The organism is Vibrio cholerae (genome assembly GCF_008369605.1).
Lineage (GTDB): Bacteria > Pseudomonadota > Gammaproteobacteria > Enterobacterales > Vibrionaceae > Vibrio > Vibrio cholerae.
In genome coordinates this window covers 173,014-288,356 of the sequence record NZ_CP043556.1, presented here as the reverse complement: position 1 = coordinate 288,356, position 115,343 = coordinate 173,014, and the positions used below count along the sequence as shown (strand labels likewise).

Annotated in this window: 101 protein-coding genes, 3 tRNA genes, 1 pseudogene and 1 riboswitch (2 of these 106 only partly in view); of the genes and pseudogenes, 56 read left to right on the top strand and 49 right to left on the bottom strand. The window is 48.2% G+C overall.

What is annotated here, in order from left to right; genetic code table 11:
* Window positions 1–346, top strand: the end of a protein-coding gene (locus F0316_RS15490) for a retention module-containing protein (protein ID WP_149560870.1). Its footprint begins 12,038 nt before the window's first position; the window shows 346 of its 12,384 coding nt (coding positions 12,039–12,384); its start codon lies beyond the left edge, outside the window; it ends in the stop codon at window positions 344–346.
* A 130-nt stretch (window positions 347–476) separates the two neighbouring features.
* Window positions 477–1,457 (top strand): GGDEF domain-containing protein, encoded by a 981-nt coding sequence (locus F0316_RS15485; RefSeq protein ID WP_000998610.1) that lies wholly within the window; start codon window positions 477–479, stop codon window positions 1,455–1,457.
* A 42-nt stretch (window positions 1,458–1,499) separates the two neighbouring features.
* Here the strand turns inward: F0316_RS15485 and yjeH are convergent, their stop codons facing one another.
* The gene (gene yjeH / locus F0316_RS15480) at window positions 1,500–2,744 is read right to left on the bottom strand and encodes an L-methionine/branched-chain amino acid transporter (protein WP_094392596.1); all 1,245 of its coding nucleotides are present in this window, start codon (window positions 2,742–2,744) and stop codon (window positions 1,500–1,502) included.
* Between the two features lie 185 nt (window positions 2,745–2,929).
* Here yjeH and F0316_RS15475 point away from each other — a divergent pair, with 185 nt between their 5' ends.
* Window positions 2,930–3,544: a LysE family translocator gene (locus tag F0316_RS15475; RefSeq protein WP_000176953.1), complete on the top strand. Its 615-nt coding sequence runs from the start codon at window positions 2,930–2,932 to the stop codon at window positions 3,542–3,544.
* A gap of 48 nt (window positions 3,545–3,592) precedes the next feature.
* Here the strand turns inward: F0316_RS15475 and F0316_RS15470 are convergent, their stop codons facing one another.
* The 3 genes from F0316_RS15470 to F0316_RS15455 all read right to left on the bottom strand — a co-directional run bounded on the left by F0316_RS15470 (window position 3,593) and on the right by F0316_RS15455 (window position 6,787).
* Entirely contained in the window at window positions 3,593–3,817 is a 225-nt protein-coding gene (locus tag F0316_RS15470; protein WP_001079005.1) for a hypothetical protein, read from the bottom strand.
* 300 nt (window positions 3,818–4,117) lie between these two features.
* Window positions 4,118–5,554: a glyceraldehyde-3-phosphate dehydrogenase gene (locus F0316_RS15460; protein ID WP_000074419.1), complete on the bottom strand. Its 1,437-nt coding sequence runs from the start codon at window positions 5,552–5,554 to the stop codon at window positions 4,118–4,120.
* Window positions 5,555–6,301: 747 nt separating this feature from the next.
* Window positions 6,302–6,787, bottom strand: coding sequence for a dCMP deaminase family protein (locus F0316_RS15455; RefSeq protein ID WP_000624159.1), 486 nt, complete (start codon window positions 6,785–6,787; stop codon window positions 6,302–6,304).
* Window positions 6,788–7,679: 892 nt separating this feature from the next.
* On the opposite strand from F0316_RS15455, the gene F0316_RS15450 reads away from it, so the two are divergent.
* The 4 genes from F0316_RS15450 to yddG all read left to right on the top strand — a co-directional run bounded on the left by F0316_RS15450 (window position 7,680) and on the right by yddG (window position 11,433).
* The gene (locus F0316_RS15450) at window positions 7,680–8,084 is read left to right on the top strand and encodes an OsmC family protein (RefSeq protein WP_123011976.1); all 405 of its coding nucleotides are present in this window, start codon (window positions 7,680–7,682) and stop codon (window positions 8,082–8,084) included.
* A 307-nt stretch (window positions 8,085–8,391) separates the two neighbouring features.
* The gene (locus F0316_RS15445; protein ID WP_000007489.1) at window positions 8,392–9,705 is read left to right on the top strand and encodes a hemolysin family protein; all 1,314 of its coding nucleotides are present in this window, start codon (window positions 8,392–8,394) and stop codon (window positions 9,703–9,705) included.
* Between the two features lie 143 nt (window positions 9,706–9,848).
* Window positions 9,849–10,421: a sugar O-acetyltransferase gene (locus F0316_RS15440; protein WP_057558311.1), complete on the top strand. Its 573-nt coding sequence runs from the start codon at window positions 9,849–9,851 to the stop codon at window positions 10,419–10,421.
* Between the two features lie 64 nt (window positions 10,422–10,485).
* Window positions 10,486–11,433, top strand: a complete 948-nt coding sequence (gene yddG, locus F0316_RS15435) for an aromatic amino acid DMT transporter YddG (protein WP_149560672.1) — start codon at window positions 10,486–10,488, stop codon at window positions 11,431–11,433.
* 31 nt (window positions 11,434–11,464) lie between these two features.
* Here yddG and F0316_RS15430 read toward each other — a convergent pair whose 3' ends face one another.
* Both F0316_RS15430 and F0316_RS15425 read right to left on the bottom strand, forming a co-directional pair.
* Window positions 11,465–12,361, bottom strand: coding sequence for a cation diffusion facilitator family transporter (locus tag F0316_RS15430; RefSeq protein ID WP_000337248.1), 897 nt, complete (start codon window positions 12,359–12,361; stop codon window positions 11,465–11,467).
* 193 nt (window positions 12,362–12,554) lie between these two features.
* Window positions 12,555–13,433 (bottom strand): LysR family transcriptional regulator, encoded by an 879-nt coding sequence (locus F0316_RS15425; RefSeq protein WP_001054351.1) that lies wholly within the window; start codon window positions 13,431–13,433, stop codon window positions 12,555–12,557.
* A 195-nt stretch (window positions 13,434–13,628) separates the two neighbouring features.
* Here F0316_RS15425 and F0316_RS15420 point away from each other — a divergent pair, with 195 nt between their 5' ends.
* A complete protein-coding gene (locus tag F0316_RS15420; RefSeq protein WP_000929763.1) occupies window positions 13,629–14,207 on the top strand; it encodes a class I SAM-dependent DNA methyltransferase in 579 nt (192 codons plus the stop codon).
* A 303-nt stretch (window positions 14,208–14,510) separates the two neighbouring features.
* Here F0316_RS15420 and F0316_RS15410 read toward each other — a convergent pair whose 3' ends face one another.
* From F0316_RS15410 to F0316_RS15400, 3 genes are all read right to left on the bottom strand, one after another.
* The gene (locus F0316_RS15410; protein WP_149560670.1) at window positions 14,511–14,705 is read right to left on the bottom strand and encodes a hypothetical protein; all 195 of its coding nucleotides are present in this window, start codon (window positions 14,703–14,705) and stop codon (window positions 14,511–14,513) included.
* 1 nt (window position 14,706) lies between these two features.
* Complete coding sequence (locus F0316_RS15405) at window positions 14,707–15,624, bottom strand: LysR family transcriptional regulator (protein ID WP_000384533.1); 918 nt, start codon at window positions 15,622–15,624, stop codon at window positions 14,707–14,709.
* A gap of 130 nt (window positions 15,625–15,754) precedes the next feature.
* Window positions 15,755–17,734: an acetoacetate--CoA ligase gene (locus tag F0316_RS15400; RefSeq protein ID WP_054251148.1), complete on the bottom strand. Its 1,980-nt coding sequence runs from the start codon at window positions 17,732–17,734 to the stop codon at window positions 15,755–15,757.
* A 233-nt stretch (window positions 17,735–17,967) separates the two neighbouring features.
* Between F0316_RS15400 and phhA the strand changes: the two genes are divergently transcribed.
* The 6 genes from phhA to F0316_RS15365 all read left to right on the top strand — a co-directional run bounded on the left by phhA (window position 17,968) and on the right by F0316_RS15365 (window position 23,466).
* Entirely contained in the window at window positions 17,968–18,762 is a 795-nt protein-coding gene (phhA, locus tag F0316_RS15395) for a phenylalanine 4-monooxygenase (RefSeq protein ID WP_043990117.1), read from the top strand.
* Complete coding sequence (locus F0316_RS15390) at window positions 18,752–19,081, top strand: 4a-hydroxytetrahydrobiopterin dehydratase (RefSeq protein ID WP_000883441.1); 330 nt, start codon at window positions 18,752–18,754, stop codon at window positions 19,079–19,081. Before phhA ends, F0316_RS15390 begins: the two co-directional genes overlap by 11 nt.
* A 680-nt stretch (window positions 19,082–19,761) precedes the next feature.
* Window positions 19,762–20,304, top strand: coding sequence for a diaminobutyrate acetyltransferase (gene ectA / locus F0316_RS15380; protein WP_000493522.1), 543 nt, complete (start codon window positions 19,762–19,764; stop codon window positions 20,302–20,304).
* Window positions 20,305–20,327: 23 nt separating this feature from the next.
* Window positions 20,328–21,593: a diaminobutyrate--2-oxoglutarate transaminase gene (gene ectB, locus F0316_RS15375; protein WP_148528493.1), complete on the top strand. Its 1,266-nt coding sequence runs from the start codon at window positions 20,328–20,330 to the stop codon at window positions 21,591–21,593.
* 35 nt (window positions 21,594–21,628) lie between these two features.
* The gene (locus F0316_RS15370) at window positions 21,629–22,045 is read left to right on the top strand and encodes an ectoine synthase (protein ID WP_000637102.1); all 417 of its coding nucleotides are present in this window, start codon (window positions 21,629–21,631) and stop codon (window positions 22,043–22,045) included.
* Window positions 22,045–23,466, top strand: coding sequence for an aspartate kinase (locus F0316_RS15365; protein WP_000122732.1), 1,422 nt, complete (start codon window positions 22,045–22,047; stop codon window positions 23,464–23,466). The genes F0316_RS15370 and F0316_RS15365 overlap by 1 nt, the downstream gene beginning before the upstream one ends.
* Window positions 23,467–23,546: 80 nt before the next feature.
* Here F0316_RS15365 and F0316_RS15360 read toward each other — a convergent pair whose 3' ends face one another.
* The 5 genes from F0316_RS15360 to F0316_RS15340 all read right to left on the bottom strand — a co-directional run bounded on the left by F0316_RS15360 (window position 23,547) and on the right by F0316_RS15340 (window position 27,808).
* Window positions 23,547–23,753 carry a hypothetical protein gene (locus tag F0316_RS15360; RefSeq protein WP_000163960.1) on the bottom strand — a complete coding sequence of 69 codons (207 nt, stop codon included), beginning with the start codon at window positions 23,751–23,753 and terminating at the stop codon, window positions 23,547–23,549.
* A 32-nt stretch (window positions 23,754–23,785) separates the two neighbouring features.
* On the bottom strand, window positions 23,786–25,378 hold the full coding sequence (groL, locus tag F0316_RS15355; RefSeq protein WP_001882637.1) for a chaperonin GroEL: 1,593 nt from the start codon (window positions 25,376–25,378) through the stop codon (window positions 23,786–23,788).
* A gap of 28 nt (window positions 25,379–25,406) precedes the next feature.
* The gene (locus tag F0316_RS15350) at window positions 25,407–25,697 is read right to left on the bottom strand and encodes a co-chaperone GroES (RefSeq protein WP_001026270.1); all 291 of its coding nucleotides are present in this window, start codon (window positions 25,695–25,697) and stop codon (window positions 25,407–25,409) included.
* Window positions 25,698–25,898: 201 nt separating this feature from the next.
* On the bottom strand, window positions 25,899–27,245 hold the full coding sequence (locus F0316_RS15345; RefSeq protein WP_001964681.1) for a magnesium transporter: 1,347 nt from the start codon (window positions 27,243–27,245) through the stop codon (window positions 25,899–25,901).
* Window positions 27,246–27,247: 2 nt separating this feature from the next.
* A complete protein-coding gene (locus F0316_RS15340) occupies window positions 27,248–27,808 on the bottom strand; it encodes a mechanosensitive ion channel domain-containing protein (RefSeq protein WP_000456055.1) in 561 nt (186 codons plus the stop codon).
* Between the two features lie 446 nt (window positions 27,809–28,254).
* On the opposite strand from F0316_RS15340, the gene speA reads away from it, so the two are divergent.
* A complete protein-coding gene (speA, locus tag F0316_RS15335) occupies window positions 28,255–30,165 on the top strand; it encodes an arginine decarboxylase (RefSeq protein ID WP_001927142.1) in 1,911 nt (636 codons plus the stop codon).
* Window positions 30,166–31,095, top strand: a complete 930-nt coding sequence (gene speB / locus F0316_RS15330; RefSeq protein ID WP_000998707.1) for an agmatinase — start codon at window positions 30,166–30,168, stop codon at window positions 31,093–31,095.
* A 187-nt stretch (window positions 31,096–31,282) separates the two neighbouring features.
* Here the strand turns inward: speB and F0316_RS15325 are convergent, their stop codons facing one another.
* The 3 genes from F0316_RS15325 to gbpA all read right to left on the bottom strand — a co-directional run bounded on the left by F0316_RS15325 (window position 31,283) and on the right by gbpA (window position 36,038).
* Window positions 31,283–32,788 carry a M28 family metallopeptidase gene (locus tag F0316_RS15325; protein ID WP_001037208.1) on the bottom strand — a complete coding sequence of 502 codons (1,506 nt, stop codon included), beginning with the start codon at window positions 32,786–32,788 and terminating at the stop codon, window positions 31,283–31,285.
* Between the two features lie 34 nt (window positions 32,789–32,822).
* Window positions 32,823–34,250 (bottom strand): serine protease, encoded by a 1,428-nt coding sequence (locus tag F0316_RS15320; protein WP_162811897.1) that lies wholly within the window; start codon window positions 34,248–34,250, stop codon window positions 32,823–32,825.
* Between the two features lie 330 nt (window positions 34,251–34,580).
* Window positions 34,581–36,038 (bottom strand): N-acetylglucosamine-binding protein GbpA, encoded by a 1,458-nt coding sequence (gene gbpA, locus F0316_RS15315; RefSeq protein WP_000744637.1) that lies wholly within the window; start codon window positions 36,036–36,038, stop codon window positions 34,581–34,583.
* Between the two features lie 117 nt (window positions 36,039–36,155).
* Window positions 36,156–36,262: riboswitch (cyclic di-GMP riboswitch) on the bottom strand.
* Between the two features lie 269 nt (window positions 36,263–36,531).
* Here gbpA and F0316_RS15310 point away from each other — a divergent pair.
* Window positions 36,532–38,082 carry a cryptochrome/photolyase family protein gene (locus tag F0316_RS15310; RefSeq protein ID WP_001270796.1) on the top strand — a complete coding sequence of 517 codons (1,551 nt, stop codon included), beginning with the start codon at window positions 36,532–36,534 and terminating at the stop codon, window positions 38,080–38,082.
* A 294-nt stretch (window positions 38,083–38,376) separates the two neighbouring features.
* Window positions 38,377–39,047 (top strand): annotated as a pseudogene (locus F0316_RS15305) (MaoC family dehydratase).
* 145 nt (window positions 39,048–39,192) lie between these two features.
* On the opposite strand, the gene F0316_RS15300 reads toward F0316_RS15305, so the two are convergent.
* Entirely contained in the window at window positions 39,193–40,029 is an 837-nt protein-coding gene (locus F0316_RS15300) for a phosphate ABC transporter substrate-binding protein PstS family protein (protein ID WP_060779611.1), read from the bottom strand.
* A 207-nt stretch (window positions 40,030–40,236) separates the two neighbouring features.
* On the opposite strand from F0316_RS15300, the gene F0316_RS15295 reads away from it, so the two are divergent.
* Window positions 40,237–40,590 carry a DUF3024 domain-containing protein gene (locus tag F0316_RS15295; protein ID WP_000636799.1) on the top strand — a complete coding sequence of 118 codons (354 nt, stop codon included), beginning with the start codon at window positions 40,237–40,239 and terminating at the stop codon, window positions 40,588–40,590.
* Window positions 40,591–40,684: 94 nt separating this feature from the next.
* Here the strand turns inward: F0316_RS15295 and rnb are convergent, their stop codons facing one another.
* Window positions 40,685–42,721: an exoribonuclease II gene (rnb, locus tag F0316_RS15290; RefSeq protein WP_149560668.1), complete on the bottom strand. Its 2,037-nt coding sequence runs from the start codon at window positions 42,719–42,721 to the stop codon at window positions 40,685–40,687.
* Between the two features lie 374 nt (window positions 42,722–43,095).
* Here rnb and F0316_RS15285 point away from each other — a divergent pair, with 374 nt between their 5' ends.
* From F0316_RS15285 to F0316_RS15275, 3 genes are all read left to right on the top strand, one after another.
* Complete coding sequence (locus tag F0316_RS15285) at window positions 43,096–45,027, top strand: DEAD/DEAH box helicase (protein ID WP_001154248.1); 1,932 nt, start codon at window positions 43,096–43,098, stop codon at window positions 45,025–45,027.
* Window positions 45,028–45,170: 143 nt separating this feature from the next.
* On the top strand, window positions 45,171–46,163 hold the full coding sequence (gene vesA / locus F0316_RS15280; RefSeq protein WP_001233649.1) for a GlyGly-anchored extracellular serine protease VesA: 993 nt from the start codon (window positions 45,171–45,173) through the stop codon (window positions 46,161–46,163).
* Between the two features lie 90 nt (window positions 46,164–46,253).
* Entirely contained in the window at window positions 46,254–48,218 is a 1,965-nt protein-coding gene (locus F0316_RS15275) for an LTA synthase family protein (RefSeq protein WP_149560667.1), read from the top strand.
* A 94-nt stretch (window positions 48,219–48,312) separates the two neighbouring features.
* On the opposite strand, the gene F0316_RS15270 is transcribed toward F0316_RS15275, so the two are convergent.
* Both F0316_RS15270 and F0316_RS15265 read right to left on the bottom strand, forming a co-directional pair.
* Window positions 48,313–49,617: an inosine/guanosine kinase gene (locus F0316_RS15270; RefSeq protein ID WP_095461659.1), complete on the bottom strand. Its 1,305-nt coding sequence runs from the start codon at window positions 49,615–49,617 to the stop codon at window positions 48,313–48,315.
* Window positions 49,618–49,734: 117 nt separating this feature from the next.
* Entirely contained in the window at window positions 49,735–50,217 is a 483-nt protein-coding gene (locus tag F0316_RS15265; RefSeq protein WP_000935051.1) for a CreA family protein, read from the bottom strand.
* 321 nt (window positions 50,218–50,538) lie between these two features.
* Between F0316_RS15265 and F0316_RS15260 the strand changes: the two genes are divergently transcribed.
* Window positions 50,539–51,045, top strand: a complete 507-nt coding sequence (locus tag F0316_RS15260) for a hypothetical protein (RefSeq protein WP_033930396.1) — start codon at window positions 50,539–50,541, stop codon at window positions 51,043–51,045.
* Between the two features lie 138 nt (window positions 51,046–51,183).
* On the top strand, window positions 51,184–51,864 hold the full coding sequence (locus tag F0316_RS15255) for an HAD family hydrolase (RefSeq protein ID WP_001898283.1): 681 nt from the start codon (window positions 51,184–51,186) through the stop codon (window positions 51,862–51,864).
* Window positions 51,865–52,059: 195 nt separating this feature from the next.
* Here the strand turns inward: F0316_RS15255 and F0316_RS15250 are convergent, their stop codons facing one another.
* Together F0316_RS15250 and F0316_RS15245 are read right to left on the bottom strand one after the other, a co-directional pair.
* Entirely contained in the window at window positions 52,060–52,281 is a 222-nt protein-coding gene (locus F0316_RS15250; RefSeq protein WP_001065259.1) for a transcription initiation factor TFIIIB, read from the bottom strand.
* Between the two features lie 260 nt (window positions 52,282–52,541).
* Window positions 52,542–53,129 carry a DUF2238 domain-containing protein gene (locus tag F0316_RS15245; RefSeq protein ID WP_001131372.1) on the bottom strand — a complete coding sequence of 196 codons (588 nt, stop codon included), beginning with the start codon at window positions 53,127–53,129 and terminating at the stop codon, window positions 52,542–52,544.
* Window positions 53,130–53,364: 235 nt separating this feature from the next.
* Between F0316_RS15245 and F0316_RS15240 the strand changes: the two genes are divergently transcribed.
* The gene (locus F0316_RS15240) at window positions 53,365–53,994 is read left to right on the top strand and encodes a DNA-J related domain-containing protein (RefSeq protein ID WP_001284005.1); all 630 of its coding nucleotides are present in this window, start codon (window positions 53,365–53,367) and stop codon (window positions 53,992–53,994) included.
* Between the two features lie 156 nt (window positions 53,995–54,150).
* Here the strand turns inward: F0316_RS15240 and F0316_RS15230 are convergent, their stop codons facing one another.
* From F0316_RS15230 to tesA, 4 genes are all read right to left on the bottom strand, one after another.
* The gene (locus F0316_RS15230) at window positions 54,151–55,800 is read right to left on the bottom strand and encodes an ABC-ATPase domain-containing protein (RefSeq protein WP_000375442.1); all 1,650 of its coding nucleotides are present in this window, start codon (window positions 55,798–55,800) and stop codon (window positions 54,151–54,153) included.
* A gap of 125 nt (window positions 55,801–55,925) precedes the next feature.
* The gene (locus F0316_RS15225; protein ID WP_094392608.1) at window positions 55,926–57,809 is read right to left on the bottom strand and encodes a sensor domain-containing phosphodiesterase; all 1,884 of its coding nucleotides are present in this window, start codon (window positions 57,807–57,809) and stop codon (window positions 55,926–55,928) included.
* Window positions 57,810–57,977: 168 nt separating this feature from the next.
* Window positions 57,978–59,171, bottom strand: coding sequence for an enoyl-ACP reductase FabV (gene fabV, locus F0316_RS15220; RefSeq protein ID WP_149560666.1), 1,194 nt, complete (start codon window positions 59,169–59,171; stop codon window positions 57,978–57,980).
* 89 nt (window positions 59,172–59,260) lie between these two features.
* Window positions 59,261–59,860, bottom strand: a complete 600-nt coding sequence (gene tesA / locus F0316_RS15215; protein ID WP_000197502.1) for a multifunctional acyl-CoA thioesterase I/protease I/lysophospholipase L1 — start codon at window positions 59,858–59,860, stop codon at window positions 59,261–59,263.
* Between tesA and F0316_RS15210 the strand changes: the two genes are divergently transcribed.
* The 4 genes from F0316_RS15210 to F0316_RS15195 all read left to right on the top strand — a co-directional run bounded on the left by F0316_RS15210 (window position 59,859) and on the right by F0316_RS15195 (window position 66,077).
* Window positions 59,859–60,536 carry an ABC transporter ATP-binding protein gene (locus F0316_RS15210; RefSeq protein ID WP_001194969.1) on the top strand — a complete coding sequence of 226 codons (678 nt, stop codon included), beginning with the start codon at window positions 59,859–59,861 and terminating at the stop codon, window positions 60,534–60,536. The genes tesA and F0316_RS15210 overlap by 2 nt on opposite strands.
* Window positions 60,533–62,980, top strand: coding sequence for an ABC transporter permease (locus F0316_RS15205; RefSeq protein WP_057568559.1), 2,448 nt, complete (start codon window positions 60,533–60,535; stop codon window positions 62,978–62,980). The genes F0316_RS15210 and F0316_RS15205 overlap by 4 nt, the downstream gene beginning before the upstream one ends.
* Before the next feature lie 388 nt (window positions 62,981–63,368).
* Window positions 63,369–64,535 carry a nucleotide sugar dehydrogenase gene (locus F0316_RS15200; RefSeq protein ID WP_149560665.1) on the top strand — a complete coding sequence of 389 codons (1,167 nt, stop codon included), beginning with the start codon at window positions 63,369–63,371 and terminating at the stop codon, window positions 64,533–64,535.
* A 108-nt stretch (window positions 64,536–64,643) separates the two neighbouring features.
* The gene (locus F0316_RS15195) at window positions 64,644–66,077 is read left to right on the top strand and encodes an FAD-dependent oxidoreductase (protein ID WP_149560664.1); all 1,434 of its coding nucleotides are present in this window, start codon (window positions 64,644–64,646) and stop codon (window positions 66,075–66,077) included.
* A 51-nt stretch (window positions 66,078–66,128) separates the two neighbouring features.
* Here the strand turns inward: F0316_RS15195 and F0316_RS15190 are convergent, their stop codons facing one another.
* The 3 genes from F0316_RS15190 to F0316_RS15180 all read right to left on the bottom strand — a co-directional run bounded on the left by F0316_RS15190 (window position 66,129) and on the right by F0316_RS15180 (window position 68,631).
* Window positions 66,129–67,058: a 5-oxoprolinase subunit C family protein gene (locus tag F0316_RS15190; protein WP_149560663.1), complete on the bottom strand. Its 930-nt coding sequence runs from the start codon at window positions 67,056–67,058 to the stop codon at window positions 66,129–66,131.
* Between the two features lie 118 nt (window positions 67,059–67,176).
* Complete coding sequence (locus F0316_RS15185) at window positions 67,177–67,887, bottom strand: 5-oxoprolinase subunit B family protein (RefSeq protein WP_108335387.1); 711 nt, start codon at window positions 67,885–67,887, stop codon at window positions 67,177–67,179.
* A 3-nt stretch (window positions 67,888–67,890) separates the two neighbouring features.
* Window positions 67,891–68,631, bottom strand: a complete 741-nt coding sequence (locus F0316_RS15180) for a 5-oxoprolinase subunit PxpA (RefSeq protein WP_001882609.1) — start codon at window positions 68,629–68,631, stop codon at window positions 67,891–67,893.
* Window positions 68,632–68,951: 320 nt separating this feature from the next.
* On the opposite strand from F0316_RS15180, the gene galE reads away from it, so the two are divergent.
* Window positions 68,952–69,968 (top strand): UDP-glucose 4-epimerase GalE, encoded by a 1,017-nt coding sequence (galE, locus tag F0316_RS15170; RefSeq protein WP_000866938.1) that lies wholly within the window; start codon window positions 68,952–68,954, stop codon window positions 69,966–69,968.
* A 90-nt stretch (window positions 69,969–70,058) separates the two neighbouring features.
* Here the strand turns inward: galE and F0316_RS15165 are convergent, their stop codons facing one another.
* Window positions 70,059–71,480, bottom strand: coding sequence for a methyl-accepting chemotaxis protein (locus F0316_RS15165; RefSeq protein ID WP_001209486.1), 1,422 nt, complete (start codon window positions 71,478–71,480; stop codon window positions 70,059–70,061).
* Between the two features lie 227 nt (window positions 71,481–71,707).
* Window positions 71,708–72,910 (bottom strand): aromatic amino acid transport family protein, encoded by a 1,203-nt coding sequence (locus F0316_RS15160; RefSeq protein ID WP_149560662.1) that lies wholly within the window; start codon window positions 72,908–72,910, stop codon window positions 71,708–71,710.
* 519 nt (window positions 72,911–73,429) lie between these two features.
* On the opposite strand from F0316_RS15160, the gene F0316_RS15150 reads away from it, so the two are divergent.
* Both F0316_RS15150 and F0316_RS15145 read left to right on the top strand, forming a co-directional pair.
* On the top strand, window positions 73,430–74,011 hold the full coding sequence (locus F0316_RS15150) for an acyl carrier protein phosphodiesterase (RefSeq protein ID WP_001009839.1): 582 nt from the start codon (window positions 73,430–73,432) through the stop codon (window positions 74,009–74,011).
* 36 nt (window positions 74,012–74,047) lie between these two features.
* The gene (locus tag F0316_RS15145) at window positions 74,048–75,316 is read left to right on the top strand and encodes a DEAD/DEAH box helicase (RefSeq protein WP_001292942.1); all 1,269 of its coding nucleotides are present in this window, start codon (window positions 74,048–74,050) and stop codon (window positions 75,314–75,316) included.
* A 99-nt stretch (window positions 75,317–75,415) separates the two neighbouring features.
* Here F0316_RS15145 and F0316_RS15140 read toward each other — a convergent pair whose 3' ends face one another.
* The 4 genes from F0316_RS15140 to F0316_RS15125 all read right to left on the bottom strand — a co-directional run bounded on the left by F0316_RS15140 (window position 75,416) and on the right by F0316_RS15125 (window position 78,221).
* On the bottom strand, window positions 75,416–76,150 hold the full coding sequence (locus F0316_RS15140) for a TetR/AcrR family transcriptional regulator (protein WP_000570597.1): 735 nt from the start codon (window positions 76,148–76,150) through the stop codon (window positions 75,416–75,418).
* A 103-nt stretch (window positions 76,151–76,253) separates the two neighbouring features.
* Window positions 76,254–76,562 carry a c-type cytochrome gene (locus F0316_RS15135; protein ID WP_001266838.1) on the bottom strand — a complete coding sequence of 103 codons (309 nt, stop codon included), beginning with the start codon at window positions 76,560–76,562 and terminating at the stop codon, window positions 76,254–76,256.
* Window positions 76,563–76,689: 127 nt separating this feature from the next.
* Window positions 76,690–77,697, bottom strand: a complete 1,008-nt coding sequence (ltaE, locus tag F0316_RS15130; protein ID WP_000347567.1) for a low-specificity L-threonine aldolase — start codon at window positions 77,695–77,697, stop codon at window positions 76,690–76,692.
* Window positions 77,698–77,705: 8 nt separating this feature from the next.
* Window positions 77,706–78,221 (bottom strand): NUDIX hydrolase, encoded by a 516-nt coding sequence (locus tag F0316_RS15125; protein WP_000034744.1) that lies wholly within the window; start codon window positions 78,219–78,221, stop codon window positions 77,706–77,708.
* A 366-nt stretch (window positions 78,222–78,587) separates the two neighbouring features.
* Between F0316_RS15125 and F0316_RS15120 the strand changes: the two genes are divergently transcribed.
* The 9 genes from F0316_RS15120 to F0316_RS15075 all read left to right on the top strand — a co-directional run bounded on the left by F0316_RS15120 (window position 78,588) and on the right by F0316_RS15075 (window position 85,549).
* Window positions 78,588–80,246, top strand: a complete 1,659-nt coding sequence (locus tag F0316_RS15120; RefSeq protein ID WP_000941295.1) for an ATPase RavA domain-containing protein — start codon at window positions 78,588–78,590, stop codon at window positions 80,244–80,246.
* A gap of 8 nt (window positions 80,247–80,254) precedes the next feature.
* On the top strand, window positions 80,255–81,700 hold the full coding sequence (gene viaA, locus F0316_RS15115; RefSeq protein ID WP_000899945.1) for an ATPase RavA stimulator ViaA: 1,446 nt from the start codon (window positions 80,255–80,257) through the stop codon (window positions 81,698–81,700).
* 223 nt (window positions 81,701–81,923) lie between these two features.
* Window positions 81,924–81,997 (top strand) — tRNA-Cys (locus F0316_RS15110).
* A 294-nt stretch (window positions 81,998–82,291) separates the two neighbouring features.
* A complete protein-coding gene (artP, locus tag F0316_RS15105; RefSeq protein ID WP_001964440.1) occupies window positions 82,292–83,020 on the top strand; it encodes an arginine ABC transporter ATP-binding protein ArtP in 729 nt (242 codons plus the stop codon).
* 73 nt (window positions 83,021–83,093) lie between these two features.
* Entirely contained in the window at window positions 83,094–83,825 is a 732-nt protein-coding gene (locus F0316_RS15100; RefSeq protein ID WP_149560661.1) for an arginine ABC transporter substrate-binding protein, read from the top strand.
* A gap of 1 nt (window position 83,826) precedes the next feature.
* Window positions 83,827–84,516 (top strand): arginine ABC transporter permease ArtQ, encoded by a 690-nt coding sequence (gene artQ / locus F0316_RS15095; protein ID WP_148549555.1) that lies wholly within the window; start codon window positions 83,827–83,829, stop codon window positions 84,514–84,516.
* Complete coding sequence (gene artM, locus F0316_RS15090) at window positions 84,513–85,181, top strand: arginine ABC transporter permease ArtM (RefSeq protein WP_000662924.1); 669 nt, start codon at window positions 84,513–84,515, stop codon at window positions 85,179–85,181. Before artQ ends, artM begins: the two co-directional genes overlap by 4 nt.
* 184 nt (window positions 85,182–85,365) lie before the next feature.
* Window positions 85,366–85,452, top strand: a tRNA-Leu gene (locus F0316_RS15080).
* Between the two features lie 23 nt (window positions 85,453–85,475).
* Window positions 85,476–85,549 (top strand) — tRNA-Cys (locus F0316_RS15075).
* Between the two features lie 32 nt (window positions 85,550–85,581).
* Here the strand turns inward: F0316_RS15075 and F0316_RS15070 are convergent.
* From F0316_RS15070 to trxC, 3 genes are all read right to left on the bottom strand, one after another.
* Window positions 85,582–86,370, bottom strand: a complete 789-nt coding sequence (locus F0316_RS15070; RefSeq protein WP_172626060.1) for a lipase family protein — start codon at window positions 86,368–86,370, stop codon at window positions 85,582–85,584.
* 126 nt (window positions 86,371–86,496) lie between these two features.
* The gene (locus tag F0316_RS15065; protein WP_001896697.1) at window positions 86,497–87,651 is read right to left on the bottom strand and encodes an MFS transporter; all 1,155 of its coding nucleotides are present in this window, start codon (window positions 87,649–87,651) and stop codon (window positions 86,497–86,499) included.
* Window positions 87,652–87,839: 188 nt separating this feature from the next.
* Complete coding sequence (gene trxC / locus F0316_RS15060; RefSeq protein WP_149560660.1) at window positions 87,840–88,274, bottom strand: thioredoxin TrxC; 435 nt, start codon at window positions 88,272–88,274, stop codon at window positions 87,840–87,842.
* Between the two features lie 168 nt (window positions 88,275–88,442).
* Here trxC and F0316_RS15055 point away from each other — a divergent pair, with 168 nt between their 5' ends.
* Complete coding sequence (locus F0316_RS15055; protein ID WP_000189733.1) at window positions 88,443–89,531, top strand: ketoacyl-ACP synthase III; 1,089 nt, start codon at window positions 88,443–88,445, stop codon at window positions 89,529–89,531.
* 140 nt (window positions 89,532–89,671) lie between these two features.
* On the opposite strand, the gene glpC is transcribed toward F0316_RS15055, so the two are convergent.
* From glpC to glpA, 3 genes are read right to left on the bottom strand one after another with little or no spacing between them, the layout of a single operon-like run.
* Entirely contained in the window at window positions 89,672–90,913 is a 1,242-nt protein-coding gene (gene glpC / locus F0316_RS15050; protein WP_001014994.1) for an anaerobic glycerol-3-phosphate dehydrogenase subunit GlpC, read from the bottom strand.
* Window positions 90,910–92,220 carry a glycerol-3-phosphate dehydrogenase subunit GlpB gene (glpB, locus tag F0316_RS15045; protein ID WP_149560659.1) on the bottom strand — a complete coding sequence of 437 codons (1,311 nt, stop codon included), beginning with the start codon at window positions 92,218–92,220 and terminating at the stop codon, window positions 90,910–90,912. Before glpB ends, glpC begins: the two co-directional genes overlap by 4 nt.
* Window positions 92,217–93,860 (bottom strand): anaerobic glycerol-3-phosphate dehydrogenase subunit A, encoded by a 1,644-nt coding sequence (gene glpA, locus F0316_RS15040; RefSeq protein WP_149560658.1) that lies wholly within the window; start codon window positions 93,858–93,860, stop codon window positions 92,217–92,219. The genes glpB and glpA overlap by 4 nt, the downstream gene beginning before the upstream one ends.
* Window positions 93,861–94,514: 654 nt before the next feature.
* On the opposite strand from glpA, the gene F0316_RS15035 reads away from it, so the two are divergent.
* Both F0316_RS15035 and glpK read left to right on the top strand, forming a co-directional pair.
* Window positions 94,515–95,369 (top strand): MIP/aquaporin family protein, encoded by an 855-nt coding sequence (locus F0316_RS15035; RefSeq protein ID WP_001076945.1) that lies wholly within the window; start codon window positions 94,515–94,517, stop codon window positions 95,367–95,369.
* 111 nt (window positions 95,370–95,480) lie between these two features.
* Entirely contained in the window at window positions 95,481–96,998 is a 1,518-nt protein-coding gene (gene glpK, locus F0316_RS15030) for a glycerol kinase GlpK (protein WP_000139398.1), read from the top strand.
* Between the two features lie 80 nt (window positions 96,999–97,078).
* Here glpK and F0316_RS15025 read toward each other — a convergent pair whose 3' ends face one another.
* On the bottom strand, window positions 97,079–97,330 hold the full coding sequence (locus F0316_RS15025; RefSeq protein ID WP_001882582.1) for a YgjV family protein: 252 nt from the start codon (window positions 97,328–97,330) through the stop codon (window positions 97,079–97,081).
* Between the two features lie 412 nt (window positions 97,331–97,742).
* Window positions 97,743–98,063, bottom strand: a complete 321-nt coding sequence (locus tag F0316_RS15015) for a DUF496 family protein (RefSeq protein WP_001089529.1) — start codon at window positions 98,061–98,063, stop codon at window positions 97,743–97,745.
* Between the two features lie 187 nt (window positions 98,064–98,250).
* Between F0316_RS15015 and F0316_RS15010 the strand changes: the two genes are divergently transcribed.
* From F0316_RS15010 to luxQ, 6 genes are all read left to right on the top strand, one after another.
* The gene (locus F0316_RS15010; RefSeq protein WP_001246071.1) at window positions 98,251–98,448 is read left to right on the top strand and encodes a hypothetical protein; all 198 of its coding nucleotides are present in this window, start codon (window positions 98,251–98,253) and stop codon (window positions 98,446–98,448) included.
* A gap of 41 nt (window positions 98,449–98,489) precedes the next feature.
* Window positions 98,490–99,140: a YceH family protein gene (locus tag F0316_RS15005; RefSeq protein ID WP_001025628.1), complete on the top strand. Its 651-nt coding sequence runs from the start codon at window positions 98,490–98,492 to the stop codon at window positions 99,138–99,140.
* 16 nt (window positions 99,141–99,156) lie between these two features.
* The gene (locus F0316_RS15000) at window positions 99,157–99,462 is read left to right on the top strand and encodes a GIY-YIG nuclease family protein (RefSeq protein ID WP_000429067.1); all 306 of its coding nucleotides are present in this window, start codon (window positions 99,157–99,159) and stop codon (window positions 99,460–99,462) included.
* Window positions 99,463–99,563: 101 nt separating this feature from the next.
* Window positions 99,564–100,724 (top strand): conjugal transfer protein TraF, encoded by a 1,161-nt coding sequence (traF, locus tag F0316_RS14995; RefSeq protein WP_033928042.1) that lies wholly within the window; start codon window positions 99,564–99,566, stop codon window positions 100,722–100,724.
* Window positions 100,725–100,935: 211 nt separating this feature from the next.
* Window positions 100,936–102,030, top strand: coding sequence for an autoinducer 2-binding periplasmic protein LuxP (locus tag F0316_RS14990; RefSeq protein WP_000823678.1), 1,095 nt, complete (start codon window positions 100,936–100,938; stop codon window positions 102,028–102,030).
* A gap of 17 nt (window positions 102,031–102,047) precedes the next feature.
* Window positions 102,048–104,621 (top strand): quorum-sensing autoinducer 2 sensor kinase/phosphatase LuxQ, encoded by a 2,574-nt coding sequence (gene luxQ, locus F0316_RS14985; RefSeq protein ID WP_041052081.1) that lies wholly within the window; start codon window positions 102,048–102,050, stop codon window positions 104,619–104,621.
* On the opposite strand, the gene F0316_RS14980 is transcribed toward luxQ, so the two are convergent.
* From F0316_RS14980 to F0316_RS14965, 3 genes are all read right to left on the bottom strand, one after another.
* Window positions 104,613–105,278, bottom strand: a complete 666-nt coding sequence (locus F0316_RS14980) for a PilZ domain-containing protein (RefSeq protein WP_000268198.1) — start codon at window positions 105,276–105,278, stop codon at window positions 104,613–104,615. The two genes, luxQ and F0316_RS14980, sit on opposite strands and share 9 nt — an antisense overlap.
* Before the next feature lie 243 nt (window positions 105,279–105,521).
* Window positions 105,522–106,040 (bottom strand): hypothetical protein, encoded by a 519-nt coding sequence (locus F0316_RS14975; RefSeq protein WP_000914961.1) that lies wholly within the window; start codon window positions 106,038–106,040, stop codon window positions 105,522–105,524.
* A gap of 237 nt (window positions 106,041–106,277) precedes the next feature.
* Complete coding sequence (locus F0316_RS14965; RefSeq protein WP_000831416.1) at window positions 106,278–106,676, bottom strand: YgiW/YdeI family stress tolerance OB fold protein; 399 nt, start codon at window positions 106,674–106,676, stop codon at window positions 106,278–106,280.
* 201 nt (window positions 106,677–106,877) lie between these two features.
* Here F0316_RS14965 and F0316_RS14960 point away from each other — a divergent pair, with 201 nt between their 5' ends.
* Entirely contained in the window at window positions 106,878–107,183 is a 306-nt protein-coding gene (locus tag F0316_RS14960; RefSeq protein WP_001181133.1) for a hypothetical protein, read from the top strand.
* A gap of 502 nt (window positions 107,184–107,685) precedes the next feature.
* Here the strand turns inward: F0316_RS14960 and F0316_RS14955 are convergent.
* On the bottom strand, window positions 107,686–108,591 hold the full coding sequence (locus F0316_RS14955) for a LysR family transcriptional regulator (RefSeq protein ID WP_000459760.1): 906 nt from the start codon (window positions 108,589–108,591) through the stop codon (window positions 107,686–107,688).
* A gap of 108 nt (window positions 108,592–108,699) precedes the next feature.
* Here F0316_RS14955 and accD point away from each other — a divergent pair, with 108 nt between their 5' ends.
* From accD to modC, 5 genes are all read left to right on the top strand, one after another.
* Window positions 108,700–109,566, top strand: a complete 867-nt coding sequence (accD, locus tag F0316_RS14950; RefSeq protein ID WP_000118600.1) for an acetyl-CoA carboxylase, carboxyltransferase subunit beta — start codon at window positions 108,700–108,702, stop codon at window positions 109,564–109,566.
* Between the two features lie 958 nt (window positions 109,567–110,524).
* On the top strand, window positions 110,525–111,979 hold the full coding sequence (locus F0316_RS14945; protein ID WP_149560657.1) for a cobyric acid synthase: 1,455 nt from the start codon (window positions 110,525–110,527) through the stop codon (window positions 111,977–111,979).
* Between the two features lie 11 nt (window positions 111,980–111,990).
* Entirely contained in the window at window positions 111,991–112,749 is a 759-nt protein-coding gene (gene modA / locus F0316_RS14940; protein WP_172626059.1) for a molybdate ABC transporter substrate-binding protein, read from the top strand.
* Window positions 112,750–112,752: 3 nt separating this feature from the next.
* Window positions 112,753–113,448, top strand: coding sequence for a molybdate ABC transporter permease subunit (modB, locus tag F0316_RS14935; protein WP_033930494.1), 696 nt, complete (start codon window positions 112,753–112,755; stop codon window positions 113,446–113,448).
* A 13-nt stretch (window positions 113,449–113,461) separates the two neighbouring features.
* On the top strand, window positions 113,462–114,562 hold the full coding sequence (modC, locus tag F0316_RS14930; protein ID WP_149560655.1) for a molybdenum ABC transporter ATP-binding protein ModC: 1,101 nt from the start codon (window positions 113,462–113,464) through the stop codon (window positions 114,560–114,562).
* A 110-nt stretch (window positions 114,563–114,672) separates the two neighbouring features.
* Here the strand turns inward: modC and F0316_RS14925 are convergent, their stop codons facing one another.
* A protein-coding gene (locus F0316_RS14925; protein ID WP_033930492.1) for a hydroxymethylglutaryl-CoA reductase crosses the window boundary here: on the bottom strand, window positions 114,673–115,343 show its 3' portion. The gene runs 583 nt beyond the window's last position; only the last 671 of its 1,254 coding nucleotides appear in the window; its start codon lies off the right edge, out of view — the gene reads right to left on this strand; it ends in the stop codon at window positions 114,673–114,675.

The following is a 115,343-nucleotide window of genomic DNA, read 5'->3' as shown; positions in this document are numbered from 1 at the left end:
CACGGGCGCAGATATGTTCAAATGGACGCTCGACGGAGTCGACGATAAAGTTGACCATATCCGTGATTTCAATGTCAGCGAAGGCGATAGCATTGATCTGATTGATGTGGTGCAGGACCTCGGTAACCACTTAACCATGGAACAACTGTTGAACAACTTGAGCGTGTCTAATCAATTGACCGCGCAGGTGGTGGATAATGATGTCACCTTGCAAGTCACGACCGATAATCAGGTTCAACAAACCATTGTGATCGAAAACCTCGCGACTCAAATTGATTTCACGGGAATGAGTTCATTGGACATTATCGGCACCTTGTTAGATCAGAATTTGTTGCGTCACGACTAAGGCTCCATTTTACGACTGAATCATCAGCCCCTTCTTCTAGGGGCTGATTTTTTCTTCTCGCGATTTTTCTATTCCCCGTTTCCTTTCCTATACTTGGGAAAACGCGGTTCTCCTTCGGATAGAAAAACGTATGAATGACAAAGTGCTTGAGTCGGTTATTGAAATTACTGAGCAGAAAAATTCGCTGGCACTCAGTTACAGTATTTTGGCGACCTTGTCTGAATTGTTACCGCTCTCCACTGCGACCTTATTTCACCATCTTGGACGTTCAACCCTTATGGTGGCACGTTTAATGATTACCAAAAATGCTGCAGGTAAAAAGGAGTACCAGTGGCAATACGACCAAGTATGTGCCGACAATGGTTACCAGCACTCTCAATCGGAAATGGCGTTTTCCCAACAAGTGAATGGCCAATATCAATGCTTTTGCCCGATTCCGATAGAAGAACACTTTTCCGCAGAGCTGTGCTTAATCCTCAATAAAGATCCTGAACCTTATCGTATGTTGATCAACGGATTTGCGAAAATTTACCGTAATTACACGGTGATTTTGCATGAGAGTGAACGCGATAAGCTGACCGGATTACTCAATCGTCGAACGTTAGAAGACCGATTGCGCCACACCTTTGCCATCAATCCCTCGACAGAAGAGAATCACAAACTCTGGATCGCGATGTTGGATATTGACCATTTTAAAGCGATCAATGATCACTTCGGACACATGATTGGTGATGAAATTCTGCTTATGTTCGCTCAGCAGATGCAGCACTATTTCGGACCGTCTTCTCAACTATTTCGCTTTGGTGGTGAAGAGTTCGTGATTATTTTTTCAAGCGGTAATGAGCCACAAATCAAGCAACAGTTGGATGGCTTCCGTCAACAGATCCGACGCCATAACTTCCCGAGAATCGGTGAACTGAGCTTCAGCGCTGGTTTTTGCTCACTCAGGCCGGGTGACTATTTACCTACCATTCTCGACCATGCCGATAAAGCGCTGTATTACGCCAAAGAGCATGGTCGGAATCAGGTGCACTGCTATGAACAGCTGTGTGAGAACGGTAAAATTGCCAGCGCGCAACGGCCATTTTCTGATGACGTTGAACTTTTCTAAAGCGGTGTTTCCCTTCTTACTCTTACCTGCCAGTCCACACCATTAGATTGTTTGCACCCGAGCTTGCCATGGCCGAATCAGTAGCACAAAGACGCCTAGAGCGTATAGCATTGACCAGCCTAAACAGAGAAACACTCCAGCACACAGAACCAAAGCTAAGCCAGCAAGGTGTTTACTCCACCCCGTCAGGAGTTTGAATGCGGCTAACATCGCCAATAAGTAAACCAACACAAAAATGCCATTCGCCAGCTTGAGGAAGAATTCGAGATCAAGCCCAGTCAAATGACCAATAAAGCAAGAAGCAAACAGTACCACTCCGACGAGTAACGTTGCGTGGGCAGGAACCCCCCGAATCGAGACGCGAGCGATCGCACTTTCAGGACGATATTCTCGTGCTTGTGCCCACACCATGCGCGCTAAGCTTTGGGTGTAAAGGTTCAGACTGGCAAAACAGGCTAAAAAGCCAATCACACTGATCATGATTGCCCAGCGAGTGCCAAACAATTGGTCACTGAGCCAAGGAATCGCGCCACTATCAAATTGAGGAGTGCCAAAGGCACCAAATTTCAGTACGACGACGGAACACGCCCAGTAGGTCAATCCAGCGACAAAACTGCCGATCAAAATCGCCAATGGAAAATCGCGTTGCGGATTACGAAACTCTTCTCCCATATGGGCAAAAGCTTCAATGCCGACAAAACACCAGAACATGACTGCCAGCGCGGCTCCAATCGAGCTCCATCCTTCCTGTGTTAATGCAGGCATGACCAAATCTTGCGTGGTTACTTCACCACGCCACCAAAAAGCAATCACCAAACTGAAAATGGCCAACGCGATGAGGGTTTGTAAACGGCCTGATGACTTAGTACCCGCCAAATTAACCCCAACTAAGAGCAATATAGTTAGAGTTTGGGTCAGCAGTGGGTTAGCCAAAGGCGCTGGGAGTAAGGCTTGCAGAAAACTGGCGGCGAGCGTGACTGCCGCAGGAACGCCCACAGGAATAACGCTGAGAAACAACCATGCCACTGCACGTTCAAGGCGTGGATTAAATGCTTGGCGTACAAAGTAAGCGGTGCCCCCCGCATTGGGGTAACGTTTACCTAATTGCGCAAAGGTCAAGGCGATCGGGCAAATCGCAACAAACAGCAGCAGCCATGCCCAGAGTGAGAATACACCGGCGATCCCTGCGGCAATCGCTGGAACCATAAACAGCCCGGTCCCCATTAACGTCGTGGAAAGTTGAGCAATTCCTGCTCCCAGAGAAATATCCTTTTTCAGTTGATTCACTTTACGCCACCTGCACAGAATTTGAGCTTTAGCATACTCCATTCCATAAGGTCTTTCACTGAATAAACATTCACTCAAAAATCATTCAATCAAAATTCGAAGTGATATTTATCGCTCATTTATCTATATTTTCCCTTCATTTGCTTATATTGTTGCTCGCTCAGTCTTTGGTTTTAGGAGCTTGCATGACACTGACAGTGTGGTTATCGCTATTTACGATTTGTATTTTAGGGGCGATGTCGCCGGGGCCGAGTTTGGCTATGGTGGCTAAACACAGTTTGGCAGGGGGACGTAAGAACGGCTTTGCCGCTGCTTGGGCTCATGCGTTCGGGATTGGGGTGTATGCCTTTATTACCCTGATCGGATTGGCCGTCGTACTGCATCAATCTCCTGTGCTGTTTAAAACCATTAGCTATGCGGGTGCCGCCTATCTTGCCTACTTGGGCTGGAACGCTTTGCGTTCAAAAGGTGGGGTCGCGGCTAAGTTAGAGTCGGGCGAGTCGGTCAGCGTATGGCAATCAGCCAGAGAAGGGCTACTAATTTCTCTGCTCAGTCCTAAGATTGCGCTGTTTTTTATCGCGTTATTTAGTCAATACGTCGCGGTAGGCTCGGATTTGACCAGTAAGGCTGCGATTGTCATCACTCCCTTAGTGGTTGATGGTCTTTGGTATAGCTTCATTACTCTGATTTTATCTTCGCCTCGTTTACTCGATAAATTGCGCGCCCGTGCCGTGCTCATCGACAGGCTGTCTGGCTTGGTGCTGATTGCGTTAGCGATCCGAGTGTTGTGGACGGTGTAACTCATTTCATTAGGGTTTGAGCTGACCTCAAACCCTCTCGTCATCTTGTTAACGGCGTGGCGAGATCTCTTCACATTCCCCTTCAATCACATTGGCATGAGGCTGATAAGTCGCGGAAGATTTGAATTGAAACGCGCGTGCTTTGAGCTGTTTTTCTAAACGTTTGCCCGTAATTAACGCTGCGATAGTCAATGGAATCGCGAGCAGCAGACTAAAGATCAAAGCGAACACACCAGTAATCAGTGACAGTAAGGTGATCAGGAATCGGTTCATAATGGTTCCTCCAAGTAACAGAGCCACCTTACCCTGAACCAGATTAATCGAAAATGAACAATGTTCATTTTCACCATAACAGGACAAACTTGACGTATTTCTGACCTAAAGCGGGTGAGTCGGTACAAAAAAGCCGCCCACATCAGTGAGGCGGCAAGCTTGAGGGAGAGGTCGGTGTTGCTCATCGCCAAGCGATCAGCGCAGCACGACTTATGGTTGTTATTGTTTGACCCATTCCACCGGCCACGAGACTATCGAGTTTCGCTGCACGCAGTTTGGGTCTGTTGTGGAGACGGTGATTTATTGAGCGGGATAGGTCGGATAACGCACACCCATCATCTGTTCCATGCAATGTACCACTTGGCAGCTATAGCCAAATTCATTGTCATACCAAACATACAGAACACAACGGCTATCTTGTGCAATCGTTGCTGTGGCATCGACCACGCCCGCATAACGTGAACCCACCAGATCGCTGGAAACAATTTCAGTCGACTCGGTGTAATCAATTTGTCCTGAGAGTGGAGAATGGGTAGCCATTTCTCGCAAGTAAGCATTCAGCTCTTGCTTAGTCGTGGCATGAGCTAAATTGAGATTGGCTATCGCCATCGACACATTCGGAGTCGGGACGCGAATCGAATTACCCGTCAGTTTGCCAGTTAACTCAGGAAGCGCTTTAGCAACGGCTTTAGCCGCGCCTGTCTCAGTAAGCACCATATTGAGTGATGCGGCTCGACCACGACGCTCACCTTTGTGGAAGTTATCGATCAGGTTTTGATCATTGGTAAAAGAGTGGACGGTTTCGATGTGTCCAGAAGTAATGCCGAAACGGTCATTCACCGCTTTTAACACCGGAGTAATCGCGTTTGTGGTGCAACTTGCCGCTGAAATAATGGTGTCTTCCGGCTGAATCACCGATTCATTGACCCCAAACACCACGTTTTTAATATCGCCTTTACCCGGCGCAGTAAGCAGAACCTTACTCGCTCCCGGAGAGGCAAGGTGCTGGCTTAAGCCTTCGCTGTCGCGCCATACGCCCGTGTTATCCACCACCAAAGCGTTATGAATGCCGTAAGCGGTATAATCGACATCTTGTGGGGAATTCGCATAAATGACGTGGATGAAGTTACCGTTTGCGATCAGCGCTTTACGCTCTTTATCTATAGTAATACTGCCGTTGAATTGACCATGAACCGAGTCTCGACGGAGCAGACTGGCACGTTTTTCAAGATCGCCCTCTTTTCCACCACGCACAACAATCGCCCGTAGACGCAACGGATAACCTGCGCCGCTCTTTTCAATCAGTAAGCGAGCGAGTAGACGGCCAATTCGGCCAAATCCATACAGCACCACATCTTTGGGCTCAATAGCCTGAGCGGGTTGTAGTGCGGCGTCTAATGCGGTGTGCAGAAAATCATTCAAACCATGCTCATCGTCATGTTGCTGCCAATACTGGCTGGCAAGTTGGCCAATATCAATTCGGCAGGGGGCTAACTCAAGCGTCGATAACTGCTGCACTAAGGGTAAGGTCTTATCGAGTGCCAAAGGCTCACTTAAATAGCGCCGAGCGACACGGTGAGTCTTAATGATGTCGATCGTGGTCGCATTAATCAGGGTTTTACCGCACAACACGGCTTCAACCCCTTTCTGGCGATAGAGTTGACCAATTAAGGGAGACAGGGTTTCTGCAAGGGTTTGGCTTTTTTGCCAGTCTAGAAAGTAGTTCTCTGGACTCATGGTTGACTTGGGACCTTTCACGTTAGAGTTAATTCCCTCGCTGGGCATCGCCACAGCTTTGGGAGAGTGTTGATACAGATTATTTTTATACACACTTAAGTAGGGGGAGTGTGCACCATCCTATAATGCTTTCTACTCGAAGCCGCAGCAGCATGGGCTAGATTCATTGACCCTGAGCATAGCGTTATCTATACCCGTTTATCTATCCCCATAGTGATGAACTCACCTGCTGCTTATCTGCAACGCCAAGTGGTTTGGGATATCCGATTTCGGCATACCCAAGCGGATGGTTGTTATTTTTATGTGGCGCGATTGTAAAGTTGTGATCGTTTTTCTGCTAGGAAAAATAATGCATTGATATATCACGTAATAGTAGTGATTTTGATGAGTGTTTGGTCTATTTACTAAGGTTTAGTCAGGGTTGACATTGGCAGAGTTGGCGACTTATTTCGTTCCGATAATGACTAAGTTCAAAGTTTTTTCAGTGAGTAGATTTGCGTTTTGCAATTCAATGTGCAGTGCTTCGCGAAAATTGGCAGAATAAAGTGCTAGAAGGCGATCTTTGTCATCTGCGCATAAGAGAGAAAAAACAGCGGATAAAGTGGAAGCGGTGCGCTGCTACAAAAATCAAAAATGGGACAGCGGTGTCCCATTTATAAGTACGATGGTTGCTGGTTATCCCCTTACTACTTGAAGCTGCAGTGGTGTTGGCTGTAACTCCAAGTTGTTTGGGTATATCGCTTCTGTTTATGGATTGCTCGATTCTGAAGGCAGCTCAATCGTATTGATGTGCTTCAGTTCAACCAAAGGTAGCCAATGCACTTTAACCCCAGCCTGTAAGAACATGTCTTGGCTGACTTTGATTTTATCGCCCCAGCGTGACAGAAAATCTTCGGATTGCTCAGGACAATGTACGGCAGAGATCCCAGTTTGGATAATTTTGGCCGCGCAATTAGGGCAAGGGAAGTGGGTGACGTAAATCTCACAGCCATCCAAATCACGCTTGGCAAACAAAATCGCATTCTCTTCCGCGTGCAGCGTTTTCAAATACTTCATATCACGGTCATCGGTGCTGGCACTGTCAGAGATACCGTGTGGGTAGCCATTGAAGCCAACGGAGACAATCCGGTTTTGTTTGGTGATCACAGCGCCTACCTGCGTGGAAGGATCTTTACTCCACGAGCCAACTAATTCAGCCATTTGGAAAAAACGTTGCGCCCATTTTGAAATCATGTCGTTGTTCCTCATTCATTCGCGACATTGGTCAAGCCATCGAGTACGTAAGCCCAATACATTACTCTCGCTGATACTATCCTGATTTTTGTGATAAGAGTCTATAGCCTTTCTCTACTTGAAGCATTTGTGGTCTTGGCTAGGCAAAGTCGTTTGGAGATCTCTCTGTTGTGAACACGGTGCTTTTCTTGGTTTGAATGAGTGGGAAAACTCTTGCGAGCGGCATCACAGAGTGTGCGAAGGGCGAAAAAGCAGAACCTTCTTATTTTAGGATTTATCTTGTGCGAGATCTCTTACGTCTGATGTAAGAGATTTTAGCTTTTGATTGCAGACTTTAAATTTGTTTTGTTTTTATGTTATTGATTTATTTTGTCTTATGTTTGAAATTGCCTATCGGCCAGTAATAAAAATGCTCAACAGCGGTTGCTGAAATACGCTCATATCGTAAAGTCAATTCGTCAGCAGGAAGCGGACACGGAACAGGAAAGACCCAAGGATTGGTCATCTTCAGGACGAAGATTTCGATTGTTCAGGATGAATGGTCGGCAAGGAGAGCAAAGGACGTTAGCTGGACGCTTAATAACTAGGATGGTTATAAACGGAGAGTTAATGGACAACTTAATGGACTAAGCGAGTTCTGTCAGGATGACAGAGGAAGGGACACCGCTAGGAAGGCGATGAAACGGATTGCGCTGAAGGACACAGCAGACTATCAAGGAATAGATGCAGGGAGCACCTATTAGTAGCTGGATTGCTGCGAGTGAGAACTAAACCCCACTAAGCTTAGGCTTAGTGGGGTTTTCTTTTTTAGCTTCGCTTTTGTCTCTTGGCATCTTTCCGTATGCCACTGTGCTAACATACTGGCGGTCATTTACTTTAGTGGGGTTCCGTTATGCAAGCGCAAGTCAAATGGGTTGAAGATTTTCGTTTTATTGGGTTATCTAACTCCGGTCATTCGATTGTAATGGATGGGAACGGTGGAGCGAGTGCTCCAAGTCCAATGGAAATGGTGTTGATGGCCGCAGGTGGATGCAGCTCTGTCGATGTTGTGGATGGCATGAAAAAAGCGGGACAAAAAATCCATGGTTGCACCGCGCAATTGTCTGCTGAGCGTCGTGATACCGCGCCGAAACTGTTCACTCAAGTCAATATCCATTTTGTCGTCAGTGGTGAAGATCTGGATCAAGAGATCGTAGCGCGCGTCACCGCTGATTCTCTAGAGAAATACTGCTCAGTATGTTTAATGCTCGGGAAAGGTGTTGAGATGACTCATTCATGGGAAATCTGTACCGAATAACCCTTTTCTTGCTTGGCGCTGCAGTGCGTTGACTCTGTTTATCCATACCAATCATGGAGCTTATTTGAACTCATGGGGATGAACTTACGGAGCACGTACTTACAACGCCAAATTGTTGGGATATAGCCTTCTTATTCAAATGGATAGTCTCATTTGAAAAATGACGAAGTTGCGGTATTCCTCTCTCTATCCGTCTCGTGTTCGTCTATGCTGAACGAGGCGGATAAAGAGGTGTTTATCTCTCGCTTATCTTCTTTGCTACTTGTGTTTTAAGCCGTTTGGTTTTATTGATTTTGGGTGTACACCTATGAGTTTTTTCGAAAACATCTCGATCATCATGGCGCTGATTGCTGCCAGTTGTTTCTTTTCTATGTCAGAAATTTCTTTGGCTGCGGCGCGCAAAATTCGTTTGCGGCAGATGGCCGATGAAGGCGATGAGCGTGCCGAGCGGGTGTTAGAGCTGCAAGCTCGGCCAGGCAATTTTTTCACTGTGGTGCAAATTGGCCTCAATGCGGTTGCCATTATGGGCGGTATTGTGGGGGAATCGGCGTTTACCCCTTACATCCGAGCGCTGCTGGAAGGATGGATTCCAGCCAATCTTCTGTCACAAGCCAGTTTTGTGCTCTCCTTTATGCTCGTAACCAGTATGTTTATTTTGATTGCGGATTTGATGCCTAAGCGGATTGCGATGGCGATGCCAGAGCGAATTGCCACCAGTTTGGTGGGAGGCATGCTGATTTGCATTACTTTGTTAAAACCGTTTGTTTGGTTCTTCAATGGATTGGCGAACTTGCTGTTTCGCGCTCTCAGTGTACCGACCGAGCGTAATGATGAGATCACCTCTGACGACATTTATGCCGTGATGGATGCTGGCGCAGAAGCGGGCGTGCTGGATAAAGGCGAGCAACAGATGATGGAAAGCGTGTTTGAAATGCAGAGCATTCCAGTGACATCGGCCATGACGGCGCGCGAAAGTTTGGTGTTTCTTAACCTCAGCGACAGTGAGGAAGTGATCAAGCAGAAAATTTCTCAGCATCCGCACAACAAATTCTTGGTCTGTGATGGGCAGTTGGATCAGATCAAAGGTTACGTTGACTCGAAGGCCTTGTTAATTCGAGTGATTAATGGCCAAGGAATGAATCTCAAAGAGAGCAATGTGGTCATTGGTTGTCCGATTATTCCCGATACGTTAAGCCTTTCGGAAGCGTTGGAGTACTTCAAAATTAACCGCGTTGATTTTGCGGTGGTGATGAACGAATACGCGCTTGTCGTAGGCGTTGTGACGTTCAACGACTTACAAAGCGCGGTCATGGGCACTTGGGTGCTTGCCGAAGGGGAAGAGCAAATCGTCGCGCGTGATGGCAATTCATGGCTAGTAGACGGGGTGACACCGATCACCGACGTGATGCGCTCCTTTGCGATTGAAGAGTTTCCTCAGCAACAAAACTACGAAACGATCGCAGGATTTATGATGTATATGCTGCGTAAGATCCCGCGTCGTACGGATTCAGTGGTCTATGCCGGCTATAAATTTGAAGTGGTGGACATCGATAATTACAAAGTCGATCAGCTTCTGGTGAGTCGTGTTGAACCTCTCGAACCTATCGTCAAAGAAGAATAGAGGAAACCGATTTGCTCTTATTTGCACTTTTCATTTACTGATGAGTGATTAACCATGTTATCCCCTTACGACTGGAGGTTGTATCGCCAACTGGTTGGGGGATAGCTGAGTAATGGACGTTCATAAATCACGGGGGAATGAAGATGAGCGAATTAGAAAAAATGCTCAAAGGTGAACACTTTGACGGCGCATCCGCGGAAATTGAGGCACTGCGCAGCCAAGCGGGAAGGCTCAAGCTCGAGATCAACCAAAGTCTTGATGAAGCGGAACGCTATGCACTGCAACGTGAGCTGTTTGGTCATCTCGGTCATAAAAGTTGCGTACAGCCTCCTTTTCACTGTGAGTTTGGCAAAACCATTCGTATTGGCGATCACACCTTCATCAACATGAACGTGGTGATGTTGGATGGTGCACCCATCACGATTGGCGATCACGTATTAATCGGCCCGAGTACTCAATTTTACACCGCATCGCACTCTTTAGATTATCGTCGTCGCCAAGCGTGGGAAACCATCTGCAAACCGATTGTGATTGAAGATGATGTCTGGATTGGCGGAAATGTCGTCATTAATCAAGGGGTCACGATTGGTGCTCGTTCTGTCGTAGCGGCGAATTCCGTGGTCAATCAGGATGTTCCACCGGATACGTTAGTCGGTGGCACTCCTGCGCGTATTTTGCGCTCACTGAAAGATCCTGTCGAATCAATGGCAGAATGATCGTACGGCCTGGCGTTTTATCTCCTAACTGCTTGAGGAAGGGGTTACCACTTTGAGGTTTACTGTGAAACAGCAATTCATCACTCATAAGCACACCTTGTATGGTGTTGCGGCCATTTTGCTTTGGGGAAGCCTGATGGCATTAACGCGTCGTGTTGCTGAGGAGTTTTCACCGATTGGCGGCGCGGCGCTCATCTACACAGTGAGTACGCTGTTTTTGCTGTTTGCGATGGGGATGCCTCGACTCAAAGCGGGATCGAGTCGCTATATTCTGATTGGCGGTGCGCTGTTTGTCAGTTACGAAATTTGCCTTGCCTTAGCACTCGGTATGGCGAGCGATCGCTTACAAGCGATAGAGATGTCGGTGATTAACTACCTTTGGCCAGCCTTAACCGTATTGATCGCGGTGTTGCTGAGTCAGCGTGCGGTTAGCTTTTGGGTTTACCCGAGCGTTGGTTTGGCTTTCGCTGGTGTCGCGTGGACTATTGTCGCCGAACAAGGCATTTCGCTCGCCGATTTTTCCGCTCGCATCGCTACCAATCCAGCGGTTTATGCTATGGCATTAACGGGCGCTTTTATCTGGGCGATTTACTGCAATGTAACCCAACGTTTAGCACGAGGGCAGAATGCCATCGTACTGTTTTTTGCCGCGACCGCTGCCACACTCTGGCTCCAATACGCTTTGAGTAATGAGCCGGCACTCTCTTTTACTGGGTCGAGCATGGGGACGCTGTTATTAACGGGCATTGTGATGGGAAGTGGTTATGCACTGTGGAATGTGGCCATTTTGCGGGGGAACATGTTGCTGCTGGCAACGCTTTCTTACTTTACGCCGGTTATCTCAACCTTATTTTCATCGCTGATTTTAGGGGTGGTCCTCGGGTTAAGTTTCTGGCAGGGAGTGATCATGGTGACATTCGGTTCGCTGATCTGCTGGTGGGTGACTCGCGAGTCGAGTTCATCAACAGGGGAAGAGCCTGAAACGTCTCCGCCGCTTAAAGAACAAAGTTAACATTCAGCCCGCGACAGCGGGCTGAGATGAGTTAGCGAGCAACGCTCACCGTGAGCTGCAATTGGTAAGGTAATGCCGCCAAGCTTTGCTGCAAGTGGTTTTCGATACGCTCAATATCTTCTACCTCAACCGAATCATCCTCGGCCGTTTTTAACGCCACTTCGACCCACAGTTCACGTCCGACTTTAGCCACACCGTAAAGCTCAAGTGGTTGTTCGGCGTGCTCTTGCGTGGCTTGAACACTGTGTGATACGGCTTGCTGGATATCGTGGCTTGGAGCCATCAACAATATTTCGCGCAGAGCGGATTTCAGCATCCCAAGTGGAAGTTTTATAAAGTAAAACGACATCAACAGCATCATCATCGGATCGGCGTAGACCGAATAATGCGCCCAAGGGGTTAGGTTGATTAACCAAGCGGCAATAAAGCCAACCATGACCACTAAACTCAGTAAGGTATCCATCTGCCACTGTTTGACTTCTGCCGCAATCAGCCCGGAAGGGTGACGTCGGCTTAGGCCTGCCATTTTCCACCAAGCTAAAGCACAACCGGTGACGCTAAACACACCAAATAAGGTAGCGATAGAAGGATCCACTTCGCGTCCGCCACTGAGGAGAGCGGTGAGCGAGGAGTAGAGTGAATAGCTGACAATCAGCAAGATCACTAAACCTTTTATCGCGATAACTAGGGGTTCTAACACTGCGCGCCCAAAAGGGAAACGAGCGTCAGACGGTTTTTGAATAAAACGTGATACCGCCAGCGACAATAATGTTAACAGTAAACTCACCAGCGAATAGACACCATCAAAGACAATGACCATAGAGCCGACGAGTAGACCGACTAGCAAACCACTGCCAGCAAAGCCTGATGCGATAAGGGCAGAAAGCGTTAAAACACGCTTTTCATTAAAATTGGATTGAGAACACATCGTTAATTTCCTCGTAGGTTTCGCCGCATATTCTGGCGATTCATAGGGGAATCGCAATGTCGATTTACGTCGAGAAGAGGAGGATAAATTTCTATTTTAAAATAAATATAATTAAAACAGATGCTTAATTAACCTTTTCTGTGTCAGCATTTTTGACGCTGAGTGCGGGCATGCCTAGAAAGGAGGAGGATGTCTAGAAATCAAACAGATAATCACTCACCTTATCACTGAGCCAGAGAATGGCAGGGTTATCATGCATTCCGATAGGTTGGAATAAGCAGAAGTCTTCTTGCGTGAGACCGTACGTATGTTTAATCACGGTCAGTTGCTGCTCACGTAAATAGTGACGAATCAATGGCTCAGGCAATACGCCCCAAGCATTCTCACTCAAAATTGTATTGAGCATGTATTCAAAGCTTGAGAAGCCGATATAGCGACGGGAGAAAGGCTGCAGGTTCGGATTATCTTTTTCATTAAGATAGACCATGACGGCTTGCATAAATTTACGCAGTTCCTCATCGCTAACTCGTTTTTGTTTAACTAAAGGATGCTGGCTATTACACACTGACATGAGGCGGATTTTACCCAAAGGTTGGTAAGTGATGCGCGGATCGTCTAAGCGCTCATAATCGACGCCGAAAGCGCAGTTGACTTGTTGTGTCGCGACCAAGTTGGCTAAATCGCCACTGGAGGCCAAAACCATATTAAAAGAGGTGTTGGGAAAGAGTTTGTGCAATTGGCTGGCGATATCTTGCCAAAAATGGTCTGGGAGTGAATCATCACGCGCGATCCATATCTCGGCGGCAAATTCACTGCACGCTTGAGCGCAAGTCTGGCGAATACGTGATGCCGTGATGAGTAAACTCTCGCAATCTTTGTAAACGGCTTTGCCCGCTTCGGAAAGGGTTAAGTAGTTACCCGCTCTCACAAACAGCGCCACATTGAGTTCTTTTTCCAGCGCTTTGATCGCCATGCTTAATTTAGTACGATTGCAATCGAGTTGACGCGCGGCTTCAGAGACGGAGCCTGTATTGGCGATAGTGCAAAAAGCTTCGATTTGTGACAGGTTCATAGCAGACCCAAGTGGTTCAAACTTTTGGGATAATAAACAAAATTCACTGTGCTGCCTATCGGCATAAATTCTCGACAAATGAGGCCGAAATGGATTTTCTTAACAAAGAATGCGTTGTAACTCTATGAACTTGACTTCATTTTGGTTTACTCTTGGCAGCATTGCCCGAATACAAGAAGTAATACGGAGGCCATGATGGCACACGACTGGGATGAGTACGCAGCAAATTGGGAAAAAGACCCAGCGACCCATGCTTTTGCGCAAAGCGTATTTGAACATCTGACAAAAATCCTCTCTTTGCAGGGAAAGCATATTTTGGATTTTGGCTGTGGTACAGGCTTGCTAAGTCAGCGGATGTCGCCGCTTGCTCGTGATATTGTTGCGCTGGACTCATCAGAAGCCATGATTGAGGAGCTGGATCGCAAAGAACTACGCAACGTTGAGCCTGTGGTGGATTGCTTAACCCGCGGTTTGGTTGCTCAACATCCAGCCTTTCGTAAACAGTTTGATTTGGTCGTTGCCTCATCGGTATGCGCTTTCTTACCGAATCTTCAAGATGTGACCGATATTATTTTCACGCTAGTGGATGAAGGCGGGTATTTTGTGCATTTTGATTGGTTAGCCGATGGCAAATCGGAAATAGGTTTGAGCACGACGGAGATTGAAGCTGTGCTGCGTAATGCGGGGTTCTCTGCCGTGGAGACTCGGGTCGCTTTTGATGTCACTACCGCACAAGGAACACAATCTGTCGTGGTTGGAATGGCTCGTAAGTAATTCATCGATTCATAGAGTTCGTTATAGCCGCTACTTGTACAGCGGCTTTATTTTTTCGCTTTTTGCTATCCCCCTTCCTACTTGAAGCTGCAGCGGTGTTGGCTACGTTCGTTCACCCCAATCACATCGTCTATCTATGCTCATGGGGACTCTCTCACTTGCCGCCTACCTGTAACTCCAAGTTGTTTGGGGATAAATCTTACCGACACTGTTTCATTCATTGGGTTATTGCATATCAATTTCGTTAACAATGTGATTTACATATCTTTTCCAAATCGTAAATTGACCATTTACTTCTTTTCACTAACAAAAATTCAACCTTGAGCCTAAACTAATGATTGAATAATCAAAGACGAGACTCAGTTCCCCGAGTACACGTCTCAGTTTCTGTTTATTGACTGACAACTCATGGCTAGGGTTATTAACAAAAATCAAAAACAGAGCAACAAAGGAAAGGGTCAGCGTTTGCTGACCCTTTCCTTTTTCACCCATTTTCATCTCAAGTTAACTGGCTGTTCAGTTGCTGGCATAGCCACCGAATAGCTCGGTCATTCATGCTGGGTTTGTTCCAGACTAAGCTATAAGCCACCTTGCCATATTCAAAGGGTAGGGCTTTTTGCACCAAGCCTTGAGCTTGCATTGCGTGATCCGCCCATCTCTTTGAACAAGTGAGCAGCAAATGTGTCTGCCGACACAAAATGGCCGCTGCACCAAAGTCAGGAGTGGCAACAGCAATGCGTCGAGTTTCGTGTTGCTGAGTCAGGTACTTCTCAAAATACGGCTCATTGAGCTCATTATCGAGAATGCCGATGTGTTTATAAGCAAGGTAGGCTTCGACACTGAGTTCCGCGTGAGCGAGAGGATGATCAGCACTCATCAAACAGACCAGCTCATCCGATTCGATTACCTGCCAAACTAAGTCTTGGGCAAAGGTTGGGGGCTGGCTGATGTCATGTGGCAAAAGAATGCAATCAATTAAGCCACTCTGCAAAGCCTCAAACCCATAATGTTCTTTGGAGTGAATCGTCATGGAGAGCTCGGATGAGCAAGCGGCGAGAATCGCAGTGACTTTGGGCGCAAATAGCTCAAATGTACTTTCACGCATCGCTAAACGATAGTGGCCTTGGTATGCCTGAGGATCGAATTCGGTGCAGTGCAATAAGCCATTCATACTGGACAGAACATGATGCACTGTTGGCCCCATTTGCTGTACATAAGGGGTCGGGATTAACTGATTTCCATCCCGATAAAAAAGATCGTCATTAAGCAGTTCACGCAATTGAGCGAGGATTTTACTGATACTGGATGGACTTACACACAGTCGAGCGGCGGTTTGGGTAACACTGCGCGTGTTGAGCATGACATGCAGGGCTGTCAGGTGTTTTAAGCTAAATCGGGAGAGGTGAATATAATCCATAAAAAGTCTATGCAGAGAACAGCTGAGCCAAGAATACCACTGTGGCACGAAAATCAAACCGATAAATGTGCCAAGATAACTCGGATTATGCCGTGTAGTCAGTTTGTTATCGTATTTTCCGAGTCATGACTTATGCCGTAAGTAATCTTTCTATTTCCGCTAACACTTGCGGATTGGCGATAGCCCCAAGGTTTTTCACTTCGTCACCATGACACACTTGTTTGACGGCCAGTTCGACCAGCTTGCCCGATTTCGTGCGCGGGATTTCGCTGATAGCATAAATGTGAGCAGGAACATGGCGTGGAGAGCAGCGTTCGCGCAGTAAGCTGCGGATTTTCCGCTGCAGCTCGTCATTAAAGGGGACATTTTGCGCGAGTTGAACGAATAGAATCACCTGTTCATCGCGGTCAATCTGGCGGCCAATGGCAATCGAATCGTGGATCTCAGGTAATGCATTGACTTGCTGATAAATTTCAGCGGTGCCAATCCGAACACCACCCGGGTTCAGAACGGTGTCGCTGCGACCGAAGAATAATACACCTCCCTTGTCGGTGATTTCGATTTCATCGCCATGATGCCAAACTCCCGGGTATTTATCCCAATAAGCTTGGTGATAACGGCTGCCATCATCATGCCAAAATCCAATCGGTTGATTGGGGAAACTGTTTCGGCATACCAGCTCTCCACGCTCAGCGACGATGGCCTCTCCATGCTGATTGTAAGCCACGACATCCAAACCTAAGCCCGCACTTTGGCATTCGCCCTGATAAACCGGAGAAATAGGGTTACCAAGCACAAAGCAGCCGCAAATATCCGTGCCACCAGAAATAGAAGCCAGATGCAGATCGGATTTGACATGCTCATACACATAGTCAAATTGCTCGGGATAGAGCACCGAACCGGTCGAACACAGGGTTTTTAAGTGGCTTAATGAGTAAAAATCGCATGGAGAAAACTGATTTTTTTGCAGTGTTTCTAGGTACTTGGCAGAGGTGCCAAACAAGCTGACTTTGGCTTCGTCAACCAGAGCCCATAACGCTCCCGCTTGTGGGTAGAGTGGATGCCCATCATAAATCACTAAGGTTGCGCCACTGGCGAGTGCAGAGACATGCCAGTTCCACATCATCCAACCTGTTGTCGTGTAATAGAAAACGCGATCTTGTGGCTGGATATCACAGTGTAACTGATGCTCTTTCAAATGATTGAGTAGCGTACCGCCAACGGAGTGCGTGATGCATTTCGGTTTGCCCGTTGTTCCAGAGGAATACAGAACAAACAGCGGATCGTTGAAACCAATCCGGCGGTATTCGACTCCTCGCGGTTGATAACTGGCGAAAATCGATTGCCAGTCAGAAAAGCTATCATTGAAATCCGGTGTGAAGTTGCGATCTTGCAGATATTCGATTTGACAGGTGTTGACTAGGCTTGGCAGGGCGCTAGCTATCTGAGCATTACGCTCTTGCATGGGAAACGATTTACCGTTAAACGTGTAGCCATTACAACAAAACAGAATTTTCGGTTGAACTTGACCAAAGCGTTCAATCACACTTTCCACGCCAAAATCCGGTGACGTCGAAGTCCAGATTGCCCCTAAACTGGTGGCGGCTAACATGGCAATCACGGTTTCGGGTAAGTGGGGAAGATAGCCAGCCACGACATCACCCTCTCCAACGCCATTTTGTGCCAACCACTGTTGAACGACGGAAACATGATCACACAACTGCTGCCAACTGAATTTCTTGGTATGGCCATTTTCATTTTTAAACCAGAGGGCGATCCCATCGGGATTTTGGAATGCGTATGAGAGTAGGTTTTCTGCGTAGTTGAGCTGAGCTTGTGGAAACCAGATCGAATCACGAGCGGGAACCATGGTTTTACCAAAACGAGGTAGTCCTTCACCAATAATGCAGTTTCCGCGATAGCCGATCACATCGCAAAATTGCCACACCTCAAGCCAGAATTGTCGTGTTTCAGCAACAGACCACTGATGCAACGAAGAATAACTGTCGATCGCTTCACCTTGCATGTTCACATGTGCGATGAACTGTTGCAGGTTAGAAGCGGAAATGCGCTCGTGGCTTGGCGTCCACAATGGTGTAGTCGATGACATAATATTCCCTGTCTAAAAATCAATTCTGACGTGATCACTGTGAACAAGTTTTGTCCTCGCAAGTTCGAAAGTCAACTTGACTGGTCAGGATCAGGCCTATGAAAAATAACTAAAAAGTGCACAATTGTAAAATTATTGTTACATCGATATTATCTTGATTGAGCAAGGTCCCATTGGCAGTTCAGATTGGGCTAGGTAGGCTTAATGTAATGAATTTGTTAAGGAGCAGGGCGATGACTCAGTATCACTCTAAACCCGTCAGTGAGCATGGTCATATTGATTGGGATCAGGATGAGCATGCGGTTTGGCATGAGCTGATCACTCGCCAGCAAGAGGTGGTGAAAACCAGAGCCTGCCAAGCTTATTTAGATGGTTTGAATATGCTTAATTTGCCGACAGATCGCCTGCCACAATTGCCGGAAATAAACCGAGTATTGCAAACAGAAACCGGTTGGCAAGTTGAGCCTGTTCCGGCATTGATCAGTTTTGATCGCTTCTTTGCCTTACTCGCCGATAAGAAGTTTCCAGTGGCCACGTTTTTGCGGCGTCGAGATGAGTTTGATTATCTCCAAGAGCCGGATTTCTTCCATGAAGTGTATGGTCACTGCGCTATGCTCACGCACCCTGATTTTGCCGCTTTTACTCATGTTTATGGCCAGCTAGGTGCTAAAGCCACCCCCAAAGAGCGTAGCTACTTAGCGCGTTTGTACTGGTTTACGGTTGAGTTCGGCTTAGTTCAAGAACAGGGACAAACCAAAATTTATGGCGGGGGCATTTTGTCGTCACCGGGTGAAACGCTTTACGCTTCAGAAAGCACAATCCCAAAACGTGAGCCGTTCGATATTATGCAAGTGCTACGCACTCCTTACCGCATTGATATTATGCAGCCGATTTATTATGTGTTGCCGGATCTCAGTCAACTGTATCAACTCAGTCAACGCGATGTGATGGGCTTGGTGTGGCAAGCTATGCAAGACGGGTTACTCCCGCCTCTTTTTCAACCAAAGGAACAACAACATGCTGGATGAATTACGTTGTGAAGCGTGCAGTGCAGACGCTATCGGTTTGACATCAGAAGAGCAGCAACAGCTGCTCAGTGAACTGGATGGTTGGGCATTAATTCACCGAGACGGTATTGCCCAACTTGAAAAGCGGTATCGCTTCAAAAACTTTAAACAAGCGTGGGCATTCTCTAATCAAATTGCTGAATTGGCAGAACAAGAATTTCATCATCCGGCCATTTTATTAGAATGGGGCAACGTGACCGTGACTTGGTGGAGTCATTCTATCAAAGGTCTACACAAAAATGATTTTATCTGTGCTGCGAAGTGTGACGCCTTAACATAATCGTTGGAAAACGCCTTCACACCTTGAATGTTGCAGGCTAAATGGTTTTTAGTTGTTCAGGGATTAAAAAGAAAAAAGCCAATCACAAAAGGGTGATTGGCTGATAAAACAAATGTGAACAATTTCATTCACTAACAACGTCAGTTGGCTAGGTGACCCTCGGCTTAATTAAGGGTCATTCCTATAAATGCACTATCTGTGCCAAGTTTAATAGGCACGTATTTGTGTGGTTTTTGTGCATTCCTTGCGGAGTTGCTGTTCATTTGGTTGCATTGTGCAATTGCAAAATGCAACGGCTCGCAATCCGCTTCAAACCTCTGTTAAATCCATCCTCGTATGGGCTGAAAGATCGAAAATAGCCATTTCTTACGTGAAGCGGTAGCCGTGCTGGCCGCATTCGTTCACACCAATTACACCGTGTATCTGAGCTCTTCGTCATTTAACCCCTACCTGCAACGTCAAGTCGTTTGGGTGTTAATCCGCGAGTTAGCACTGGCTGCCTATCAATTTCATCGGTATTTTAAAATTCATTTTATGTTTCAGTTCAAAGTATTTTTATTCCTTAAAAAGGGATTCTTTAGCTTTGGATGGGTATTTTTTGCGATTTAAGCTTGAAATATCTGCTTGTCCTGCTAGGGTAAAAATGGGCATTTAATTTGAACACAAAGGAAATTGTTGTGATGTTTACCGCTACGCCTTGGATGATTTATCCGCAAATCATGCACAAACCTGCGCTGCCGTGGGTATTTCGTCGGCCAACACAGGAAGATGGTTTGTCGATTCATGAGCTCATCGCGCAGTGTGCGCCGCTCGATCAGAATTCAGCTTATTGCAACTTTCTGCAGTCCAGTCATTTTCAAACAACATGTTTGATGGCTGAACAGCAAGAGTTGTTGGTCGGATTTGTTTCTGCGTATCGCAAGCCGGAACAGCAGAACGAGTTGTTTATTTGGCAAGTGGCGGTGCACCCGAGTGCACGCGGTAAAGGTTTAGCCTATCAGATGCTCAAACATCTGCTGGCGCGCGAAGATTTAGCCGACATCACGGTTCTTGAAACCACCATTACGCGCTCCAATCAAGCGTCTTGGCGGCTGTTTCAAAAGCTCGATAGAGAGCAGGGAGAGCAGGGCAGTGTATCCACTTTTTTGGATGAAACCTGCCATTTTGAAGGAGAACACGACACGGAATATCTCTATCGTATACCTCTTCAATCATCGAACTGACCTAAAGGATAACAAATCTGGTTATGGATATTTTTAAACACCACGAATCTCAAGTGCAGTCTTACGCGAATCATTTTCCAGTGCTATTTGGCACCGCCAAAGGCAGTTGGCTTTACAGCCAGCAAGGCGACGCTTATCTGGATTTTCTCTCCGGCGCGGGCGCGCTGAATTATGGCCACAATAATGCTGTCCTCAAACAAGCTCTCCTTGAGTACATCGAACGTGATGGCTTAACTCACGGATTGGATATGCATTCTGAAGCCAAAGCGCAGTTTATTCAGGCGCTACAAACGCACATTCTTGAGCCGCGTGGATTGAACTACAAACTGCAGTTTACTGGCCCAACCGGAACCAATGCGGTCGAAGCGGCGTTAAAGTTGGCGCGCAAAGTGACAGGTCGTCATAACGTCGTGACATTTACGAATGGTTTCCACGGTTGTTCACTCGGGGCGCTTGCCGCGACGGGTAATCAGCATCATCGTCAAGGCGCGGGTTTAGCACTCTCAGGCGTTTATCGTGTGCCTTATGATGGTTACGCTGGCGTTGATGGACTCACTTTGTTTGAAACCATGTTGCAAGATAACTCGTCCGGTTTAGATAAGCCTGCCGCGGTATTACTGGAAACGGTACAAGGCGAGGGAGGTTTGAACGTTGCTTCGGACGCTTGGTTACAACGTTTACAGGCGATCTGCCGTGCTCAGCAAATTTTGTTGATTGTGGATGATATTCAAGCAGGTTGTGGCCGTACGGGGACGTTCTTTAGTTTCGAGCCAAGCGGCATCGAGCCGGATATGGTGACCTTATCGAAATCGCTCAGCGGTTACGGACTACCCATGGCATTAGTGCTGTTTAAGCCCGAGTGGGATCAATGGAAACCAGGAGAGCACAACGGGACTTTTCGTGGCAATAACCATGCTTTTGTCACCGCCACTCGCGCGCTAGAAGCCTACTGGGCGAATGAGGATTTTCAAACCCATATTGCCGCACGCAGTGAGCAAGTGACTCAGGCATTGCTGCAGTGTTTGAGTCGTTATCCGACGTTATTTTCTGGCCTAAAAGGACGCGGCTTAATGCAAGGTCTGGCTTGCCATAATGGGGACATTGCCCGCGAGATTGCCGCGATCTGTTTTCAAAAAGGGTTGATTATTGAAACTGCGGGTGCAGAAGATGAGGTGCTGAAAGTGTTTTGCCCCCTCACCATAACCGAAGCGGATCTCGCGCACGGATTGACCATTATTGAGCGCTGTGCTGCTCGAATAGCACCGCGTGGATTGCAGCAAGCCTCCTGACTCATCCGAAACAAGCACAAAAATAAGGAGAAAACATGATTGTTCGAACGCTAGAGCAGTGCCGCCAAAGTGAACGTCGAGTGGTGGCAGAAAACTGGGAAAGTGTGCGTATGTTATTGAAAGATGACCATATGGGGTTCTCTTTTCATATCACGACCATCTACGCAAACACCCAGACGCATATTCACTACCGCAACCACCTCGAATCAGTGTACTGCATGTCGGGTGAAGGCGAAATTGAGGTTGTGGGTGGTAAAACGTATCCGATCCAACCAGGAACCTTGTACATCCTAGATCAGCATGATGAACACTACTTACGCGCCTTTTCAAACGAGATGGTGATGGCGTGCGTCTTTAATCCGCCACTCACTGGACACGAAATTCATGATGCGGAAGGTGTCTATCCGCTGGATAAAAGTGAATTAATGTCACAATGTCATAAGGAGAAATGATGTCTTACACCGTAGAGAAAATCGGTGGTACTTCGATGACCGCTTTTGATGCGGTATTGGAAAATATTTTACTCAGGCCCGAGCAGCCCTATGGTCGAGTATTTGTGGTCTCGGCTTATTCGGGCATGACCGATGCCTTACTGGAATGCAAACGCACTGGTGCGCCTGGGATTTACCAAAAAATAGCCAAGCATGATGAGAGTTGGCGTGATGCAGTTTACGCCCTAGAACAGCGCATGCTGCTGATTAACGAAAATATGTTTGCAGATGCAATGACGCGTTTACGCGCGGATAAATTTATTCGTGCTCGTTTAGCCGAAGCCATAGCCTGCATCCAAAACATTTTGCAAACCTGCCAATATGGGCAGTTTTCGCTGCGCCAATACTTACCGCAAATTCGTGAGTTTCTTGCCTCGCTCGGTGAATCGCACAGCGCTTATAACACAGCACTGAAGCTCAACACACTAGGTGTTAACGCCCGCTTTGTCGATTTGTCTGGTTGGTGCGAAGCGACGCAAGGCAACCTCGATCAGGTGATTGAAGAAGCGTTTCGCGATATTGATGTGACGAGTGAGTTGCCGATCGTCACTGGCTACGCTTCTTGCCAAGAAGGGTTGATGCGCACCTATGATCGCGGTTACAGCGAAATGACATTTAGTCGAATTGCGGTGGTTACGGGCGCTCAGCAAGCCATCATCCACAAAGAGTATCACTTGAGCTCGGCCGATCCGCGCCTGGTCGGCGCAGAAAAAGTGCGCCCGATTGGCTTAACCAATTTCGATGTGGCGGATCAATTGGCTAATCTCGGTATGGAGGCGATCCACCCCAACGCGGCAGCAGGGTTAAGACAAAGTAATATCGATTTGCGGATCAAAAATACCTTTGAACCTGACCATTCTGGCACGTTAATTACAGCCTCACATCAGCCGCAGCAAGATAGAGTGGAGATCATTGCAGGACGAGATAAAGTGTTTGCGTTGCATCTGTTTGACCAAAGCATGGTCGGGATGATGGATAAAGTCAGCCATGAATTGATTGAATGGATCCACGCAGCGAAAGTGCAGTTGATCGGTAAAGAGATGAACGCCAACTCAGTCACTTATTATCTGAGTGGCAGCAGCGAGCCACTCAATCACATTCGCTATCAAGCGGAGAAGCGTTATCCGCAAGCGAAAGTCTCAGGGCGAATGGTTGCGCTGATCTCAGCGATCGGTGCGCACATGGAAACCAACAAAGTGCTCGCCCAAGGATTGCAAGCGTTACTGGAACACCAGTTGCAACCCATGGCCGCGCACTCTTCGATGCGTAATGTGAATGTGCAGTTTGTGGTGGATGATGCAGATTACGCAAACGGGGTGTGCGTGCTGCACCAAGCGTTAATGCCCTTTGCACAGCCATCGTCAGCGAGAAAAGTGGCGTAAACTCCGTACTTGTTGAATAGAAATTCGAGCAATAAAAAAGAGGCAGAAAAATCTGCCTCTTAGACCAAGTTCAGCAATCATCAGTGCAAGGTCGGGCTAGGTTGCTGCTGAGCCTGATTGATGTAAACCACCAATACCACAGTAGGGAAAACGCTACGATAAGGTGGCATCAGCACCCTGTCTTGGCAGCGCTGCGGAAAGCTCATACTCATAGGCCAAGCATTGGCCGGATGAGTCTTTGGCTGCGCTTCAACAACACTCAACTGTAAATGAGGCAGTTTAGTCATTTCGCCCTCCTTGCCCTGTTCACCTTACTCGATTACGCCGCAGACTCTTTGTCTACTTCGCTGACCATGGCTTCGGTGGTGATCATCAAGCCAGCAATGCTTGCGGCAAACTGTAGCGCTGAGCGTGTCACCTTCGCAGGATCCAAAATGCCCATCTCTAACATATTGCCAAATTGGCCGGTGGCAGCGTTGTAGCCGTAATGCTCATCGCCCGTTTTGACTTGATTTGCGATCACTGAAGCTTCATCCCCTGCGTTGATGGCGATTTGACGCAGTGGTTCTTCCATCGCTCTTAGCGCAATGCGAATGCCGACATTTTGATCGTCATTATCACCTTGTAAATTGCTGAGCTCGTTGGCAATTTTCAGCAGAGCGACACCACCGCCGGCCACAATCCCTTCTTCCACTGCGGCGCGAGTGGCGTGCAATGCATCATCCACGCGATCTTTTTTCTCTTTCATCTCCACTTCTGTTGCCGCACCAATTTTGATCACAGCAACCCCACCAGAGAGTTTGGCAATGCGTTGCTGCAATTTGTCCCGATCGTATTGCGATGTGGTGTGTTCCAATTGATGTTGGATCTGCGCGATGCGATCTTGGAGGGCACTTGGCTCGGCAGCGCCATCGACAATCGTGGTATTGTCTTTATTGATGGTGACTTTTTTCGCGCTACCCAGATCGTCCAGCGTCACTTTTTCAAGCTCAAGACCTATTTCCTCGCTAATCACTCGGCCAGCAGTGAGGGCCGCGATGTCCTCGAGCATTGCTTTGCGCTGTTCACCAAAGCCTGGCGCTTTCACCGCTGCCACTTTAATGATGCCACGCATGCTGTTAACCACTAATGTCGCAAGCGCATCGCCATCCACATCTTCAGCAATGATCAGCAGCGAACGGGAAGCTTTAGCCACGGATTCTAAAATCGGTAGCAGTTCACGAATGTGGCTGATTTTCTTGTCTACTAGCAAGACGTAGGGATTCTCCAACTCAACACAGCCCGCTTTGGGTTGGTTGATGAAGTAAGGGGAAAGGTAACCGCGATCAAATTGCATACCTTCAACCACCGAGAGCTCGTTTTGTAGAGCTTGTCCCTCTTCAACCGTGATCACACCATTGCGGCCAACTTTCTCCATCGCTTGCGCGATGATTTCGCCGATCGCGTGATCGCTATTAGCGGAAATGGCACCGACTTGAGTGATCGATTGGGTGTCACTGCAAGGTTTGGCCAGTTGGTGCAATTTCTCGACCGCTGCGGAGACTGCTTTGTCGATACCGCGCTTAAGATCCATGGGGTTCATGCCAGCGGCGACCGCCTTCATCCCTTCATTGATCAACGCTTGGGCCAACACGGTTGCTGTAGTAGTGCCATCGCCCGCTTCATCGTTGGCTTTGGACGCCACTTGTTTGAGCATTTGTGCGCCCATGTTTTCGAATTTATCGGCGAGCTCAATCTCTTTGGCGACAGAGACACCATCTTTAGTGATGGTTGGCGCACCATAAGATTTATTGAGCACAACATGGCGACCTTTGGGCCCGAGCGTAACTTTGACAGCGTTGGCCAGTAAATTTACGCCACTAAGCATTTTCTGTCTGGCGTCGGTTGAAAACAGAACGTGTTTTGCTGCCATTTCGTTATCCTCCTTTTGCTGCAACAAATTATTCTACAATCGCTAACACATCAGACTCGGAGAGGATCAGATACTCTTTACCGTCCACTTTCTCCGTTTTCACACCGTAACCATCGTTGAAAATGATCTGGTCGCCGGTTTTCACTTCCATGCGTGCGCGATCGCCATTCTTCAGCGGACGACCTAACCCCACCGCAACAACTTTGCCACGGTTTGATTTTTTGACGGATTGAGAAGTGAGTACGATTCCGCCCTCAGACTTGTTTTCGACTTCCAGTCTTTCAACAATCAACTTGTCATGTAAAGGACGAATATTCATTGGGAATGCCTCCTACTTAAATGTCACTATCAAGATAAAAGGCCGGTAGGATTGTTTGCAAAATGAGCTCAGTTTCACGCGAAGCTAGAAGCAATCAATCCAGTCTCGGCGGGGCATCACTGCCACTCGCCGATATAAATAGGGTAAGAAAATCGAAGTTCAAGAGGGGAAATAAAAATTTTTTCTAGGGTTTGATGGCGGCTACAACATCACCAAACTGGCGGTGCCGAGGAAGGCAAAAAAGCCGACCACATCGGTCACGGTGGTGAGAATAACCGAACCTGCCAGCGCGGGATCGAGCTTGAATTTGTCCAAAATTATCGGGATCAACACCCCAAATAATGCTGCGGTAATAATGTTGACCACAATTGCCAGCGCAAGGGTTGCGCCGATCACCGGCTCTTGGAACCAAAGTGCCGCCATACCACCGATGATCAGCGCCCAGACGAGACCATTGATCGAACCAATTCCCAGCTCATTTTTCAGCAAAGCAAAACGGTTACCCACGGTGATCTGATTAAGCGCCATCGCGCGTACCATCAAAGTCAAGGTTTGGCTTCCCGCAATGCCACCCATCGAAGCGACAATTGGCATCAGCACCGCTAAAGCGACAACTTGCGAAATGACATTCTCAAATAAGCCAATGGTGATGGAGGCAAGAATGGCGGTCAGAAGGTTAATGCCGAGCCACAACCCGCGTTTTTTCGAGCTTTTGATGACTGGCGCGAACAGATCATCACCTTCATCCATACCGGTACCGGCCATCAGGCGTGCTTCATACATTTCACGTTGCACGCTGAGCGCAAAATGCCAGTCAATTTCACCAATCAAGGTTTCATCGTCACTCAGTACTGGCACAATTGGTAATGTGGTGTGTTCGAGGGCATCCACCGCGTCTGATAAGGTTTGCTGCGCATTGAGCGTCACCAGTTCTTCCATACGCAAGTTCTTGAGCTGAGTGGTTTCTTCGGCTTGCAATACATCACTAAAGCTTACTAAGCCACGGAACTTTTTGGCTTTGTTGATGAGGTAAATGTATTGAGGGGAGTCGTAGTGATATTTATCCAACAAGACTTTGGCGCGGCGAACACTGATGCTAAAAGGTAAGGTATAAACTTTTCGATCCGCCCAGTGGCCAATTTCATCATCTGCAAACTCGTTGGCTTGGTCGTATAGCTCAAGTTCATCACGGTTAATAAGGCTTAATGCTTCACTGATGATGTCATCGGGTAGCGAGTCTTCCCACTCGATCAGTGACAGGTTATCGAGCTTAGCCAGCGTCAGTTTGAGTTCAATTTCCGACAACGCGTTAATGACCGAAATCCGCACCTCGGCGCGCATCTCGGTTAGCACATCTATGTGCATCTCCAGTGGCAAACTGCGCCATAAACGTACCCGTTGTTCCACGGGAAACGCTTCTAAAATCAGAGCGATCGAGCCTTCATCTAAGCCATTTTCCACCATCTCACCGAGTAGATGGGTTTGCTCGGATTCTTCGGCGGTGGCAATCAATTCAATTTGTTGAGATAAGTCTTGGTATTCGCTCAAAATTACAATCCCTTGGGTAGCTGTTTTCTTTCTGGTTTTTTGACCGCTTTCTCGGGTGCCTTTTGTAAGACAATCACAGGGCGAACAATAAATAAGTTGTTAGGGTAGAGCACGCGGTTGCCTTCAAGGGTTTCCAATTCAACATTCAGCAGCGCCATGTCAATGATCTTACCTTCAATAAAGTTTGCGCCATCGACGATGCGAACCCAGCAACCGATCCGGCATTGGTTTTGCACAAACAGAATTAAGAATGCGGTGACATTACTCAGCAGTGACCAACCGGCAAACAAACCCACCCCGAGCAAGGCAAATAGGGATGAGCCGACCACCAGTAGACCCCGTAACTCAATGCCCCACAAAATCAAGGTCGTAAACAGCATCACGAGAAAGAGTAAGGTGCGGATCAGCCAACGCGCGCGTTTCAAACGGTGAATGTCCACCCGTCCGGTAAGCATACTTTCGAACAGGCGTAAGGTTATCCGTGAAATATGCGGATATAAGACGATGATGAGTATTGTCATCAACCATTTATAGTGGGTTTGTAATAAAGCTAGGTATTCCATCGTGTATCTCACCGTTATGCTCAAATCACCTTAACGGAATTGTATGTAATTACAAAGAACAACCAAGTGAAAACCCGAGTTAACCAGACGAGTTGGTTGAATTGTGTCCATTGTCATAAACAGCACTATACAGAGAATGAATTGATGCGTTCTATTTGTTTGTTTCAGTCTATAAATCTCCCTATTCAATGACATTTTTATTGCAAAGAATCGATGACCGCTTTGCGGCTATGCCTTGTGGCATCAAGGGCGTACAGAAAAATATGAATGAAATGAAGACATTTATGCAAGTTTATGTGTGATAACTAACAGTTGTCCTAACGATAAATTATTATCATTAGACACACCCTAGCTTTTCACCGATAAAGCGCGTGACATCTAGGGTGTCAGGTGTGATTTCAACCGATGAAATCATTGTAATCCTCTCTGTTTTTGTGAGATACGATGTGGAACAACCATCCAAATTAGACCGCGTTCGCGCTGACTACAATGTGCATTACTGGAGCCAAGGCTTTTTTGGCATTGACGATCAAGGCGAAGTGTATGTGTCGCCGAGAAAAGACAAAGCTCATCAAACGCAATTAAGCTCAATTGTTAAACAGCTCGAAGCGCGCGATTTAAATTTGCCTGTGCTTGTACGCTTCCCGCAGATCCTGCATCAACGCGTGCACAACATTTGTGACGCTTTCAATCAGGCGATTGAAGAGTACGACTACCCAAATAAATACCTGCTGGTTTATCCCATCAAAGTGAACCAACAAAAAGAGGTAGTAGATGAAATTCTGGCCAGTCAGGCCGAATTAGAACACAAACAACTCGGCTTAGAAGCGGGCAGTAAGCCTGAACTTCTGGCGGTGTTGGCTATGGCTCAGCAAGCCAGTTCAGTGATTGTATGTAATGGTTACAAAGACAGAGAGTACATTCGTCTGGCACTGATCGGTGAAAAACTGGGTCACAAAGTTTTCATCGTTCTGGAAAAACTGTCAGAGCTGGATCTGGTCCTGAAAGAAGCGAAAAGCCTTGGCGTGAAACCACGTCTGGGGCTGCGTATTCGTCTTGCCTCTCAGGGTGCAGGCAAATGGCAATCGAGCGGCGGTGAAAAATCGAAGTTCGGCCTAGCTGCATCACAAGTGCTCACCGTGATTAACCGCTTGAAAGCGGAAGATCAGCTTGAAGCGCTGCAGTTGGTGCATTTCCACCTAGGTTCACAAATGGCGAACATTCGTGACGTGCGTAATGGTGTTAACGAAGCGGTGCGTTTCTACTGTGAACTGCGTGAGCTGGGTGCGCACATCGATTTCTTCGACGTGGGTGGCGGCTTGGCTGTCGACTACGATGGTACTCGTAGCCAGTCATCCAACTCGATGAACTACGGTCTACACGAATACGCACGTAACATCGTGAGCACAGTGAGCGATGTGTGTAACCTGTACGGTCAGCCTCGTCCAGTGATCATTTCTGAATCGGGTCGTTCGATCACGGCGCACCATGCGGTATTGATCACCAACGTTATCGGTACGGAAGCCTACTCGCCAGAGGAGATCCCAGCTCCGGGTGCGGATGCGCCAATGCTACTGAAAAACATGTGGCGTGGATTTGAAGAAGTGCAACACGGTACTGATGACCGCGCACTGATTGAAATTTACAACGACACACAAAGCGATCTTTCTGAAGCGCATAGCCAGTTTGCAACGGGTGTATTAAACCTTGAGCACCGTGCATGGGCAGAGCAGTTGTCACTGCGTATCTACCATGAACTGCGTCAGAAGATGAGCAACAAAAACCGCTTCCATCGCCCGATTCTGGATGAGCTGCAAGAGCGTTTAGCAGACAAGTTCTTCGTGAACTTCTCACTATTCCAGTCGCTGCCAGATGCTTGGGGTATCGATCAAGTGTTCCCAGTGCTGCCGCTTTCTGGTTTGGAAGAAATGAACGATCGCCGCGCAGTAATGCTCGACATCACCTGTGATTCAGACGGTGCGGTTGAACAGTACGTGGAAGGCCAAGGTATTGAAAGTACACTGCCTGTGCCAGCATGGACGAGTGACAAGCCATACCTAATGGGCTTTTTCCTGGTTGGTGCATACCAAGAAATCTTGGGCGATATGCACAACCTGTTTGGTGACACACACAGCGCGGTTGTGAATATTAATGATAATGGCGAGTCTGAAATTGCCTTTATCAATGAAGGTGACACGGTTGAAGATATGATGCGCTACGTTCACATCGATGTAGATAAAATTCGCACCAACTATCGTCAACTGGTTTCTCAACGTGTTGCCAAAGAAGAACAAGAGACCGTTTTGGCGGAACTTGAATTAGGCCTGAGCGGCTATACTTACTTAGAGGATTTCTAAATGAATGATTTGTTTACTAAAACTGATTATTCACTCTACTCAAACGCGATGACGTTTGTCCGTCGTCCCTATGTGCGTAACCCAGTAGATACTAATGCTGATGTCGTGGTACTTGGCGTGCCTTTGGATATGGCGACGTCCGGTCGTCCGGGGGCTCGTATGGGGCCTGACGCGATTCGTCGTGCTTCGGTTAACCTCGCTTGGGAAGGTAAGAAATTCCCTTGGGATTTCAACCTGTTTAAAAAGATCAACGTGATTGATGCGGGCGATTTGGTTTTTGATTGTGGTGATGCTGAAGATTTCACTTACCGCCTAGAAGCCGCGACCAGCGAAATTCTGAAAAGTGGCAAAACCATGCTGGCACTGGGTGGCGATCACTTCATCACTCTGCCAATCCTGCGTGCTTACGCTAAGCACTTCGGTGAAATGGCGCTGATCCACTTTGATGCACACACGGACACTTACGCGAACGGCAGTGCGTATGACCATGGCACCATGTTCTACCATGCGCCAAAAGAAGGTCTGATCTCGGCTAAGCACTCGGTGCAAGTGGGTATTCGTACGGAATACAAACAAGAAGGCCACGGCTTCAACGTGATTAACGCGATGCAAGCCAACGACATGTCTGTCGAAGAGATTGTTGCGCAAATTCGCCACATCGTGGGTGACAAGCCGGTTTACCTGACTTTCGACATTGACTGTCTGGATCCTGCTTTCGCACCGGGTACGGGTACGCCAGTTTGTGGCGGTTTGAGCTCAGACAAGATCCTGAAAATCATCCGCGCGCTGAAAGGCATCAACCTGATCGGTATGGATGTGGTAGAAGTATCTCCTCCTTACGATCAAAGTGACCTGACTTCACTGGCGGGTGCGACGATCGCTCTGGAACTGCTCTACGTTTGGGCATCCAACAAGAAAGATGAAGAGTAATCTGAGTTAAGCAATGTAAAGGCCTGAGAGATCAGGCCTTTTTTCTATACCCGTCCGACTTGAAGCTGCAGCGGTGTTGGCTATGTTCGTTCACCCCAATCACATAGTCTATCTATGCTCATAGGGATTCACTCACTTGCCTTCGACCAGCAACTCCAAGTTGTTTGGTGATATCGCTTTTCCCAAGCTACTGAGTTGAGGCTTTTAACGCCACATCATTGTAGTTGGTGTAACCGTCCAGCATCACATGGTAAATACCGGGTTGTGCGTTGTTGAATGAGCACGTTTCTCGGTTACCATTTTGGTAAGGGCGACAGTCCCAGTTCGATTTTGAGGGAGCGGAGCCATATTTTACGTACAGATCAACATCGCCTGAACCACCATAAGTTTGAATGGTGAGCGGTTTGCTTTGGGAGAGCTCAAAAGTAAAGCGCTTCTGAGTGCCTCGTGCACCGCTGAGATTGATTTTCGCCGTACCATCTTGCAAGACAGAATCATCGGGAACTTGAGATGAGCCTGCATTGGCCATCTCAATGACATAAGCGAGCCCGAGTTTGGTGAATTTAACCGCATGATTACCCGTGGGATCAGAATTCGCTAGAGTATCTTGCGAAGTGTGGATCTTGGGGTTGTAGTCTTTGAATTTAGATTCAAAAGGCATGGCCGCTGAGAAGCCGGCTTTATGCCAAGAGGCATGGTCTGAGCATGCATAGCCACAGCGGTCGTAACCATAAGTTAACTCAGGGAGGTATTCATCGATCAGTGTCGTGAGGAACTGGGTTAAATTACTGTCGGTATAATCGGTAATAAAGACAATATCTTCCGCAGAACCTCGGTAGTTGGTCATATCAAGTTGCAGGACCGATACGACTTTTTTGCCTTGTGCTTTGTATTGATTCGCAAGGTCCTGTGAGCCTCGCAAACCGACCTCTTCCGCCGCATAGGCCATCAATGCAACGGAGCGTTTTGGCCTGAAATTGTTATCACGTAAGACACGAATGATCTCACTCAAACTGGCAATACCGGAGGCATCATCATCCGCACCGGGGGCAATCGATTGTTCATTGGTGTGTGAGCCTAAAGTTGAATCTAAGTGACCACCGACAATGACCCATTCATCGGGTTTTTCGCTGCCTTGAATCGTCAAAACGACCGATTTTTGGTTATAACCAGAGTGCTTGATCTGCTCAATCCGGCTCCCCGGTAATGACGAGATGAGGGATCGCCACTCATTGGCCAGCCAATCAGAGGCTTGTGCCCCCGAGGTGGTGGTATAAAAGCGGTTATTAAAACTGGATAACGCACGGATCGTATTGGTGATTTGGTCTGCACTCACTTGTGGCAGCCAAGCATTGACCAGATCTTGCTGTGAAGGTGCGGGGATCGTGAAATTGGCGATGCTTTCCGGCATCATCAGCGCCGCCATCGCACCTTGTGCTGAGGTGTGTACCATGTAGCCACCGCAACGATTATGTTGCTCATGCATCGTATGTGAAAGCTCGGCAAGCTCGTCGATAGCGACTTCGCCTATCCATACCTGAGAGCCACTGGCGAATGAATGAGGTAATAAGGATTCGCTCAGCGCAGGATTTAAACTTCCGACGGCATCTGCGCCCATCGAGATCCAGACTTTGTCTTCAGCATTGGCGCTCAACGCTGCCGACATCAAAGCCATGACGAATAGTTTGTTCATAAGATTTTCCCCTCTCCGTGGGTGTGAAGAATCGTTATTGTTTTTCAGTCGCAGTGAGTGTGACCCCAGCAAAACTACGATACGCACGCAGCATGATGTAGAGATCTTCATTCACTAAGGGCGCAACACAGGTTTCGTTATTTGTCGATTGATAAGGTCGGCAATCGTAGAGGCTTTGGGTTGGTGGCTGGCCCGTTTTTACGTAGAGGTCTGCGTCACCGCTCCCTGAACTTATCGAAATGGTTAAGTTGGTCTTTCGGTTTGAAGCTTTTACCATCAGCAACATCTCTTCACCTTGTGATAGGGCGAGATTATTGAGCGGTTGGTTTGGAATGAGCTCTCTCACTTGAGGTGGCGTTTGGCTAACGGAGCCATTGGGTAAGGTATGATTAAAAAACGTCGCCACTTTAGGCCAGATCTTACTGATTTTTACCCCTTGATTTTCACACCCGCCGAAATGATGTAAGGCAATGGCTTTGTTATCAGAGGTGTTGAGGACGGGGGAGCCCGAAGAGCCGCCAATGGTGTCGCAGAAGTAGCCAGTGTCCGTGTGAGTGCCTCGACCATTGGTTGATGCGATATCAATCTGACATAAGCCAGATCCATTCTTATCGCTCTCGATGGCGAGTTCTTTAGGATTGCCAGCCCCATGCTGGGGAATGTATATCCCATTGCCAAAAACAGGCTCTGTGTTGTCCAGCCCTAAGTAACCAAAAGAGGCGATCTTATTGAAATCATCGACCGTGAAGAGGGTATAGTCCAAGGTGTAATCGGTGCTCAATAATTCATTACCCATCACTTTGACGGTCGTGGCGAGTGACCCATTACATGTTGTTCGCTGATAATTGAACCACACTTCCGTTTGCTTGAGTTCAGAGGCTGTGCTGACACAATGATTATTGGTGAACAGTCGGTTATCAGGGCCTACACGCCAAGCTGTACAAAGGCTGCGTCCATTAATCAATAACCGTGCTACTGGGCTCGACCAAGAGACTTTCTCTGGATGGGAGTCCTGCCAACAGGCGACATCTTTGCGTTCATTGATCCCACAAGTGGACAACAGAGCTGACTCGGCAAGGCTCTCATTTCCGGCCATATAATAGTCGATTTCAAATTGTCCGATTTCACCCTTGGCATTGGGGATCAACTCAATCAACACTTGGTCACCAAAGAGCGATTGAGCAAACCATGACTGCTGACTTTCTGTATATTGCACCACTTCAGTGCCATCTCGAGAGGTCAGTCTGATGGCACTGCCTTGGGGTAAATTCAGCGATTTAAAATGTAATTTAATAAAATCGGCCTTGGGATGTTCTACGACGGCGCGAGGGGAGGTTAAGGTTTCGGAGGAGAGAGTAAAGATCACCTCATCGGCAATGGTTGGAGCGGTGCTCTGAGCGTAACTGAACGATGGGGATAGACAACATAAAGCCAGTGTGGCGGTCACTATTTTACTTTTCATCATGATTCCTTCTGAAAGAATGGTTGTTAATAAAAAGTAAATGCAATTAACCGATATGCAACAAATTGGATTGATTCGATAAGTAAATAAATTTGAACATAAAACTATAAATAAAGTGCCGCAGACTCGATTCTCTCAGAGGTTTCTCAACGACGCTGGAGTTGTATGTAGGTGGTAAATAAGAGGCAAATTAGTATGGATCTAGCCCACAGTGCAGCTGCTTCAAGTAGGAAGGGTAAAGCACGAAGAAAGAGTGGAGAGGTAGCCACTGGAGAATAAAAAATCCCCCAGCGTGAGCTGAGGGATGATGGGTGTAAGAGGGAGGATAACTTAACGTTTATCCCACGCCATTTCCCAATGACTGCCGGTACCCGGTTGGTATTGAGTAGCGTTACTTGTCCATTGCTGGCAGTAGCCAGAGTATGGCCATGGCTTACATTGGTAGATTGCGCCATCACTAGCGAGCACTTTGGTGCCAGCCACGTACTCTTTCAGGCCATTCGGGAAAACAAAGTCGTAGTCACCCGGTGTTGGTGGTGTTTGCGGTTCAACCAGCATGAAATCGAGAGTTTGTTGATCTTGCAGATTGCCATCGCGATCTTTGATGCGAGAAACCAACATATGATGTCCCGCTTTAGCTTCGCTCAGCTCTAGCGTGATGGATTTCAGCTCGCCATCCGTCATCGCTTGTGACCAACTTGCCAGCGGCTTTTGGTGGTGGTTATAAACCGTCAGCTCTGCGCTCATTTCACCTTGCGCTTCTAAAGTCAGGTCAAGCTGAATCGGTTGTTCGCCAATCTCATACTCTTTCGCTAGACCAGAAACCGTCAGTGAATACTCAGGCTGTGGCGCTTCAATTTGGTAGCCAATTTCAACACTCTTCAAGCCACTGCCTTCTTTCAGATAAATCGGGTTGGTGCCGTAAACGGGAACAAATTGATCGCCATTAAGCTGACCAGCACGTTGCTGTTTTTGCGTTTGGTTAATTTTAGTCGCCAGAGCGTAAGACCATTGATTGGCTTTGGTTAGCGTCTCAGAGTCAATTTTCAGCTCAGTGCGATAAGCAGGGTTTTCCCCCTCGTTATCAAACACGCGAGTGTACACGGTATCGCCAATGCTGAGATCCATACTTGGAATGATTTGACCTGCTGGGTTCCAATCGGGTAACACTGGGCCGTTACCGTCAAATTTCACGTCGATCACGTTGTAGAAGGAAGCTGCGGTATCGCCCACATCCCATACGGCGAGGATGACCTGATACCCTTCGCGCTCAGGCACGATACATTCGTGGCTGACACGTTTTGGTGGCTGCACCATATTTCCTTCAACGACACAGAACGGATTGAGGTCAAATGCATCACGCGACAATGGCTGGTTTGGGTTCCAGTTTGGTTTGGTAATGTAGTATTTCCAATCCTTTGTGACGTGGTTGGCGGTAAACGTCCACTCGAAGGTTTGCGGGCCAGCTTGAATTGGGCGCTTTACCCAACGGTCGGCGGTTTGCTCATCCAGCGCTGCCGCCAATGCCGATTCCGCACTGGCAATTTTGCCATCGCGAGGGCCAGTGACCGGGAAGCCATCTGGGCCTTCGACACTTTGTGGTTCGTATTGAATCGCGCCACAGTGAGTGTTTTTCTCTCCAGTGCCGTTAGCGGCAAATTTACACAAGGTGACACGTCCTTCGGCGACACCGTTTTCCACTGCGGAAACGTAGCCGTGTCCATACGCTAATCCACTGATACCAGAGAGGATCAGGGCAATAGCGGTCATTTTAGGTTGTTTTTTCATCACAGACTCTTCTTTGTTAGCTGACATAGTTTGTCTGGCAAAGCGCCAGACGCAGTTCAGAGTGAATCTGAACTTCAGCACCTTCAGCAACGCATAAGACAAAACGGCATAAACCGAATTGGTAACCCCGCTATCCTAGGTGTAAGAGGGCTTTATGAGCTTTCTTGACCGACAGACCGGAAGCTTTGCGTCCCATTTTTTCAAAGGGTTTGCCAAAGTGTGACCGAGAGCAAATTTACTTAAGACCAAGAGAGAAAGCGAAGTCATTACTCAATATGTGGAATCAAGCTCTCACGCTTATTTTTTAGAGTTAAATAACTAATATCTTCATGAAATATATGATGTTTATTCAATATGAAAGGTTGATGCTTTACTCGGTTTCTACTGTGTCAATACAGGTTAACCACTGATCGGAGAGCGGTTTTAAACGTATACCCAAAGCATGGATGGAAGATAATGCATTCTTCTGTCGCGGTATTGATTAAGGAGCACCATGCGCTATTCCGTTGTGCGATTGATATTGGGTGACCAACTCAACCATGCTCATTCTTGGTTTTCTGAGCATAGAGATGATGTTTTATACCTGATTGCAGAGCTGCATCAGGAGCAGGAGTACGTTCGCCATCACATTCAAAAGCAGTGTGCATTTTTTGCGGCCATGCAAGCTTTTGCTGATTATTTAAGTGCAGAAGGGCATCACGTATGGCATCTGGATCTGGATGCCAGCGCGCAATATAACGATTTACCCGATCTGATCGCGCAGATTTGCCAGCAAGTTCAGGCCGATGCTTTCCAATACCAAAGACCTGACGAGTATCGACTGCTTGAGCAAATGGCCAATTTGCGCCTATCCGGCATCACAATAGGGTGCGTTGATACTGAGCACTTCTTGCTACCGTTTGCAGAGATCCCAGAGCAATTTCCCGCAAGCAAAGCCGTGCTGATGGAACACTTTTATCGACGAATGCGTAAGCGTTTTGGTTATTTGATGACGGCGGATGGCAAACCTGAAGGTGGACAGTGGAATTTTGATGCCGACAATCGTAATAAACTGAAAGCGCCAGATCTTCTTCAGTTGCCGACGCCACTCTGTTTTGATAATCCCGTTGCGTCCATCAAGGCGCGATTAGAACGTCATCGGATTCCGTCTATCGGACAAGTCGGAGAGTCACTGCTGTGGCCTATCAATCGTGCCCAAGCGCTCTCCTTACTGGCGCATTTTTGCCAAATTTGCCTGCCTAATTTTGGGCGCTTTCAAGATGCGATGACGGCGCAGCATCCCCATCGCTGGAGCCTGTATCACAGCCGACTTTCATTTGCGCTCAATAGTAAGCTACTTTCACCTCGCGAAGTGATTGAAGCCACTATTAGTGCTTATCGCGCAGCTCAAGGGCAGATCTCGTTAGCTCAAGTGGAAGGATTTGTGCGACAAATTCTCGGTTGGCGTGAATATGTGCGCGGCATGTATTGGAGCAATATGCCTCACTACCAAACACGCAATCATTTAGGAGCGCAGCGGCCGTTACCAAGCTATTTCTGGAATGGACAAACCAAGATGCGTTGCTTGCAGCAGGCGATCACTCAGTCACTGGATTTTGGCTACGCGCATCATATTCAACGCTTGATGGTGACGGGGAACTTTGCCTTGCTGACCGAGTGTGACCCTGATCAAGTCGATGCCTGGTATCTAGGTATCTATATCGATGCGATTGAATGGGTCGAACTTCCCAATACGCGAGGTATGGCTCTGTTTGCGGATGGCGGATTGATCGCCACCAAACCCTATTCAGCCAGTGGTTCCTACATCAATAAAATGAGTGACTACTGCGCCTCTTGTGCTTATCAAGTGAAACTCAAATCCGGTGAGAAAGCGTGCCCGCTAAATTCGCTTTACTGGCGGTTTATGCTTAAACATCGTGATCGACTCGCCAACAATCCTCGCATCGGAATGCTATACAAAACGTGGGACAAGATGACGAGCGATTCTCAGCAAGCGATCCTGAGCACGGCTGATGCGTATCTGAGCCAGATTGAAAGTTTATAAATGAGGGTTAGAAAGTACCGATTTGGTGCAATATTTGCATGGCATTCTACAATTCTTCGCAAGTTGCCGATGAGCTTGCTTGGCTAACGTAGCGCAAAAAGATGGAAATAAATGGTGTGTTTGCTCTAATTGTTCAAAAGCTAATAAAATAATGTTTTATTGATAATGCTTTGTTTTTAAACATTTTTGTTGGTTACAGGTTACGCATGTACGCCCGAAAGTGATTGCAGCTTACTGTGAAGTACTTCAAAATTAGGTCGTTTCCATTTCTTCTTGGTTAAGAATGAGGTTTTGATGAGAGTCGCTGAGCTTCTGAAGCATCGAGCTGAAAACTTGGTTAAGCACACTGAATTTAAGCAGTGGATGTCTCCGTCTGTGCGCGAGTACTGGGATGATATTTTAAACAAGACCCAAAGCCGCCCACTGTTTGGGTGGGTAAAAGATCTGCATCTGCCTGCCAATGAAGATACGCCGATCCCTGAGCCGATTGAACTCAAACCGAGGCTCAGGCGCTGTATGACGAGTTGCAAACCCAGGTGGGTGAAGTGATCCATACGGGAGATTGGTTACTGGTTGATCAAGAGCGAATCAATCAATTCGGTGCAGTCACTGAAGATATGCAGTGGATTCATACCAATCCGGATCGTGCGGCGTTGGAATCGCCATTCAAAACGACGATTGCGCATGGATTTTTAACATTGGCATTGTTGCCAAAGTTAACCGACAGCGTTGATGAAGAGAAAACCTTGTTTCCAACTGCGAAAATGGTGGTCAATATTGGCTTGAACTCGGTACGTTTCCCTTATCCAGTAAAAGCGGGTAATCGAGTTCGTGCCGTGAGCACTTTGTCGAAAGTTACCCCGATTAAGAAGGGACTTGAGATTGAGCGTGAAATCAAGGTTGAGATCGAGGGCGTTCGTCGTCCGGGTTGTGTTGTAGTGTCAGTGATCCAACTGCACTTCTAACCCATTGTGTCATCAGTATAAATCAACAAGGAGAGCCTATTTGCTCTCCTTGTTCGTTTCTGAAGCACACTGTCTGTGGTAAACCATGAAGAACTATGGTGCAACCATGCAGAAACTCATGCAGTAAGAGTGATGCTCTTGCGGTTTATTCCACATCACTTGGCATAATGTAGCCGTATTCCACAATCAATTTTTTAGCGCTTTCAGACTTTAAGAAGGCGATGAACTCTTTGGTCTGTTCGTCTGCTTTATCTGAGTAGTGCAAAATTAAGAACGGGCGCGATAATTGGTAAGTGTGCTTAGCTATGTTGTCAGAAGTGGGATCCGTTTTTTCAAACTGAATCGCTTTGACGGATTTATCGACCGAGCCAATAGAGATAAAGCCAACCGCTTGAGTATTGTGGTTGACTAACGTTTTCATCATGCTGTTGCTATTGACGACAAGCGCGGTCGGCGCAACATCAGAAACCTCACGATCTTTGACGGTTTTGGTCAATCCCATCAAGCTTTCAAAGCTGTAGCGAGTACCCGATGAGGCTTCGCGAGTCACGACCGCGATTTTTTGATCGTTACCGCCCACCTGTTTCCAGTTGGTGATTTGGCCTTTGTAAATGCCGTATAACTGCTCTCGCGTAAGATTGGTGACTGGATTGGCTTGGTTGACCACAATCGCTAAACCATCAAAAGCCAGCGTAAAAGTGTGTAGGGTGTTTTGCGCTTCACTTTCCGTGAGATAGCGTGAGGTCATAGCGATATCCGCGACGCCTTTTTTCAAAAGAGAAATCCCAGCGGTAGAACCCACACCTTGAACTGCGACATAAGTCTCGGGGTGTTGTTGGTTATATTTTTCAGCCAGTACGTCCATAATTCTGGCCACTGAGGTGGAACCTGAAATGGTTATTTCACTTGCTTGCACAAAGGGTGTCATCGTTGTGATGGAAAAAAGAAGTGCGCAAACGGCGGCAAGTGCCATCCTGATCATAAATTAGCTCCCATATTGTCAAAAAAATCTTACGCAGTATGCCTGAAACGTATGACAAAAATGTGAAGGCAGCTCTAGGTTAGTGAGTTGATTGGTGAAATTCACTGAGCTTGCACCCATTGCTTATACTCAAATGATGTGGAGATCATGGAATTGCATCGCTCAGATAGCCATACTGAGCAGACTCAGACACCGATGAGGTTAAAAATGATTGTCAATCTTCTCCAGAGACAGCTTGAACGCCGTGCAGAATTGCTTTGCATGAGCCGCAACCAGAGCTTACCTGCTGAGCTCGGCAAGTCGAGCTTTGAGCCCATCGAGCACGGGGTGCAGTTTATTCTGTGCCACTACAAACTCGACTCAACCCGTTGTGACTACGAAAGTTTGGTTGCAAAAATCGTCTGGGAAGAAGCGTCTAAACAGTGGGCGCTCTACGCCTACGATCAACAAAAAGCGCAGAGTGAAGCTTGGATCCCTTATCCATTTTTGGCGCGTAGCGAGGATTTAACCGCCATCATCCGCGAAGTGGAGAAAGATCCGAAAGCGTATTTTTGGGTATAGGCTTGGCACGCTTATGGGGTTATTCGCCAGACGAGAAAAACAAAAGGCATTCCGAAGAATGCCTTTTGAATGAAGGAGACTCAAACCAAGCGAATTAAACTTGTGGCTCGTTATTTTCTGCGCCCTCAGCAGGTTGCTCCGCACTGGTTTGCGTCTCTGAAACCAGATCAGCAAACACTTGCGTTGGTTTACCCACTAAGCTGCGGTTTTCTTGATTGACTTCTGTCAGGACGATTTCCAGCACATCACCAAGTTTGTACACCACTTCTTTATCGATCAGTACCGTGCCGTCTTCACCATTACACTCGATACGCTCTTTGTTATCGAGGATCAGAGCTCCCGGAATAAAGGCCATTGCGCCATTTTCGAGTAAGCGAACACGCATGCCCGGACGGTTGATATCAAAGATCTCAGCTTGGAAGCGGGTTTCTTTCGCAGGCTCATCAGCCAGCGTGCGCGCATAGAGCCAATCTGCCACATTACGTTCAGCAATTTTGTGGTGTTTACGGTGCAGAGCCAGTTCTTCACCAACTGTCTCATCCGGCGTTTGCACCGGGGCTTTGCCGAGAATGTGCGCTTTCAGCAGACGGTGGTTAATCATGTCGCCGTATTTACGAATCGGCGAAGTCCATGTTGCGTACACATCAAGGCCCATCGCGAAGTGGGGGAGAGGCTGGTTGCCAATCTCACTGTAGCTTTGGTATTTACGAATACGATTATCGAGGTAGCTGGTTTCTTGCGTGGCTAGCCAGCGGCGCAGAGCGGCAAAGCCTTCCACGGTTGCCAGCGTTTCTGCATCCGCATTGGGTGCGCCGTTGACCGCCATGAGCTCTACTACATCGGCCATTTTTTCAGCTTTAAAACCCGCGTGGGTATTGAATACACCAAAACCAAATGTAGTTTGCAGCGTTTTACCCGCACAGATGTTCGCAGTGATCATCGATTCTTCAACCAAGCGGTTTGCCGTACGGCGCATGTCCGCATGGATCGCCACCACATCGTTATCTGCGCTCAGTTCAAAACGGTAGTCTGGACGATCTGGGAACACTACGGCATGGGTCTCACGCCAGTTCGCACGTGCTTGTGAGAAAGCGTAGAGGTCGCGCACTACTTGGGCGATTTCTTCGCTTGGTTGCCATTGTTCCGAGCGGCCAGTCTCCAACCAGTCAGAAACATGGTCGTAAACTAGGCGTGCATGAGATTTGATGTTGGCTGCGAAGAAACGAATATCATCGCCAATCACGCCATCTTTACGGATAGTGACTGAGCAGCATAGCGCTGGACGAACTTGGTTTTCCATCAGAGAGCAAAGCTCATCAGCCAGATCGCGTGGCAACATTGGAATGTTGCGACCCGGCAAATAAATGGTAAAGCCACGCTCGCGAGCAACTTTGTCCATCTCATCTTCTGGGGTGATGTAAGCGGTTGGATCGGCAATCGCGATAGTCAGCGCAAAATCACCGTTTGGCAGTTGCTGTGCGTAAAGCGCGTCGTCCATATCTTTGGTCGATTCACCATCGATGGTCACAAAAGGCAGTGCGGTCAGATCTTCACGAACCAGGTCTGCATCATCTTTCAGTTGCCAATCGTCAATGCCCGCTGGCTCGCTGTAGGGCAGATCGTTTTCTGCTAATGTCACCCACCAAGGGGCAATTTTGTCATTGGCATCGGTGATTTTGTGTGAAATCTGCACAAAGAAACCATCGTCACCTTTCAGCGGGTGGCGCACAAGATGAGCGACCACCCAGTCACCCTCTTGGAAGTCAGCTTCGTTGAGGCCTTTCTTGGTTTTTGCCTTCAGCGACAGCTTTTTCAGTTGTGGATGATCGGGCGCGACGTTGAGTTTGCCTTTAAATAGCTTTACGCGACCAATGAAGCGAGTCAGCGATTGCTCGATGAGTTCAGAAGGCTCAGCCACTTCGCGTTCATTTTCGGTGCGGATGAAAGCCACGACTTTGTCTCCATGTATACACTTCTTCATATAAGGAGGCGGAACAAAGTAGCTGGTTTTGCTATCGACTTCGAGGAAGCCAAAACCTTTGTCACTGGCTTTGATGGTGCCTTCTTTTTTAGGCAGGTTTTCTTGGATTTTTTGCTTAAGCTGCGCGAGGAGCGGATTGTCTTGGAACATCTTTTTTATCTAACCGTTTAAGTTGGGCACACTATAATCATTGAGGGGCTGGATTACTACCGAAAACGTGAGATTGAGCGCCGTTGGCTGTTTATTTATTCGCTGAAATTGTCAGCAATTTTGGTGTTTTAACGGGGTTTTTCCGGTCAATGAGACGTCATTTTTCCTTTGCTAAGAAATTTTTGTGATGAAATTCAATTTTTCCTAGCTTTTTTTATGCTTTTAGGGAATAATCCGCGTCCCTTATATGTCCCTAGCGGCTTGATGCGTTTTAATACTTATCCGCATCTGAACGGACTCAGCAATTCATTGGATTGGTTGGAAATGGTAAAGCACGTGGGACCTTGGTTATTTCTTCATTTAGTGGGATCCCCATGCAAGATACTGCAATTCAATTCAGTGATTTAGCACTGAACAGCGCCATCCTTTCTGCCCTAACCGAAATGGGCTTCGTATCACCAACTCCTATCCAAGCAGCAGCGATTCCTGTTCTGCTTGAAGGCCGTGATGCACTGGGTAAAGCGCAAACAGGTACAGGTAAAACAGCGGCATTCTCTTTGCCTCTGCTCAACAAACTTAATCTATCTCAGTACAAGCCACAAGCTATTGTTATGGCGCCAACGCGTGAGCTGGCGATTCAGGTAGCAGCTGAGATCAAAAACCTAGGCCAAAACATCAAAGGCCTCAAGGTTCTTGAGATCTACGGTGGTGCTTCAATTCTTGATCAAATGCGCGCTCTGAAATCTGGCGCTCACATCGTTGTGGGTACGCCGGGTCGTGTAAAAGATCTGATCACTCGTGATCGTCTACACCTAGACGAATGTCATACTTTCATCCTTGATGAAGCAGACGAAATGCTGAAAATGGGCTTCGTTGATGACGTAACTTGGATCATGGAACAAGCGCCAGAGTCTGCACAACGCGTACTGTTCTCAGCCACTATGCCGCCAATGGTTAAAGAAATTGTTGAGCGTTTCCTACGTGATCCAGAGTGTGTTGACGTAGCGGGCTCTAACCAAACGGTCGCGAAAGTTGAGCAACAATACTGGGTAGTAAAAGGTGTAGAGAAAGATGAAGCGATGGCTCGTCTGCTTGAAACCGAAGAAACCGATGCTTCTATCGTATTCGTACGTACTCGTCAGGATACTGAGCGTCTAGCGGATTGGCTGTGCGCGCGTGGCTTCAAAGCAGCGGCTCTGCACGGTGATATCCCTCAGTCTCTGCGTGAGCGTACTGTTGATCATATCAAACAAGGTGTGATTGATATTCTGGTTGCGACCGACGTTGTTGCACGTGGTCTGGACGTTCCTCGTATCACTCACGTATACAACTACGATATTCCATTTGATGTGGAATCTTACATCCACCGTATCGGCCGTACTGGTCGTGCTGGACGTAAAGGTAAGGCGATCCTGCTGGTTCGTACTAACCAAATTCGCATGCTACGCACTATCGAGCGTGTCACTCGTTCTTCAATGGAAGAGATCCAACTACCGCACCGCGATAAAGTGGCTGAATCTCGTCTGACTAAGCTGGGTCAAGAACTGGCAGCAGATAAAGAGTTCAGCTCGCTGGAACGTTTCGCTGATTTGGTTGAAAAACTGCAAGCGTCACTGGAAATCGATGCAACGACTCTGGCTGCAATCCTGCTGAAACGTCAGCAAGGCAAGCGTCCACTGTTTTATGTCGGCGCTGATCCAATGATCGAAGCGATGGAGCGTGAAAAATCACGTCGTCGTGAGCGTCGTGATGACCGCCGCGATGGTGATCGTCCTGCTCGTCGTGAATTCGGTGGCCGCGATCAAGAAAACCACGATTGGGATACTTACCAACTGCAAGTTGGCCGTGACCAAGGCGTTCAAGTGAAAGACATCGTTGGTGCTCTCGCAAACGAACTGGGTCTGACTAAAGGTTCTATCGGTGCGATCAAACTGGCTCAAGGCCATACGTTTGTTCAGCTACCAAAAGCCATGTCAAATGACGTTTCTAGCAAGCTACGTAAGCTGCGTATCCGCCAGAAAGAAGTGGGTGCTGTAGTGTGTGACTTCGATGACTTCCGCGAATCTCGTGGTGGTGCTCGTCGTGAAGGTGGTCCACGTCGCGAAGGTGGTCGTCGTCCAGAAGGCAACCGTGAAGGCGGTTTCCGTGGTGGTCGTGAAGGCGGCCGCGAAGGTGGTCGTGGCCGTGGTGGTGAAGGCCGTCCTTTCCGTGAAGGTGAGCGTCGTTTTGAGCGCAACCGTAGTGGTGAGAGCAGTGGTAGCTACCGTGGTGAGCGTGGCCATAGCCGTCGTCGCGAAGAAGCATAATTCACACATGTGATTTGAATTGATAAACCCGCAGGTAAAACTGCGGGTTTTTTGTTATCTGCATCGCATAGTTTCATTTCATTGCTACACTTTAAGCGGGTGATAAATAAGCAGAACAATCAATTCAACCAATGAGGTGACGCATGCGCAAATGGCTATGGCTCCTGTTACTGCTGACAACGCGAGTTTCTGCGGTTGAGATTTCGCCGTACATCGTCAATGGTACCAATGCGAATGTCGCAAACTACCCTTCGTTTGCCAGCTTGGCGATTTATATCTCTCCTTATCAATACAGCTCAGGAACCTACTGTGGTGCGACGGTTCTGAATTCACGTTATATCTTGACGGCAGCACATTGTATTTATGGCAATAGCTATACCATGTTGTATACCGTTGTGGTTCCTCAGTTGGAAGATGAAAGCCAGTTCCCCAATGGCAATGTTCAACTTGCTCGTGCCGCGGAATTTTATTATCCCGATAACTATGTCGATTCTTCGGCAGTGTATTGGCCAAATGATATTGCGATCATCAAGTTAGAAAGCGACCTTAACGTGAGTAATTTCGTTGGGGTACTCAATAGCTCCATCAATAACAGCTATGACGTGAATGGGACCTATAAAGCGATTGGTCACGGCTATGTGAATGGTAATGTCGCCGGAGGAACCCGTTTATTAGAGACCACCTTAACCTTTGTTCCGTTTGCGACCTGCTCGGCTTATTACGGTGCTAATTTAGGCCCTGGGCATGTCTGCTTTACAGGGCCACAAATCGGTTCGTATCGCAACTCCACCTGCTCTGGGGATTCCGGAGGTCCTGTCTATTGGGATAGTGGCTCTGGATATGTGCAAATTGGGATCACCAGTTTTGGACCATCAACCTGTGGCAATCCAGCGCTGCCCGTTACCTCGGTATTCACGGAAGTATCCGATTACTACAGTTGGATATTACGTGTCATGAATGGATTAGAGACGCCCAAATATTACGTTACAGAAAGTAATGGAGTACGGCAGTTGGTTGCAGGAGGGACTACAACGGTTAGCGTGAGTGAGAGCTCATCTGGAGGAGGTGTCTCTTTGCTTATTGCTTTCTTTTTAGGCATGTTGATGATTATTCGACGTAACAATCTGAAAATTTGAACTTTATGATCAAGGTGTGTTTGATTTGAGATGTTAATCTGAGATTATCGGTATTCACTTTATCAATATATACACACCAAGGTAACGACTTTGAATAAACTCAAATTATTCTTTGGGCCTCTTTATCCTATCGTTTGCGCTGTATTCGCCTTATTAGTCATTTTTGCGCTATCACGTTTAGGTCTTGCTATGTGGCATTTTGATCGCGTAACGAATGCTGACGGCTGGATACGCATTTTCACTAGTGGCTTAAGGGTGGACTTTGCGTCAATCTGCTATTTGTTTATTTTACCTGCACTTTTGACTAGCTTAATTTCTGGTGAGCATTGGTTAGGCCGCATTTGGAATTGGGTGTTGCGTCTTTGGATCACGGCTGGGTTATGGTTCGTTGTGTACATGGAAGTGGCTACTCCTCCTTTTATCATTGAATACGATCTGCGCCCTAATCGCTTATTTGTGGAATACCTTATCTATCCGAAAGAAGTCTTCGGTATGCTGTGGTCGGGTTACAAATTGGAGCTATTTATCGGCCTAGTCGTGAGTGTATTAACGGTTGTACTCGGCTGGCGATGGAGTAAAACACTCGTTTCCAACTTGCATTACCCCAAGTGGTATTGGCGTCCAGTGATTGCTGTGCTTGTGGTCACTGTTGGGGTATTAGGAGCTCGTTCTTCTTTAGGGCATCGCCCAATGAACCCTGCAATGGTCTCTTTCTCTAGCGATCCTTTGATGAACGATCTTGCGCTCAACTCCGCGTATTCAGTGATTTTCGCAGCCAAGCAAATGGGCTCAGAGGCCAACGCATTTGAATTTTATCCGAAAATGGATAAACAACTCGTGATCGATCAAGTTCGTGCTTCGATGACTGTAGCCCCGGAAGATTTTATTAGTGATGACAAACCGTCTTTGGCCAATCATGTTGCGACTTACCAAGGTGCACCTAAAAACATCGTCATTTTGTTGATGGAAAGCCACGGGGCGCGTTATGTAAAAAGCCTTGGGGGAATCGATGTTTCTCCAAACATGGACAAACTGATTAACGAAGGCTGGGCATTCACTCGCATGTACGCTACGGGTACTCGCTCTGTACGTGGTATTGAAGCAGTAACCACAGGATTTTCTCCAACGCCTGCTCGCTCTGTGGTGAAGTTAGGTAAAAGCCAGAATAACTTCTTCTCAATTGCAGGCTTGCTGAAAACTCAGCAGTACCACACGCAATTTATTTATGGTGGCGAGAGCCATTTTGACAATATGAAGAGCTTCTTCCTCGGCAACGGTTTTGTGGATATGCAAGATCTACCTACCTTCTCAAATCCTAAGTTTGTCGGTTCGTGGGGAGCGTCGGATGAAGATCTGTTCAATAAAGCTGATGAGCAGTTCACGCAAATGGTACAAGAAGGTAAACCCTTCTTTAGTTTGGTATTTACCTCGTCTAACCATAGCCCGTTTGAATACCCTGATGGCGTGATTACACCATACAATGAACCGAAACAGACGGTAGAAAATGCAGTGAAATACGCTGACTACGCGTTGGGGCAATTTGTTGAAAAGGCGAAAAAATCTCCTTATTGGGATAACACCGTGTTTGTTGTTGTCGCAGACCATGACGCGCGTACACAAGGTACCAATCCAATCCCTGTGGAATACTTTCATATTCCAGCGGTTATTTTTGGTGGTGGCATTGAAGTGCGTAAAGATGACCGCTTACTCAGCCAGTTGGATTTAGCTCCGACGCTACTCTCCTTAGCCGGTATTAGTAGTCAAAACCCAATGATTGGCTTTGATTTAACCCAAGACGTTCCGGTTGAAAAGCAACGCGCTATGATGCAACGTGACAAAAACTTTGGTTGGTTAACACCGGATAACCAAGTGGTTGTATTGCAGCCAGGACAAGATATCACGACCTATCAATATGACTCAGTGACACATAAGATGACACCACTTCAGCTTGACGAATCGATCGTGACTCGCGCGCATGCTAATGCGATGTGGGGGAGTCTGGCATTCAAAGAGAATTTCTACACCGCACAAAAAAGTTATGAATTAGAAAAATAAGCCATTTCATTAACTGGAAAATAAAGAAGGCGACCAATGGTCGCCTTCTTTATTAAAGAGTGAGTGGTTGACAAGTTTCGTCCACGATAATCAATTAACGATCCCAGTACGCTTCTTCCAAGCTATCTTCACGCTCAGGTAAAGCCCGTGACAGACGTGGCGAATGTTGAGTCAACACTTCATAGCTGACACGGTTGGCGTACTTACACACTTGAGAGAGCGAGGAATAGGTCAGGTATGGCTGATCATGTTTGGCTGAATTCGGCACATTACGTTGGTGATACGCGTTTGCCGCCATGTCGTGCAGTAACGCGGAAAGTGCGCCATCGCCAGCACCATTAGTGTTCTTAATCTCCAGCGGGCCGCCTAAGTATGGACCAATGTGAGAGTAAACTTTCAGCGGTGTGCGGCAATCTTCTTTACGCATTGCACGGCTGAATTCGTACTTATTAAACTCAGGAATATTACCCGGCAGCAGTGGTAGCTCCGTTTCACGCTTGGCAGATTCTTCAATATAGCCTGCCATGTACAAACCCACTGGGCCTGCCGTACACAGCACTAAATCAACCCATTGCAGCGCTTTATCTGCAGCAAGTAGAGGATCGCGTTCGCCCGTCAGCGCTGCGCCTTCTTCTTCATTCATGGCGACAACGGTAACATGCTCTTTCATGTAGTTTTGCCACCACTCGGCATTCCCTTCGATCACATATTTTGTGCCTAAGGTGAGAACCACAGGAATGCTGCGTGCTTTTGCGATTTCAATGGCACGTTGCACCGCTTGTGGCATAGGGTCTTCTGGCTTACCACGCATCAAATACGATGACACAACCAAGGCCGAAGCTTTATCAAACACTTCTTCTGGAATGCTGTCAGGGCGCAGCTTGTTCATGTGCCCTTCATTGATCGCAAACGTACGTTCACCATCTTCAGAAATCAAGGTGTAGCATCGACCGATAGGGCCATCCACTGTTTGCAAGTGGTTTAGATTCATCCGCGCTGAAGTACGACATAGGTAGCGATAAGCGTATGAACCCACCTCGATATTTTTCGACATCACACCCAGCAATACCGATTTGCTGTCCGCTAGAACCGAATAGTTGTGCAATGTGTTGCCAATCGTATCTCCCGGATACTGGTGAGTGATCAATCCACGCTCGACCAATTCATGATAGAGAGCATCCGCTTTACTCTCTTCCAGTACCAGTGAATGGCCTTTACTGAGATCGTAGCGGGTAAGAAATTCATCATCAACGCGAGCTTCAATATCGACGATGGTTTGGCCGACGCCGACAATCGTCGGACGATGGAGCTTTGGTGTTTGTTGAATCTGGTTGACGAGTGGATCGCGGGCGTGAGTTGGAAAATAGTGCTTAGATTTGCGCTGACCGGGAAACTTCATTTTGAAAGTGTTAATTGAAAAATTTTCGCGCATCATATCACAGGTGTGACAGATTACTTTCATTTTTATTGCAGCCTGAAGTGATGTAAAACACGCCTCAGGCTGCGATGGATGAAGCTATTTGTTCTGTGTTTCAGGGAAGGCGTTGTAGGCTTGAGTGCCCCACAGCGGCACGGTAGACAGGCTGTGTTTAAAGCTGCCGGATGTTTCTTTGGTCGAGTAGGAGAGATACATCAGGGTTTGGTTTTTCGCATCAAAAATGCGGCGAATTTTCATCGATTTGAAGAAAATACTTTTGGATTTTTGAAACACCACTTCGCCTGAAGAGGATTTATCAATTTGCGCGATCATTTCTGGCGTAATTTCACCCGTTTGGCGACAAGAAATCGAGGAGTCTGATGGGTCGGCCAAGCTTAAATCGGCTTCAATACTGGCTACATGGCAAGTCACGCCCGTTACAACAGGATCGGTCAAATTGTTGATTTTAATATCTTTCAAGGTAAACATGCCGAGACTGACATCACCGACTTCTGAGCGATCACAACCACTCAAAACGAAAGCGAAGGAAAGAAGCAAAGCAGTGCGAATAGAATTGAGCATAATCAGGTTCCGTTTACGTTAATTGTGTTTACCCTGCCAACTTGCAACGGCAGCGCGCGTGAGCATCGTTTAGCTTCAAGCTGTTTTGGTATATCACCTTCCTACCTGATATTGGGATGCTTATCGCGCCAACGTCAGGTTATTTGGGTTTACATCATACTGATTTTCTGACGATAGTGCAGCCTCATGGCTAAGACCAAGATACGCAATTGATCATCAAAAGGGATTAAAGCTTGTTCCGTGTGGGCTTGATGAGTATGCTGCGTTTACTGCGACGCTTATTGATTAGGTGTTGCTTCACCAACCAAGAAGAAGTCCCCTATGATTTACTCTCCCTCACCTGTGGTTGCGGCCAAAAATCAGTGGTTATCGAGTCAAGTGGATGTCGAATTCCCGACTGCTGAAAGTTTAGAGGGGCGCGATATTTACCATGCGTTAAGCCTACACACTGAAGTTTCGTTGTTTCAACCGCAGGCCTGTGATGCGCCATTACTGCAAGAGATTTATTTGGTGGATTTTCATCGTTTAACTGTCTGGTTTGCTCTCTTGCAGGCAACGCGTAGCTCAACCCAGCATGAGCAAGAACGTTTGGTTGAGTTTTTTACCCAAATTATTTACTCACCGCCATGCCAACTATTCCTCGGATTTCATCTTGGCGAACCCGTTGCGGCGGGTATGGTGACGGAGCATGAGCACATGGTTCTGCTTTCCGATCTGGTTGTGAAACCCAACCCTCTATTTGACACTCGCGAAGCATTTGCTCAAGCGCTGTATGCGAAATGGCAAGCCATCACCGCGAGTGATGCGACCCCTTACATCGAACTTTGAGCCACTTTCTGTTCGTAAAAGAGTGACTTCGGTAGAAGTTATGCACGTTTGTGCATGGTTTTCTGCCATTCTGTTAACTCCATCCTTTTTAGTGCCACAGTGAGATATACACTGCTAATGGGGATGGAGGAATAAGTAATGACTGAATCCAGAGTAAAGTGTGTCATTTTTGACTGCGAAGGAACCTTAGTAGACAGCGAACGTTTGTGCTGTGAAGCTCTGGTACAAGTGTTTGGCGAACTTGGGGTGGCCTTAAGCTACCAGCAGGTCGCTGAGCATTTCTCGGGTGGCAAAATCGCCGACATTCTCCATGCGGCTTGCCAACTGGCGAAGATAACAGCGGATATTGATTTGCTTGAGCAGCGTTACCGCTCGATTGTCGCGGCAACGTTTCGGCGCAAACTTTCTCCGATGGGGGGCGCGAGGGCATTACTCAATTACTTGAAGCGTAACCAGATTGAATTTTGTGTGGCGTCAAACGCGCCACGAGAAAAAATCGCGATGACCCTGACTCTCGCCGGTCTTGAGCACTATTTTGAAGGGCGGATTTTTTCTGCTTTTGATGCGAACAGCTGGAAACCTGAGCCGGATCTCATCCGTTATTGTGCAATGAACATGGGTTTTACATTGGATGAGTGCATTTATGTTGACGACACACCGAAGGGCGTAGAAGCAGGATTAAATGCTGAAGTGCTGACCTTTCAATTGAGCCCACTGAATCCTCAACATCGCAGCCATTCTCAGCAAGTGATTATACTGAGCAATCTACTTCAACTAGCGGAGTATTTGAGTGGTAGCGTGATGCGCCAATCTGCGTAAGCCGATCCTTTCTCGACTCACTTTCGTCAGTTGCTTTCGTTTTTTCCGTTTCTTTTGGCGCTTGGAGATGTGCTGAAATTAGTGGAGGCTTGACGCGCCTTGTTCACTCACATTCCTATCATCACGGCGGTTACAACCGCATTTTCCATCTTTTGACAGAGAAATAATGCGGTTTCGATAACGAACGAGCTTCCATTATTGACGAGTTTTGATTCCGGTGTGGACAAAGCGATGTGTGAGATTCGCTTTAGCCGCCAGCATGGGCTGAATGCTGGTCAGAGTGTTGGTGTGAAAGCCACATTTCGCGCAGTAAAATTTCTCTTTGTCGGCAGAAATAAAGAATTCATCGTGTTGGCAGAGAGGGCAGCAGTCGATGGTTTCTTCTGCAATGGTTTCTTCGACAAGTCGGTTATTCATAGTTTTATTCTCAGCAGCAAAAAAGGAGTGTTGCTCAGCGCTGTAGGCGACGCTAGGCTTGTGATTTCATTTTATATTTGCCTTTAGCATAAACACTTTCTAAAAGTTTGTTGGTGAGCTTTTCTGTCTTTGTTCCAAAATTGAGATGCAATTCATAGAAAATACATGCACTAATTGTCATCGATCATACTCTTATCGAGTTCTGTCAGAACCTGTGCATGCGATTGCGCAATAAAAGAAACAACTAGGAACATGCGGCCTTAGCCTCTGGCTCGCTGCCACGCAAGTAGGCAAAGTGCGGTGATGGCACCTAAGGTATCGCACAGCATATCTTTCTGAGCATCCCAAATATCCCCTTGTGAGCCCAAAAATGCGATCCCTTCTTCGCCGCCAGCGAGCGCGGCGTACCACCACTCGATAATTTCGTAAGCCGCTGCAAGACTCATCAAGCTAAATAGTGCAAAGCTGTAAGCTAGCCAAGGTTTCGTTTGTTGCTTACGTAACAGCCATTCCGCAATAGGGTAAGCATAAAGACCGATGGAAAAGTGGGCGACGCGATCGAATTGATTGCGTGTAGAGCCGATCAAGGTATTGAACCAGTCAAAAGGGACTTCAGCGAAGGTGTATTTTGCGCCTATGGTATGCAAGCAGAGCCAAACAAACATCAAGACATAGGCGGTCGTGCTCATTGACCAGCGCAATGAGACCCACCAAATTGTGGCCAGAACCAGAATGGCGGGGATGATTTCGGCAAACCAAACAGCACGTGAAGTAGGCGCTATGGCTGAAAAAACAAAAATTAAGCTGTAAAAAAGGGTCAATCCGATGAGAGGTCGCGACAAGGGCATAGTGAATCTCCGTCAATGGAATGGGCAGTATCCTGCCATCATTATGAACATTGTTCAATTCCCAAATATTCAGAGCGAAGGTTGCGTCAGAAATCTGGCTTTTACAGTGTCAGAAAAACAGCCTGCAAGCCTTATGCGCATTGAGCTTCACACAATCAAGATTTGCCATTTCGCCGCCGTGACAAATGGGTTAGATTGATCTTGAATTAGAGTATTTCATGGGAATGGAAGCCTTATGTCAGACAGTCACCAGCTTGCTGCAACGTTTCAGACTTATATGGAAAATCCGCTGTTGTGGCCGATTTTTGAGGTTCTGAAACACCAGCCTTCAGGATGGAAAGTGCATACCTTAGCCGCTCACTTGAGTGAGTTAGGCATCATGCCGGTCTTAGACCCTCAGCCGGAAAAAGATCTGTTCAAGCGAAATTTCCTGATCATGAATGCGCTCTATCAGCTCCAAGAAACCTTGCACCCAGAAAAATGGCTGCAAGTGGAAGCGATGAACATCATTTTAACTCCGATGATGCGTAGTGAATTCCACGACATTGATGTCAATGATCCTTTGCGAGATTACTACACTCAGTGGATGAACTATGAAGCGAATGAGGGGGAAGTGAAGCGTTTGCTCAATGAATTCTGGACGCGATATCGACACTCAGTGGGCAGCCATAATGGTAAGGATTTAACCCGAGGACAAGCTCTGCGTCTGTTTGAATTAACCGAAGAGGCGAGCGCCGTTGAGATCCGTAAAACGTGGCGTAAGCTGGCTTTGCGTTGGCATCCTGATCGAGAAAATGGCAATGCCGAACGTTTTCGGATCTTATGTGAAGCGTGGAATGTGCTCAGACAAGACTCTTTAGTTTAAAAAAGACTCTTTAAGTTAAAAGTAAAAAAACGAGAAAAACGAATAACGAAAAGGTCATGCAGCCCTTTGTCAGTTGCATGACCTTTGAAACCTGTTTTCTGGGGATTTCTTCCAACTTGAAGCTGCTGCAGCAGTGGTTTTACCCCTGCGTGGGAATTAGGCTTTAAATTGTGCTTTTCGCATCCGGTTTAGGGCTGCCATTGCATCTAAAATTCGCGGTTTAGCTAAATCACCGTGGTTTGGCATGGCTTGATACCAGTCACCTTCAAGCATTTTAGTCATGGCTTTGGCTGGATTGTCTGTCCAACCTGGCAGTTGTGCCAGTTGGAACCACAGCCAACCAATGGCATTCACTTCACTTGAACTTTGCAACTGCTCCAGTGCGGAAATGTCCGTAAACTCTTTACCAAAACGCAGAGCATCCAAGCCTTTAGCCGACACTCGGAATTTGCCATCCAGCAGCAGTTTTTGCAAAGTAGCACAGTTGAGAGCTCGTGGTGTAAAGGTCGCGAGTGGGGTTTCACACTCATTACGACGCAGCGTTGGGTGCTGGGCAATCACTTCACGCGCTTTTTCTGTTACGTCGACGGGTTGGTAGTCATGCATCTGAATGACGGTATCGGCTACATCCAGATAGTCACCAGAGCCCCCCATCACCACCAGTGTCGAGATGCCGAGATCATCACGTAACTGACCGATACGATCCACCAGCGGCGTGATCGGCTCTTCACCTTTGCTGACCAGTGCCTGCATGCGCTCATCACGGATCATAAAGTTGGTAGCAGAAGTGTCTTCATCAATCAGCAGAGTTGTGACGCCCGCTTCAATCGACTCTTGTAACCAAGCCGACTGCGAGGTAGAGCCAGAAGCATCTTGCGTGCTGAAATCGGTCGTGTCTTTACCCATAGGTAAATGATTGATGTAGTTCGATAGATTGAGATTGTGTACACAACGGCCTTCTTCCGCGCGGATCTTCATCGCTTTAACATCAGTGACCATACGCTCACGACCATCACCCGGAATATGGTTGTAGACCGAACGCTCAAGCGCGGTCAGCAAGGTTGATTTACCATGGAACCCACCGCCCACGATCAAGGTAATCCCTTGTGGAATACCCATACCCACCAGTTCACCTTGGTTAGGCGTTGAGAGGGTGACTTCGAGAGATTTTGGGGCGATGAAAGGAACCGCCTCTTTCATTGGCAGATCGCAGTTACCGGCTAATCGTGGCAATACACTGCCGTTAGCGACGAAAGCGACAAGACCGAGATCGTCCAGTTGAGCGCGCATCGCTTCCTGATCTTCTACGATTTCACAATGATGCAGTAGTGCGGTTTTATCTAACTCGCGTTCAAGCGTGGCACGGCGAATGTATTTCGGCAGGTGAAAGGTTAAGATATTCAGCGCTTTTTTCGCCAGAATATCGCGTCCTTCCGCTGGCATACTCATGCGAAAACGCAGTTCGATGCCGTGTTCGTTAAACAGAACAGAGGTACTATCGAGAACCGTTTGACCGCTAATCGCGATCGATAAGCTGTTGTCTTGTTTGGCGAACTCTGCAAAAGCACGAGCGATAAAATCACGCGCAGCCATTTGATAAGCAGGGGATTTCTCTTTCAGCCAATCTAAACCCGTCAACGACCAAGCGCGCGTAGCACGCAGGCGAGAGGCTGAAGCGTATGGATCAGACTGAATGTGATCGATGAACAGAGTAAAGTCGCCAAAGTCGTACTGACCTTTGATCTGCTGATAAGCACGATAGTTCTGCTTTTCGAGTTTCTTGAGTGTTGCAATTAGTCGATCCATCTCGATTATCGCTCATAGGGAAAGAAAAAGAGGAGCGCGATTATAGGTAGCGCCCACTGAAGAGTAAAGGAATGATAAGCCAATCTCTTTATGCTCGACAACCACAGAGCAGGAGATACCTTCGATTACGCCTGAGCGTGGCTTTCGAGCTTGAGGGTAAACACTTCACTGGGCATAGGTTTGCCATATAAAAAGCCTTGGCCGACATCGCAACCCTGTTCCAGAATGAACTGCTCTTGCTGCGTCGACTCAATACCTTCCACCACCACGTTTAAGTTCAGTTTTTTCGCTACATGCAGCATAGAACGCACGATTTCTTGATCGCTTTCGCTGTGTTCGATCTGCTCCATAAAACTTTTATCAATCTTGATGCCATCAAATGGGAATTTTTTTAGATACTGAAACGAAGCGTAACCCGTACCAAAATCATCGAGTGATAATGTCACGCCTAATGTGTGTAGTCGGTTGAGAATATCACTCGCGGTCGGCTCATCGACGATCAGGCCACTTTCGGTGATTTCCAGTTCCAACTGATGCGCCGGGAAGCGATACAGCGCCAGCAGATCTCGAATCTGCTCGACAAAGCCACTGTTTTTGAGCTGTACGGAAGAGACATTGATCGCGATACAAAAGGTTGGGCACACCGCTAACCAATCACTGGCGGCTTTTAAAGCTTGGTGCAAAACAAAATGCCCCACTTCAAAGATAAGACCATTTTGCTCTGCCATATGAATCAAGGTTTCATTGGAAAATTCACCCAACACCGGATGCTTCCAACGCAACAATGCCTCAGCACCGACCCAGCGCTGGGTTTTCATGCTGACTTTAGGTTGGAAGTAGAGCAGCAGATCGTTGTTGCGCACCGCTTGCAGTAAATAGTTTTCCAATTGATTTTGCCGTGCATGGTTATCGGCTAATGCGGGAGAGTGAAAAAACACTTTGTATCCCGAGTCCTTACACGCCAACATGCTGCTGACGGCATGGCGCAGTAGCTGCTGCGGATCGCGTGTTTCACGGCTAAGGGCCACACCAATATAAGGATTGAGGTGAACGGGCAGCCCCTCCGTCACAAATTGCGCTTGCCCAGCGTGAATTAAACGATGGCAAAGCTGATTTAATTGGGTGTCGAGCGGATGGGCTTTTAAGATCAGCGTCAAATTGGTCGAGTTAGGGCGAGCGGTCAGTAATTCCCCCTCCGTCACCGGACCAAGTCGTTCACGTAACTGCTTTAGCACATCATCCCAAAGGTGGTAACCCAGCCGCGCCTGTAATTGGCGGGCATTGGCAAAACCGATATGAATCACAGCGAGCTCTTCGTGTTCCGCCAATTGAGCCAGCTGCATCGCGAGCTGCTGCTCCAATGCCGTGCGATTCAGAAAGCCAGTCCCAAGGTCGTGACTGCGCTGATACTCAATCTGCTGTTCTGCGGCACGGCGTTTATCGATCTCCTGATGGAGAGATTGGTTCAGCGAGGCGATGCTTTGCATTTTATGACGAACTTTGAAGTGCAAATCTTGGTTCATTTGCAACAACGTTTCGCGTTGGTAAAGGGTTTTAAGCTGAGCTTCAATCGATTCAGCAAAGGTTTTTATCAATTGCTGATCGGTACTAAGAAACTGGCGAGCTTGACGATCGGTGACACACAAAGATCCAAAAAGCTCACCGTTTGGCCATTGCAATGGTACGCCACAGTAAGCGCGCATGCCCAATTCCAGATCTGGGTTATCCTTCCACAATGGGTCGAGGTCGGCGTTACTGACTAACAATATCTGGCGAGTATTGACCACAGTTTCACAATACAAGCCTGTGCCTAATCGTTCGGTCATGCCGACTTGGTATGGATTGTCACAGCCGACACTGGTACAAAACACATCAAGATCGTGATGGCGTAAACGCATGATCAGGGTGGCTGAGACTTTCAGCACTTCGGCCAGCAGGTTGAGCATCTGCTGCCAATTTGCCTGCATGCTAGAAGGGATCGGGATCGAGTGTGAAAGGATCGGTGCCATTAAGTGGTCCTTGATTGCGGCATGGATTTTGGATGTGACTAGAGCGACTGCCTGTCTGAAGTCACACCTTTACTTCAGTGGTCAGTCACTCTAACAAATGCCGATCAGAATGGCAGAGCGAATTGAGTTAGCTTGTGTGAATTCTCAAATCTAAAACAACGGGGCGTGTCACTTTTTATTAATAAAATTATGCATATCAACAGATTGGCTATAATCGATCTGGTCAAATTCAAACCCGTTAAGCTGCATAAACTCACGTTTAAAGCCCGCATAATCGCCTAACTGCTGAAAATTGCTGGCATTCATTTGTTGTAAACGTTCACGAACTTGTACTTGCGTATCGGGGTTCATCTCCCAATCATCCATACGGATCAAACGCTCGCTATCGAGTGGAATTCGTGAATGACCATACAGCTTGTCGCTAAACAGGCGTTGCATCTGTTCAATGCAACCTTCATGGGTGCCTTTATTTTTCATTACTTGGTACAGCGCGAGTAAGTAAGGACTCAAACCGGGAATAAATACGCTGGCTTTTGTCACTAACGCCTTACAAACAACGGCATACGCACCGCCATCAAAGTTGGCGAGTTTCAGATTCAAAGCATGACTCGTTTGGTGTAAATCGATTTTAGCGCGGCCTAAAGTACCATCCAGATAGATAGGGTGAGTAACGTCAGGGCCCATGTAAGAAAACGCGATCGTTTTGCACCCTTCGGCGAGTGATTCGGCATTGATCAAGGTATCAATCCAGTTTTCCCAATCATCGCCGCCCATGACGCGTAACGTCCCTTCAATTTCCTCTTCGCTGGCCGGTTGCAAGGTGGTTTCCATCCACGTGTCATTTTCAAGCAAGAGGGTTGCACCAGAGACCGCTTCACCAATCGGCTTAATCGCGGAGCGCCAGAACTCGCCATCCGGTTTACGGTGCATACCACTGGCAATGCTGTAAATGATGAGATCCACTTCCCCTTCAAAATAGGTTTCTATCGCTTCAATCACTTGCTCACGCATGTCGACGGAAAAAACATCGCCTTCGAGATTGACCGCGATGCGACCTGCTTGCTCGGCATGCTGTTTAAAAAAGAGATTGTTGTAGTAACCTGCACTGCCGGTTTGTGTTTCACTCGGAGCACGTTCAAAGGAGACCCCAATCGTATCGGCTTGCGCGCCACCAAAGGTCAGCGCAATCCTTGCCGCGAGCCCAAATCCCGACGATGCTCCGAGGATCAGAACGCGTTTTGGACCTGACTTGATCGGATTCGCCTGTTTTACGTACTGGATCTGTTGTAGGACGGCTTGTTCGCAGCCATAAGGATGGGCGCTGCGCGCCACAACGCCCTGAATGATTGGCTTGATGTGCATAGGGTCACCTATTCTCTAGTTAAGGGCTCAAAAATAACGTAAAGCTGAGTAAATTTTATTGAGCTAAACCAGTAAATCGGTGGATGGTGTTACAAATGTGCGGCAAGGTGTTCGGCCACAAACTTGGCTATCCAAGGCTGCGCTTCAGGTTTGGGGTGTAAACCATCTGCCATCATCCATTCTGGTTTGAGGATCACTTGCTCAAGAAAGAACGGGATAAGCGGGATAGAAAACTGCTCAGCTAGGCTAGGATAGATCTGGTAAAACGCATCGCTGTACCGTTTGCCATAGTTAGGTGGGATACGGATCTGCATTAAGATGACTTTTGCGTTTTGAGCTTGGATCTGTTCAATCATGGTGGTGAGGTTATGAGTGACCGTTTGCGGTGGGAAACCACGTAAACCGTCGTTGGCCCCTAATTCTATCAGTACGGTATCGGGCTGATGTTGGCTCAGAAGAGAGGGCAGGCGGGCGAGCCCGTTGCCTGTGGTATCACCAGAAATGCTCCCGTTAACGACGGTAACGGTTTGACCCTGTTCCACTAGCTCGTCGGCCAGTAAACTTGGCCAAGCTTGTTCGATAGGCATTTCGTACCCTGCGCTTAAACTGTCGCCGAGTACCAATAACGTTTTACTGCTGGCTGCAGCAGAAAAGAGAACAACAAACAAAAAGGAAAGTAGTCGAGTCATGCAAACATCCATCATTTCAGCGCAATCACTATCCAAATTAGTCTCCACTAATCAGGAGCATTTAACAATCCTTAAACAGGTGAATCTCTCGATTCAAGCGGGAGAAAGTGTGGCGATTGTCGGCGCATCAGGCGCGGGAAAATCGACGCTGATGACGCTACTGGCGGGATTAGATACGCCAAGTGAAGGGGAAGTGTATCTGTTGGGGAAACCGCTTTCACAACTGGATGATGAAGCGCGCGCCGCACTGCGCAGTGAATCCGTTGGGTTTGTGTTCCAAAGTTTTCTGCTTATTCCTAGCCTGTCGGCGCTGGAAAATGTCACTCTGCCTTGTTTGTTAAAAGGTGAGGCGGAGGATCGCGAACGTGCCCAGAAGCTGCTCAAGGCGGTCGGTTTGGAGCATCGAATGCACCATTCGCCCGCACAATTGTCGGGCGGAGAGCAGCAACGCGTAGCGATTGCTCGCGCATTTATGATAAGCCCCCAAGTGCTGTTTGCTGATGAGCCAACGGGCAATTTGGATCAAGAAACAGCTGCAAAAGTGATTGATTTACTGTTTGAACTGAACCGTGAACACGGCACTACACTAGTGCTGGTGACGCATGACCCTAAACTCGCGCAGCGTTGTCAGCGACGATTTTTTATGCAAGCGGGTGAGCTGGAGGAGCGCGTATGAAGGCCTTGCCTCCCGCCTCGCTCAATCGCCGATTACTGCGTTGGAGCTTAAGTGAAATTCGTCACGGGCAGTTATGGCCGGTGACTGTTGCGCTAACCTTAATCATTGCCTCGATTTTTGCATTAACCGCGCTCGCGCAGCGTATGGAACAAGTGATTGTGAAACAAGGGCGTGATGCGTTAACCGCTGATACGGTATTTGTTTCGGGCAACCCACTTCCTGAGTCCTTATTGACCCTGACCGCGCAGCAAGCCAGTCAAACTTCACAAATGACCCGTTTTGCGACCATGGCCTTTAGCGATCAAGGCATGCAGTTAGTCACTGTCAAAGCGGTAGATAGTGCTTATCCACTGCGTGGCGAGATGCGTTTAAGTGATGGTCAGCAAACCTTTAATCATGTGGCGAGCAACCAACTTTGGCTTGAACCGCGAGTAAAAGATCAGTTAGGGGTGGATATCGGTGACAATGTCACGATTGGTGATGCGGATTTTGTGGTCAGCGGTGAAGTGTTGGAAGAGCCAGGACTGAGCTTTAACCCATTCCAGCAAATGCCATCGGTTTACATCCATGCCTCTGATGTGGATAAAACTGGCGCGATTCAGCCGGGGAGTCGGGTGCAATTTAGCCTATTTATGACTGGTGATGACTCTGCGATCGAATCGATAAAACAACAAGTGAGCTTAACGGCGAGCGATCGCTGGCGCGATCAAGAAAGTGGCAGCCGTACTAATGAGGTGTTTGAACGCACTCAACAGTACTTATCGCTGACTGTAGCAATTGTGATCTTGATGGCCGCGACCACCTTAGTGCTGACCTGTCAGCATTACGTTTCCACCCGCACGCATACGATTGCGATGTTAAAAAGTCTCGGAGCAAGTCGCCGCTGGTTACGCAATTGGCTAGCGTTGCAAGTCGGATTGTTACTGGTGTTTGCGGTGGTGTTGGGCAGCGTTATTGGTGTTGGGCTGGAGTCGTTGCTGCGTTTGCCACTAAAAGATTTGTTGCCCGACCCGCTCCCCAGTTACGGTTTGCGTCCGCTGTGGATTGCACTTGCCAGCAGCTTATTGATTGCGGTGCCGGCTCTGGGGATCCCGCTGGGACGTCTATTGAGCGTGAGTGCGGTTGCGGTCATGCAGCCGGTGGCGGCGCAAACTCGTTGGCAGCGCAATCTACTGCTGATCATGGTACCGATTGTGCCGCTACTGCTGGTGTATTGGCAAAACCAACTGATCTGGATTGTGCTGATCGGTATTGTGGTGCTGTTTGCAGTGTTAGCGGTGGTCAGTGTTCTGGTGACTCGTCTGCTGGCTAAGCTACCGCTCAATCCTGCTATGGCATTGGCTCTGAGCCGAATTAACCGCTCTGGTGCGGCAAGTGGTTTGCAGTTTGGCGCGTTAGCCCTCTCTTTGATGTTGCTCGCCATCATCTGGTTAGTGCGTACCGATTTGCTCTCAGATTGGCAGCGCACCTTGCCAGAAAATGCGCCGAATGCGTTTGCACTCAACATCAGTGAATCCGAAAAAGCCAGTTACCTTGCGGCATTAGATACAGCAAGCATTGAGCGCTCTGCTGCTTATCCCATCATGCGTGGGCGTTTAACGCATATTAACGGTCAAGAGGCGAAACAATACGCGCAAAATGGTGAAGAGAGTTCAGATGCGCTGCGCCGTGAGCTCAATTTAACCTGGGCAGAACAGTTACCCGATTACAACCCCATTTTGCAAGGAGAGTGGCAAAGCCAAAATGGCGTATCGGTTGAGCAGGAAGTGGCGAGCGACCTCGGGCTTAAACTTGGGGATACGCTGACGTTTATGATCAATAGCCAAATAGTGAGCGCGCAAGTGAACACCATTCGTCAGGTCGAGTGGCGTGAAATGAAGCCCAATTTTTACTTCATTTTTAGTCCGGACGTGGTGCAAAACTTGCCAGCCAGTTATTTGATCAGTTTCCGCATTCAGCCCGAACATGATGCGTTGCTCGGTCAGCTCTCACGGCAACACCCGACGGTGAGCTTGATGGACATTCGCACCATGGGAGCCAAAATCCAAGCCTTGTTGACCCAAATTGTTTGGTCTGTGACGGTGTTGGCGGCACTCGGTGTGCTAGCAGGGGTATTGCTGATTTTTACTTTGCTGCGCTTAAGCCTCAGTCAGCGTCAGCAGGAGATCCGCCTATACCGCACGCTAGGAGCGAGTCGCCGCCGAGTTATGCACACCATTTGGGCTGAGTATGGGGTGATGGCGTTAGTCGGAGGGTTAGTGGCCAGCGTGAGTGCTGATGCAGTCGTCGCTGCGGTCATGAAATGGGGATTTAGCCTGACTCCGAGTCTGCATATGGCGCTGTGGTTTGTGCTCCCTGCGTTGACTTTTTGCACACTTGCTGCGGTTGTGAGCAGTTTGTTGAAACGCCTGTTAGCCCCCGTCAATAAAGCCTTCAGCGATTGAGCATTGGGGTAAATGGGTTAGTTATCCACAAAATCAGTGGATAACTTTTGGGATAAGTAAAGTAGCGGATGAAGGGGGTTGGGTTGCCAGCCCCGTAGTGGCCGAGGTTTGCGAGGATCGGTTATTCACAAAGTGGTGAAAAGGGAAAAATGGCAAATCTCAGTCAAGCGTTTTTTTGACTTTTTTCGGCTAAAAATCCGCTTTGTGAGCCATGAGTGCGTTTGATCAAAAAACCTTATGTTACAGGTTGTTTTTGTTACTTAAGGTCAAATTAGGCAAGCCCTTTGCAGTCACTAAATCGTCAATTTTCTATGGCATGGTAAAACTTGAATCTCTCCCGATAACCGCTTGGATCGGGAGAAAGGGCATCAAGTGAAAGGGATCCGCCATGAAAATTGCCATTGCAGGAACGGGGTATGTAGGATTATCGAATGGAATACTGCTTGCTCAACACAATGAAGTGGTCGCACTGGATATCGTGGTCAGCCGAGTAGAGCAGCTTAATGATAAGATTTCACCGATCGCCGATCCCGAGATTGAATCTTTTCTACAGCATCAACCCCTTAATTTTCGAGCGACTTGCGATAAACTAGACGCCTACCAAGACGCACAGTTTGTCGTGATCGCCACGCCTACCGACTATGACCCACAAACTAATCACTTTGATACACGAACCGTGGAAGCGGTGATTGATGATGTGTTGGCGATCAATCCACAGGCCATCATGGTGATTAAATCCACTGTGCCTGTGGGTTACACCAAACGCATCAAACAACGGCTGTGCTGTAACAACCTGATCTTTTCGCCAGAGTTTTTACGTGAAGGGCGAGCCTTGTATGACAACTTATACCCATCTCGGATCATTGTTGGGGAAAAGTCGGAGCGCGGCCAAGCGTTTGCAACCTTGTTGGCTCAAGGGGCAAAGAAAATGGATATTCCGATTTTGTTGACTCACTCGACCGAAGCTGAAGCGGTCAAACTTTTCTCCAACACCTATCTTGCAATGCGTGTATCGTTTTTTAATGAGTTGGATACGTACGCGGAAACCCATGGGTTAGACACCAAACAGATCATCGAAGGCGTTGGGTTAGATCCTCGCATCGGTAATCATTACAACAATCCTTCTTTTGGTTATGGTGGTTACTGCTTGCCGAAAGACACTCGCCAGTTACTGCGCAATTTTGAGGATGTACCTAATAACCTGATCCGTGCGATTGTCGATGCCAATACCACGCGCAAAGACCATATTGCGTTTTCCATCTTGAACCGCAACCCGAAAGTGGTTGGTATTTACCGCTTAATCATGAAGTCGGGCTCTGACAATTTTCGAGCTTCATCCATCTTAGGCATCATGAAACGAATCAAAGCACAGGGGGTTGAAGTGGTGATTTACGAACCTGTGCTCAATGAACCGACCTTTTACGGCTCACCTGTGATTCGCGATCTTGCCCAGTTTAAAGCGATGGCCGAGGTGATAGTGACCAATCGCCGGGTGGCTGAGCTGGAGGATGTCGCGGAAAAAATCTACACCCGTGACTTGTTTGGTCAGGATTGAGTGATCGGCCGAGGATAAGTCCGCGTAAAAAATGTGATTTTATTAACGTTTCATACCCTTTAGAATGGCGACCACATTTCTTAGCCTTGATGTAACAGTAGGTAAAATATGACATTGCGATCTCAAGATCCCCGAATTGCTATCATAGGTGGCGGTATTGCTGGTGCGACGGCGGCCGTCCATTTGGGTGAGCTGGGACTCAATGTTGTCCTGATGGAAAAAAGTGCTGGTTTAGTCAGTGGGCCACCGATTTGTCATCTGCATGCCGGGGGCAATCTCTATCGAGAAATTTCCGAGCAGCAGTGTATCGACCTATTGGAGCAGTCAATTGAAACGGTACGCCTTTATCCACACACTTTAAATGTTCGCCCAACCTTGATTGCTATCCCGCAATCCGATCCGGGTCAACCCGAAGAAATTCTGCCGCGCTTAGTGACCATTCAAAACGCGTATCGTAAGTTGGTGGAGCAAGATGCGGCCAATCAAGTGCTTGGCGCAGTCGATAATTACTATCGCTTGTATCAGCGTGAAGAGTTAGAGCGTTTGGCGCAGCAGCAACAATCCAATCCACCACAAAGCGATGATGACTGGGTGATTCCCTTTGCTCAGCATGCCGATCTTGCACAGCTCAAATACCCTGTCGTGTTGGTTCAAGAATACGGTTGGAGTGTGTTTCGCTTAGCAGCCAGCGTCGATCTGACTCTCGAAGCCTTACCCAATTGCCAAGTGATGTTGCGCACTGAACTGGTGGATGCCACGTTTCAAGACAACCAGTGGCGATTGACTTATCTTGATGCGCAAGGGGAGCGCCATACTCAAACTGTGGATTATCTGGTCAATGCTTGTGGTTTTGAGACCGGACGAGTGGACGATATGGCTCGCCACCACAGACAGCGTTTGGTGGAGTTTAAAGCGGCGTATGTCACTCACTGGCCTGCATGTCATCAGTGGTGGCCAGAAGCGATTTTCCATGGCCCACGTGGTAGCGAAGATGGCATGGCGCAGCTTACTCCTTATGCCGATGGCACGTTCCAACTGCATGGCATGACGGAATCTATCACCTTGTTTGCGGATGGTTTGGTCGCCTCGACTCCGACATCCGCGCAGCCAAAGCTGCCTTTGTATCTGCAACACAAGATTGAGCGTGGCTGGCCTATGTTGGCACAAAAAGAGCGCACCATGCGTGCGATACAGCATATGAGCCGCTTTGTGCCCAGTTTTGATAATGCGGAGTTTGCGGGTACACCGCTATTCGGTGCGCAGCAGATCCCCGGTGACGATGTGACACTGCGTGCGGCGGACGTCAGTTTTGAAGCCAATCAGTACGCGAGACTCGAAGTGGTCAAAGGCTCATCGGCGCTGAGAGCCGCTCGCCAATTGGTTGCGGTTTGGCAACTTAAGCCAGATGCTGGTGAGCTATCGATTGAGACTGAGCATCCATGCAGTATGGCCTTCACTGCGCAGCAGGTGGAGCAGCAGGCGATACGCTTATGCCACGCGCGTGGTTATCCTGCCGCGTTAGCCAAGGTGTATGGGCTTTAAAGTCTCAATAACGGAAGTTTCAATAACGGAAGTTTCAAAAAACGGAAAGGATCAGTAACCGAAAAATCGCGCCCACTGACACCACACCGCTTGAAGCCCAGCGAGATCGCCAGCGACAAACCGTACGGAATGTCCCGGCTTGGCTTGCACTAAACGGGGCAGATCGATTCTCGCTACACAACCTAGCTTGGGATACCCGCCAATCGTCTGCCGATCATTGAGCAAAATGATTGGCTGACCATTCGGCGGAACTTGAATCGCCCCCAAGGCAATCCCCTCAGAGAGAATGGTTTGATCCGGTGGCGATATGGTTTCACCTTGCAAGCGATAGCCCATGCGATCGCTGTTTGGGGTCACGATAAACTCGCTGCGGTAGAAGCTTTCCATCGCGGATGGTGAAAACGCTTGATATTGGTAACTCTCAATCACGCGCAGTCGCAGAGGTAAGTTGTAATCAGGTCGAAAGCGAAACGTCATCTGCACGGGTTTTTGGGCAATCTGCCGTGCGGAAAATGCTAAGTCATCACCCGTTTGCAGTGCCAGCCCTTGCGATGTCAGTCCCCCTAAGCCTTGCCGAACATGGGTAGATACAGAGCCCAGTTGTGGATGGACCGTAAACCCACCTTGAACCGCAAGATAGGCGCGTAGCCCGTTGCGCGGTAAACCAAAGCGCAGCGTTTGTCCTTGCTTGGCATAAAATCGGCTCCAATTGGCGATGGGGCGACCGTCTAGCGTGGCATTGAGATCGCCACCGGCAATCGCCAATTGCGCGTCGCTGCGTAAAAGAAATTCCGCTGGACCGAGCGTGATTTCTAAGGTGGCGCAATTGACGGGATTGGCGAGTAAATGGTTAGCCCAGCTGTAGGCGTATTCATCGAGAGGGCCGGAAGGGGTGATCCCGAAATGACTGAACCCATAGCGACCCAAGTCGTGAAGTAGCGTGAGTGGTCCAGCTTTGATCACGTGCAGCTTACCTAGCATGTTCCTTCCTTATGGAAAATATTCCCTGCTTATTCCTTTGTTACCCTAGGCAACTGTTACCTGAGGCCGCTGTTACCTGAGGCAGCTGTTATCTGAGGCAGCTCCGGTGTTGGCCATCTTAAGCTCTGTGGATTGAGTACGGCTCAATCACACCGCCCAACTGAATAAACTCATCACGTTCAATCGAGCGAAATCGCACTTGAGTGCCAATCTGCCAAGGTGACATCGGCTCTTGTCTCGGGTCAAACAAGGTTTGCGGACAGTTACCGATAATGTTCCAGCCGCCCGGAGAGGCGTTGGGATAAATGGCCGTTTGTTGCTCGGCAATCCCTACGCTGCCTTTGGGGAGCATTAGGCGCGGGGTAGTGCGTCTGGGGCGGCGCAGCGGCTCGGCGACTTGAGTCATAAAGGCAAACCCTGGAGCAAAGCCAATCGCCGCCACCGTGTAAGTCACAGAGGTATGCAACTGAATCACCTCTGCTAATGCAAGCCCTTGTTCCTGATAGCGAATGAGGTCAAGTCCCACATCCGGATGGTAGTACACGGGGAGCTCAATGAGATTGGCGTTCGCGTGGTTGGCCTGTCGCGGTTGATTAAGCAGTAAAGTCAACTGCGCCACCAACTCCTTTTGTGTTAAACGGTAGGGTAAATAATCAATCAGCAAGGTGGTGTAAGAAGGAGTGACGTTCATCAGTCCATAGGCCAAACTCTGCATGATGTCATGCGCACATTGGCCAATATGCATCGCTAAGGTTGCATCAGCCAGATGCTGAAAGCGTACCAGTATGCTGCCTTCCGCAATCGGCTCAATTTCAAACGGGATGGACATGGCCTACTCATCCAACGCAGCACGAATTCTGGCGATGAGCGACACGGCGTTTGGATTATCGCCATGCACACATAAAGTATCCGCTTCAATCGGGATGACGAACCCATCAGAACTGGTGACTTTGCCGTAACGGGCGATTTGTCGCACTTGGTTGAGAATGGCTTCTTCGCTACTGAGTACCGCATTGGGTTGTGAACGCGGTGTCAGCTTGCCATTGGCGAGATAGGTACGGTCGGCAAAAGCTTCAAACAGCAGCGGTACATCAAAACGGTCCGCAATATCGAGATAGTCTTGATTGTTGGCAGAAGCGAGCACCATCAAAGGCAGGTTAAAACAGGACACGGCATCGACCACCGCACGAAAGATGCTCGGGTCGCTCATCATGTCGTTATACAGCGCGCCATGAGGCTTCACATAGCTCAATTGGCCATTTTTACTTTCACACAGCGCCTTCAGTGCGCCGACTTGGTAAAGAATGATTTCACTCACTTCTTGCTCATTCATCGCCAACGAGCGGCGACCAAATCCTTGCAAATCTGGGTAGCTAGGATGGGCACCTATCATCACTTCATGCTCAAGCGCTAAATCTATCGTACGGCTCATAACATGAGGATCGGACGCGTGAAAGCCACAAGCGATATTGGCCATATCAATCCAAGGCATCACTTCTTCATCGGCCCCCATGGTCCAGACGCCGAAGCTTTCGCCCATATCGCAATTGAGTTGGATTGTCCGTTTGCTCACTGATGTACATCCTTCTGTAAACTCTGCCCGCTAAAGTAGCGAAAAAGAGTGATTTCGTCAGCCGAAATTAGGGTTTGGTCAATAAATTTTGCGGGTTTTGGAGCATTCTGAATCAAGTGCGATGCCACAAATGGTCCGGATTGTCCGCCTCTCGCCTTCTTTTCGCCACAAGGGGATATTTAAGAGCTTAAATCTGGATCGCAGATTTGATCCATTTGCTTCAGGTATAGTGCAGTCTATTTTTTTAATCCAGAGGCATCAATGCTTTGGCGATCGCTGAAAAGCCGTTACAATCGCCGAAAACATGAAGGAGGCTAGGCATGAAAGTATTGGTTACAGGTGGCATGGGTTACATTGGCAGTCACACCTGTATTCAGATGATCCAAGCGGGTATGACCCCTGTGATCCTCGATAATTTATACAACAGTAAAGCAACGGTCCTTGATCGTATTGAAAAAGTGATTGGTGTTCGTCCTCAGTTTGTGCAAGGGGACATCCGTGATAAAGCTTTGCTGGTTGATCTCATGCAACAGCATAACATTGAGGCGGTCGTGCATTTTGCGGGCCTCAAAGCGGTGGGTGAGTCCGTACAAAAACCGCTCGAATATTACGATAACAACGTGAATGGCACCTTAGTTTTGGTGGCGGCGATGCGTGAAGCGGGCGTGAAATCGCTGGTGTTCAGCTCATCTGCAACCGTATATGGCGATCCTGCGTCTGTGCCGATCACTGAATCTTTCCCAACCAGCGCGACCAACCCATATGGGCGCAGCAAGTTGATGGTGGAAGAGTGTTTGACCGATTTTCAAAAAGCCAATCCAGACTGGAGTATTACGCTACTGCGCTACTTTAACCCGGTTGGCTCTCATCCCTCTGGTGAGTTGGGTGAAGATCCACAAGGCATCCCTAATAACTTGATGCCGTTTGTGTCTCAGGTTGCGGTAGGGCGCCGCGAGTATCTTTCCGTGTTTGGTAGCGATTATCCGACCAAAGATGGCACAGGGGTGCGTGACTACATCCATGTGATGGATCTGGCGGACGGTCATATTGCCGCGCTGCAAAAAGTCGGCACTCGTGCGGGTCTGCATATCTACAACCTAGGCACAGGGAATGGCTACAGCGTGCTTGAAATGGTGAAAGCGTTTGAAGCGGCTTCGGGTTGCGCTGTCCCTTATAAACTGGTGGAACGTCGTCCGGGGGATATCGCGGAGTGCTGGGCTGACCCGACAAAAGCTGCGCAAGATCTCGGCTGGAGAGCAACCCGAACCTTAGATGAAATGACGCAAGATACTTGGCGCTGGCAGTCGAATAATCCGCAAGGTTACCCAGAAGCTTAAACAGTCATTAGTGACTGTTGCTATTGAATACAAACGCCCATCATGATTGATGGGCGTTTGCTTATGCGCTTCGCTGAGTTGAAACCTAAATTAGGTGCGGTAGCGCGCGAGGATTTCCCCTAAATTGCGTGTCGCTTGAGTAATTTCACTGACACCTTGCGACGTCTGCTCTGCAACACGGCGCAGCGTGTTGGACTGGCTGCGAATATCACTTAGTTCGGATGAAATATCGTGGGCAACCGAGCTCTGTTCGCTGGCTGAAGTGGAAATTTGCACACTGAGATCATTGATAAGCTGCGCCGAATGCGCGATGGCTTGTACATCGTTACCCACTTCACTTACCAATTGGCTGCTGGTGTGTGCTTGGCTCACCGTCTGCTCGGTAAGTTTGGCGATGTTTTGGCTTTCCACCTGTAGCTTTTCAATCATGGCTTGAATTTCCACCGTGGCCGATTGAGTGCGACTGGCCAAAGTGCGGACTTCATCGGCAACCACCGCAAAACCTCGACCTTGTTCACCGGCGCGAGCTGCTTCAATGGCGGCATTGAGTGCCAAAAGATTGGTTTGCTCTGAAATGGCATTGATGGTGGTGATCACCGCATTAATCTGCGTTGCATTGGTGTTGAGGGTTTCGACTGAGGATGACGCTTGGGCGATGTAACGTGAGAGCTGTTCAATATCTTGAATCGCTTTTCTCACTCGCTGCTGGCTGCGTTCAACCTGCTTGGTGTCTTGTTCCGTTTGTTCGGTGGCACGCTGTGAGGTCGTCGAAACTTCGGCTGCTGAAGCCGTCATCTCTTCCATCGCGGTGGCCACCGAATCGAGCGAACTGTATTGATTCTGAATCTGTACTTCCGATTCTTTCACTTCGTGAGCAAAAGTCATTGCGGTGTCACGCAGTGTGGCGCTGTTTTGTTTTACGGCCACAATCAGCTCTGCAAGTGTATCCATGGCTTTATCGAGCGCACAACCAATCGTCCCGAACTCATCACGTCCGGGATGGAAACCGAGTCGTGATGTAAGATCGCCTTCAGCGATTTTTTGGGTGGTGGTATAAAGCACCCACAAGGCACCACCAATAAAGGTCGCGACCCAGTAAGTGAAAATGGCAAAAGGAATGGCCCACAAATAGGTGAGTAAAAAGCTGCGCAGGGCTTGCTCGCGAGCCGGCTGCTCATACTGTTTCATTGACTCTGTATAGGCATAGACCTGACCGTTTGCGCTAGTGGCACTGGCTGTGACGACACCTTGTGAATAGATCGTGTCGCTTACGCGATTTTGTACTTTCAGTACGGAAAGTTGGCTAGGGTCGGGATGGTTGAGTAGCCCTTGTAATTTGTATTCCACTGCCAATTGAGACTGCTGCTCAATGCTGGCAAGGGTGTGCCAATAGCGCATACCTGCAATGGTGGTGATTGCGCTTAAAAACAGTAAAAAGATCACCCACATTTTGTCGTTAATCGACATGCGAATGAACACTCGGTCAATCGTCCTGAATTGAACTTCTCTCATGATGGCTCCTGCATAGCAAAAATAGCTGGCACAAGTTAATCATATTCAAGTGACAAAAGTGAGATTCATGTTCAATAAAAATGAAAGAATAAGATAGGATTATTTCAATAATGAGATTTACATCAAGAAGTTGAGTTGCATAAAAATAGGGCGAATAGAAGCCTATTCGCCCTTAAAATCTGCTTTTATCTTTAAACGCTACCTAAGTCATAAGAGGAGCGTTAGGGTTAACCGAGAGCGGGAAGTATGCCTAACGTAATCAATAGCTGTGCGCCGATGATGAGCAGTCCGACCAAACCTGTCACAAGCAGGGCCCAATTGCCCCCTGTAACTTGATAGTGTTGCTCAGTGGCTTGTTGGCGCACTTTGATCACCATCACCAGAGGTAAAAAGATGGCCAGAATGGCGAGCGCAATCGCGGCATAGCCTAGCGCCATAATGAAGCCTTGCGGGTAGAACAGTGCAAAAATCAGCGGTGGTAAGAAAGTGACGACAGACGCTAATGGGCGGTTCATTTTACCTTGTTGGTTACGTAGAGAATCCCCCATAAATTCAAACAAACCTAGACTAACACCCAAAAACGAGGTGAGTAGAGCAAGGTCAGCGAAAACACCGATGATGTTGCCAAGATTTGATTGGTGAACCGTGGTCGAGAGTACACCGATGAGCGCCGTGAGCCCCATATTGTCGAGTAGGGCAGATTGGCTTACTACCCCAAGAGTGACCAACTGCCAGAAAATGTAAATCACTAGCGGAATCGCAGAGCCGATCAAAATCGCTTTGCGCAGCGCAGGGGTATCACCATCCAAGTAATTCACAATCGCAGGAATACTGCCGTGGAAACCAAAGGAAGTAAAAATGACGGGAATGGCCGCGACAATCAAGCCCTGCTGAATCGGCATACTCAGTAAGTAAGACTGCGAAACGTTGGGCGCAAGGAAAAACAGTACCGCTACCATAGCGATCATCTTGCCGGCAAATAATACGCGATTGACGCGATCCACTGTGCCTGTTCCAACGGTGACGACCAAAGCGACAATCAAGGTAAACAGCAAAGTACCGCTCGAACTTTCAACGTTCACGCCGGTGAAATCGGTAATTCGTTGGGTAAATTGTGCGCCGCCGCCAGCAATGTAGGCCGCACACAGCGAGTAAAACAAAAATAACATAGCGAACGTCGCTACCCATTTACCTTTATGGCCTAAAATCTGTTTGGCGAGAGTATGCAAAGTTGCCTCTTTATCCGCGTACTGGTGGATTTCTACCATCAGCAATGCAGTAAATGCCATCAGCATCCACAAGCCGAGCATAATCATCAATGAGGTTGAGAAGCCAATACCGGCGGAAGCTAGAGGCAGAGCTAGCATTCCTGCACCAATCGTGGTGCCCGCGATAATCAAAGTACTGCCTAAAAGCTTCGATTGCGTCATGTGTAAACTCTTTTATACGTTATTAGATGTTGTGCTTAGTGATTTGTGCGAAAATTGACCGATTAATAATCTCATTTCGCTAATTTTTGGCTATTCTGTAGAAGCTTTCGATTTGCGTCAATCTGTTTGTAAAAATTTAAATCCTAAACTGTAATTAATAATTTACACTTTATGTGGCTGAGGTTTTTAGCACAAAGAAACCTTGGTACTTACTACAAGCTGTGGTAAACCTTATTGGCGTTTCTGGAAGCGCTTACGATGAACGTCTCACCAGAAACCGTTATCCCCATTCAACGTGAAGCTGAACCTTCAAGTCGAAAGGGTATAAAAGGATGAAATAAGTATGAATTAAGGAGGTCAACAATGAGTGACCACAATCACAATGATGAATGTCTAGAGCTGCTTGATGCGATGGAGATTGGTTTTACGCTCAGCGATTACCAAGCGGTTGAATCAGAGCAAACCGACGTCTCTGCGTCATAATCTCCCATCTCGGTGTAACGCCGAATCTCTTATCCCATGAACTTCCTTGCCCATTTGCATATTGCTCATCACTGCCAAAGTAGCTTACTCGGTAATTTACTTGGAGATTTTGTCAAAGGTGATCCGACAGAGCAGTACCCGCAATCTTTAGTGCAAGGAATCCGTTTACATCGCTGGGTTGATGCTTACACCGATAGCCACCCAGTGATGAAAGCGGCGAAATCTCTGTTTCCTTCCCAACAACAACGCTTTGCGCCGATTGCCCTCGACCTGTTTTGGGATCACTGTTTAGTCAATACTTGGTCGAATTGGCATGCCGAGCCCTTGGGGCAGTTTCTGACTCATGCACAACAAGGGATAGCCGAAGAAAGTACATCGGCGCTGCCTGAGCGTTTTGTGCGAGTGAATCGCGCTATGTGGCAAGGAGAATGGTTAGCCTCCTATGCGGAGTTGGCTAATATTCGCTATGCGTTGAGCAAGATGGCGCAGCGCAGCCCTCGCATGCAGCCTTTGGCTTATAGCGCGCAGGGATTAGAGGACAACTACACCGAGTTACAAGCACTGTTTGCGGTGCTGTATCCGGATGTTTTAGAGAAAGCCAAACGCCGTTCACTTTGATACAATCCGCGCCCCAAAAGTTATTAGGTACGCGACATGTCAGAACTCTCCATCACTTTTTCGCAATTAGGCTTGGATTCTCGTCTGCTGAATACATTGAGCGAGCTTGGGATCGTCAATCCCACGCCAATCCAACAGCAAGCTATTCCTCATGTATTGCAAGGAAAAGATGTACTGGCAGGGGCGCAAACCGGAACCGGTAAAACGGCGGCATTTGGCTTACCTTTGATCCAACGCTTTATTGAGCAGCCTTGGCAGCGTGAAACAAACAGCAAAGAGATCCGGGCGTTAGTGCTTGTGCCGACGCGTGAGTTAGCTCAGCAAGTATTGGATAGCCTACAAGCCTACGCGAAAGGAACGGAGCTTAAGATCGTAGCCGTTTATGGCGGCACGAGCATGAAGGTACAGCTCAACCATTTGCGTGGCGGTGTGGATATTTTGATTGCGACGCCGGGGCGTTTGCTCGATCACGCCCATGTGAAATCGCTGTTTTTGGGCAAAGTTGAAGTGTTGGTACTCGATGAAGCGGATCGCATGCTGGACATGGGCTTTATGCCAGATTTGCAGCGCGTGCTGCGCCGTTTATCGCCACTGCGTCAAACGCTGTTTTTCTCTGCAACGTTTGATAGCAAAATCAAAGCGGTCGCGTATCGCATCATGCGTGATCCTATCGAAGTGCAGGTGACGCCATCCAATTCCACGGCAGAAACCGTGCAGCAGATGGTGTATCCGGTGGATAAAAAGCGCAAACGCGAACTGCTCTCTTATCTGATTGGCTCGAAGAATTGGCAGCAAGTGTTGGTGTTTACCAAAACCCGTCAAGGTAGTGATGCACTGGCTGAAGAACTCAAGTTGGATGGCATAAAAGCGGTGTCGATTAATGGCGATAAAAGCCAAGGCGCTCGTCAAAAGGCTTTGGATGATTTTAAAGCAGGCAAAGTGCGTGCTTTGATTGCGACCGATGTCGCCGCGCGTGGGTTAGACATTGCCCAACTTGAGCAAGTGGTGAACTACGATATGCCATTTAAAGCGGAAGACTATGTACATCGTATTGGGCGTACGGGGCGCGCAGGTTTAGCGGGATTGGCGATCTCTTTGCTGTCGCATGATGAACAGCCACAACTCGAAGCGATTGAGCGTTTACTCAATACACGTCTGCCGCAAGAGTGGTTGAAAGGTTTTGAGCCTAGCCCTGTGGTGCATGAGGAAAATTCACCGCGTCGCTCGGCTGGCCGTTCGTCAGAAAAACGCAAACTAAAAGCACAACTGAAAATCCATGCGCAGCGCGGTAAAAAAGCGCGTTAAGTAGGGTCAATAAGTAGCACCCATCGATATCCCGTTTGCTATCCCCAATCACAGCACATCGCAAATAGTGCATCGGAAGGGGATAGCTCACATCGCCTATTACTCTTCCGTCTCTTTATAGACATCTCGCCAGTCGCAACTGAGGGTATACACCAGCTCATCCACCGAGTTGGGCTGCATAATGTAAGGCTTGGCGACATGAAACTTCTCAACCATCAAAGCGTTAAACAACTGCCAATGTTTGAGTAAACAGGCGGAAACGTCTTCAATTTCCGGGGCCCAAGTTGCACGCATAAAAGGCGTCAAACTGGCGGCGCTGTGAGTGTACATAATCAGCTGCCATTTGATTTCCCACAAATGGATCGGAGATTGGGGGTACTGACGGTTGTAGTCGTCCGCCAAGGATTCAACCAAGCGTTCAATCTCTCCAGAAGTATCGAGGAAATAATCGAATAATTTATCTTCTTGGCGAACGGCATCCGCAATCAATTGGATTGGCTGTTTAATGATTAAGCCATGTGCCAACATACGCATTAGGAAAGTGTACAGCTTTACGTTGACGGGAGTTTCTGCTGGCATGGCTTGGAGCACCGTCTGCATGTAGCGAATCATATAATCATGCAGGCCATCGCTGATGCTGTGCCAGATCTTTTCTTTACTACCGAAATGATGACGAATCAAGCTATGTGAGACGCCGGCCTTTTCACTGATATGGCGCAGAGAAACGCGTGAATAACCGAGCTCGCAGAACAGCTCTGCCGCAATGGTGATAATGTGATAACGCGTTTTTTGGGCATCTTGCGCACTACGACGCCCCTGTTTTTTTTCAATCATGTCAACCTAATGTATAACGGTCACTGAGACGTCCCGATTTTTACCAGATCTACGCCGATTTTTCATGACTCTTGTGCTTAAAAGTGGAATTTTTGGGAAAAACTCATTGGGATGAGGCATAAAAAGCAGCAATGTCGCGCAAATCTTGATCATTTAAACGTTGCAACTGAGCTCTCATCATCTCCGCCATTGGGCCTGTGCGCTCGCCTAGTTGATAAGCCTTCATCGCGCTATACAGGTATTCTGCGCTTTGCCCATCAAGGTTAGGATAGCTGACCTGAGTAGCTTTGCCGTCGGTGCCGTGGCAAAACACACAACTTGGCGCTTTTTGTTTACCGAGTACCGGATCGCCACTGGCGAAGAGCGGAGTCGAAACAAGGGTTAAACAAAGCAGAGAGCACACAACGCGCATCAATAAACTCCAAACAAGAGGGTGTAAATCAGTGCGCGGAGTATAAAGCTTCCCCTAAGGGGAAGCTCAAGAGAGCGCGAGCGAGAATGGAGAGAGTTTACGAGCCTGTTAGCATTCTCAACCTCACTCAAGCCAGTAAGGTGCGCAGTTTGGCGAGTAGGGTATCAATATCCTGACGTGTAATGTCTTTATGTGTCACGAAGCGCACTGGATTACCCGCGGTGATGATAATGCCTTCTTGGCGAAGTTGCTGGGCGATGGACTGGATATCGACTGTCGAGTCCAATTTAGCAAACACAATATTGGTCTGTACCCATTCGGTATTAACCGAAAACCCCGGTAAAGCATTCAGCCCCAAAGCCAGATGGCGAGCATTATCATGATCGGTCTTGAGCTGCGTGACTTGCTCGGTGAGCGCCAATTTCCCCGCTGCGGCTAAAATGCCCGCTTGGCGCATACCGCCACCGACCATTTTTCGCCAGCGTCTCGCTTTGGCAATAAAGTCCTTGGAACCGAGCAGTAACGAACCGACTGGCGCGGCTAAGCCTTTGGATAGACACACGGTGATCGAATCAAAATATTGCGCGATCTCTTTGACATCCACATCCAGTGCGACCGCCGCGTTGTAGACCCGAGCCCCATCAAGGTGCAGTTGCAAACCATGTTGATCAACAAACTCGCGCGCCTTTGCCAAATAACTGAGTGGAAGCACTTTACCATTGATGGTGTTTTCCAAGCTGAGCAGTTTGGTGCGGGCAAAATGCGCATCATCCGGTTTGATCGCGGCTTTGAGTTTGGCGAAATCGAGTGTGCCATCCGGTTCATTGTCAATCGGTTGTGGCTGGATAGAGCCAAGTACGGCGGCGCCGCCAGCTTCATAACGATAGTTATGGGCTTGCTGGCCACACAAATATTCGTCGCCGCGCTCGCAATGAGCGAGTAAACCTAACAAATTGGCTTGAGTGCCTGAGGTGGTAAACAGCGCGGCTTCAAAGCCATGGCGCTCGGCCGCCCACTGTTCTAACTCGTTGACAGTGGGGTCATCGCCATACACATCGTCACCCACAGGGGCTTGTGCCATCGCTTGACGCATCGCGTCGGTCGGTTGGGTAACGGTATCCGATCGAAAGTCCATCTTTTCTCCTACAAATATCCGCAAAGTTTGGCTTTACTTAAACAAGCAATGGTTTTGGAATCGGTGATGTCGCCAAAAACAATTTTACGTTCTAATTCTTGTGGGGTAAGAAAGAGGACTTCAATCACTTCGTCCTCATCGCAAGAATAGCGCGCCGTTTTGCTTAGGTTTTTTGCGACAAACAGATGTTGAATTTCATCGCAGAAACCCGCGAGCGGCGTGACTTGACCGAGTTCGATAAATTGCTGAGCGCTAAAGCCGGTTTCTTCCTCCAATTCGCGCTGCGCACAGGAAAGAGGCGGTTCCCCCTCTTCTATAGTGCCAGCAGGAAGTTCGAGTAACCATTTTTTGAGCGAAGGGCGAAATTGGCGTATCACGACAATCTCGCCTTGGTCAGTCAGTGGCAAAATCACTGCCGCACCGGGGTGTGAAATCGTGGTATGTGTGACCGAGTGGCCATTCGGAAGCAAAACGTCCTCCTCGACCAGTGCGATGCTTTTCCATTGATGGATGATTTTGCTCATGGAGTGTGTCTTGTCAAAATAAAGCGGTGATGAGGGAGTCACCTTACCTTAGGTTCAGTGGCATCCCCAAGAATAAATTGTACTTTTTGCGTCGTGTCTGTGGAAATGGCGAGAAGTTGAGCCGCTAAATGTGCAATCAATGATTACCAATTGTTTCAAGGAAATGAGATCTGTTATAAGGATGCGCAAAACAAAAAATAGACTTTGTAACAAATCGACAACAATTGTATAAAGCGATTGTTTATTGAAACTATTGTTTATAGAGCCATTGTTTATAGAGCGATTGTTTATAGAGCGATTGTTTATAGAAACAGTGCTTATTGAAAACGTGTTACCCAATTTGGGCTTTGTCTGAGGAATCAAGAGATGCTGCAACCCACCCACAGCTCACATGCGCGCAAAGCGCTGCTTTCAGAGCGAATCAATAAGCTGGCTAAGGCGCTCTCTGATGGCGTGTATGAGCGTGAAAATACCATTAAGCTCTGTTTATTGACTGCATTGGCTGGTGAAAGTGTGTTTTTGCTCGGCCCACCGGGGATCGCCAAAAGCCTCATCGCTAAGCGTTTGATTCAAGCATTTGATAACAGCAGTTATTTTGAATACCTGATGACCCGCTTTTCAACCCCCGAAGAGGTGTTTGGGCCGCTGAGTATTCAAGAATTGAAAGACAATGGTCGTTATGTGCGCCTCACCCAAGGTTATTTGCCTACCGCACAGGTCGTGTTCTTGGATGAAATCTGGAAGGCGGGACCTGCCATCCTCAACACCTTACTAACGGTTGTCAACGAGAAAACCTTCAAAAATGGCAGCGATATTGAGCGCGTACCGATGCGTCTCTTGGTGACGGCCTCCAATGAACTCCCAGACGAAGACAGCGGCCTCGAAGCACTCTATGACCGTATGTTGGTACGAATTTTTGTAAATCGAATTCAAAACAAACAAAATTTCAAATCCATGCTTACCGTTGGTACAGCGCAAGAAGCGCAAATTCCAGCAGGGCTGGCGATCACCGATGAAGAGTATCACCAATGGCAGCAGCAACTGGATAAGCTTGAACTCAGTGATGACGTTTTCGAAAAGCTCTACCAGTTGAAAACCATGGTTGAAGAGCGCTCAAAAGAGAGCGCGGGTTCAGATTTAGAGATGTATGTGTCTGACCGCCGTTGGAAAAAAGCGGCCAAACTTTTGAAAGCCAGTGCATTTTTTAATGGCCGAGACGAGATTAACCCATTAGATCTACTGCTGCTGCAAAACTGTTTGTGGAATACCCCAGAATCACATGATGTGGTGCATGAGGTGATCCGCGAATTTGCGCTGCGTTACGCCTTTGACCAAGCAGAAGTGGAGCAACAGCTCGATGTATGCCGACTTGAACTTGCCCAAATTCAAGAAGAGCTAGAGTCTGAGTTTGCCATGGTACTGTCACTGGAAACCACCAATGGCTTAATCAAAAAACAAGTTCATCATCAATATGACCTGTCTGATGCCAAAATTTACAAAGTGGGCATGACGCCTGATTTGATTAAGCTAGTGTTATTGCAGAGCAATATGTCTGTTTCTGAAGGTGAGAAAGGCGATAGCCGTTGGATTTACGTACAGAAAAGTGAATTAGAGCGCGTGATTAAAGAAGGGCACGGCGAAGCCTATGGCTATGTGAACCAAAACACCAATCTATGTCGCTTACGTTTTGACCTTGATGCCAGCAACAACTTGGTGATTAAAGATATTGCCAACCGCTCCGTACTTCTGGCGATGGTCACCAAACAAGGTTTAGATGAGTCGCTGTATCAGAATTGGTTGACGAAAGCGGATCAAGCCATGGCGCAGCTCACTCATGCGGAGCACCATTTACGTAAAGTGCGCCTCAAATTTCACGATGCGCTGCCGCACAGTTTCATCGATCCTGAATTGCCAACGGCAATGCAAGCGACCTTGCATGAGCTGCAGCAGCAGTTGGATGCCACTCAAGTTGAATGCGAGCGTAACGTGATGCGCATTCGTAACCTCAACCAATTTTTTGCTTAGGTGTCATTATGTTAGGGGCGGATGCGTTTAATCTGGTTGTTGCCATAGCAGAATCTGGCTTGATTGATACCGCCGTCAATGACTTGGTTGCGCGTTCCCAAGTGATGATGATGGCGGAAAATCGTGGTGTGGGCACGTCAGTGAAAAATCATCTGATCAAGTGGCGCGCCAGCGTTCGTCGTCGAATGACCAAAGTGTGTGAAACTGAACGTTTCCAGCGTGAGTTAGCCCTCTACCAAGAAGTGATTCACTGGGATGAAGAGACGTTTTTTACGCAAGTTCCAGACGTGGTGAAGAAACTGGAATGGGACTCCGCATTCTATTTAGAAGCGCGCCGCTTGCTCGAAAAAGAGAAGCTGCATCATAACCCCATGTTCCCTCATTTCTTTTGTGATCAGTGGTATAAATCACTGTCTGATGCGATTCGCCAAGCGCAGGTGATCGAACTTAAAGCCAACAAAGAGCGTATGTTGGCTGATCTCTATCAGCGTATGGAAACCATGCGCAATATGGATAAGGTCACTGAAGCGGGGGATGAAGCGATCGTCGGCCGACTTTGGGATATGGCGGCGGCGAAATTGAGCCGCAATGACCTCACGGTCATGAAGCGTTACGCTGAGTTTCTCAAAAAACACAAAGGCATGCAGGAAATCGCCGAGCAGCTCGGGCGAATGGCTGGACAGGTTGACGATCCGGACCTAAATCGTGCGCCCGCTGAAGAGATGCAAATGGTCGAAGAGCGTTCAGATGAAGCGACCGATGACATTGTGGGTATCCACGAAAGTGACGATTTGAATAAGCTACTGCCCAACGAAACCATGTTTTTAGCTTATCCAGAGCTGGAAGTAGTGTTTTATAAGCACTTGGTCGATAAACGGTTAATGAACTATCGCATGCAGGGGAAATCACGCACTCTGCGTAAGGTGCGTGCCCATCGTCCTGACAACAAACAGGTTGATATTGAAAAAGGGCCGTTCATTCTCTGTATTGATGCCTCAGGATCCATGAGTGGTTTTCCCGAGCAGTGTGCCAAAGCCATGGCTTACGCGCTGATGCAAATTGCGTTGGCAGAAGATCGTGATTGTTATGTGATGCTGTTTTCTTCCGAATTCATCACCTACGAATTGACTCGCCAAGATGGGCTGCGCGAAGCGAGTGACTTCTTAAGTTATTCGTTTCATGGCGGTACAGATTTTGAGCCCGTGATCCTCAAATCGATTGAACTGATGAGCAGTGATAAGTATCGCAATGGCGATTTGGTTGTGATGTCGGATTTCATTGCACCCAAACAAAGTGACGAACTACTGGCGCAAGTGGCGGAACTTAAAACGCGCAAAAACCGTTTTCATGCCATAAGCCTATCAAAATACGGCAACCCGCAGTTGATGAGTATGTTTGATCACTGCTGGAGCTATCATCCGAGCTTGGTTGGGCGGCTAATGAAGAAGTGGTAACTTGAATGCTTCATACCCAACGACGGGAAGTGGCAGGTTGTCAACGCCACTACTGCTTCAAGTTAGAAGGGGATAGGTTGGTTTGCTTGCGACGGTCAGTTGAGCAGATTGCGCTAAATCTCAGCAAACGAGCCGGCATTTCATTTTTTTGTTTGACTCAGCTCGCATAATCCGTAAAGTACGCAGCGCAAGCAACGAAGCAAATCCTTCGTTTGACTTCAGAGGCGCGTTGGCAGAGTGGTCATGCAGCGGATTGCAAATCCGTGAACCTCGGTTCGACTCCGGGACGCGCCTCCATTTCTTTTGAAGTCATCGCTTAAGCCAGCCAAGTGCTGGTTTTTTTGTGTCTGCGTTTCTTCAATCGAGTCCCACTCTATATTCCATTTATATCTCATCGCTCCCTACTGAGTATTTCCGGTTTACTTATCACGCTTTATGCATTTGGTTGTGGTTTAACCAGTCGTTTTTGCTATTCTTATGACGTTTTTTTATACAAATAGTCTGTGGTTTTGGTTTTTATACATTTTTATTGCATAAAAATACGTTCGTAGTAGTATGAACGCCAGATGATAATTAATGCAGTATGTCAGCATGAGTATTCGAGTTAACGGAATTAACAAGTCTTATGGCACCACTCAGGTGCTGCACGACATCCACTTTGAATGTGCGAGTGGTGAAACTTTAGTGCTACTTGGGCCAAGCGGTGCGGGTAAAAGCTCACTGCTGCGTGTGCTCAATCTTCTTGAAACGGCCGATAATGGCCAACTGCATATCGCCAATCAATCGTTTGATTTCTCAACGCATCCGACCGAGCAGCAAGGCTTAGCGCTACGTCGCAAAGTGGGCATGGTGTTTCAGCAATACCATCTATGGCCGCATATGACTGTGCTGGAAAATTTGGTGGAAGCCCCCGTGAAAGTCGCAGGTATGGTGAAATCGCAAGCCAAACAGCAAGCCATCGAGATCCTGAAAACGTTGCAACTGGCAGATAAAGCCGATGCGTGGCCGCTACAACTCTCGGGTGGCCAGCAGCAGCGAGTGGCGATTGCGCGTGCACTGATGATGAAGCCGGATGTACTGCTGTTTGATGAGCCGACAGCGGCTCTGGATCCTGAGATCACCAATCAAGTTGTGAAAATTATCAAAGAGTTAAGTGGTACAGGGATCACGCAAGTGGTGGTGACTCATGAAGTCGACTTTGCCAAGAAAATCGCCAGCCATGTGCTCTACCTCGAAAAAGGGCGCATTGTTGAACACGGCACGCACGCATCCTTTACTCATCCGCAGACCCAGCAGTTTGCCGATTATTTAAAACATTAAAAAGTTACTGATATTAGCCCACAGATTCTGGCCATTGATGCGCCAGATTTCGCAGAACACATGGAGTATTGCAATGAAAAAGATCCTACTCGCGTCTTTGATTGGTTTGGTTTCTGCTAGCGCAGTTGCGCAACAAGAGATCAAGTTTGTGATGGAAGCGACTTACGCGCCGTTCGAATACATGGATGAGAACAACCAAATCCAAGGTTTTGATGTGGATTTAGCGAATGCGCTGTGTAAGCAACTTGAAGCGAAATGTAGCTTCCACAACCAAGCGTTTGACAGCTTGATCCCAGCACTGAAATTCAAACGTTATGATGCCGCCATTTCGGCAATGGACATCACCGAAGCGCGTTTAGAGCAGGTGAATTTCTCTAATCCGTACTACGACAACTCAGCCGCCTTCGTTTCTCTGGCGGGCAAAGTGGCGGATCAAGCGACGCTGAAAGGCAAACGTGTTGGTGTGCAAAATGGCTCGACTCACCAAAGTTTCCTACTTGAGCAACTGTCGGACGTGGTCGCGGTGCCATACTCAAGCTACCAAGATGCGTTCATCGATATGAAAAATGGCCGTATTGATTCGGTATTCGGTGACACGGCCGTTGTCGCGGAGTGGTTTAAGGGGGATAACAACCTCGCTTACGTCGGTGAGCGTGTCACGAATGCACAGTACTTCGGTAATGGCTTTGGTATTGCGGTGAATAAAGATAACCAAGCGCTGCTTGATCAACTGAACGCCGCGTTGGAAGCCGTGAAAGAAAATGGCGAATACGCCGCGATCTTCAATAAGTACTTCGGAAACTAAGATGGTGTTAACGGGCTACTCTTTATCACTGGTACAAGCAAGCTGGATGACGCTGCAAATTGCGTTGGCCAGCTTGCTGGTCGGTTTACTGTTGGCACTGGTGTTTGCTGGCGGTGAAATGGCAAAACTGAAATTGATCAAATGGCCAACCACCTTGTTGGTCACCGTGATCCGCGGTTTGCCTGAGCTTTTGGTGGTGCTGTTTATCTACTTTGGCTCGACCCAAGTGCTGTTTTTCATCACTGGTGAATTTATTGAGATCAGCCCGTTTATCTCTGGTGTGATTGCGCTCTCGCTGATTTTTGCTTCGTACGCTTCGCAGACGTTGCGCGGTGCACTCAAAGCCGTGGGCAGAGGACAGCGTGAAGCGGCCAGCGCATTAGGGATTCCTCCTAGCAATGCATTTATTCGTATTGTACTGCCGCAAGCGGTACGCCACGCACTTCCCGGTTTAATGAACCAATGGCTAGTATTACTTAAAGATACGGCGTTAGTTTCTTTGATTGGGGTGACGGATCTACTGAAACAAGCGCAGCTCACTTCCGCGGCCACCCATGAAGCCTTTACGTGGTATGCAACGGCGGCGGCGGTGTATCTGGTGATCACATTGATCACACAACGCGCCGTAAAAGTGATAGATAACAAGTTTTCGATACAAGGCATGAGCCATAGCCAAGGAGCCAGCGCATGAAAGAGCAACACCTATGGCAACTGCTCGAAGGCTTAGGCACCAGTTTGCAACTGACGGCGGCTTCGCTGCTGGTGGGTTGCATATTGTCACTCTTGATGACCGTAAGCTTAGTAATGCGCACGCCCGTCGTGCATTGGTTTAGCCGTGCGGTGATCACCTTGTTTACCGGCACTCCGCTGTTGGTGCAAATTTTCTTGGTGTATTACGGCCCAGGGCAGTTTGAATGGATACGCGAAAGCGTACTTTGGGTATGGCTCAGCCAACCTTGGTTTTGCGCTATGCTGGCTTTGGCGCTCAACACGGCGGCGTACAGTACGCAACTGTTTAAAGGCGCATTTAACGCCATTCCTAGTGGGCAGTGGCAAGCGTGCCGCGCATTAGGCATGAACAAAATCGCTACGCTGCGAGTGCTGCTGCCTTATGCATTACGCAGAGCAGTGCCAGCCTATTCCAACGAAGTGATTCTCGTCTTTAAAGGCACTTCGCTGGCTAGCACGATCACCATTATGGATTTGATGGGCTACGCGCAGCGCATCAACGCCCAAACCTACGATACGTTGACAGTCTTTGGGATTGCCGGAGCATTTTACCTTGCAGTGAACGGCATTCTGACCCTGATCTTCCGCCAAATCGAGAAAAAAGCGTTAGCGTTTGAGGCGTATTGATTTTTAGTGTTGAATGGTTTTTGTGCGTTGTGCACGCCATTTGTACGCGATGGCGTGCTTTTTAATCACTTGATTAAATTGCTGAAATTTTTTATTGACCAGAAATCTCAATCCGTTAAAGTACGCCTCGTTCTCACGGCAAAGCTCGTTAGAACAGATGGTGTCTTCCATCGCAGTATGCGTTGCCCTGGTGGTGAAATCGGTAGACACAAGGGATTTAAAATCCCTCGACTTTCGAGTCGTGCCGGTTCAAGTCCGGCCCGGGGCACCATCATCCTCAAGACACATCACTTAGGCGCGTTGGCAGAGTGGCCATGCAGCGGATTGCAAATCCGTGAACCTCGGTTCGACTCCGGGACGCGCCTCCATTATTTCCTCTCTTGTTGATACAAAACTCTTTCTAGCGTTCATCAAAAAAATCTTTATTGCGTATGTACTTACTCATCAAATGATAAGAAAACGGTCTAATTAACCAACTGATGATCGAACGCCCTAAACGCTCCCATGTCGGTGTGTTTTCGTAAATTCTGCCGTTGTACAGCCAGAGTAATTTTCCGGCATGCCAGTACAGAAATGGCACGGGCGGCATGAAGGTTACGATGTCCAGATCGCAGCAGATGCGATAGGTTTTATGAGCTAGCCCATAGTATTTCTGAAAGCGCCAATCCCCGATCGCAGGTTGACCAAAAGTGACGACTCGCTTGATCGTGCGTGGATATTTTCGCTCAAAATAGTCCGCAAACACGCAGCCAATCGCGCCGCCGGAAGAGTGCCCAGTGATTGCAATGCGTTTGCCTTGTTCAATCAGCGGCAGTAGGGTCTGTTCCAGTTTTTCAATCACCGTCATGCCAAGCGTATCTTGGTTGCGGCTCGGTTGGCTCTCTTGATGCAGTAAGTGATAAAAACCAGCATGAATGCGGTATTGCAGTCCTAAATGGTGGCAACTGCGTGTCCAAACCGCGAAGTTGAGTAGCCAGTCGGTGAGGCTGTGTGAGCCTTTAATCACAACGACTACCTCATCGCTCGCTCGGCTCCACAATACTCGGATCATGATTTTGCCAAACTGATTGGTGATCACACGCTGTCCGTTAGGATCAAACCCGTAACGAGTTTGCTTAAAAATGCGCGGATAAGCGAGGTTGCACAAAACGGCGTAGCGTTCGTATTGGTAGCGTTTGAGTGGTTTCACAGTGACATCAATGATTCGGTTTATGATGACTGTATGGGGCAAATATGAAGCTTAGATTAAGCTTGGGTCGGAAAAGCAAGTTTCTCTCCCTAACGCTGAGTGATAGAAACTTGCCCTAAAAGAAGGTTACTCGCCCGCCACCCATTGGCGTTTGGTTTTGACACTTTTGATCAGCATATACAAACAAGTCGCGAGTAGGATGGCAAACAAGTAAGCCATCAAGCCGTGTCGATCTTGCATAAACCAATCGGCCAATACCGGACCAACCACCGAGCCTACGCTGTAGCTGAGTAACATCACTTGGGTTGCGGAAACAATGTAGCTCGCATCCAATTTGTCGCAGCCTAAATTAATCGCGATTGGGTAGAGGGCGAAGGTCGCCATGCCTAAAATAAATAGGCTAACGCCCAGTACGAGCAGCGAATCATCAAACACGGTCAGCGTGATGGCTGCCGTGCCAAGTAAGCAGAACAGCGCCATCTGCAGAGTGCGACCTAAAAATTTAGACAGCCAAGGCACCAGAGGTTGCACCGCCATGCCGCCTAAAATCACCAGCGCCATTAAGTTACCCAGATCAGTATGGCTAATGCCACGGTTGGCAAGTTCTACCGGCATCAAACCGTAAATTGCTCCTAATGTCAGGCCCGAAACTAGGCAGCCGATCATCGCCGCTTTACTGAGCTTGAAAATCTGACGCAACGAAAGTGAGCTGGCTTGTTGTGTGGAAGGCTGATCCGAATCGACGTACATCAGCACCATGGAAGCAATCAAAAGTAGTGTGGTGATCGCAATAAAAGGCACGGCACCTGCCACCCCCAGTTGGCCAATTGCCATTTGTCCGAGTGCAGTACCGCCATAGAGTGACACCATGTAAATGCCAAGACGCTTAGCGCGACCTTGTTCATCGCCATGCAGTAACCAAGATTCCACCACCACAAAAATGCCGGCCACGGCGATACCTGCGACCAAACGTGCCAAAAGCCAAACACTGGCGTAGGGCAATAGCGGCATAACCACAATCGACAGTTGCAGTAAGCTCAAGCACCATACAAAGGCTTTACGGTGGCCTAAACGATTGACGAAAGGCTCTGCAATCAGCGCGCCCGCTAATAATCCACCATAAAAAACGCTTGCCAGCCAACTGGCCAAATCAGATTCGAGTTGGTAATGCGGCAGCATTAAAGGCACTAGGCTCATTAAGTAGCCTGCGGCAATCGCATACAGAGTTAACGCAATAACAGGCACCGCAATGCGGTTTGGTGCAGAAGAATGGATTTCCACAGCAGGCCTCGGGAACAGCAGAAGGAACAGTTGGCGCGAATATGGGACGAATAGTGCGCAGAGTAAAACGAAAAAAAACGTTCTTGACGATAAACTTTGCTTGTTGAGGAAAAGGGAGGGGAAAGTGCCAGTTAAGTTGGCATAATTTTATCGAAAATGCCAACTTAATTGTGGATTACAAGATGTGATTATTTAGTCAGCGCTTGGTTTAACCATTGGTCAAATTGAGATTTTGGCAGTGCGCCATTGATCATGTCGATGCGTTGGCCATTTTTGAACACCATAATGGTGGGAATACTGCGAATTTGAAAATGTGCAGCAAGGTTTTGCTGCGCTTCGGTATCAATTTTCACGCAGCGGATCTGGCCTTTTCGCTCGGCGGCAACATCACTAAAAATCGGTGCGAAGCCGACACAAGGGTTACACCACGGAGCCCAAAAATCGACGACGACAGGTTTGTCGCTTTGCAGCAGCGCGGAAAAATTGGCTTCGGTACCTTCAATTGGCGCGCCATCGAGTAGTGCACTTTGGCATTTGCCACAGTTGGGGCTTTCGGTAATGCGCTCTTCTGGCACACGGTTAAGGCTGTGGCAAGATGGGCAGTGGGTATTGAATGTTGACATGACTTCCTCTCTTTATTTTGCGCTTTCGTTACCAGTTTAAGCTCAATGGTTAACCATGGTTCGAAAATCGGCGTATACTTCTGCCCATTGCCGACAATGGCGACGGGCGTTGCTCAATATCTTGGGGCGCTCCGCCAAATTACAATAAGCAGCATAGACGGAATTTTTATGACTCAATGTTATGCCGAAATCACCGGGTGGGGTAAATGTCTGCCACCTGCGACGCTCTCCAATCACGATTTGAGCACCTTTCTTGATACTTCCGATGAGTGGATTCAATCACGTACTGGGATTGAACAGCGTCGGATCAGCCACGTGAATACTTCCGATCTCGCCACCGTTGCCGCTCAGCATGCCATTGCCTGTGCGGGCGTAAGCGTTGAAGAGATAGACCTTATTATTGTGGCAACCTGTTCACCGGATTCGTTAATTCCCAATATTGCTTCAAAAGTGCAGCAAAATTTAGGCATTCCTTCTGCTGCCGCCTTCGATCTCAACGCCGCCTGTACTGGTTTCCTCTATGGTTTAGAAACCGCGACACGCTTGATGCAAGCGAGCCATTATCGTCATGCTTTGGTGATTGGTGCTGAGCGCCTCTCTTTCTATCTGGACTGGACGAAGCGTGACACCGCCGTGCTGTTTGGAGATGGCGCAGGTGCTGTGGTATTGAGCAAGACCGAACAAAAAGTGGGCTTGCAAGATGCGCAAATTGGCTGTGATGCCCAAGGACGAGATATTTTAGCGGTACCTAAGTTTGGAACCGCGATGGATCGTTTTGATGCAGACAATGGTTACTGGGCGTTTGATTTCGTGGGTAAAGAGATCTTTAAACGTGCGGTGCGTGGCATGGGGGCTGCGGCGCAACAAGTGCTGGCGCGTAGCGGTTTATCGACCGAAGAAATTGATGTGGTGATCCCGCATCAAGCCAATATCCGCATTATTCAAACCCTGTGTGATTTGGCGGGCATCGCGCAAGACAAAGCCTTTGTCAATATTCATCGCTACGGTAATACCTCCGCGGCTACGGTGCCGATTGCCCTATGCGAAGCGTTAGAGCAAGGCAAAATCAAACCTCATGATGATCTGTTGGTCGCCGCTTTTGGCGCAGGGCTAACGTGGGGAGCGGGTCATATTCGCTGGGGTGAGCGGGTAACGCCTCTGGGTAAAAGTGATGCGCAATTGCCTTCTTGTGATCACACTGCGTTAGATCTGTTGAGCAAGGCTATTGAGCACTGCAAGCGTCATCAATCAGAATGATTTTCTGAATGTTGGAATAAGAGTAGGGCAAGTTTTACTTGCCCTATTTACTGTCATCCCTAAACCACGGCTTTCAGCAGTGATGATTGTTTAATCTTTCCGTCCGCCTTCAGCTTCAAGTAGGAAGTGGCTATTCACGCTCAAGCACTAGGCTCATCGGTCAGCGCCATCGCCAGTAAACTCACTGGATGAATGGTTTCCAAGTGCGCGTTTTCTTCGATTTGCCACTTACAGGTTTCGCAATCGGTCACCGCATAATCGGCATCAGAGGTTTGAATCGCATCAAACAGATGCGAACCAATTTTCTTCGATACCTCGTAGTTCTCTTCTTTAAAACCATAGGTTCCGGCTAGGCCACAACACTCACTGTCGAGCACCACCAGCTCTAAGCCGGGGATCATTTTCAGTAGCTCAATCGTAAACATCACATTACCACTGCGCTCTAAATGGCAAGGGGTGTGATACACCACTTTTTTGTGGACGGGTTTCATCTTCGGTGCGTTACCGCTCATAAACTCTTTGAGCAGAAAACGCGTCACATAATGAATTTGATCCACCACTTGGCTGTTATCTACCCCTAGCACATGCGGGTATTCTTGCTGCAAGGTAAACGAGCAGGTGGAAGAGGTGGAAAGCACCGGCGCATGGTAATCATTGACCATAGCCGTAAGGTGTTTGACGTTGTGCAGCGCGTTTTTACGCGCTTTGTTGTGAAAACCATTGGCGATCAGGGGGACACCGCAACATTTTTCGCTATCAAGCAAACGCACGCCTATATTCATCGCGTTCATCACTCGGACAAAGTCTTTGCCGAGTTGCGGATGGTTATAGTTAACGTAGCAACCATGGAAATAAGCGACTTGTCTTTGGTAGAGCGGCTGGCTGGTACAGTTCTGTTTAAACCAGCGGCGGAAGGTGCCGTGCGAATATTTGGGCAAGGTTTTATGGTCATGCACGCCAATGGTTTTGTGCATCAGCTTTTTCACCAATGGCAACGAGGTTGCGGCGTTGACGAGTGGCGCAAACGGCGTGGCGATCGAGCCAAATAAGTCGGTGTGGCTGAGTACAAAATCACGCACCAACTTAGGGTTAAGCGGCTTTTTGCCGTATTTGCCACGCGCCACGGCGATCATATCGCCAATTTTGACGCCTGAAGGGCAGGCGGTTTCACAGCGTTTGCAGTTGGTGCACAGCTTGAGCGCGTCATCATAGTATTCGGCACTTTTGATCCGTAAACGCTCACCATCTGGGCCACACTGTTTAGGGCCGGGATAGTTTGGGTTGGCTTTGGCAACGGGGCAATACACAGTGCACACCGTGCATTTGATGCATTGATCAAAGGTGGTATTTTGCGGTGCAGAGTGAATAAAGGCATGGTTCATAGCAGCACCTCCGGTTGTTTGGTTTGCGTATAAGTCGCAAGGATCTGTTCTACGGCATGATAAGCGGTCGCAATCGCTACGCCTCCGCCACAGCCTTCAAACACGGGGTCGTACCCACTGAGCATTGCGCCGCAACACCATAGATTGTCAATGGTTTTGCCTTGGCGTGACGGATGCAAATTGGCATCGGTAGTGACGCCGAAAGTCATAAACGGGTGTGATTGTGCCGCGATAAATTGAGCATGTCGCCACTGAGCGCGGTCAGGGTTTTGCTGGACGTCCAGCGCAAAGATCGGCTCTTGAATCGCATGTTGTGAGGCTTGTAATCCTTGGCTGAAGTAACTGCCGGTCGCCATCACATAGTGCTCAGCACTGATCGGGAAATCGCGCAGATTTTGAGTATGAATAGCAGTGAGGCGAGATCCTGCAAAATCGCCACCAATCACTTTGTCTCCCTTGAGTTGCACGCCGCCACCTTGGATGAAACTACGATGCAGAGCTTCTTCAATGCGGATCCCGAGTAGTGATGGGGGCATGGTCGGCACTTCATGAAAGCGCAGTTGGGTTACCTGTTGGAGTTTGCTCATCAAATGCAAACCATCACCGTTGCCCATGATGGCAGGCATGATCACCAGATCATCAGGACGCGCAACGCGCATCAGCTGATCACACAATGCATTCCACGCCGATTCTTGGCGCAGCAAACGCGCAATATCAATCGAGCGCAGCTCATTCGGGTTGCGTCTGAATCCTTCAAAGCCGGGGATGGAAACATTCACCGTGAGCATCGGCGTGTTAGCAAGCTCAGGGCGCTGAGCGAGGTTATCGCGCAGCATCGCAGGTTGAAAATCGCGATAGCCGTCAATCGCAACAATCATAATGCGTGAAAAATCGGCATTACCGCGATAAGGGTAAACAAAAGGCTGCGACAGCCAAGTATTTTTTAGGGTACCAAGTGGGGTAATACGCCAGTGGTTGGCGCCATCAAGTTCATGATGCAAAGGCACATGCGCACTGTCTAAAGTGCGTTTGAACCACATTAACCCTTTCTCGCTGTTTTTGCGTCCGACTTTGCTGTAAGGATGCTCTGGTGCTTGCTGTTGTAAAGCGGAAAAAGCGTCAAATGGTTGATTGACTACGCTGCCATCTGGCAAACGGCCAAGCACATCAATCGAGCCGGAAGAAAAATGCAGCGCACTTTGCCCTTGGTTGATTAACACCACTTTTTTTCCGGCTTGCAGTGCGCGCAGGGCGGCGCTGTATCCGGCAATACCGCCACCGATGACGGCCACATCATAATGCATCATTGTTGTTTCTCCGTGGCTGAGTCGAAGGAAGGTAAATCGCTTGCACCGAGCAAGCCTTCGTAAATCCAGTAGCTAAATTCAGCTTCGCGTAGTGCATCGCCCCAGAAAATCGGTTTGATGCCTTTCCAGCGCTCTTCCAGAAAATCGACCAACAAATGGCTCGATTGGCAACCCGAAACTTGCCCGTATTCACTAAACAGACTGGCTGCGCGATAGCTGCACAGCTCGCCCTGACAAGGCCCCATACCCAAACGAGTACGGCGCCGTAGGTCGACCAAATTATTCACATCCAACTGCTTGATGGCGTACTCAATTTCACCGGCGGTGACCATTTCGCACTCGCAGATCACCGCTTGGCTTTTCGCATCATCGGCTAAAAAGCTCGCGGCACGTTCACCGTGGCGATAAATGGCGGATTCATAAACCGGTTTGGCGATACTGGCGGTTTTTTTGAGCGTTTTTGGTGCTTGCTGAGAGCCCGGTAAAGGGCGCAGGTGCGTTTGGCAACTTTGGGTATTGCCAAGTTTCTTGGCGACCAGATCGGTGGCCCACTCGGCCATCAAACGGTAAGTCATCAGTTTGCCACCGGTAATAGTGGTGAAGCCTTTCAAGCCGTCACGCTGCTCGTGATCCAGCAAAACAATGCCACGACTGATATTGCGGCCACTGCCATCATCATCCACTGAGACCAGTGGGCGAACGCCCGCATAAGCGCGCAATACGCGAGTGTTGGCCATAATGGGGGCAAGTTTGGCGCCCTCGGCGAGCAAAATATCCACTTCTCGTTCAGTGACATGCAGATTATCGATCTGGTCATAATCAATGTGCTCGGAAGTGGTACCAATCAGCGAAATGGTATCGCCGGGAACCAAAATGTCCGCATCCGATGGCTTACGGCAGCGGTTAATCACCAGATTATTAATGCGGTAATCCAAGATCAGCAGCGAGCCTTTGGCTGGGAACATCTTGATATTGAGGTCCGCGTATTCGCAGATGTTTTGTCCCCAGATACCTGCCGCATTAATCACTTGCTGGGCGAAAATATCAAACTTAGCGCCACTGCCTAAATGCTGGCAACGCACGCCAAGCACGGTATCTCCCTCACGGATCAACTGGGTCACAATAGTTCGGTTAAACATTCGCGCGCCATGTTCTTTGGCATCCAGCACATTGGCCGCACACAGGCGAAAAGGGTCGAGCGTACCGTCAGGCACTTTCACCGCGCCAATCAAAGCAGGGTTGACATTCGGCTCAAGTAACAAGGCTTCTTTAGGTGTTAAGCGCTGCGTTTCAATCCCTGCATCACTGCAGGCGTGAATAAACGACTCCTGAAAGCCTAAATCATCTTCTGGCAGAGTGATAAACAAACCATCGGTGGCTTCAACGCAGTGGCGCGCGATGGATTTCAGAATTTTGTTTTCTTGGATACACTCGCGTGCCGATTCAGAGTCAGTGACCGCGTAACGAGCGCCGGAGTGCAGCAAACCATGATTGCGACCTGTGGTGCCCGCGGCAATGTCATCTTTTTCAACCAGAATACAGCGCAATCGGCGCAATGCGCAGTCGCGCAAGATTCCGGTTCCTGTTGCGCCGCCGCCAATGATGACCACGTCGGTTTCCATTCTTTGATAAGCCGTCATGAGCTCAACCTTATGCAATCAAAACACATACGGTTAGTGTGCCATTATTTTCATTTCGTGTTCGTTGTTTTGCTCACAAAAGCGCGAACGAGCATTAAATGGTGGGTAGAAGTGGATGGAGCCTTTCAGTGGCGTAATTTTATGCGATTCACTTATTGATGATTAACACTGTTCGTAACATGTATGACACATTTAATGTTCGTTTGAGTGAATATGTTCGTGACTTAATAAGGGAATATCTGTCGATTTTTTAGCGCGATCGTGCGTTGAATCTGGCTTGCACTCATGATTTAGTGATTGCTAAACCAAAAGATTAGCCATTTTCAGACATCGGAGAAGAGAGAGAAAAAAGATGCGTTGTTTAACAAAAAACGAATTTGTTAATAACAAAATTGTGCTCGAACACTCATTAATTGCGGTCGTTTGTTTTCGAGGTGATATTTTTGTGCCAGATTCACCGCGAACAGTGAGATTGTTCATCCAATAACGGCTATTTCATGATGCGATTAGAGCCGACGGGTGTAGGCGGCGACCACAATATAAACCGAAAAATAGTGAAACTGCAGATATTTATGCTGACTTTCTAAGTATAACGGGTGTGGATGGCTGTTCGATACGGCTCTGGTAGCAAGATAACAAAAAGGACTCTGAACTATGAACCAAACAAAGCAACATACTCTGCTCGGGCAGTGTATCGCCGAGTTTATCGGTACAGGATTACTGATTTTCTTCGGCGTCGGCTGCGTGGCCGCACTCGTTTTAGCAGGTGCTCAATTCGGACAGTGGGAAATCAGCATTGTCTGGGGTTTTGGCGTATCGATTGCCATTTATTGTACGGCTGGGGTTTCTGGCGCGCACATTAACCCTGCCGTCACTATCGCTCTGGCCGCTTTCCACGGCTTTGATAAAGCGAAAGTGTTACCTTACATCGTTTCGCAAGTGGCTGGTGCGTTTTGTGCGGCGGCATTGGTCTACAGCTTGTACAGCAACCTTTTTACCGACTACGAAATCGCCCACAATTTTGTACGTAGCAGCCAAGAAGCCTTAGCGACTGCGGGGATCTTCTCAACTTATCCGCATGCTTCTCTCTCTTTTATGGGAGCCATGGCCGTTGAGTTCACCATTACAGCGGTACTGATGTTCGCGATTTTGGCGTTGGGTGATGAAAACAATGGCGCGCATCGCAATGCGATGAACCCCTTGCTAATCGGTATTTTGATTGCGGTGATTGGTGGCTCATTAGGCCCATTGACGGGCTTTGCCATGAACCCTGCGCGTGATTTCGGTCCTAAACTGTTTGCCTACTTCGCTGGATGGGATTATGCCCTAACTGGCGCAAAAGAGATCCCTTACTTCATCGTACCGATTGTGGCTCCGATTCTGGGCGCATGTTTTGGCGCGTGGGCATATCCAAAGTTTATCGCGGCTTATCTGCCAAAAACGGGGACGGGTTGCACTATTCCGAACCAATGTGACACGGCAGAAGAGAGTGAAGAAGCGCGCGCATAGCGGGTATAAACTTAAAAAAGTATATTCAATAACAATAGAGACTACCCCAGCACTTCGGTGTGATCGCCATGCTGGGGTAAAGCAAGAACGTGAAACCATAAGGAATAGAACATGACTGAGCAAAAATACGTCGTCGCTCTCGATCAAGGTACTACCAGCTCTCGCGCCGTGGTGTTAGACCATGATGCGAATATCGTGAGCGTTTCTCAGCGTGAGTTTACCCAAATCTACCCACAAGCCGGGTGGGTGGAACACGATCCAATGGAAATCTACGCTACGCAAAGCTCAACATTGGTTGAAGCGCTAGGTAAAGCGGGCATTCGCAGTGATGAAGTTGCGGCCATCGGTATTACCAACCAACGTGAAACCACGGTGGTGTGGAATAAAGAGACGGGTAAGCCTGTCTACAATGCGATTGTTTGGCAATGTCGCCGTACTGCTGCCATTTGTGAAGAGCTGAAAGAGCGCGGTTTAGAAAGTTACATTCGTGACAATACCGGTTTGGTGCTCGACCCTTACTTCTCAGGTACCAAAATTAAATGGATTCTGGACAATGTAGAAGGCGCACGCGAGCAAGCTGAAGCAGGACAACTGCTGTTTGGTACGGTTGATACATGGCTAGTGTGGAAAATGACACAAGGCCGTGTGCATGTGACCGATTACACCAACGCATCCCGTACTATGCTGTTCAACATCAACACCTTGCAGTGGGATGAAAAGATCCTCGCCGAATTTAATATCCCGCTCTCCATGATGCCGGAAGTGAAAAAATCGTCTGAAGTGTACGGTCAAACCAACATCGGTGGTAAAGGCGGTACGCGTATTCCAATCGCGGGGATTGCCGGTGACCAACAAGCGGCGCTGTACGGCCAAATGTGTGTGCAAGCGGGACAAGCGAAAAACACCTACGGTACGGGTTGCTTCTTGCTGATGAACACGGGACAGGAAAAAGTGACCTCGCACAACGGCTTGCTGACCACGCTAGCGTGTGGCCCACGCGGTGAACCAGCTTATGCACTGGAAGGGGCGGTGTTTATGGGCGGTGCATCCATTCAATGGCTGCGTGATGAGCTGAAACTGATTTCCGATGCTCGCGACTCAGAGTACTTCGCCACCAAAGTGGATACCTCCAATGGGGTGTATGTGGTGCCAGCCTTTACGGGTTTAGGCGCTCCGTACTGGGATGCGTATGCGCGTGGCACAATTGTCGGCTTAACCCGTGGTGTGAACTCAAACCACATTATTCGCGCAACGCTGGAAAGTATCGCTTACCAAACGCGTGATGTGTTGGATGCGATGCAAGCCGATTCTGGCATCAAGCTTTCTGCGCTGCGTGTTGATGGTGGTGCGGTCGCCAACAACTTCCTGATGCAGTTCCAAGCCGATGTATTGGATACCGAAGTGCATCGTCCGAAAGTCACGGAAGTCACCGCGTTAGGCGCCGCTTACCTCGCCGGTCTGGCCGTTGGTTTCTGGGATGGTTTGGAAGAGCTGCAAGGCAAAGCGGAAATCGATCGCAGCTTTAAACCGCATCATGATGAAGAGAAGCGTCAACGCCGTTATAAAGGTTGGAAGCGTGCGGTGAAATGTGCCCAAGCGTGGGCAGTACTGCACAACGAAGAAGAGTAATTTTTCTCTCTCCATAAAATTTTTCTTTCTCCATAACAATAATGCCCGGGTTAAACCGGGCATTATTTTTTCAGGGAGAACTAAGCCGCGCTCGAAGACGCGTCAGGCTTTTTTTCCTGTTGCATTTTCACCAAGAAGTAGACGTTGACGCAGGCAATAAAGCCGTTAGTCACGACGACAGGCCAAGCATCAATCATCAAACCGTATGCAGTAAACAGTGCACAACCAATAAAATTCAGTACACGCAGTCTGACGATGTCTTTCATTGTCAATGATACCGCCACCATGATCGATGCCGCGTATCCTAAAATTTCAACCATACTCATATCCATTATTTGACCCTCGTTAATAGTGTGGACAGTGTCAGTGTCGTGCCAATCTTCTCATCGTGAGAGTAGTGAGGAAGCTCCATGCCTCGAATGGTTTCTTGGTGAATTTGCCATGGGTTGAGTATGGCTAAACCATCAAGAAAAGAGGCCGCTCTATCGTTATTTTAGTCAAACCTGCGATTTTCAGGGCACTCTGTTGATTCACTAATGACACTATAGCAATGGAAAATATGTGACGAAAGGCTCGGAATTTTGTTCGGTGAAGGTTAGCGATTACGCAAACGTTTAATGTCGATCACGTTCAGTTTTTGCAAGGCAGACATTGATAGAAACGTTAACGCTTTTACCTTAATTCGAATGAGAGAAACGGATTGGCGCGCTAAAGAAAACCCACCTTGCGGTGGGTCTGGAATCATTAGGCTTTTTTGCCTTGAGTCATCTGCTTATCGTGCTCAGTTAAGTCTTTGATACGACGGCTGATATCACGGCGCTCTTTAGAAATTTCCGCGCTCTTGATGATGTGGTCATCGACACGATCTTCGTAGTCAGACTTCATGTTTTTGATGATGCCGAGAATCTCTTCGTGGCTCATATTTGGCTTGATGTAGTCAAGCAGGTTTACCAGCAGTTCAACACGCTTACGGTTATCACGCACTTTTTTCTCGTTATCATCGAGTTCGCGTTGAAGTTTATTTTTGCGACGAGCCAAGCTCACAATTTCAAATACGCTGTTCATAGGTTCCTTTTCCTACTTTTAATGCAACTGCGAAGATTAAAACACAACAATTCTTTTCATAACAGACTTAAGATCAATATGCGGCTTATCTTGACCAATAAATCGCCATTCAAAGCGCGAGCCAATTGTACATCAGAAATAATGCGCTATATCATGTGCGCCATTCATGAAGACATGATGAGCAACCATGCGTAATTCCGAGATTTTGGTTCCCACACCGCCGCTGCAAACTGAGCTTGATGCTGTCGCAATCAAACTGCGAGAGGCTTACATTAAAGAGCGTCAGCAGCTTGAGTTGACCGAAATTGAATTAAACCGCGCCAGAATCATTATGATTGATGAGAATGGCAAAATGATTCGGTTACCTCTGTTAACTGAGCATTAAATACCGACTGCGGGTTCGCCCGCCAGCAGAAGGACTGCACGATGAATATTCAACTCTCCCCACTCGAAGCCCGTGTAATTGGCTGTTTAATTGAAAAAGAAGTCACCACACCCGATCACTATCCACTGACACTCAATAGCTTAACCACCGCCTGTAACCAAAAAAGCAATCGCGAACCGGTACTCAACTTGAGCGAAGCGGAAGTGCAAGACACGGTGGAAGGGTTAATCGCTCGTCGCCTTGTAAGCGATGAAAGCAGCTTTAATAGCCGTACCAGCAAATACCAACACCGCTTCTGTAATACAGAGTTTGGCGATCTCAAACTCAATCAACAAGAACTCGGACTCATCTGCTGCTTATTGCTGCGCGGTGCGCAAACCCCCGGAGAGCTGCGCACGCGAACCAATCGACTCTGTACATTTACCGATGTGAAAGAGGCTGAAGCGGTACTTGAGCGCTTAGCGAATCGTGACTCAGGTGCGCTGGTGGTGAAATTGCCGCGTGAGCCGGGTAAGCGTGAGTCCCGCTACCATCATCTGTTTTGCGGTGAAGTGGATATGGCGGCTTTTGCCACGAGCTCAGACAATGAAGCGATCGCCTCTTCTCAATACGCTGAGTTAGAACAAGAAGTGGCAGCCCTGCGTGAAGAAGTGGCCGAGCTGCGCGCACTGATTGAACAGCACCTTAGCTAATAGAAAATAATGGCTAATGGAAAACTTGGCTGAGTTACCTTCACCTTGGTTTGTTTATCTGGTGCGTTGTGCAAATAACGCACTCTATTGTGGCATCACTACCGATGTATCGCGCCGCTTTGCCCAACATCAAAAGGGCAGGGGTGCGAAAGCGCTGCGTGGCAAAGGCCCACTAGAACTGGTGTGGTCATTGCCCGTTGCTGATGGCAAAAGTGCGGCATTGAAGCTCGAATACCGAATTAAAGCGCTCTCCAAATCCCAGAAAGAAGCGTTGGTGGCGGGGATGGCGCGAATTGATCAACTGGAGATTATTTTTCAGTGAACGTGCCCAATTAGTGAGCCATGTCACTCTATTTTCTGGGAAAAAATCATTCATGTATTAACCTTGTGTATGGGATAACCCAAAATGAGGTTGGTAACGGAATGAATATTCAAACAAAAAGTACTTTAGCAGTGGTCATGGCAATGGCCTTCTCTTCTTCGGCATTAGCTTCTAATTTGTTGATGGATGCTCGCGGTGCCGGTATGGGTAACACGGGCGTTTCTACGGCGGATTATCTGCTGGCTCCCTACTACAACCCAGCGCTGACGGCGGTGTATCGCAAAAATGACTCATTCGGTATTTTGCTGCCCAGCATTGGGCTGCGAGCGGAAGACAAGGATGAATCACTCAAAACGATAGATGATTTGCAAGATTCCATTGAACAGTTTGAGCGCGCAGGAGTCGGCGCGGCAACGCAGGAAAACGTAGATCAGCTCAATCGTTATCTCGATCAATTGGCGGATGATAAACCCCTGGCCGTCACGGCTGGGATTGGTATTGCAGTCGCCCTACCTCTCGATGCAGTCTCCCTCAACTTTTTTACCCGCGGCTATGCAGAAGTGATTGCGAAAGCCAATGTGGCCGCGAAATCTGGCAACAGTGCCAATGAGGTGAAAACTCGCTATGAAAGTTCCGATGTCGATTTAACCGCGTTTGGTTATACCGAAGTGGGCTTGGCAGTAGGTAAACAAGTGGTACTTGGTGGGCAGACGGTTGCGCTGGGCGTAACACCGAAAGTGCAGCAACTGCGAACTTATCAAGATAATGCGTCGGTCAAATCTTTCGACCTTGATGACTACGATAAAAGCGAAGTGAAGGATAACGCCTTCAACTTAGATATGGGCGCAGTGTGGCTTATTGATCAATATCGTGTTGGTATCGTCGCCAAAGATCTGTTTGCGAAGGATATTCAAACCCAGAACCGAAACAACACTTACAAGCTAGATACCCAAATAGCGGTGTCAGGCAGTTATGTGAGTGATTTCTTTATCGCCGCGGTGGATCTTGATCTCACCAAACAGCGCCGCTTCAACGGTGACAACGATGATACCCAGTTTATGCGTTTCGGGGTGGAAGGGAATGCATGGGGTTGGGCGCAGCTCAGAGCCGGTTATGAAGTGGACTTACAAAACTCGTTGGATAACTCGGTTTCTGTCGGTCTTGGCGTCAGCCCGTGGGATGTTGTTAGCTTAGATTTGGCTGGTTCTTACGCTGGCGATAACCAATTCGGGCTTTCGGCGAATCTTGCTTTTACTTTCTAAGTCAAACTTGCTGAATAAGTGAGCAGTCGCAGGTGTGAGAAACTATTTTTCCCACACCTGCACTATGAATTACCTCAATCATGCTTAATAATCAGTGACAACGATTTCCCGATCTGGGCAAAAGAGTTCTTCTTGATTCAATGAGATGTCGGCGTTTGCCAGCGAATGTCATTCAAATTGAACATTAGGAAGAAAAGCTCATGAGGAAGCTATGAAAAGAAAGCTAATATCTCCGCTGTTTCTGATAGCAGCACTCTTCAGCTCAACTGGTCAAGCCGATTCATTAAAAGGCTATTGGCATTATGATGAATTTCTTGCTGAGTTCCCTGAACAGCGGCCAATTTCCGAGCTTTTTGCTCAAACAGTTCGTGATAAACCGAGTGCGTTGACGGTGGCGCAAGAACAACCCGTCATTATTTCGGTGGTCTATCCCGGACAGCAAATTTCCGACTATTGGGTTCGCAACATCAAAGCGTTTGAAAAGCGAATGGACGCTTTGGGGATTCGCTATCAAATCAATCAGGTGTTTACTCGCCCGAATCTTGATACTCGCCAGCAGAGTGTTTCCTTGATGGAAGCGCTGAAAAATAAGAGCGACTATCTGATTTTTACCTTAGATACCACCCGTCACCGCAAATTCATTGAGCATGTGCTGCACTCCTCCGAAACGAAACTGATTTTGCAAAACATCACGACGCCAGTCAAAGATTGGCAAGGCAAGCAGCCCATGATGTACATCGGTTTTGATCATGAGTACGGTGCGCAATTATTGGCGCAATATTACCAAGCACATGCCCCGAAAAAGCCGTACTCAGTACTTTATTTTTCCGAGGGGTATATCAGTGAAGCGCGGGGAGATACCTTCATTCAAGATATGAACGCGGTGCACCATTTTCCGTTGGCTTCTTCCTATTACACCAAGGCAACCGAACAAAGTGGCTATGAAGCGACTCTAAACATCGTCAAGAATAATCCAGAAATTGGCTTTATTTACGCCTGTGCGACGGACGTCGCTTTGGGAGCTGCGCAGGCACTGAAAGAGCTGAATCGACAAGATATTCTGGTCAATGGTTGGGGAGGCGGTTCGGCAGAGCTTGAAGCGCTTGCCAAAGGAGAATTGGATGTCACTGTGATGCGTATGAATGACGATACGGGTGTGGCGATGGCTGAAGCGATTAAATGGGATTTGGAAGGGAAATCCGTACCTTTGGTCTATTCAGGCGATTTTGAAGTGGTCACCAAACAAGATTCAGCAGCACGTATTGCAGAACTGAAAGCTCGGGCTTTCCGTTATTCGGATCGTTAGGGCAGAGGATTACGTGTTTGAACATTCGACCTAGCCAAATCAAGCATAAACAGCGCATCGCTTCTTTTATCACCCATGCTGTCGTGGTGGTGATGGGCGTTCTGATCGTCAGTGTATTATTCCAAAGTTACCAGATCAGTAGCCGCTTGATGGCTCAAGAAGGGCAACGCACCTCAGTTCAAACCTCTAGCTTGATTCAAAGTTTGTTTGATTTTCGTCTTGCGGCACTGCGAATTCACCAAGACAGCACAGCCAAGAACGCCAGTTTAATCAACGCACTTGTCAGCCGAGATTCGAGTCGGCTGGATGAATTCTTTTCCAGTGTCGATGAACTTGAACTCTCTAATGCGCCAGATCTGCGTTTTATCTCCAGTCACGACAACATCTTGTGGGATGATGGCAACGCCTCTTTTTACGGCATTGCCCAGCAAGAGCTGAATAAGCTTATCCGCAGAGTGGCGATCAGTGGCAATTGGCACTTGGTTCAAACGCCCAGCGAGGGAAAATCAGTCCATATTTTGATGCGTCGTTCATCACTGATTGAAGCGGGAACCGGGCAGGTTGTTGGGTATCTGTATGTAGGCATCGTACTCAATGATAACTTTGCGCTGTTGGAAAATATCCGCAGTGGCAGTAACTCAGAAAACCTAGTCCTTGCCGTCGATACTACGCCGCTGGTTTCTACCTTGAAAGGCAATGAACCTTATTCGCTGGACTATGTGGTGCACAGCGCCAAAGATGCTATGCGCGACAGCTTTATTGTTGGGCAAACCTTCTTAGAAGTGGAAAGTGTACCGACCTATCTGTGCGTCTACTCGATTCAGACCAACCAAAATGTGCTCACCCTGCGGGATAATTTCTATTTTTGGATGGCGTTTGCGCTGATCAGTATGATCGGTGTTTCCATCGCGTCACGCTGGTGGCTACAAAAACGCATTCAGCGTGAAATTGAAACCTTGATGAATTACACCCATAAATTGATGGATCTGGATACGAAAAGTGAGTTTATCGGTTCAAAAATTTATGAGTTCGACTATTTTGGGCGAACGTTGGAACAATCATTCCGTCGTCTCGCCAATAAAGAAAAGCAGTTTGAAGATCTGTTTAACTTTGCGCTCTCACCGACCATGCTTTGGAATACCTCTGGTCGGCTGATCCGCATGAACCCCTCAGCGCAAATCCAGTTTTTACGCGAAGATGCGCAAAACCATTTCTTATTTGAGATTCTTGAACGCCAACTGTTGCCGACCATCACTAAGGCGGCACAGGGCGATAATCCGAGTGACGTCACAACCGAAGTGGATGGTCGAGTGTACCGCTGGAACCTTTCGCCGATCATGGTGGAAGGGCAGATCATTTCCATCATTACTCAAGGGCAAGATATCACCACCATCGCGGAAGCGGAGAAACAAAGCCAAGCCGCAAGGCGCGAAGCGGAAGAGTCGGCACGGGTCAGAGCCGAGTTTTTGGCCAAAATGAGTCACGAATTGCGCACGCCGCTCAATGGTGTGCTCGGTGTTTCCCAACTGCTAAAACGGACCCCACTCAATGATGAACAGCGCGAACACGTGGCTGTGTTATGCAGCAGTGGTGAACATTTGCTCGCAGTGCTGAATGACATCTTGGATTTCTCACGCTTAGAGCAGGGCAAATTCCGTATTCAAAAGAATGAGTTTCGCCTTAAAGAGTTGGTGTGCGCGATTGACCGCATTTATCGACCTTTATGTAATGAAAAAGGCTTGGAACTGGTGGTGAATTCCAATATCACCACCGCAGCGATTGTGCGCAGCGATCAGATCCGGATTAACCAAATCTTGTTCAATTTGCTCAATAACGCGATCAAGTTTACTCACCAAGGTTCGATACGTGTCGAATTGCAATTAATTGAAGGTGATCCGTTAGCTCAACTGGTGATTCAAGTCGTCGATACGGGGATTGGTATCCGCGAACAAGATTTAACGGTGATTTTTGAACCCTTCATGCAAGCCGAATCGACCACCACTCGAGAGTACGGCGGAAGTGGTTTAGGCTTAACAATTGTGCACAGTTTAGTGGAAATGCTCAGTGGCCAACTGCACGTCAGCTCCGAGTATGGTATCGGTACACGTTTTGAAATTCAGTTACCGATTGAGCTGGTAGAAAAACCGGATGCGCAGCAGCAGTTGTTACCGGCTCCTGATCCTCAACCGTTATTTGATAAAACTCTGCGTGTACTGTTGGTGGAGGATAACCACACCAATGCCTTTATTGCTCAAGCATTCTGTCGTAAGTATGGCTTAGATGTGAGTTGGGTAACCGATGGACTACAGGCGATTGAAGAGCTCAAAATACATGACTACGACTTAGTGCTGATGGATAACCAGTTACCCTATCTGGATGGCGTTGAGACCACGCGCACCATCAAAAAAGTGCTGCATCTTCCGGTGGTGGTGTATGCCTGCACTGCGGATGGCTTAGAAGAAACACGGCAAGCATTTTTCCATGCGGGCGCGGAATATGTGTTAGTGAAGCCACTGAAAGAGCAGACTTTGCATAAAGCGCTGGAGCATTTCAAACATCATCATGGCCAAAAAAACGCTGGCTTAAATTGAGCCAGCGAGAAAAGCGTGTTCGAGAACCTGTTTTTTTAGCGTTTCCGTCAAAGTGATCGGTTGTTCAAACTGAATGCCGATCAAATGCCCATTCGATTTACGCCGAATATTGACGATATGGCTTTTGAGCCGCTTCGGCAGAAAGGGGTCGAGTTCACTATTAATCCGCACTTTAGAGCCCATATGGAGCTCATTTTCACCACGAATAAACACCCCGCAACCTGAAATGGAAAAGTCGACTAACGTGCCCGCATAGTTTTTGTTGTCTTCACTCACTTCAGCCGGGATCGCCACTTTATAACGTTCATGGCTACGAATCGCTTTGGTCGCAAAATGTTTGGGTGGGCGAATAAACAAAACACAGAAAGGCTTAGTGCTGGGCTGCAAAATGGAACTTTGAAACGCCAAAATATGCCCCAATTCAGTGTCGCACATACCGCGTAAGACGATCGCGACATTCTTGAGTTTACGCATCACCAAGGCTTGATGCGCCTTGAGCGGCAGATCCAGCACAATATATTGCTCAATTTTGTGGCCAATCAGGGTGGTGTGGAACGCATAAGTATCTTCAGGGCCAAAATGAATTTCAGCCGATACCTTCATCCCCGGTTTTAAAAGCAACGCCAGTTTATTCAGATCTTCAGAACCGACAGCCATGCAAAAAACTCTTAACTTGTTTTTATTATTGACAAAGTTATACACCGTAACGCGGGGTATTGACTACTTGGATAGAAAGATTCTTGCACTAAGTTGACGAAAACCGCCCCTAGCATGGCCACGGCTATTCACAAAATTCAAAAATACCAGCGATATAGGATGAAGAGGTGCAGGCAGCACCTCTAAAGGTTGGTATAGCCTTGCTTAAACGGGAACGTTAAGCAGGGGGCTCAAACAGAAAGCTTAAAACTGGAAGCGAACGCCCATACCGACTTGTGGTCCCCACACACCCGCATTACGCGCTTCTGCACTCAGCGAAAGCTGATCGGTTGAGTGAAAACGCACTCCTGCGATAAATACCGAATGGTCATCTAAACGGCCAAGTCTTAAATGTCCTTCCACCTGATTAGTGAGCCACGCACGAGCGCCAAGGTTGAATTCCAGTTGAGTATCTTTCTCGCCGCCCAATTCTTTAGGCATACGAATGTTGTGTACCAACATTTGCCCATACACATCGGCAAATTGATTAATCGGGCCATTAAAACCGATGCCGCCTGCGATATCCCAATCACTATCCAATTGAGAGTCAATACGAGCAATAAAGTGCGAGTTATCGGTAAAGTAGGTACTAAATTCCACACCGCCAGATTCAGGGTTCATTGCGGTTCTGAACTCAAGAAAATTGTAGTTAAAGTTATTGGCAAGGGCAGGAGTGGCAAGAGTAAGGCCCAGCAGTAGGCTCAGGTGCGTTTTTTTCAGCATAATGACGTTGTCCGCAAGCAATCAAATAGGTGGCAAAGATACCGTAACAAGAAGCAAATTACAGGCCATTTATTTCAATACCTTGCTTTTTGAAGGCTTTTTCGTCAAAAAATTGAAGGAGAGAAAGGCGCACCAGCCAAAATATAAAAAGCGGTGCGAAATCGGGTAAGTGAACCTTGGAGAAAAAAGTACAGCGATGTCCGAAAACATCGCTGTAATACAGAGTTTGCGCAGTGATTACAGCAGCTCGATATGATCCACTTCAATCTCAGGCGTGCGGCCGTTTTCAAACTCCCCAAACAGGCGCACTTTGGTTTCTGGCGTGAGCGTTGCGTTCAGGTGAATATCATCATCCAGCTCTACCTGAATTTCGTTGCTGCCATCAGAGAACATAAAGGTGTCTTTGCGCAGTTGGCGAACCAAATTGCCTTCCACCACGACTTTCTTCTCCATGAATGGGTTGGATGAATCCAGCAGCGATTGCACCTTCACCACTTCTACAGGGCCTTGGAACTGAACGCCCGCTTGAGTTTGGTTGTCGCCAATAAATTTAATGTGTTGCGCGTTATCCGCCGCGATAACCAAAGTGGGCGCCAGAATCAGAGCAGAAGTCAGAGCGATAATAGTACGTTTCATGGTTTTTCCTTTTTCATCAATGTGTCTCGAAGGAGACTGTTTGTTGTCTTGATGTGGCTATTAAATGCTATCGGATTTGAACCAATACTGAGGCGACGATTAATATTCGGTTCATTTTACGAGGTTTGATTCACGCAACACTGCCGGCCCAGTAGCAACCTATACTATGGAGAGAAGTGTCATTGTCTGTGGGGTGGAAAGATGCAAAATCGATTTAAGGTTCTGCTAGGCGTGATATTGCTTTTTCCCATGTTCGCGTTTGCCAAAATCAACATGGCGGAAGTGAATGCCTACGCTTACGAAGGATTGGCCGACATGTGCGCCAATTCTCGCCATATCACTGGCGAGCAGCAGAAAGAACTGCAAGCGATATATCTACAAACCAAACACGCTCGCCAAAAAATCTTACCCGCCAATAACGATTTTGCTCACTACGCCGCCAAACAGTTATGGGATATCCACACTGCGCCCGACTATGAAGAGTGCATTGCCCTCCTCAAGAAATAGTCACAACCTGCTCAATAAAGCCAGAACGAAAAAGCCGCCCCGAAGGGCGGCTGAAAGTGTGCAAGCAAAGGTGTTAAGTTGAACCTGTCGTTCACCGCAAACCTTAGACTGAATAGTTGCGGCGCTCAACCCTGTCGTGTATAAAACGCGAAAAGCAACTGTGTTCATATTTAATTGTGGTATGTATTAGTTGCAGGTAAGGCATTGTTGAGGGTGATGGGTTGGAGTTTGAAAGTTGTGTCTAAAGATGTGATAGAGACATGCGACACGAAAATGCCCCTTTCCAAGTTTGCGCAACAAAACGGTGGTAAATTTTGCCAGAAAATAGCCCGACTTTTACTAATGGCAGACCGCGCAATATCGATGCGCGGAATCTCCCAATTACTTGCACCATACTGCGTATACCAAGTAGCCTAACTTTTGTATAACAATTCGCTTAGCTAATCACCTACTCTAAAAGAAGTGGTTCAGACAAAGCCTTTCATAGAAATTGTTCTTCAGCTTATGTACTTTTATCTAAATTTGCTTGGCGCTGTAAGTGTTCAATAAACATCGGGATCTTTTTAGCCAAGTGTTTTCTGGAAGCATAAAAGACATACAAAACTAAATCTTCAGGTTCGTACTCCAGTTCTACGACGTTCAAAGAGCCTGCATCTATCTCATTACGACAGGATTCGATTGGTAGTATCGCGAATCCCAAACCAGCTAATGCGCCAGATTTGGCAAGATGTCCGCTATTAACCTTAAATGAAGACTGCACCTTTTGGGTAATTTGCTCACCTTTAGCATTTTTGAAAACCCAAGGAATTCCATTTAGTGCTGTAAAGCTATTGATGCACGGAACGTGTTTTAAATCGGTAATCTGAAAAGGTCTGGGAGAGACCTTTAGAAGTTGGGGGGATGCTACAACAGCACTTTGCCAGCGTTTAATCTCCTTAGCTACCCAATTATTGTCTTCAAGCTTTCCTCTGTGAAAGCTCAAAATAACGTCAAATCCATCAAGTAAATCCTCTTTAGGGCTGATACTCGTATCACAACATAATGAAATTGAGGGATGCTGGGTACAAAAAGAAACCACTGCTTGAGCTAAAACAGGCGAGTCTGGCATTAAAACTCTAAGTTGTCCCATGACTTCATAAGAATGCTGAGTCACTTCCTCAAGTGCGTCATTAAGCTTGTCCAGCAGTGGCTGTGTTCGTAAATAAAGATGTTCCCCTGCATCTGTCGGAGCTATCCGACGTGTAGTCCTGTCAAATAGTCGTGTATCCAGTCGCTCTTCCAGTAAAGCGATATGGCGACTGACATTTGACGTCGGTAAGTTTAGAAATTCCGCCGCGCGTTTAAAGCTGTTGTTTTCATAGACACAATGAAAACTTTTTAGCCACTGCTGGTCAATCTTATCAAACATTTCATTTCATCCCATAATATTGGATTATAAAACCCATATTTGACACTTTATTACCAGAAATTGGCTTATACAATGCCCCTTATTAAAGTTATCTGGTAAAGGTATCCCATGAGTTGGTTAGAAAAGCTGTTAGATAAAAAGAATATAATCAGTACACGTAAAGCGTCGATTCCAGATGGGGTATGGACCAAATGTCCCTCGTGCGACCAGATCCTTTACCGCATGGCTCTTGAGGAAAATCTGGAGGTATGTCCAAAATGCGATCATCATTTGAGAATGTCGGCACGCCACCGCTTAGACAGCTTTCTGGATAAAGGGGAACGAGTTGAGATTGCCAGTGAACATGAGCCACAAGATTTACTGAACTTTAAGGATCTGAGACGCTACAAGGAACGTCTTGCTATAGCCCAGAAAAGTACAGGAGAAAAGGATGCCTTAGTTGTGATGAAAGGAAAGCTACTGGGCTTACCAGTTGTTGCCTGTGCTTTCGAGTTTTCTTTTATGGCTGGCTCAATGGGTTCTGTTGTCGGCGCTCGTTTTGTTCGTGCCGTTGAGGCCGCTATTGAAGCAAATTGTGGATTAGTTTGCTTTTCTGCCAGTGGTGGTGCTCGTATGCAAGAATCTCTAATGTCGTTAATGCAAATGTCAAAAACCAGCGCTGTATTAAATCGTTTATCCAATGAAGGCCTCCCTTATATATCTGTATTAACAGACCAAACATTGGGTGGTGTATCTGCGAGTCTAGCCATGCTGGGAGATGTTAACATCGGTGAGCCAAAAGCAATTATCGGGTTTGCTGGGCGTCGAGTTATAGAGCAAACCGTTCGTGAGAAATTGCCCGAAGGTTTTCAGCGAAGTGAGTTCCTTTTAGAGCATGGCGCTATCGACATGATTGTGGATAGACGTGAGATGCGCAAGCGAATTGGGGGTATAATAGCTAAGATGACTCATAACACTATTTCGCTGGAAGCATAGTTTATAGTTTCTGTAACGAAGCTGATCTATCAGCCTGACTGATATTTCGTGAATATTTGCATAAATAATTTGAGCAACGCAAGGTTACGATGCATGCTATTGTCCATTTCCTTTCACGTACGGCACCGTATCAATCAGTGCCACACAGTCTTTTGTAATATCAAAAGTTATCCGTGAATAGCTAATTTAGTAAAAGCACTGACAAACTTCTGTCCATAAACGCGTTATCCCAAAATCAGCAATAGACTCCAAACGACCACAAATCCAGTTCCCTCCCCTTTTAGGGGAGGGTTAGGGTGGGGTATTTTAGTTTTCGCTGAAGTTTGTATTTTCCACGTTTAACTCCTCTGGCGTGAAATACCCCCTCCCAACCTCCCCCTATAAGGGGGAGGAGCGTGAAACATTTGAGTTTTGTTGAAGTGTTTATTTTCCACGTTTAACACATCTGGTGCGAAATACCCCCTCCCAACCTCCCCCTATAAGGGGGAGGAGCGTGAAACATTTGAGTTTTGTTGAAGTGTTTATTTTCCAGGTTTAACACATCTGGCGCGAAATACCCCCTCCCAACCTCCCCCTATAAGGGGGAGGGGCGAGCGATATTTGAGTTTTGTTGAAGTGTTTATTTTCCACGTTTAACACATCTGGCGTGAAATACCCCCACCCGTCCTCCCCCTAGAAGGGGGAGGACGAGTAATATTTAGTTTTCGCTGAAGTTTGTATTTTCCACGTTTAACACATCTGGCGTGAAATACCCCCTCCCATCCTCCCCCTAGAAGGGGGAGGGGCAACGAAGCCTGTACAAAACGCTTTCCCATTAAAAACAGCAAAGTACCAGACGCAGACCGTATTGAGGTATGCTAACGCCTCTTGGTTTTCGAGGGGCGAGGTTGCCCCTCTAGTTAACGTGGTTGCGCAGTGGGCGACACTGGCGCACTTCAATCCATCATTAAGTGATTGCATGAAAAAATGGTTAATGGTGCAAGGCACCACCTCAGATGCGGGAAAAAGCGTGTTGGTTGCCGGTTTGTGCCGAGTATTGGCGCGCCGCGGCATTCAAGTTTGCCCTTTCAAGCCCCAGAACATGGCGCTCAACAGCGCGGTAACGCCTGACGGGGGCGAGATAGGCCGTGCGCAAGCGGTACAAGCTCAAGCCTGTGGTATTGCGCCGAGCGTACACATGAATCCAGTGCTGTTGAAACCCAATTCAGATACGGGCGCGCAAGTGATTTTGCAAGGCCGCGCCTTATCCAACATGGAAGCCAACGCTTATCACGACTACAAAAAAGTCGCGATGGATACAGTCATGGATTCCTTCCAGCGCCTGCAACAAGAGTATGAAGCCATCATGATTGAGGGGGCGGGCAGCCCTGCGGAAATCAACTTACGTGAGAATGACATCGCCAATATGGGCTTTGCCGAAAAAGCCGATGTGCCGGTGATCATCGTAGCGGATATTGATCGCGGCGGCGTGTTTGCCCATTTATACGGCACCTTGGCGCTGCTTTCTGAGTCTGAGCAAGCGCGCGTAAAAGGCTTTGTGATTAACCGCTTTCGCGGCGACATTGGCTTGCTGCAATCGGGGCTTGATTGGTTGGAGCAGAAAACCGGTAAACCTGTGATTGGCGTGTTGCCTTATCTGCATGGTTTTGATCTGGAAGCCGAAGATGCGATTGCCGCGCAGCAAAACCTGTCGGCGGATCGCCAATTGCGTGTGGCGGTTCCCGTGTTTACGCGCATCAGCAATCACACCGATTTTGATCCGCTGCGGCTCAATCCCAATATCGATTTTCGTTATGTCGGGCAGGGCGAGTCACTGTCGGGCGCAGATTTAATCATCCTCCCCGGAAGCAAATCCACCCGTGCTGATCTGGCTTATTTACGCTCACAAGGTTGGGATAAAGAGATCCTCCGTCACTTGCGCTTAGGCGGCAAAGTGATGGGCATTTGTGGCGGTTTTCAAATGCTTGGAGAATGGGTACATGATCCGCTTGGTATTGAAGGTGAGGCTGGCAGCAGCGAAGGTCTGGGGCTGTTTGCGATGCAAACCGAGCTTACCGCCGAAAAGCGCCTCACTAACGTGCAAGGTCATTTGACCTTAGATGGCCAAACCGTGGCCGCGCAAGGTTATGAGATTCATGCGGGGCGCTCAAGTTGGGCAGCCGATCAAAAAAGCCCGATTATACTCAGTGATGGCAGCTTGGATGGGTTAGTCAGTGACTGTAATCAAGGCTTTGGCACCTATTTACATGGTATTTTTGACTGCCCTGAAACGGCATTGCGCATTTGCCAATGGGCTGGCGCAAAAGAGATTGAAGCGTATGATCACCGAGCGGCGCAAGAGCGGGCGATTGACCGTATTGCGGATGCGATTGAGCAGCACCTCAACCTCACGCTTTTGTGGCCTGACTTATAAGGAACATGCCCATGTTGACACGAATTCTGCTCCTGCTGTGTGTGGCGCTTAACGCGCCGCTGGGGAGCGCGAAAGAGACACTGCACATTTACGCGGCCTCATCGATGACCAATGCCGTCAATGCGTTAGTGGCTGACTACTCGCAGCAGCATGATGTGAAGCTGGTGACGGTGTACGGCGGCTCTTCTTCGCTGGCGCGTCAAATTGAAGCGGGCGCACCTGCCGATCTGTTTATTTCCGCCAATGAAGAGTGGGCGAATTACTTAGTCGAGAAAGGCTTAGTGAAACCGAACATGGTGGTGACGTTGGCGGCGAATAGTTTGGTGCTGATTCGCCCGACTGCGCAGCCGGTGGCAAGTTTTGAGCTGCAAGATGCAGCGGCTTGGCAAACTGCCTTGGCCGATTCTCGCTTGGCGGTAGCGCAAGTGGATGCGGTGCCTGCGGGCATGTATGCCAAGCAAGCGCTGCAACATGCGGGTGTGTGGCCTGAGCTGGAATCACGCCTTGCGCAAACCAATAACGTGCGTTTGGCGCTGGCGTTGGTCGAGCGTGGTGAATCGCCGCTTGGCATAGTGTACAAAACCGATGCGCTGCTCAGTGATAAAGTGACGATCGTGACGGCATTTTCGGCGCAGTCTCACCCGCCGATCCGCTATCCGCTGGCGCAATTGAATGATAAAACGGCGAGCGCCGAATGGGTGGCGTATTTGCGCTCAGACGCCGCGCAGCAAATCTTGCAACGTTTTGGTTTTGAGTCGGTGAGTGAGTAATTGATGGGGCTTACCGATTACGAATGGGCGGCGCTGGCGCTGAGTTTAAAAGTGGCAGGCTATGCGACCTTGTGGTTGCTGCCGATAGGCATTGTGCTGGCGTGGGTGCTGGCGCGCACCTCTTTTATCGGCAAAGGGCTGATTGATAGTTTGGTGCATTTGCCCTTGGTGCTACCGCCGGTGGTGATCGGTTATTTACTGCTGATCAGCATGGGGCGGCAGGGGTTTATTGGTCAGTGGCTCTATCAGGTGTTTGGGCTCAGCTTTAGCTTCAGTTGGCGCGGTGCGGTGCTCGCGTGCATGGTGATTGCGCTGCCCTTGATGGTGCGATCGATACGTCTCAGCCTTGAAAGTGTCGATCAAAAACTTGAGCAAGCGGCGCGCACCTTAGGTGCATCGCCGATGCGGGTCTTTTTTACCATCACGCTGCCATTAACCTTGCCGGGGATACTCACGGGCGTCATGCTCGCGTTTGCGCGTAGCCTTGGCGAGTTCGGTGCCACCATCAGTTTTGTCTCCAACATTCCCGGTGAAACCCAAACCATCCCGCTCGCCATGTTCACCTTTTTAGAAACGCCGGGTGCAGAAATGGAAGCGGCACGTTTGTGTGCGATCTCGATTGCCATCGCGCTCGGCTCGTTATTTATCTCGGAATGGTTAAGTCGGCGTATGCAGCGCCGCTTAGGTTTAACGTCATGAGTGGGTTAACATCATGAGTGAAGTGATTCTGCAACTGCAAAAGCGGTTGGGTGAAACCCAACTTGACGTGGATTTGCGTTTACCCGCCGTCGGGATTTGCGCGATCTTTGGGCGCTCTGGTGCGGGTAAAACGTCATTGATTAACCTTATCAGTGGGTTAACCACGCCCGATGTGGGCGAAATTCACCTCGCAGGGCGCATGCTCTTTAGTTCATCACAAGGTATTCAATTGCCGGTTGAGCAGCGCAAAATTGGCTATGTGTTTCAAGATGCGCGACTGTTTCCGCACTATACGGTGCGCGGCAATCTGAATTACGGGGTGACTGACGCTGATCCTGAATACTTTGCCAGTGTGATCCGCCTATTGGCGTTAGAGCCGCTCCTTGCCCGTTATCCTCGCGATCTTTCTGGCGGCGAAAAGCAGCGCGTAGCGATTGGGCGAGCGCTACTGTCAAAACCCGATTTACTGCTGATGGATGAGCCGCTGGCCTCGCTCGATATGCCGCGCAAAAAAGAGGTGATGCCATTTTTGGAAAACCTCGCGCAGCATTTTCGGCTGCCGATCCTCTATGTCTCGCACAGCATGCAGGAAATTTTACGCCTTGCGGATCATCTGGTGGTGTTGGAGCAGGGCAAGGTACTGAGCGCAGGGCCGATTGAGCAAGTTTGGTCATCCAAAGCGATGCGGCCTTGGCAATCATTCAGTGAGCAAAGCACGCTGTTTTCTGCCACCGTAGCCAAACATCACCAAGTCTATGGTTTGACGCAAGTTCGCTTAGCGGAGGATGTGTGGCTTTGGGTGCAGCAAGTGGAGGCGGACGTGGGCAGCAGCGTGCGTATGCAGGTGCGCGCCAATGATGTGTCGATAGCGCTGGATAAACCGACCGCAAGCTCGATTCGCAATATTTTACCGGCTCGCATTGTCGCGATTGAGCACCAACAGCCGAGTAAAAAAAGTGTCTCGCTTAAGCTGGAGCTCGCGCCACACTGCTACCTGTGGGCAGTGGTGACGGAGTGGGCTCACGCCGAACTCGCGCTAGAGATCGGTATGCCTGTCTTTGCCCAAATTAAAGGGGTGAGTGTGGCGCAGCGTGATGTGATTTTAACGCACTAACTGATGGTTATCCCCTTTCTTTGATCCCCTTTCTACTTACAACACCAAGCAGAAAGGGGACAGTCGCAGAACAAATTGAGGTAACGGTATACACGCAATGTGCTCAATGCTCAGCGTGCGAGCTTATGGTGCGCACGGGAAAAATGCCCCGCGCAAAATGCGCCAACGATCGATAATTCACCGGCTAAACAGAGTGCTGCGGCCACTTCGGCTAAGGCTCGCGCGTGGCCTTTCCCGGCCAATCCCATCAGCGATAAACAGGCGTGTTGGCTAGGGAGATGGGTGCCGCCGCCAACGGTTCCGACCATCAAATTAGGCAGGGTGACACTGGCGTATAAACCGCCGTGAGGGTGGATCTCCATGCGCGTCATCCCTATTGCGGATTCGGCTACACACGCGGCATCTTGCCCACACGCAATATAAAGCGCGGCAAGGGCATTGGCGTAATGAGCATTCACACCAATCGCGCCACTGAGTGCGCCGCCCACTGTCGTCATTTGCCCAAACTGCACCATCTGCTCTGGCGTGGTGTGGAGATACTTTTTGACTAACTCGGCAGAGAGATGCACTTCTGCGCTGACTTTTTTGCCGCGCACGCTGCGCAGCGTATAGCTATTGGCTTTTTTGTCACCGGAGAGATTGCCATCGAGAAAGGCTTGCACTGGCGCAACCGGTGAGTGGTGCATGATGAACTCAAAAACAGCGTGAGTGGCAATCGTCACCATATTTTGACCGCTGGCATCGCCTGTGGTGTATTCAAAAACCAGATAGACGTGATTCC

Coding starts and splice junctions, on each gene's coding strand:
- F0316_RS15455 (WP_000624159.1), bottom strand. CDS start 6,787: ATGATTTCAAAATGGGCGCAACGTTTTTTCCAAATGGCTGAATTAGTT.
- modA (WP_172626059.1), top strand. CDS start 111,991: ATGTTGACACGAATTCTGCTCCTGCTGTGTGTGGCGCTTAACGCGCCG.
- F0316_RS15140 (WP_000570597.1), bottom strand. CDS start 76,150: ATGATTGAAAAAAAACAGGGGCGTCGTAGTGCGCAAGATGCCCAAAAA.
- F0316_RS15240 (WP_001284005.1), top strand. CDS start 53,365: ATGTCAGACAGTCACCAGCTTGCTGCAACGTTTCAGACTTATATGGAA.
- F0316_RS14945 (WP_149560657.1), top strand. CDS start 110,525: ATGAAAAAATGGTTAATGGTGCAAGGCACCACCTCAGATGCGGGAAAA.
- viaA (WP_000899945.1), top strand. CDS start 80,255: ATGTTAGGGGCGGATGCGTTTAATCTGGTTGTTGCCATAGCAGAATCT.
- F0316_RS15055 (WP_000189733.1), top strand. CDS start 88,443: ATGACTCAATGTTATGCCGAAATCACCGGGTGGGGTAAATGTCTGCCA.
- F0316_RS15120 (WP_000941295.1), top strand. CDS start 78,588: ATGCTGCAACCCACCCACAGCTCACATGCGCGCAAAGCGCTGCTTTCA.
- F0316_RS15160 (WP_149560662.1), bottom strand. CDS start 72,910: ATGACGCAATCGAAGCTTTTAGGCAGTACTTTGATTATCGCGGGCACC.
- F0316_RS15135 (WP_001266838.1), bottom strand. CDS start 76,562: ATGCGCGTTGTGTGCTCTCTGCTTTGTTTAACCCTTGTTTCGACTCCG.
- accD (WP_000118600.1), top strand. CDS start 108,700: ATGAGTTGGTTAGAAAAGCTGTTAGATAAAAAGAATATAATCAGTACA.
- trxC (WP_149560660.1), bottom strand. CDS start 88,274: ATGTCAACATTCAATACCCACTGCCCATCTTGCCACAGCCTTAACCGT.
- F0316_RS15230 (WP_000375442.1), bottom strand. CDS start 55,800: ATGGATCGACTAATTGCAACACTCAAGAAACTCGAAAAGCAGAACTAT.
- F0316_RS15450 (WP_123011976.1), top strand. CDS start 7,680: ATGCAAGCGCAAGTCAAATGGGTTGAAGATTTTCGTTTTATTGGGTTA.
- F0316_RS14965 (WP_000831416.1), bottom strand. CDS start 106,676: ATGAAACGTACTATTATCGCTCTGACTTCTGCTCTGATTCTGGCGCCC.
- F0316_RS15310 (WP_001270796.1), top strand. CDS start 36,532: ATGCGCTATTCCGTTGTGCGATTGATATTGGGTGACCAACTCAACCAT.
- ectA (WP_000493522.1), top strand. CDS start 19,762: ATGTTTACCGCTACGCCTTGGATGATTTATCCGCAAATCATGCACAAA.
- ectB (WP_148528493.1), top strand. CDS start 20,328: ATGGATATTTTTAAACACCACGAATCTCAAGTGCAGTCTTACGCGAAT.
- F0316_RS14975 (WP_000914961.1), bottom strand. CDS start 106,040: ATGCTGAAAAAAACGCACCTGAGCCTACTGCTGGGCCTTACTCTTGCC.
- glpA (WP_149560658.1), bottom strand. CDS start 93,860: ATGACGGCTTATCAAAGAATGGAAACCGACGTGGTCATCATTGGCGGC.
- F0316_RS15010 (WP_001246071.1), top strand. CDS start 98,251: ATGCGTAATTCCGAGATTTTGGTTCCCACACCGCCGCTGCAAACTGAG.
- F0316_RS15405 (WP_000384533.1), bottom strand. CDS start 15,624: ATGGATTATATTCACCTCTCCCGATTTAGCTTAAAACACCTGACAGCC.
- galE (WP_000866938.1), top strand. CDS start 68,952: ATGAAAGTATTGGTTACAGGTGGCATGGGTTACATTGGCAGTCACACC.
- F0316_RS14960 (WP_001181133.1), top strand. CDS start 106,878: ATGCAAAATCGATTTAAGGTTCTGCTAGGCGTGATATTGCTTTTTCCC.
- F0316_RS15475 (WP_000176953.1), top strand. CDS start 2,930: ATGACACTGACAGTGTGGTTATCGCTATTTACGATTTGTATTTTAGGG.
- glpK (WP_000139398.1), top strand. CDS start 95,481: ATGACTGAGCAAAAATACGTCGTCGCTCTCGATCAAGGTACTACCAGC.
- artM (WP_000662924.1), top strand. CDS start 84,513: ATGAAAGAGCAACACCTATGGCAACTGCTCGAAGGCTTAGGCACCAGT.
- F0316_RS15445 (WP_000007489.1), top strand. CDS start 8,392: ATGAGTTTTTTCGAAAACATCTCGATCATCATGGCGCTGATTGCTGCC.
- F0316_RS15150 (WP_001009839.1), top strand. CDS start 73,430: ATGAACTTCCTTGCCCATTTGCATATTGCTCATCACTGCCAAAGTAGC.
- F0316_RS15025 (WP_001882582.1), bottom strand. CDS start 97,330: ATGGATATGAGTATGGTTGAAATTTTAGGATACGCGGCATCGATCATG.
- F0316_RS15370 (WP_000637102.1), top strand. CDS start 21,629: ATGATTGTTCGAACGCTAGAGCAGTGCCGCCAAAGTGAACGTCGAGTG.
- traF (WP_033928042.1), top strand. CDS start 99,564: ATGAATATTCAAACAAAAAGTACTTTAGCAGTGGTCATGGCAATGGCC.
- F0316_RS15410 (WP_149560670.1), bottom strand. CDS start 14,705: ATGAAAATGGGTGAAAAAGGAAAGGGTCAGCAAACGCTGACCCTTTCC.
- F0316_RS15005 (WP_001025628.1), top strand. CDS start 98,490: ATGAATATTCAACTCTCCCCACTCGAAGCCCGTGTAATTGGCTGTTTA.
- F0316_RS15440 (WP_057558311.1), top strand. CDS start 9,849: ATGAGCGAATTAGAAAAAATGCTCAAAGGTGAACACTTTGACGGCGCA.
- F0316_RS15340 (WP_000456055.1), bottom strand. CDS start 27,808: ATGGAATACCTAGCTTTATTACAAACCCACTATAAATGGTTGATGACA.
- artQ (WP_148549555.1), top strand. CDS start 83,827: ATGGTGTTAACGGGCTACTCTTTATCACTGGTACAAGCAAGCTGGATG.
- artP (WP_001964440.1), top strand. CDS start 82,292: ATGAGTATTCGAGTTAACGGAATTAACAAGTCTTATGGCACCACTCAG.
- F0316_RS15260 (WP_033930396.1), top strand. CDS start 50,539: ATGATTTACTCTCCCTCACCTGTGGTTGCGGCCAAAAATCAGTGGTTA.
- F0316_RS15200 (WP_149560665.1), top strand. CDS start 63,369: ATGAAAATTGCCATTGCAGGAACGGGGTATGTAGGATTATCGAATGGA.
- F0316_RS15245 (WP_001131372.1), bottom strand. CDS start 53,129: ATGCCCTTGTCGCGACCTCTCATCGGATTGACCCTTTTTTACAGCTTA.
- F0316_RS15425 (WP_001054351.1), bottom strand. CDS start 13,433: ATGAACCTGTCACAAATCGAAGCTTTTTGCACTATCGCCAATACAGGC.
- F0316_RS15460 (WP_000074419.1), bottom strand. CDS start 5,554: ATGAGTCCAGAGAACTACTTTCTAGACTGGCAAAAAAGCCAAACCCTT.
- speB (WP_000998707.1), top strand. CDS start 30,166: ATGAATGATTTGTTTACTAAAACTGATTATTCACTCTACTCAAACGCG.
- F0316_RS15420 (WP_000929763.1), top strand. CDS start 13,629: ATGGCACACGACTGGGATGAGTACGCAGCAAATTGGGAAAAAGACCCA.
- F0316_RS15035 (WP_001076945.1), top strand. CDS start 94,515: ATGAACCAAACAAAGCAACATACTCTGCTCGGGCAGTGTATCGCCGAG.
- F0316_RS15100 (WP_149560661.1), top strand. CDS start 83,094: ATGAAAAAGATCCTACTCGCGTCTTTGATTGGTTTGGTTTCTGCTAGC.
- modB (WP_033930494.1), top strand. CDS start 112,753: ATGGGGCTTACCGATTACGAATGGGCGGCGCTGGCGCTGAGTTTAAAA.
- groL (WP_001882637.1), bottom strand. CDS start 25,378: ATGGCAGCAAAACACGTTCTGTTTTCAACCGACGCCAGACAGAAAATG.
- F0316_RS15400 (WP_054251148.1), bottom strand. CDS start 17,734: ATGTCATCGACTACACCATTGTGGACGCCAAGCCACGAGCGCATTTCC.
- F0316_RS15325 (WP_001037208.1), bottom strand. CDS start 32,788: ATGAACAAACTATTCGTCATGGCTTTGATGTCGGCAGCGTTGAGCGCC.
- rnb (WP_149560668.1), bottom strand. CDS start 42,721: ATGTTCCAAGACAATCCGCTCCTCGCGCAGCTTAAGCAAAAAATCCAA.
- F0316_RS15195 (WP_149560664.1), top strand. CDS start 64,644: ATGACATTGCGATCTCAAGATCCCCGAATTGCTATCATAGGTGGCGGT.
- F0316_RS15165 (WP_001209486.1), bottom strand. CDS start 71,480: ATGAGAGAAGTTCAATTCAGGACGATTGACCGAGTGTTCATTCGCATG.
- F0316_RS15295 (WP_000636799.1), top strand. CDS start 40,237: ATGATTGTCAATCTTCTCCAGAGACAGCTTGAACGCCGTGCAGAATTG.
- F0316_RS15125 (WP_000034744.1), bottom strand. CDS start 78,221: ATGAGCAAAATCATCCATCAATGGAAAAGCATCGCACTGGTCGAGGAG.
- F0316_RS15185 (WP_108335387.1), bottom strand. CDS start 67,887: ATGTCCATCCCGTTTGAAATTGAGCCGATTGCGGAAGGCAGCATACTG.
- F0316_RS15270 (WP_095461659.1), bottom strand. CDS start 49,617: ATGAAGTTTCCCGGTCAGCGCAAATCTAAGCACTATTTTCCAACTCAC.
- tesA (WP_000197502.1), bottom strand. CDS start 59,860: ATGACTCGACTACTTTCCTTTTTGTTTGTTGTTCTCTTTTCTGCTGCA.
- F0316_RS15145 (WP_001292942.1), top strand. CDS start 74,048: ATGTCAGAACTCTCCATCACTTTTTCGCAATTAGGCTTGGATTCTCGT.
- F0316_RS15265 (WP_000935051.1), bottom strand. CDS start 50,217: ATGCTCAATTCTATTCGCACTGCTTTGCTTCTTTCCTTCGCTTTCGTT.
- F0316_RS15210 (WP_001194969.1), top strand. CDS start 59,859: ATGCAAACATCCATCATTTCAGCGCAATCACTATCCAAATTAGTCTCC.
- F0316_RS15255 (WP_001898283.1), top strand. CDS start 51,184: ATGACTGAATCCAGAGTAAAGTGTGTCATTTTTGACTGCGAAGGAACC.
- F0316_RS15390 (WP_000883441.1), top strand. CDS start 18,752: ATGCTGGATGAATTACGTTGTGAAGCGTGCAGTGCAGACGCTATCGGT.
- F0316_RS14955 (WP_000459760.1), bottom strand. CDS start 108,591: ATGTTTGATAAGATTGACCAGCAGTGGCTAAAAAGTTTTCATTGTGTC.
- F0316_RS15285 (WP_001154248.1), top strand. CDS start 43,096: ATGCAAGATACTGCAATTCAATTCAGTGATTTAGCACTGAACAGCGCC.
- F0316_RS15365 (WP_000122732.1), top strand. CDS start 22,045: ATGTCTTACACCGTAGAGAAAATCGGTGGTACTTCGATGACCGCTTTT.
- F0316_RS15225 (WP_094392608.1), bottom strand. CDS start 57,809: ATGGCACCGATCCTTTCACACTCGATCCCGATCCCTTCTAGCATGCAG.
- fabV (WP_149560666.1), bottom strand. CDS start 59,171: ATGCACATCAAGCCAATCATTCAGGGCGTTGTGGCGCGCAGCGCCCAT.
- gbpA (WP_000744637.1), bottom strand. CDS start 36,038: ATGAAAAAACAACCTAAAATGACCGCTATTGCCCTGATCCTCTCTGGT.
- F0316_RS15250 (WP_001065259.1), bottom strand. CDS start 52,281: ATGAATAACCGACTTGTCGAAGAAACCATTGCAGAAGAAACCATCGAC.
- F0316_RS15205 (WP_057568559.1), top strand. CDS start 60,533: ATGAAGGCCTTGCCTCCCGCCTCGCTCAATCGCCGATTACTGCGTTGG.
- ltaE (WP_000347567.1), bottom strand. CDS start 77,697: ATGGACTTTCGATCGGATACCGTTACCCAACCGACCGACGCGATGCGT.
- F0316_RS15300 (WP_060779611.1), bottom strand. CDS start 40,029: ATGATCAGGATGGCACTTGCCGCCGTTTGCGCACTTCTTTTTTCCATC.
- F0316_RS15485 (WP_000998610.1), top strand. CDS start 477: ATGAATGACAAAGTGCTTGAGTCGGTTATTGAAATTACTGAGCAGAAA.
- F0316_RS15360 (WP_000163960.1), bottom strand. CDS start 23,753: ATGACTAAACTGCCTCATTTACAGTTGAGTGTTGTTGAAGCGCAGCCA.
- F0316_RS14990 (WP_000823678.1), top strand. CDS start 100,936: ATGAAAAGAAAGCTAATATCTCCGCTGTTTCTGATAGCAGCACTCTTC.
- F0316_RS15350 (WP_001026270.1), bottom strand. CDS start 25,697: ATGAATATTCGTCCTTTACATGACAAGTTGATTGTTGAAAGACTGGAA.
- F0316_RS14980 (WP_000268198.1), bottom strand. CDS start 105,278: ATGGCTGTCGGTTCTGAAGATCTGAATAAACTGGCGTTGCTTTTAAAA.
- F0316_RS15190 (WP_149560663.1), bottom strand. CDS start 67,058: ATGCTAGGTAAGCTGCACGTGATCAAAGCTGGACCACTCACGCTACTT.
- modC (WP_149560655.1), top strand. CDS start 113,462: ATGAGTGAAGTGATTCTGCAACTGCAAAAGCGGTTGGGTGAAACCCAA.
- phhA (WP_043990117.1), top strand. CDS start 17,968: ATGACTCAGTATCACTCTAAACCCGTCAGTGAGCATGGTCATATTGAT.
- vesA (WP_001233649.1), top strand. CDS start 45,171: ATGCGCAAATGGCTATGGCTCCTGTTACTGCTGACAACGCGAGTTTCT.
- F0316_RS15015 (WP_001089529.1), bottom strand. CDS start 98,063: ATGAACAGCGTATTTGAAATTGTGAGCTTGGCTCGTCGCAAAAATAAA.
- F0316_RS15000 (WP_000429067.1), top strand. CDS start 99,157: ATGGAAAACTTGGCTGAGTTACCTTCACCTTGGTTTGTTTATCTGGTG.
- glpC (WP_001014994.1), bottom strand. CDS start 90,913: ATGAACCATGCCTTTATTCACTCTGCACCGCAAAATACCACCTTTGAT.
- F0316_RS15430 (WP_000337248.1), bottom strand. CDS start 12,361: ATGTGTTCTCAATCCAATTTTAATGAAAAGCGTGTTTTAACGCTTTCT.
- F0316_RS15470 (WP_001079005.1), bottom strand. CDS start 3,817: ATGAACCGATTCCTGATCACCTTACTGTCACTGATTACTGGTGTGTTC.
- F0316_RS15320 (WP_162811897.1), bottom strand. CDS start 34,250: ATGAAAAGTAAAATAGTGACCGCCACACTGGCTTTATGTTGTCTATCC.
- glpB (WP_149560659.1), bottom strand. CDS start 92,220: ATGATGCATTATGATGTGGCCGTCATCGGTGGCGGTATTGCCGGATAC.